Here is an 85,058-nt window from a genome sequence, read left to right on the forward strand (position 1 = left end):
ATACCGGTGCGGATGGCCGTCGGCCCGCGACGGCTGTTCCCGGCCGCCCTGCCAGACGAGGCCCACGGTGTAGCGGGTGTCGTCGAGCTCATGGGTGATGTCCGCGTGGCGGGGCCCGCGGGTCCGCAGCCGTGTGGTGTGGGCATCGGGGCGGTCCCAGACGCCGACGAAGGGCGCGGAGAACTTCTCCGCCCCATTGGCGTACGGGAAGTCGATGAACACCGCGAGCCGGCCGTCGGCCACCAACGGTGAGTCGATCCGTACGGCCACCGCGTCCAGATCGGGGCCACAGCTCGTCCGCACCGTGACGGGGCTGCCCTCCAGGGTGAACCGGCTGTGCAGCGTTCCGGTCCACAGGTCCAGCCGCTGGTGGCAGCCGCTCAGATCGGCCTCGACCGCCTCGGTCCCATCGGCGCGCAGCAGCCTCAGGCCGATGCGGGCCAGGTTGATCCGATGCGGGTTCGCCCTCAGCCAGTTGGAGAGTTCCGGGTGCTGCGGATCGGGGATGTCGTAACGGACCGGCCGGCCATGGGTGTCCCAGATCTGTCCGGCGAAGTCCGACGGGGTCTGGCCGTCCGGGAGCGGATCGCTGTGCCAGCCCCAGTCGGACAGGGTGGCGAAGGGCAGAAAGGTCTGCAACCCCGTCACATCGGCGCCGAACGCCAGCTGTCCATTGCCCACCTGCAGCGGGGTCAGGGGATCGCTGGCGGTGCGGACCACGTCATGGCGCGAAACGAGTGCGTGCCGGTCGATTCCGCCCGGGCGCCGCGGCGACGTCCGGGCGACGGCGTCGCCGACCCGCCAGCCCGCGGTGACCGCGGCGGCGACTCCGGTCATGCCGGTGCGTACGAAGGTCCGACGGCTGACTGGCATGAAGGGACTCCCGCCGTGTTGCTGATTGAATCGTTTTTACAGCGAGCGCAAGCTAACAAGCCCTTCGTCTCCAGGGCAATGGTTCTGACAGCACGGACCGTGGCTTGATCCAGCCGGGGGCGACCCGGGAGTGCCGACGGCGAACGCGAAACAGGGGTCGTTGTCCGAGTACGCGTCCACCTCGGCCCCCGCCGGCAGCCCCCGGGTCACCCTGGGGGCTAGCCCAGCGTCTGCGCCCAGTTCTCGGGCACCCGCCCCGCGGGGCCGGGCACCGGCTGGTCGGCCGGGTGGCTCTCCGGCGGGGCCAGCGGCGGCCCGGACTCGTACAGCTCGGAGGTCTCGTAGTTCCAGAACCAGCCCTCGCCCGGTTCGAAGCTGCGGATCAGCGGATGCCCGGTGGCCGTGGCATGCGCGGTCGCGTGCTTCGCGGGCGAATCGTCGCAACAGCCGATGTGGCCGCACTGTGCACAGCGCCGCAGATGGAACCACCATCCGTCGGCGGCGTCACATTCGACGCAACCGGTGCCACTCGGCGGCACCGAGGGGTCTATTCCGTTCTGCGTGGTCATGAGGGCTCCTGTGAGGTACCGGACTGCGGGGTGTCGGACTGCGCGGCATCGAGGTCGGTGGCGGTCAGCGGGAGGCGCACCTGGAAGCGGGTGTCGCCCGGGGCGGACTCCAAGCGGATATCGCCGTGGTGTTTGTTGACGACGATGCGCCATGAGATGTCCAGGCCGAGCCCGGTGCCCTGACCCACCGGTTTCGTGGTGAAGAAGGGGTCGAAGACGCGGTCGCGGATATCCGCCGGAATGCCCGGCCCCGTGTCGCCGAACTCCACGAGCAGATGGTCGCCGTCGCGCGCCGTACGCACGGTCAGAGTGCCCTGGCCGTCCATGGTGTTCATCGCGCAGACCGCGTTGTCGATCAGGTTTGTCCATACCTGGTTGAGCTCGCCGGGGTATGCGGGGATCTTCGGCAGCGTGCGGTCGTAGTCCTTGACGACGGTGATGTGCGGGCCCATCTTCCCGGAGAGCATCAGCAGGGTGCTGTCCAGCAGTTCATGCACATCGGCGACCTGGAAGGGGGCCCGGTCGAGCTGTGAGTACTGCCTGGCGGCGTTGACGAGGCCCGAGACGCGGGTGGTCGAGTCCTCGATCTCGTTCATCAGGAGCTCGGTTTCGACGGTGTAGTTCAGCCACCGTATGGCCCCTGGGAGGGTGTCCTCGCCCACCGCCGCCGCCACGTTGTCCAGCCAGTCGGTGTCCAGGCCGGCCTGGACGAACGTCGGCGCGAGCCGCCATCCGTCCTCGATGCCGTGGTCGTCCAGCCAGTCGGACAGGGCGTCCTCACGGTCCGCGGTCTCCAGCGGGCTCAGGGCGGTCGCCTTGGCGACGCGCTCGGCCGTACGCTCCTGGACCTCGACGAGGATCTGCAGGGTGTCGCGCCGGTACGGGCCCGCCGCGATGGCGCCGAGCTTGTGGCGCATTCCGGCGACCCGCTCCCTGAGCGCCGAAGTGGCGCGCACCGCCGCCGCGGCCGGGTTGTTCAGCTCATGAGTGAGGCCCGCGGTCAGCGAGCCGAGAGCCAGGAGCCGTTCCCGCTGCCCGATGGCCTGCTGGGTGTTCTTGGTGCCGAAGAACAGCCCCTCCAGCAGATGGACCGCCATGGGGAACCAGTCGCGCATGATGCCGGAGAACGTCTCGGCGGGCAGCACGAAGAACCGCGACGGTTCGACGACCCGCAGCGAGCTGGTGTACACCTGCTGGACGCGATCGCCCAGATAGGCGTGGAACGCTCCCGCGTACACACCGCGGCTGGAGCTCCGGTTCACCTCCACGTCCTGGGTGCCGACCCGGCTGGAGAGCACGAGCGTGCCCTCGAGCAGCACATAGAAGCAGGTGGCCGGGTCGCCTTCGGCGTACACCGGTCCCGGTTCGAACCCCTGCACCCGGCCGTCGCGGCACAGCCGCGCAAGCTGCTCGGGGGACAGCTTCTCGAACAGGAACAGGGAGCCGATCTCCTCCGGGTCGCAGCGCAATCCGTTCATGACTGCTCCAGATACCGGTGCACCAGCATGACCGCCATGGCTCCCTCTCCGACGGCGGAGGCGACGCGCTTGGCGGACTCGGCCCGAGCGTCTCCCGCCACGAACACCCCGGGGACGTTGGTCTCCAGATGGTATGGCGGCCGGTCCAGCTCCCAGCCGGCCGGCGGGCGCCCGTCGGGGGTCAGATCGGGGCCGGTCAGAATGAATCCGCGGGAGTCCCTGAGCACGGCGTCGCCCAGCCAGTCGGTCAGCGGGGCCGCGCCGATGAACACGAACATCCACTGGGCGTCGATGAGCTCACTGTGGCCGGTCGTGGTGTCGCGCAGGGTGAGCCGCTCCAACTGGCGCGCGCCATGGGCGGCCTCGACCACCGTGTTCGTACGCACCGAGATCGTGGGCGCGTCCGTGACCTGCTGGATGAGATAGTGCGACATCGAGGACGACAGGGACTCCCCGCGCACGACGAGGGTGACCGACTTGGCGCCCCGGGCCAGATACATCGCGGCCTGGCCGGCGGAGTTCGCGCCACCGACGATATAGACGTCATGGTTCTGGCAGGCGGTCGCCTCGGTCAGCGCGGAGCCGTAGAACACCCCGCACCCGGTCAGATCGGCCACCCCGGGCGCCTCCAGCTCCCGGTACGACACGCCGGTGGCGAGGATCACGGCGTGTGCGGCGATCGCGGAGCCGTCCGAGAACCGGACGATGCGCGCCGCGCCGTTGACCTCCAGCCCGGTGACCTCGCGCGCGGTCAGTATCTCGGCGCCGAACTTCGCCGCCTGGCGGCGGGCCCGGTCCGTGAGCTGCGCCCCGGACACGCCGTCCGGAAAGCCGAGGTAGTTCTCGATCCGTGAGCTCTGACCCGCCTGGCCACCGGTCGCCGACCGCTCCACCAGGACCGTCCGCAGCCCCTCGGAGGCCCCGTACACGGCCGCCCCGAGCCCGGCGGGTCCGCCGCCGATGATGACGAGGTCGTAGAAGTCGGCCGCCGGTGTCGTCGCCAGACCCACATGGGCGGCGAGGTCCCGGTCCTCGGGCTCGACGAGCGCGGTGCCGTCCGGGGTGATCACGAGCGGCAGCCGCAGTCCGTCCTCGCCCGCCGCGGAGAGCAGCCGCCGCCCTTCCGGTTCATCGGATGAGTACCAGCGGTACGGCACCTGGTTGCGGGCCAGGAATTCCCGTACGTCCGATGAGCGCGCCGACCAGCGGTGTCCGACGACCTTGGTGGTGAACACCGGCCGGTGCTCGCTGGTCCGCCAGGCCTCCAGCAGATCGTCCAGGACCGGGTAGAGCTTCTCCTCGGGCGGGTCCCACGGTTTGAGCAGGTAGTGGTCGAGGTCGACGACATTGATCGCGTCGATGGCCGCATCGGTGTCCGCGTAGGCCGTCAGCAGCACACGGCGGGCACCGGGGTAGATGTCGAGTGCCTGCTCCAGAAACTCGATGCCGTTCATCCGCGGCATGCGGTAGTCGGCGAGGATCACCGCGACGGCGTCCCCCCGCAGCTTGAGTTCCCGCAGCGCGTCAAGGGCGGACTCCCCGCACTCCGAGCGCACCACGCGATACTCTGCGCCATAGCGTCGCCGCAGGTCGCGGGCTACGGAACGGGACACTCCAGGGTCGTCGTCCACGGTCAGGATGATGGTCCGCGCTGTGTCTGCGGCCTGTGCCATGCGTCTCCCACCCCGGGCTGATCGGCGCCACCTGGCGCCGCCGGTCCGTGTGTGTCTGTCCGGTCCATGCGTGCGCTGGTGATCCCCATCATATGGAGCATCATCCTGCTTCGCTATGAAAAATCCCGTTGTATGCATCCCTCGGCCACCCGGGGGCGGGGATGCCCTCACGGGTGATCCGCCCAAGGGGGCCGGGCCATGTTAAGGGGAGCGGGTGGCCGCGCGGTTGACTGTCCGCGCACGGTACCGCGTCCGGCAGTGCACGGTCGCGGTCTGGGAGGTCTCACCGCGGTCGCCGGGCCGACGGCCCGGCGACCGATGATCGGTGACGGTCAGGAGGGGTTGTCCGCGTGGGTGAGGGTCGTCCACGCGTTGAAGTAGTTGTCCGTGCCGGACGGCCGGTGTCCCTCGGTGTACTTCTGGGTGTTGGACATGGCGATGCCGAGGCGGTTGTGAAGGGCGTTGTAGCCGACCTCGGTGACCTCGGCGAGGCCCTTCTTGACCGAGCCGCCGCACAGCCAGGACGGCACGGCGGTGCCGTTCTCATAGGAGGTGTGGAAGCCCAGGGCGTAGCGCAGCCGGTCCTGGATCTTCGGATAGAGGTCCTGGCCCTGGATGCGGCTGGTCTCCGCGATGTCCGCGACGGAGGCGATGCCCCAGCCGGTGTGCCCGAAGTCGCGGCAGGTCTCCTGGGCGAGGCCGTCGGCGAAGGTGCTCTGGCCCTGCCAGTACTTGATGATCTCGGCGCTGGTGTCGATGCTGCTGCCCGCGGGCGGCTTGGGCAGATCGCCGTCGCTGGTCAGATATATGTACGCCGGGACGCGGGCGAGATAGGTGGCGACCGCCTTGTCGTAACTGGTGCGGTCCTCGATGAAGACCGAGATGCCGATCGCCGCCTCGGTCATGACCAGTTCCCAGTTGCCGTTCTTGGTCGCCGCGCCGTTGATCACTTCGGGGAGGTATACGTTGCGCAGCATGGTCGCGAAGCGGCCGGCGCCCGGCCAGCCGCCGTCGTAGGTGTACTTGATGATCTCGGCGGCCCGCGGCCAGGTGGATCCGGACCAGCCGGTCTGCAGCGGGGCGTTGCTGTTGGTGTGATCGGTGATGGTCGCCGACCAGGCGTCCATGATTTCGATCGACTTCTTGGCGTATCTGCTGTCCCGGGTGAAGTACCAGGCGAGCGCGTCGGTGTAGGCCGCGATGGCGTCCTGGCGCTCGTCGGTGCAGCCGTAGTTGGGGTTGGAGGAGGAGCCGCACTCCACGACGGCCCGCGGCTTGGGGGTGCGCGAGAGCGAGGCGTAGGAGCTGGCCAGCATGTCGTCGTACGCGGCCTTCCAGGGTTGCTGGCCGGCCTGCACCTTCGATCGGGCGTAGTCGAGCTGGGCGCGGCTCACCAGGACGCCGGGGTGGGCGAAGGTGGCCGGCGCGGCCGTCGCGCGTGGGGCCGCCGGGCCGGTGAACTGAAGGCTCAGCAGGCCGGCCAGCAGGGCGAGCACGGTGCACAGGGCGGTTCTGGTTCGTGCCATCCGGTGACCTCTTCCGTTCACGAATGGGAACGCAGTTCCGAATACGGATAGGAATGGCCTGGACCATAAGAGCCCTGTGTGAACATGTCAATGTTCGTGGGGCCGGTCAGTAGTCCAGCCGCGGATACCAGTCGTCACGGCCACCCGGCGTCAGGTCCAGCAGATTCCAGACGGGGCTGAGGAGGTCGATCCCGCGCTCCTTGATGTCCTCGGCCATCCGCGGATGGGCGGAGTAGCGGTGGCGGACCGTGCCATCGCCGTCCCGGGTGAAGACCGAGATCGTGGAGTCCTGCTCACCGTCCTTGTCCTCGCTGCCGAGGTCGTATTTGAAGGTGCTGTCCCCGCAGCTCAGCAGGCGCAGCCGGGACCAGCCGCGGTCGCGGGCGAGCTGCCGCAGGGAGGGCGGGTCGGCGGCCGCCGCGATGACGAAGTCGGCGTTCCGGGCGATGTGGTGGGCGATGCCGTTGTAGCCGTCGGTCCACAGGGTGCACATCGGGCACGGCCCGGTCTGTGATTTGCCGTACATGAAGTGGTAGACGATCAGCGGCCGGTCCGGGGCGGTGAACAGCTCGCTCAGGGTGGTCTCGCGGACGGGGGAGTCGCCCGCGTCGAGGTCGGCGGGGCCTTCGATGAAGGCGTAGTCGTCGACCGCCGGCCCCTGGGGGAGTGCCCGCCGCCGGGCCGCGACCCGTTCGCGGTGGCGCATGAGCTCGATCTCGGCGAGCCGGAGCTCTTCGCGGGCGGCGAGATAGTCCGCGGGCTCATCGGGCAGTCGGGTCTGCCGCAGCATCGCATCCTCCTGGGTGGGAAGGCCCCGAGGGGATTCGAGTCTATGGCGGTTCCGAGGCGCGCCGACAGCGAGAAATAGTGTGCCAAGCGAGAAAACGCAGGTCAGGACGGCAGCGGCCGGACGGTGGGCTTGCTCCAGCAGGGAGCCCCGTCAGACGTGGTCGGCGCAGCAGGGCGTGGGATCGGGGACTTCGAACGGCGCCAGCGCCCCGCCGGCGGCCGGCATCAGGGCGAGGGTGAGCCACCCGTCCCGCCACTCGGGCCGTACGTGGTCGCGGGTGAGCACCGGGGCGGCGGGATCGGGCCCCTGGCCGTCCGCCGTTGGCGCGCCGACCACGGTGATCCGGTCGATGGCGGTCAGGGCGAGCAGATCGGCCACGGTCACCGTGCCCGTGAGGCGTTCCACTCCGGGGTAGACCACGGCCCGCCCGCCGCTGCGCCGGGCGTGCTCCGCGGCGGCCGACGCAGCCGTACGGGCAACCTGCTTCGCACCGTACGAGCGCTCACCCAGGACCGCCCCTGCATCCGGGCGCTGCCATCCGGCGATGCGCTCCCCTACGGCCTCGGCCGCGGCGGCGTCGGGCAGGGCGAATGAGACGGCGGTGGAGCGGCGCTCGTCGGTGCGGATCAGATGGGTGCAGGCGACCGTGCCCGGTGCGAGGGCGAGGTGGTCCAGCAGATCGTGGATCAGATGGTCGGCCTCGCGTAGATTCGCCGACCCGGCGTCCACCCCGATGAAGGAGTGGACGCCGGGTACGTCGTGGGGTGCGGTCATGCGGGCAGGACCCACATGGGGTTGGAGTAGAACCACAGGTCCTTCCACGGATCGGCGTCGCCGATCACATCCATGGCCGGCCCCGCCGGGTCGACGGCGGCACCGCGCAGGCCGACGGCGCTACGGTTGCCGTCGGTGCCGCGCAGCCGCACGTACACCGGCTTGTCCACCCGGCCCAGGGAGTAGGTCAGGCGCACCGAACCGGTCGACTTGTTGACCTCGAAGGACTTCACGACCTTGGTGTCCGGGGTGGTGAAGGTGTCCTTGTCGGAGACCGGGCCGGTGACGGCGCCCTGGATGATGTCCACCCGGGCCAGCTTCGGCACGAACTGCGACCAGTTGGGCCCGTTGGCCAGGCTGATCTCGACGACCAGGTCGACCTGGCTGCCGCGGCGCACATGCAGGGCGTCGCCGAGGGTGATCGCGCGTCCGCCGGAGCGCAGCTGGGCGTTGAGACCGCTGATGAGTCCGCCGTGGTCCACCCAGACCCGGCCGGCGCGGATGCCGTCCATGACCGCCTTGTAGCCGAAGGAGGCGGCTCCCACGTGGGTGCGGGAGTACTGGCCGGGCCAGAAGTCGGTGTCGGTGAGGCCCGGGCCGCCGCCGTAGACGGGGTCGTTGTAGCGGCCGTTGGCGTTGAAGTCGCTGTTCGGGCCGCGCACGGCGGAGTCGGCGTAGACGTTGTGGGAGTCGGAGTTGGCGGTGATCCACCAGGGCTTGCCCTCGGCGAGCAGGCTGTCCCACAGGCCGCCGACGGTGGCGGTCATCCAGTCGAAGCCACCCCAGGTGCGGTAGCTCTCCAGCGGGTAGCCGGGATAGGAGTCGGCGCCAGGGCTGTTGTCGTAGATGCCACGGGCCCCGCCGGGGCCGTTCGGGGCGGGCAGCCCGGCGGCCTGGTGGCCGGGGGCGCCCTCCATGCCGACGGCGATGGTCGGCTGGGCGTCGCGCCAGCCGCGGATCTCGTGCGGGGAGTCGATGCCCTTGCGCGCCGGGTGGTTGGCCAGGAACAGGATGTCCTTCACCCGGCGGCGCTGGACCTGCTCGGCGAGGAAGTTGACTCCCGCGATGGCCAGCGCCTCGTTGGCGGGGGTGCTGGAGGTGGCCTTCTTCACCGAGCCGTCGAAGGAGTTCTCGAACTCCTTCAGCACCGCCACCTCGTTCTTGCCAGGGTGTACGAACACGGTGCCGTGCTCGGCGGCCGGGATGTTCCACTCCAGGCCCTGGAAGACGAGGGTGTCGTCGATCTGGTCGCGGGCGGCGACGATGTCCGGGTTGACCTTCTCCACGCCGATCTTGGCGTGTGTCTCGCTGCCGTGGTCGGTGATGACCATCCAGTCGAGGCCGTGGGCGTTCGCCTGTCGTACGTGGTCGATGACCCGGTACTTGGCGTCGGAGCTGTACTGGGTGTGGATGTGGTGGTCGCCGGCCAGCCACAGATACCCGCCGGAGCGCTCGCTCCGGGAACTCACCGATGCGGCTGTCACCGACGCGGGCGCCGCGGCCGCGGCCTGGCCCGCGCCACCGAGGACGCTGCCCGCCGCGAGGCCCGCGCCGAGCAGGCCGGTGCGGCGCAGCATGGAGCGCCGGGAGAGCTGGCTGGGAGTCAGGGCCTCGTCGGGCACCGACATGTCGAGGGCTGGCGGCAGGGACGATGCGTCGCCGCTTCCGTGGTGGTGGTGATGGTGGTGACCGTGGCCGTGTGTATGACCGTGGCTCATGTTCAACTCCCGCCGGCGCAGGCACGTACATGCTGGGGACGTGCAGATTCTGAGAAGCCGGTGTGAACGAGAGAGGTCCGATCGATGGTGTGATGAGGAACGGCTGATGTGCGGTGGGCGCACATCCGGTGTGTGTGCGGTGGCACCCGCGAGCGCGGGTGCCACCGGCGTGGGCTCGGCTACGACCACGCGCCGGCCGCGGCGGCCCGGGTGGCGTAGGTGTCGAAGTCGACGGGGTCGCGCCCGAGCACGCGCCGTACTCCGTCGGCGGGTTCGGCGAAGTGTCCGGCGCGCATCCCGGCGAAGAGCGCATCGAGTTCCGCGGCGGCCTCCTCGGATACGCCTTCGGCCAGGAGCTCGGCCCGGTACTCCTCCGGCGTGAGCTCCACATAGCGGATGGGCCGATCTGCCGCCTTGGCGATCGTCGCCACCGCCGTGCCGAAGGTGAGGGCCCGTGGTCCGGAGAGGTCGTACACCTGCCCGTGGTGGCCGTCCGAGGTCAGCACGGCCGCGGCGACATCGGCGATGTCCTGGGCGTCGATGAACGGCTCGGGCACGGAGCCGATCGGCAGGGCCAGCCGGCCCTCCCGCAGCGGAGCGCGCCAGACGTCGTCGTCGAAATTCTGGTTGAAGTTGTTCGGGCGGAGGATGGTCCACTGCGCACCGGAGTCGCGTACGGCCTGCTCCGCGGCGGTCATCCCCCGGAAGAAGTCCGCGGGAAGCCGCTCGATACCGCGTGCGGACAGGGCCACGAAACGAGCGATGCCCGCCTCGGTGGCCTGCTTGACGAAGGTCGGGGCCAGCGCCGGGTCCTGGGGAGCAATGAGATAGACCGCCGACGCCCCTTCCAGGGCGGTGGGCCAGGTGTCCTGGTCGGACCAGTCGAAGCGGACCTCGCCGGAGCGGGACGCGGCCCGGACGGTCCTGCCCGCCGTCCGCAGCGTCTGCACCAGTCGGCGTCCGGTCTTGCCGGTCGCGCCCAGGACCAGAATCACTTGGTTGCTGTGTGTTGTCATGCCGGCCAGTCAACTGGCCGCGGTACAGGACGGGGCATGGGCCGTCGTCCGCGGATCATGTCCGATCGTCCGGACGGCTATCGTGAGCCCATGGATCCGTTCGACGATCTGCTGCGAGGTGTCCGCTCGGACGGTGTCGGCTTCAGCCGGACGGAGCTGACGCCGCCGTGGACGCTGCGGTTCACCGAGGGGGCGTCCCTGACGCTGTGCACGCCGCTGCGGGGTGAGGGCTGGATCTCCCGAGGCGAGATCTCCCGTGGCGAGGGCGAGCAGCCGCGGCCGGTCCGGGGCGGGGACACCGCGATCGTGCGTGGACCTGGGCCGTTCGCCCTCTCCGACCGTCCCCGGTCGCCGGGGTCGGCCGAGGTGGCGCCGGCCGATCGTACGGTGCTGGTCGTCGGGACGTTCCAGGTGCGGACCCAGGTGGCGCAGCGGCTGCTCGGGGTGCTGCCTCCGGTGCTGGTGATGCCCGGCAACGACGGGTGTGCGTCGCTGCTCGACTTCCTGGACACGCAGTCCGCCGCGTGTCCGCCGGGGCAGCAGGTCGTGCTGGACCGCCTGCTCGACTGGCTGCTGGTGTGCGCGCTGCGGGGTTGGCTCGACCAGCCCGGGGCCGTGCCTGTCGGCTGGTTCCGCGCGCTGGGCGACGAGGCGGTCGGCCCGGTGCTGCGGGCCATGCATGCGGCGCCGGACCGGCCCTGGACGCTGGCGGCGCTGGCCGGTGAGGCGGGGGTGTCGCGGACGACGCTGACCGGTCGGTTCGCCGAGCTGGTGGGCAAGCCGCCGTTGACGTATCTGACCGACTGGCGGATGACCCTGGCCGCCGATCTGCTGCTGGAGTCCACCGCGACGGTCGCCGCGGTGGCGCACCAGGTCGGATACGCGGACGCGTTCGGCTTCAGCGCGGCCTTCAAGCGAATCCACGGGGTGAGCCCCAGCGAATACCGCAAGGCATGCCGCACGAGCGCCGATTGCACCGGCACCGCATGCTCACCGGCCTGACGAGTTCACGCCTCAGCCCGCGAACGCCGGCTTCGGGTTGAGCAGCAGGTGGCGGCCGAGGGCCGAGAGCCACTTGCCCGCGGTCTCCAGCGCCGTGGGCATGGCGGAGGCCCGTGCGGCGAGGGCGGCCGCGCCCACCTCCCCGGCCTCGGCCGCCACGCCCGCCCCCGCCCCCGCTTCGGTCAGGCCCGTTCCGACCGCCGCCGCGCCGAGCTCCAGGCCCGCGACCACCGGCAGCAGCTCGATGGCGAGCAGCGCCAGCAGCCCGACGCCCATGACCGCGGCGGCCAACCGCAGGGCGTCCCGGTCACGCGGCATCCGATTGAGGTATTCCTCGTTCAGCCATGGGGTCAGGGTCACGCCGTACGGGGTCCGGGCGGCCGCTCGGCGGCGTTTCTCCTCGTCGATCAGTTTGCGTACGACCGCCAGATCGGAGTTGTAGGGCATGCGGTGGATCTCGTACAGCAGCAGCCCGTCGATTCCGTAGGGCCAGTTGCGGTTGAACGTCGGCTGGAAGCAGATCCACTCGACGTACTTGTTGCCCTGCTCGTCGGTGTACGGCGGCAGCGGGACGATCCGCTGGTACATGGGGATCGGCCGCCACTTGGAGGCACCGGCCTGAACGCTGTAGGAGGTCAGGCTGAAGCCGTCCTTGATATCGGGGTCGAGCCTGCGGATGATCTGCTCGAACTTGTTCAGCTTGTAGCCGATGTCGTCTCTGAGGGTGGGCACCGCCTGATTCGCGGTGGAGACCTCCAGCAGCTCCAGCACGATCGGACCGGCCTGCGGGGGCCTGGCACAGAATCCGAGAATGTCGGGGCGCAGCTGCCCGCCGGCCTTGTAGTCCCTGCGGAACTCCTTGACCAGCCGCCCCAGTAACCGGTCAGGACCCGTCAGATTGGTGAGCAGCCGCGTGTACTCGTTCTCGGCCAGTACGAAGGACGCTTCGGGATAGCGGCCTTTGAAGTCGGGATAGAAGTAGCCGAACATGGCCCCTTGGGCCCACTGCCACTCCATGGTGTTCTCTTCACCCTTCGCGGTGCCTCGTACCCGCCCCGCGCCCCGGGTGAAGTTGCCCTCGCCGGGGCAGATCGTGATCTGCTGGGTGTCGAGCCGGGAGGCCATGACGCACCAACGCCCTTCAGGAGATGGCCGAGAGATTGCTGGTGACCGCGATGTCCGTGCCCGACGTCGGGGTGTATTCGTTCCATTCGGCGATCAGTTCGCCCTTCTCGCCCGGCTGCATGACCGGGAACGGCGCGGCCGGGGAACCGTTGTGGGCGTTGTCGAGCCCGGCGACCTCGATATGGGTGCCGTCGGGAATCCTGGTGATCTTCTGCGCCTCCTGGCTGTGTTCCAGGCCGTGGACCGCGTCGATGACGACCTGGGCGCCGACCACGAACCCCGCGCTGGAGGCGACCGGAATGGACACCGGCCGGGTGGACGGGCCCACCGTGGCCGTCGAGGTGGTGAACACGGCGTCCTCCAGCCGGGTGGCGGACCTGCCGGGGTTGGCGGGCGGGATCCCCGGATAGTTGCGGTCGTCGTAGGCGGCGATCTCCTGGGCGATGGTCCAGTACTGCGAGGGGTTCTCGGGGGCGTTCGGGTCGTCGATGACACCGTGCTCGACGAAGTTCACCCACCGCGTCTCCCAGCCCCTGCGAATGGTGAGCACCACCCGTGCGCTGCCCGCGCGCAGAAACGCCTGCCGGTTGGCGTCGGGGTGTTCGATCTCGCGGATGAAACGCCAGCTCTCGGGGAGGTCCCAGAAGTACGAGTAGAGGAAGCTGACCACGTTCTCCCACTCGATGGCCTGGTTGACGAAGCGCACGACGTCCTCGTACTGGCGGACCGTCGTCCACAGCGTCGAGTCGGGGCCGATGGTGTTTCCCTCGAAGCCCGTGCCGTGTGCCACGTCCACCTTGGCCGCGGTGAATGCGTCGAGGACTTCCTTCGGCATGCTGGGGAACCTGCCGCCGAGCAGATAGCGCAGCACGTTCTTCATGATCTCGTCGCTCTCTTCACGGCGCAGGGTGAGCGTGTCCACGTCGTTCAGCCGCGCCTCCAGCGCCGCGATCCGGCCGGCGATGTCCTGCTGCTGTGCGTAGTATTTGGTCTGCGCGGCCGTGTAGAGCGCGTTCCACACATCGAACTGCCAGCGTTCCATGGCGGCCTGGGTGGGCTGGACTTCGGCGGTCAGCAGCAGGGACTGGGTGGACACCTGGTCGAAGACCAGGACGAGGACCGGTGTCCCGGTGGCGCCGGCCATGAAGTCGCCGCCGTCGGTGTCCCGCTTGAGCACGGCGTCCGGGGCGAAGACCTTCTCCCCGAAGGGATCGAAGGGCAGCGTGGTGCCCTCGATGGTGAACTGGCCCGAACGGCCGGCGAAGCTTGTCATCCGGCCGCTGATGGTGATGCTCACGATCTCGTACCCGGCGGGGATGTTGAGCGGCATCCTGGTGACGCCGCGGCCCTGCGGAAGCGGCCCGGTCTCCACCGCGTACGTCTGCGGGGGCAGGTCCGGGGGCGGCGGCGGGACCTGCGCGTCGTACTGGTCGGCGAGCACCAGATAGTGCGGGGACTTGGGGGTGGGCGGGTCCGTCGTCGGCGGCTCCGGGTCGCCCTTGCGGATCTCGGCGGTGATGTCGTTGTGCGGGACGTTGAAGACGAACGGCCCGAGCTGGGCCTTCAGCGCCTCCAGCTCCGCGTACGGGCGGCGCATGGTGGCGGCGGGCTCCGGGAGGACGACATCGTATGTCTGCCGCATACCGTACCGGTAGAGGCGGACCCGCCACTTGCGCATGAGGCTGAAGTAGTCGATGCGGATCGGGTTGGTCGCGCTGGGGTTCTTCAGTGTCCTGGTGGTGGTCTGCGAGGTCCCGGTGACCGTGGTCGTGGTGATGGTGACCTTGTGTTCTTGCCGGGCGCGGGTGGACGCCTTCTGGGTCAGGGTGGTGGCGTGCTTCCTGCTGTCGGTTGCCGACTGGGAGGCGGCGTCCTGCCCGGTGTATCCCGAGGTGACGGAGCCGGAGATGACGGGGATGCCGCCGGAGACGGTCCCGGTGATGTTGAACTGGTTGGAGTGCTGCTGCTGTGAGGACGTCGACTGCGACAGCTCGGTGTTGTCCGTGACCCCGGTCTCGCTGAAGGTCTCCAGCGAGTCGGTGACGATCGAGCTGAACTCCTTCTTCTGGACCGACCATTCCTTGTAGGTGACGGCGGTCTCCTCCTGCGGGGCCAGGGGAATGGTGGCGACGAGTTCGCCGCGCTCGATCCCGGCCGGCGTCATCTCCAGTCGTTCCAGGTTCATCAGGCCCATCCGGGGCGCGGCGGTGTTGGCCTCGAGGCCCTTGGCCGCGACCACGGCGGTTTGCAGCGCCTGTAGCGCCGCGCCGCGCGCGGATTCCTCGGTCTCCTCCGCGCGCTCGTGGCGCAGAGCGACGACAGCCTGTCCGAATTCTTCGAGTGCGAGGGTGGGGACCGCGGCGAAGGCGGAGAGCGGAGCGGGGGAGAAGGGAGACGGGGTGAGCAGGTCCCCCAGGGGCTCGGCGAGTTCGGGGTGCCGGTCCCGTATCGCGTTCGCCTCGTCCGGCTGGAGCTGGAGCTGACGTACGAACGCGGCCTTCGTCAGGGCCTGTCCGATGGGTGGAGTCTCCACGTCCAGGGGGACGAAGGTCGCTTTGTCGATCTCGCGGGTGGACTGGTCGAGCACGGGCGCCGTCACCGGCGGAGCCGTCGGCGGGATTGTGGGAAGAGTCGTCGGCGGCACCGGTGAGGGGATGCTCGGCGTGTCGGCTCCGGACCTGGATCCCGATCCGGACTCGGCGACATGGGTCATGGTGATCTCCACAGAGGGTGACGAGGGCCGCACTCCGGGCCACTGGCCCCGACCTTCGCACAGCGGGTCACTCCGGGACATCTGTTGTGCCGCTGAGCGGATCAGCGCCCCGGGCGCCCTTGCATCGAGGCGCTGATGACCCTCCCCGTCCGTACCACCGAGGCCGTCAGCGGGGACAGCGGCTGGGAGGGGTCGACCAGGGCGCACAGGGCCGCGACGGCCGTGCCGCTGCGGCCGCGCAGGGGGACGGCGACACAGCACACCCCCTCCGCGACCTCCTGACGGTCGACGGCGAACCCGGCCTCCCGGATCTGTGCCGCCTCCCGAGACCACGCCTTGGTCGGCGGGTCGACGGGCAGGCCGGCGGGCGCGCCCGCCACCAGGACCTTCCCCGCGGCGGTCGTCCAGGGGAAGGCCGTCCCCGCTCGCATCGGCGCGAAGGTATCCCATTCGCCCGGGACCGCGGCGGCCGTCAGCGCCCGGCCCTCGCGCAGTACGAAGATCCCCACCGTCGCACCGGTGGCTCTCGCCAACTCGTGGACAGGTCTGCGGGCGAGCGCCAGCATGCCGGGGTGCGGCTGCCAGCCGAGACCGAGCCGGAACATGCGCGAGCCCATTCGGAAAAGGCCACCCGAGCGTTCCACCGCGCCCAATTCGACGAGCTGTTCGAGGAGTCGGCGTGCGGTCGTCTTCGGTAATCCGCTCTCCGCGGCCAATGCTGTCAGCCGGGATTCCCCGGCCCTTTCCACGGCCTCCAGTAAGGCGAACGCGCCTTCGAGGACCCCGCGCCCGCCACCTGGCATATTCATATCCCCCACCGCCGAGCCCGCCCTTCCGCCACCGCTGCCGCTTTGCGCTCCCTCAAGGAAAGGAAAGCATTCTCGGATGGACGGAAGATAAATTCCCACGTGAAATACGCGACGGTATTGACAAGCGGGCCGGCCCGCCTCTACCCCTGCGCGGTGCGGCGGGTGACGATCACCGCGACCTGGTGCCGGTGGTCTTCCTCGTGCGCCGCGAGGCGTGGTCGGCGGTCTCGCCCGGGGCCGTAGCGGTTTTCGAGGAGTTTCCTTAGCGTTTTCGCTGTATGGGGCGCCGATGGTATCGGAACGATAAAGGAGGATTTCGAACGCACGGTCGCCGAGGTCGGCTACCGTATGATCACATCCGGAGCCCCGCAATCCGTTTCGTGGTGGACAGAGGGAGAACATTGCGCGCCTCTTCACAGCCGCCGAACCCACAGTCGGCGACGAGGGAATCCAGGCGCAGGATTTCCGTCGTTGTCCACGCGCAGGACCCGATCTCCCAGGAAGGGGCGGTCGGCCAGCTGCGCCGGCACCCCGAGGTCGCCCTCGTCGACGAGTCGGACGCCCAGGTGGGAGACGTGGCGGTGCTGCTCGCGGACTCGATCGACGAGACCACGCTCACCGGCCTGCGCAGACTCGTGCACGACGCGAGGCTGCGTGTGGTCCTGGTCGCGAGTTTGATCCGTCGGGCCGAACTGCTCGATGTGATCGAATGCGGCGTCGGGGCAATCGTCTGGCGGCGCGAGGCCACCGGAGACCGTCTGTACCAGGCGGTACTCGCGGCTTCCCGCGGTGACGGCGACCTCCCCACCGATCTGATCGGCCAACTGGTCAGCCAAGTCGGTGCGCTGCGGCCCGGCGCGGTCGGCCGCCCGGGGGTGCCGCTCGGCCTGGCGCCGCGCGAGACCGATGTCCTGCGGCTGGTCGCGGAGGGGATGGGCACCGGCGAGATCGCCGTCAAACTCGCCTACTCCGAACGGACCGTGAAGAACGTCATCCAGAGCCTGACGACCCGGCTGGGCCTGCGCAACCGCGCCCACGCCGTGGCCTACGCCCTGCGGGAGGGCTACATCTCCTGACGGCGCGCGCGGAGCGACCGTCCGGCCAGGGCCGAACGGTCAGCCGCGGAGCGGCCGGCGGGCCGACCCGGGGCGCGGCTCATCCTGGCCGGCCCAAAGGGGCCAGCGCGCCGAGTTCGCGGCGGGAGGCGATGCCGAGCTTCGGGTACGCCTTGTAGAGGTGGTAGCCGACGGTACGCGGGCTGAGGAACAGCTGGGCGGCGATGTCCCGGTTCGACAGCCCGTCCGCGGCCAGGCGGATCACCTGGAGCTCTTGCGGGGTGAGCCGGTCGAGCCCGGACCCCGCCGCCGCGCGCGGGTGCGACACCCCCGTCGCCCGCAGTTCGCCGCGGGCCCGGTCGGCCCAGGCGGTCGCCTCGATGCGTTCGAACGCCTCCAGCGCTGAGCGCAGTTGGGAGCGGGCGTCGGCCTTGCGGCGGGCGCGCCGCAGCCACTCCCCGTACAGCAGCTGGGTGCGGGCCCGTTCGAAGGGCCGCCCGCCCCGGGCGTGCAGCGCGACGGCCTCGGCGTACAGCGGGCCCGCCGCGTCGGCGGGTGCGGTCAGCGCGCGGCAGCGCAGCGCGACGGCGTGGGCCCAGGGCCGGTTGGCCGCGCGGGCCCAGCGTTCGAACTTGGCCAGCGGAGCGGCGGCCCGGTCGGGCTGTCCGCTGCGGGCGGCGGCCTCGACCTGGTCCGGTGCGAGGTGGACGAGGAACGTGGAGCCGCTGCCCCGGGCCGACGGCGCGTCGGCAGTGGCCTCGAGGCGGTTCAGCGCCCGCTCGTGACGTCCATGGACCAGGTCGAGCAGACCGATGGCCATGCTGCCCCAGGACACGGTCCGCAGGGTATGGCGCTCCGCCGCCCGGGCGACGGCGGGCTCGGCGAGTCGCAGGCACTCCTCTTCGTCCCCGGCCGCCGCCGCCAACCAGGCGAGTACGCAGCGCAGATGGTCGGCCCGGTGCGACTGGCCGATGCTCTCGGCGAGCGACAGCCCCTCCTGGGCGTGCGCGCGGGCGTCCTGGTGGTTGCCGAGGAAGGTCTCGGTGATGGCGAGGTGCTCCAGCATGCTGGGCAGCCAGCCGATCAGCCCGCCGGCCCGGGCGTCGGCCACCAGGGGATTGAGGATGCGTGACGCCGTCTCCTCGTCCCCGGTCATCATCCCCATCGCCCCCGCGATCAGGCGCTCGCCGGGGTGGGGGGCCGGGGTGGGGGCGGTGCCGTGCGGGGTGAGAACGGCCGCGGCCAGGGCGTTCATGGGGCCGATCGCGGCCGCGGGGTCACCGGCGATCAGCCGGGCCAGACCGTCCAGCGCGCGGCTGTACGGGGTCTCGCCGCCGACCACGAGCAGCCGGTCCGCCGCGGTGCGGGCCAGTTGCGCATGGCCCGCGAAGTAGGCGTCGCGGACGGCTTCCATCAGCATCGCGACGGCCTTGTCCGCTTTGCCTGGGTGATTCCCGTCGAGGGCGCGAGCCCCGTCGATGAGCAGCCGCGCGGCGCGCAGCGGCGACCCGTCCTCGAACTCCACCGTCGCCCGGACATGGGCGACGCGCGCGGCGAGGAAGGTTTCGGCTGCTCCCTCCGCCGCCCGCTCGGCCAGCTCCAGCGCGCGGCGTGGCTCGCCCGAGTCCGTCGCCGCCTCGGCCGCGGCGACCAGCCGGTAGGCCCGTACAGCGGGGTCCGGAGTGAGTTCCGCGGCGCGTTCGAGGGCCATGGCCTGCGCCGCGTAGCCGGACCGGCTACGGGCCCGGTCGGCGGCCTGCTCCAGCGCGGCGGCGGCGCGCTCGTCCGTCCCGGTGGCCGCGGCGGCGAGGTGCCAGGCCCTGCGGTCGGCGGTGTCGTTCGGCGCGTCGGCCGAGGTGTCCCCGAGCGCGTCGGCCAGGGCCCGGTGTGCGTCCAGTCGCCGGTGCAGCGGAGCCGCCTGGATGACGGCGGCACGGGCGAGCGGATGGCGGAACCCCACGGCACCGGCCGTGGTGCGCAGCAGTCCGGACCGTTCGGCCGCCTCGGCGTCCGCCACCCCCGCGCCCATGCTTTCGGCCGCCCGGAGGATCACGTCGAGGTCGCCCGTCTGCTCCAAGGCGGCGATCAGCAACAGCGTTCGCGAGGGCTCCGGGAGGCGGTCGGCCTGGGCGCCGAAGGCGCTCCGCAGCCGCTCGGTCAGCGGAAGCGAACCGAGGTGGAAGGCGAGCGGCAGCAGTCGTCCCGTCCGCTGCCGCGGGGTGAGGGCGTCGGGCAGTTCGATCAGCGCGAGCGGATTGCCGCCGGCCTCGGCCAGGACGCGCTCCCGTACGCCATCGGCCAGTTCGGGGCTCGTCTCGGCCAGCAGCGCGCTCGCCGACGCCCGGCCCAGGCCCGCAAGACGCAGCTCCGGCAGGCCCGTCAGCGGGTGGCCCGCACCGGTCTCCCGGGCCCCGAAGAGCAGCACCACCCCCTCGCCGGTCAGCCTGCGGGCGGCGAACACCAGGGCCTCGGTCGAGGCGCGGTCCAGCCAGTGCGCGTCGTCCACGACGCACAGCAGCGCCCCGTCCCCGGCGAGTTCGGCGAGCAGCGACAGGACCGCGAGGCCCACCAGGAAGCGGTCCCCGGGCTCCGCCGCCGCGAGCCCGAACGCTGCGCGCAGCGCGGCGGCCTGCGGCGCCGGCAGGGCGGTCAGGCGGTCCAGCGCCGGGTGGAGCAGGGCGTGCAGTCCGGCGAAGGGCAGCTCGGCCTCGAACTCGATCCCCGTACTGCGAATCGTCCTGAACGGGGCCGGGTCGGCGGCCGTGGCCGCCACATGATTCAGAAGCGCCGACTTCCCGATGCCGGGGGCGCCGCGCACCACGAGGACCCCGCTGTGCCCGCCACGGGCGGCGGCCAGCAGACCGTCGAGGGCGCGCAGTTCCTCCGCCCGACCGTGCATCACCACGCGGGGCCCCGCCACGCCGTACGGTCACCAGGCCGCGAACGGGGCGCCGATGCCCCGGCCCCTCGCTCTCCCCCTGATCGCAACACGCTATGACGATACCTAGATCGAGCGGGTGTGCGACCCGCACACCCCAGTCATCCGGCAGATTCCCCCGCCTCCGCAGGTCCCTAGCGTGGCACCCGGGCGAGGCCGCGGAGGGTCTGCCCGGCGTTTGTGCTTGTGTCGCTCGTCGTTGGAGGTATCGATGGACCGTCTTCCCCAGACCGCGGACGTCCTGATCGTGGGTGCGGGACCGGTCGGCCTCGCCCTCGCCACCAAGCTCGCCGCCGCCGGGATCGACGCCGTATTGGTGGACCAGGCCGCGGAGGGGGCCAACACCTCGCGGGCCGCGGTCGTGCACGCCCGGACCCTCGAAGTGCTCCGCGAGATCGACGCGGCCGACGAACTGGTCCAACGGGGCCTGCTCGTCACCCGGTTCACCGTCCGGGACCGCGACCGCCCCCTGCTCACCGTCGGCTTCGACGAACTGCCCACCGATTTCCCCTTCACACTGCTGGTCCCGCAGAACATCACCGAGGAGGTGCTGCTCGCCCGGCTGAAGGCGTCCGGCGGGCGCGTGCTGCGCCCCCACCGGCTGGCCGGCATCAGCCAGGACGCGGAGGGCGTGACCGCGGTCATGGCGGACGGCCAGGAGATCCGGGCGGCGTACGCGGTGGGCACCGACGGCATGCACAGCACGGTCCGGGAGCACACCGGGATCCCGTTCACCGGCGACACCTACGCGCAGTCCTTCGTGCTGGCGGATGTCAGGATGGACTGGCCGCTCGGGGACGACGAGATCCAGCTCTGCTTCGCGCCGGAGGGCGTGGCCGTGGTGGCCCCGCTGCCGGGCGGCAGATACCGCATCGTCGCCACCCAGGACGACGCCCCGGCCCGTCCCGGCATCGGGGATGTGCAGCGGCTGCTGGACGCCCGCGGCCCTCAGGCCCACCGGGGGAAGGTGACCGAGGTGGTGTGGAGCTCGCGGTTCAGGGTGCACCACCGGCTGGCCGACCACTACCGGTCCGGACGGCTGCTGCTCGCGGGGGACGCGGCCCATGTGCACAGCCCGGCCGGCGGGCAGGGGATGAACACCGGCATCCAGGACGCCCTCGTCCTCGGCGGCAGACTTGTCACGACGCTGCGGGACGGCCGGGACGTACTGGACGAGTACGAGTCGCTGCGCCGCCCGGTCGCCGAGCAGGTCGTGGCGTTCACCCACCGGATGACGAAGATTGCCACGGTCGGGAACTCACCGCTGCGCTCGGTCAGGAACACCGCGCTGCGCGCCCTGGACTGGCTGCCCGCCGTCCACCGCACACTGGCCATGAACCTCTCCGAACTCGCCCTCGACCCGGAGCGCGCCCAGGCCGGGTGAACCAGGCGGTACGGAGGCGGGGCCGCTGGACGGCCGATCCGGCTCCGGCGCGCTGAGCGCCGGGCGCGGATCACCAACTGCTCCTGGTCAGCCCGGGGAGTTCGCCCGTGTGCGCCATCTCGCGCAGCCGGATCCGCGACAGGCCGAAGGCGCGCAGATGGCCGCGGGGGCGGCCGTCGACGGAGTCGCGGTCGCGCACCCGGGTGGCGCTGGCGTCGCGTGGCCGGCGGCGCAGTTCCCGCTGGGCGGCGACGACCGGGGCGTACTCGCGCAGGGTCATCCGGCCGGGGTCGCACGGGGCGCACGGGTGGTTCGGGGCGCACGGGGGACGGGCGCGGCTGCCCGTCGCGATCGTCGGCGCGTACCGCGCCGCCGGTGAAGCCGGTAGCGTCGGCGCCGTCAGACCAGCGCCTCGTGGACGAAGCACCACCGCCAGTCCTCACCCGGCTCCATCGGCTCCATGATGGGGTGTCCCTCCTCGTGGGCGTGGGCGCGGGCGTGCCTGAGCGGTGAGGAGTCGCAGCAGCCGACGTGTCCGCAGGTCAGGCAGAGCCGCAGATGTACCCAGGCGGATCCCAGGCGCAGGCACTCCTCGCAGCCCTCGGGGGTGCGCGGGGTGACATCGCGGACCATGGACAGATGCGGGTCCGGCTCGAGGGCCATGGCGTTCACCCTTCCTGTGGTTCCTGCTCGTAGGTGACGACCAGTTCGCCGTGCTGAGCGTCGACGCGCACCGTGGCGCCCTCCTGGACGTCGCCGCGCAGCAGGGCGCGTCCGATCAGGGTCTCGACCTCGTGCGAGATGAAGCGGCGCAGCGGCCGTGCCCCGTAGACGGGATCGTAGCCCTCGTGGGCGATGACCTCCCGGGCGGCCTGGGTGAGCTCGACGGCGATCCGGCGCTCGGCCAGGCGCTGCCGCAACTCCTCGAACTGCAGGTCCACGATCCGCTCGATCTGGGGCTCGCCGAGCGGCTTGAACAGCACGATGTCATCGACCCGGTTGAGGAACTCGGGGCGGAAGTGTGCGCGCAGCTCGCTCATCACCAGGCCCTGGGCGTCCGGTTTGAGCTCGCCCTCGGAGGTGACGCCGTCGAGGAGGTGCACCGACCCGATGTTGGACGTCATGATCAGGATGGTGTTGCGGAAGTCGACCACCCGGCCCTGGGCGTCGGTGATCCGCCCGTCGTCGAGGACCTGCAGCAGGGTGTTGAAGACGTCGGGGTGCGCCTTCTCGATCTCGTCGAACAGCACCACCGAGTACGGCTTGCGGCGCACCGCCTCGGTGAGCTGGCCGCCCTCCTCGTAGCCGACGTATCCGGGCGGCGCGCCGAGCAGCCGGCTGACGGTGTGCCGCTCCTGGTACTCGCTCATATCGAGGCGGACCATGTTGTCCTCGGTGTCGAACAGGGCCGCGGCCAGCGTCTTGGCCAGCTCGGTCTTGCCGACGCCGGTGGGGCCGAGGAAGATGAACGACCCGATCGGGCGGCGCGGGTCCCGGATCCCCGAGCGGGCCCGGATGATGGCATCGGCAACCACCTTGACCGCCTCGTCCTGGCCGATGACCCGCTCCCGCAGGATCTCGTCCAGGCGCAGCAGCTTCTCCCGCTCGCCCTCCTTGAGGCGGGAGATCGGGATTCCGGTCCAGGCGGAGACGATGTCGGCGATCTCGTCCTCGGTGACGACCTCGCGCAGCAGCCGGTGGCCGCCCTGCTTGGCGGCCAGCTGCTCCTCCTCGGCGGCCAGCCGGCGCTCCAGCTCCTGGAGCCTGCCGTAGCGCAGTTCGGCGGCGCGGTTGAGGTCGTAGACGCGTTCGGCCTCCTCTGCCTCGCGGCGCACCTCCTCCAGCTCCTTGCGCAGTTCCTGCACCCGGCGGATGGACTGCCGCTCGGCCTCCCACTGGGCGCGCTTGGCGTCGGCCTCGGCGCGCAGATCGGCCAGTTCCCGGCGCAGCTCCGCCAGCCGCTGCCCGCTGGCCGGGTCGGTCTCCTTGGCAAGCGCGGCGTCCTCGATCTCCAGGCGGGTGACCCGGCGGGTGATCTCGTCCAGCTCGGCGGGCATGGAGTCGATCTCCGTACGCAGCCGGGCGCACGCCTCGTCGACGAGGTCGATGGCTTTGTCCGGCAGGAACCGGTCGCTGATGTAGCGGTGGCTCAAGGTCGCGGCGGAGACCAGGGCGGTGTCCTGGATCTTGACGCCGTGGAAGACCTCCAGGCGCTCCCGCAGCCCGCGCAGGATCGAGATGGTGTCCTCGACGGACGGCTCGTCCACCAGCACCTGCTGGAAGCGGCGCTCCAGCGCGGCGTCCTTCTCGATGTGTTTGCGGTACTCCTGGAGCGTGGTCGCGCCGATCATATGGAGCTCGCCGCGGGCCAGCATGGGCTTGAGCATGTTTCCCGCGTCCATGGCTCCTTCGGCCGCCCCGGCCCCCACCACGGTGTGCAGCTCGTCGACGAACAGCAGGATCCTGCCCGAGGCGGCCTTGACCTCGCTGAGCACGGCCTTCAGACGCTCCTCGAACTCGCCGCGGTACTTCGCCCCGGCGACCAGGGACCCCATGTCGAGGGCGAAGATGGTCTTGTCGCGCAGCCCTTCGGGGACATCGCCGCGCACGATGCGCTGGGCCAGGCCCTCGACGATGGCGGTCTTGCCGACGCCCGGGTCGCCGATGAGCACCGGGTTGTTCTTCGACTTGCGGCTGAGGATCTGGGTGACCCGGCGGATCTCGGCGTCCCGGCCGATGACGGGGTCCAGCTTGCCCGAGCGGGCCTCGAGGACCAGGTCGCGGCCGTACTTCTCCAGCGCCTCGTACGCCACTTCGGGGTTGGCGGAGGTGACCCGCTGGCTGCCGCGGACCTGGGTGAGGGCGCTGAGGAACGCCTCCTTGGTGACGCCGTGTTCCTTGAGCACCCGCCCGGCCGCGGTGGCGGATCCCTCGTCGGTGAGGGCCAGCACGAGGTGTTCGACGGAGACGTACTCGTCCTTGAGCCGCTTGGCCTCCTGCTCGGCGGTGTCCAGCAGCTTGGCCAGGCGCTGGGTGACGAAGACCTGTCCCGGGCCGGCGCCGGGGCCGGTGACCTTCGGCTTGCGGGCCACCTCGGCCTCCAGCATCGTGCGCAGCGCCGTCGGGTCGGCGCCCACCTGGTCGATCAGCCGGGGCACCAGGCCCTCGGGCTGGTCGAGGAGGGCGAGCAGCAGATGTTCGCCGTCGACCTCGGTCTGACCGAGCCGCAGGGCCTTGGTCTGGGCGTCCTGGAGGGCTTCCTGGGACTTCTGGGTGAGGCGGTTCATGTCCATGGGGGTTGATCACTCCTCGCGCCGCTGCGGCGCAGTGCGGCCTCGAGCCGGCCGATGCGGTCGAGCAGATCGAGGACCAGGCCGATGGACGCGTAGTTCAGACACAGTCCGGTGCGCAGCCGCTCCACACGGGCCAGCGTCGCCGGGGCGGTCAGGGGGAACACCAGCCGCCCCGCGGCGTCGCGCCGCGCGTCGACCAGGCCGAGGGCGACAAAGCGCCGGACCAGTTCGGGGTGGAGCCCGGCGCGGTCGGCCACGGTCTCCAGCGTGAGCGTGCGCGCGGGCACCAGGGCGTACTGGACGGAGGCCGCGGGCGAGGGCCTGGCCGTGGGGGACGTCGGTGGGTGGGTGCTCATCGTGCGCTCCTGGGGTCGAAGGAGGAGGTGGCGGCGAGCTCTTCGAACAGCTCGCGCTCCCGGTCGGTGAGGCGCGCCGGCACCATGACGCGGATCTCGGCGTACAGATGGCCCTCGGGGCCGCTGGGGTTCGGCATGCCCTCGCCGCGCAGCCGCAGCCGGCGGCCGCTGGAGGACCCGGCGGGGACGGTGACCTTTGCGGCGCCGCCCGGGGTGGGCACGGGGACGGTCGCGCCCAGCGCGGCCTCCCAGGGGGTCAGCGGGAGGGTGACATGGATGTTCCGGCCCTCCAGCCGGAACCGCGGATGGGGCTGGATCCGCGCCCGCAGATACAGGTCCCCGGCCGCGGCGTCACCGCTGCCGCGGCCGCCCTGTCCGGCCAGCCGGATGCGCTGACCGTCGATGACGCCCGGCGGGACGTCGACCTGGAAGGTGCGCTGCCCCGAGGGCCCGGCCAGGGTCATGGAGCGGCGGCCGCCGCGGTACGCGTCCTCGACGGTGAGCGACAGTTCGGCCTCCTGGTCGGCCCCGGGCACATTGCCGCGTCCCGCCGCGCGCCCGCCGCCGCCGCCGAAGAACGAGCCGAACAGGTCCTCGAAGTCGACGCCCGCTCCCTGTGCGTCCTCGCCGAAGCCCCGGACGACCCGTACCCGGCCGCCGTCCCGCGAGGTCGTCCAGCCCCGGAAGCCGCCCTCGCCGAAGCCCTCGCCGAAGCCCTCGCCGAAGCCTTCTCCGCCGCCGGCGCCGACCCGCTCCTCCCAGTCCTCGGGGATTTTGCGGAAGTCGTCGCCGAACCGGTCGTAGCGGGCCCGGGTCCTGGGGTCGGAGAGCACGCTGTAGGCGTCGTTGAGCTCCTTGAACCGCTCCTCGGCCGCGGGGTCCTTGTTGACGTCCGGGTGGTGCTTGCGGGCCAGTTTGCGGTACGCCTGCTGGATCTCGTCGGAACTCGCGCCCCGTGAGACCCCCAGCACCTCGTAGTAGTCCCGTGCCACGGCCGGTCACTCCCTTTTGGCCACGGCGACGGCCACCGGCCTGAGTTGGTTGTCGGTGTCCCCGTAGCCGGGGCGCAGCACCTGGACCACCGTCCCCGGTTCCGCTTCGGGGTCGTCGACCACGCCGACCACCTCGTGGCGGGCCGGGTCGAACGGCACCCCCGTCTCGTCCTGGCGTGCGTAGCCGAGCCGGGCGAGGGCGCCCACGGCCTGGTCGCGTACGGCCTTGACACCTTCCACGATGGCGGCGGGGTCGGCCTCGGCGTGGGAGAGGGCGAGTTCGAGGTTGTCGATGACGGGCAGCAGCGCCGTGGCCGTACGGGCCCGCTCGGCGGCCCGTTCCCGCTCCAGCTCCCTGGCGTGGCGCTTGCGCAGATTGTCCAGATCGGCCAGGGCGCGGCGCCAGCGGTCCTCCAACTCGGCCAGGGCCGTGGCGTACTCGTCCTCGGGCGGGGCGGGACCGCCTGCCGCGTCCGGACCGGGCCCTTCCCCGCCCGCGCCGCGCGCCTCGGCCGTGCCCGGGGCGGGCAGATCCTGTTCGGGTTCCGGCACGGCGCCTTCGGGCACCGGTTCGGGCTCCTGCGGACGGTGGGACATCGCTGCCGCCTAGCCTTTGTCGAACTCGGCGTCGACGACGTCCTCGTCGCCTCCGCCACCCTCGTCGGGGCCGGTCTGCTGGGCGCCCCCGCCTCCGGCCGTCCCATGCGCGGCCAGGCCCGCGTAGACCTGCTGGAGCTCGGAGATCAGCGGCCTTGCCCGGTCCACGCCCGCCTCGCCCCGGACCGCCTCACGGGCTTCGCCGACCAGCATCTCGGCGCGCGCCTTCTCATGGGAGGGCGCCGCGTCGCCCAGTTCGGTGAGGCGCTTTTCGACCTGATAGGCGATGGCGTCCAGCTCGTTGCGGGCGTCCACGGCCTCCCGCAGCGCCTGGTCCTCACCGCGGTTGCGCTCGGCCTCCTGGACCATGCGCTCCACATCGCCGCGGTCGAGGTTGCCGGTCTCGCTGATCGTGACGGACTGCTCCTTGCCGGTGTCCCGGTCCCGGGCGGTGACGTTGAGGATGCCGTTGGCGTCGATGTCGAAGACGACCTCGATCTGCGGTTCGCCACGTGGCGCCGGGCGGATGCCGGTCAGCTGGAACCGGCCAAGACCCCTGTTGTCCGCGGCCCGCTCCCGTTCGCCCTGGAGGATCACGATGTCCACGGCCTGCTGGCTGTCCTCGGCCGTCGAGAAGGTCTCCGTGCGGCGCACCGGGATGGTGGTGTTCCGCTCGATGATCTTCGTCATGACCCCGCCGCGGGTCTCGACACCGAGCGACAGCGGTGTGACATCCAGCAGCAGGACGTCCTTGACCTCGCCCTTGAGCACCCCGGCCTGGATCGCGGCGCCCAGCGCCACCACCTCGTCCGGGTTCACGCTCATATTGGGCTCCTTGCCGCCGGTCAGCCGGCGCACCAGGGCCTGCACCGCGGGGATCCGGGTCGAGCCGCCGACCAGGATCACTTCGTCGATGTCGTTCTCGCCGACCTTGGCGTCGGCCATGGCCTGCTGGACCGGACCGAGACAGCGCTCCACCAGATCGGCGGTGATCTGGTCGAAGGTGGACCGCATGACCGACTCGGTCAGATGCTTGGGGCCCGAGGCGTCCGCGGTGATGAACGGCAGGTTGACCTGGGTCTGGGTCACCGAGCTCAGCTCGGTCTTCGCCTTCTCCGCGGCCTCGAAGAGCCGCTGCAGCGCCTGCGGATCCCGGCGCAGATCGATGCCGTTGTTCTGCTGGAACTTATCGGCGAGGTGATCGACGAGCCGGCGGTCGAAGTCGTCGCCGCCCAGATGGCTGTCGCCCGCGGTGGAGCGCACCTCCACCACGCCGTCCCCGACGTCGAGGACGGACACGTCGAAGGTGCCGCCGCCGAGGTCGAAGACGAGCACCGTCTCATGCCCCTTCTTGTCAAGACCGTACGCCAGGGCCGCCGCGGTCGGCTCGTTGATGATCCGCAGCACCTCGAGCCCCGCGATCTCGCCCGCGTCCTTGGTGGCGCTGCGCTGGGCGTCGTTGAAGTACGCGGGCACCGTGATGACCGCCTCGGTCACCCGCTCGCCCAGCTGTTTCGCGGCGTCGTCGGCGAGCTTGCGCAGCACCAGGGCGCTGATCTCCTCCGGCGAGTACAGCTTGTCGCGCACCTTGAAGCGCGCGAGGGACTGCTCGTCCGGGACGACGTCGTAGGCGACCGCCTTGGCCTCGTCGGACACCTCGTCGTAGTGCCGGCCGACGAAACGCTTGGCCGAGTAGATGGTGCCCTTGGGGTTGAGGATCGCCTGGCGCCGGGCCAGCTGGCCCACCAGGCGCTCGCCGGTGTCGGTGAAGGCCACCACGGACGGGGTTGTGCGACCGCCCTCCGAACTGGGCACGACCGTCGCCTCGCCGCCCTCCCACGCCGCGATCACCGAGTTGGTGGTGCCCAGATCGATTCCGACTGCCTTGGCCATGAGGAACTCCTTGTAGGAAGCGGCGGCAGCGCGCAGCCGCGGAATGAACCGGTCTTCACCCGCCTTCCGACCCCAACGCGCCCAGCCTGGCAAAACGGGGCCCCGGCACGCCTGCGCCTGCGGGGGCCAAAAACCGCGCCTAGGGTGGACCTGCGAGCACAGAACAGGCGCGTGGCCGGGCCGGTGGCCGCCCCGCCGGGCGGGTACCCCGCGGACCCGGACGCGTCCTCCGAACCCGGATTCGCTCTCCGAAGGCGGACGGAGCGACGGAATGACCTCAACAGCCTTCTCCCGCGAACGGCGTCGGGCCCAGGACCGTTCCCTGACCCCCGAGGCACGCGGCCTGCTGCTGCGCTCCACCGCCCTGTTCGACAGCCGGGACGAGACCGAGATCCTGCACCGGGCGATGGCCCTGGTCGGCGCGGTCGGGCCGGGGCGGGCCGAGGCCGGGTACCTCATGGTCGGCGGTGCGCTGACGCGCCACCATGCGGCCGCTGGGGCCGACGCTCACCCGGCCGCCGCCCTCGACGAGCAGGTCCGGGAACTGGCCGGGCGGGACGGGCCGGTGCGGCTGTCCGGGCGGGCCTGGGGCTGGGCGTACGCGCTGCGGGAACCGGGCGGTCTGCGCGGTCAGCTCGTGGTCAGCGCCGGGGCCCCACCCAGCGAGGACGACCGGTTCTGGCTCACCGCGCTCGCCCGGCAGACCGCGGCGGCCCTGTCCGGCGCGGCCGCGCACCGGCGGGAGCGGGAGCGGGCGGCGGAGCTGCGCCGGGCCCGCGCGGAGCAGCAGGCCGTCCGGGAGCGGCTGGAGTCCGTACGCGCCGAGTTCGAGCACGAGCGGGGGATCCTCGACACCCTCCACCGGGCCGCCGTGCACGGGGACGGGGAGGCGGGCATCGCCGAGGCACTGCACCAGATCACCGGGCTTGCCGCGGGGATCGAGGACCGGTTCGGCCATCCGCGGGCCTGGGCCGGCCCCGGGCGCCCGGACCCGTACCCCACACCCGACCCGGCCCGCCACGAGGAGATGCTGCGGGACACCGCCCGAGGCGGGCATCCGGTACGGGTCAGGGACCGCCTGCTCGCGGTCGCCGCCCCGCGGGGCGAGGTGCTGGGCGCGCTGTTCCTGGCCGACCGCGAGGCGCGGGCGGACGCCCGCGCTCTGCTCGCCCTCCGGCACGCGACCGTGTCGCTGGCCCTGGAGCTGGCGCATCAGCGCACGCTGGCGGAGGTGGAGCTGAGGCTGCGGCGCGATCTGGTGGAGGACCTGCTCACCGGCTCGGACGACACCAGCGCCTACGCCAGGGCCCAGGCGCTCGGCCACGATCTGCACGGTCCGCACCATGTGGTCGTCGTGCGGTGGGCGGAGCGGGCGGCCGACGACTCCTTCGTCCAGACCGTCGACAAGTCGGCGGCGGCGCTGGGCATGCGGTCGCTGCCGGCCCGCCGGTCCGGCACGGTGGTCCTGGTGACCGACGGCAGACCGCCCGGACGGGAGCTGTACGCCGCGCTCAGCCGGGAGGCCGGGACGGGGTCCGGCGCGATCGGCGTGGGCGGCCGCTGCGACTCCCCGGGAGAGATCCCGCGCTCCTACCGGGAGGCGCTGCGGGCGCTGGAGGTGCGGCGGCGCTCTCCCACGGCGTACGGGACGACCTTCTTCGAGGACCTGGGGCTCTACCGGATCCTGCGGGCCGGCAACGACTACCAGGAGATCGAGGGGTTCGTCCGGGAGTGGCTGGGGCCGCTGCTCGACTACGACTCCGCACACCGGACGGCCCTGGTGGCGACCCTGTCCCGGTACTTCGACTGCGGCGGCAACTACAGCCGGACCGCCGCGGCGCTCGTGGTCCACCGCTCCACACTGCGCTACCGGCTCCAGCGGATCCGCGAGATCAGCGGCTCCGACCTCACCAACGCCGAGACCCGGCTGAACCTTCAGGTGGCCACCCGCGTCTGGAAGATCATGAAGACCGGGCCGGACTGACCCTGCCGATCCTCCGCGTCAGTCTTGTTCTCGCAGGAAGTCCGACAGCCCCTCCAGCAGCCGGTCCACGTCCCCGGTGTCGTTGTACGGGGCGAGGCCCACGCGCAGCCCGCCGGTGTCGCCGAGCCCCAGCCGTCGGGACGCCTCCAGGGCGTAGAAGGAGCCGGACGGCGCGTCGACCCCCCGGGCGGCCAGATAGTGGTAGGCGTCCACGGTGTCGCGGCCCTCGATGGTGAGCAGCAGGGTGGGGGTGCGGTCGGCCGCACGGGAGTGGACGGTGACCCGGTCCAGGCCGGCCAGCCCCGCCTCGATCCGCGTCCGCAGCGAGTCCTCGTACGCCTCCAGCGTGGTGAACGCGGAGACCAGCCGCTCCCGGCGCGGGCCGTCCTGCCGCGGGCCGAGCCCGGCCAGGAAGTCGACGGCGGCCCGGGTGCCGGCCAGCAGCTCGTACGGCAGGGTGCCGAGCTCGAAACGCTCGGGGACGGCGTCCGTGGAGGGCAGCAGCTTGTCCGGGCGCAGGGTCTCCAGCAGCTCGGGGCGGGCGGCGAGCACGCCGTGGTGGGGGCCGAGGAACTTGTACGGGGAGCAGGCGAAGAAGTCCGCGCCCAGCGCTTCGACGTCGACGGGGGAGTGGGCGGTGTAGTGGACGCCGTCGACGTACAGCAGGGCCCCGGCCTCATGCGTCAGCCGGGCGATCTCAGCGATGTCGGGGCGGGTGCCCAGCAGGTTGGAGGCGGCGGTCACCGCGACGAGACGGGTGCGGTCGCCGAGCACGGCGCCGATGGCCTCGGGGGCCAGCTCGGCGGTGCCGGGGTCGAAGTCGGCCCAGCGGACCGTGGCTCCGGCCGCCGCCGCGGCCTGCACCCAGGGGCGGATGTTGGAGTCGTGGTCCAGCCGGGTCACGACGATCTCGTCGCCGGGCCGCCAGGTCTTGGCGAGGGCACGGGAGACGTCGTACGCGAGCTGGGTGGCGCTGCGGCCGAAGACCACGCCCGACGGGTCGGCGCCCAGCAGATCGGCGAGCGCCCGGCGGGCGCCGGACACGGTGGCTTCGGCGTTGCGCTCGCCGGGCGTGCGGGTGCCGCGGTTGGACAGCGGATTGGCCAGGGCGTCGGAGACGGCCTCGATGACGGGCAGCGGTGTCTGGGTGCCGCCGGGGCCGTCGAAGTGGGCGGAGCCGGCCTTCAGGGCGGGGAACTCCCGGCGGACGGCGGCGATGTCGTAGTCGCTGGCATGGTCGCTCATGGCTTCTTCCTCCGGTCGAACCAGATGGTGGCCAGCGTGGGCACCAGCCCCGCCCCAAAGAGGATCCGCGGCACGGTGCGCTCCGTCCATGGCATCTGCGAGATCAGCAGGGCGCAGAGCATCGCCCAGGCCGCCTGGGCGAGTACGACGCGGGCCCAGCGGCCGCGGCGCACCAGGGACCGCACATTCAGCTGGACGCCGGTGCGCAGCCTGCGGTAGCGGCGCCAGGCACCGAAGCCCCAGATCGCCGCCATCACCACCAGCACCCACAGCCGGTTGCCGAGCGGCACCGGCAGCTCCCGCGCCGCCTCGCCATCCTCGGGGAACAGATCGACCATGACGCCCGCGGCCGCCACACAGATCAGCGCCAGCCAGCGGATACCGCGCAGCAGCCGGTAGGTGGCCCGGTCGAGGTCGTGGCGCAGCCCGTTGTTGTCCGGGGCGGCGGCGAGCGCGTCGGCGTACACCTCCGCGGCCTGCGCGGCCGTGGTGCCCGGCTTGTGCGCCTCCTGCATGCTCACCAGATACAGGGCCTGGTTGTCGGTGGGCTCCAGACGGAGCACCTGGCGCAGCGCCCACTTGTAGGTCTCGGTCTCGCCCGCGGCGCCGGCCGTCCGCCACAGCGCCTGGTACGCCTCCACGCTCTCCGGGTCCAGCCGCACCGCCTCCCTGGCCAGACCCAGGGCCTCGGTGCGGCGGGTCGGGTAGTACATCAGGAACTCGGCGAGCAGCGCATGCGCGAAGCTGTTCTGCGGATCGACGCGCAGCGCCTGGCGCAGCGCCTCCTCCGCCTTGCGCCAGCGCTCCGGCTGCTCCAGGTGGTCCGCGCGGCGCAGCGCCTGGGCGTACATGTACAGCGCGCCGATGTCCTCGGGGGCGCGCTGAAGGGCCTCGCCGAGCGAGGTGAGCGCCTGCTCCACCTGGCCCGCCGCCAGCTGGCAGCGGCCGAGCTTCACCCAGGCGCGGATGTCGTCCGGGTCCTCGGCCAGGCGGCGGCCGAGCAGGGCCTGGGCCTGGTCGTACCGCTTGAGGTCGATGAGCGCGTCGGCCTGCTCGACGGCCGGGTGCAGGGTCACAGCTTCCGCCTCTTTTTCAGATACGCGAGCAGGTCGTCGTACATCCCGCCCTCGTTGGCGAACATGGCCACGTTGCGGGCGGCCGCGAACCACGGTTCGGTGGAGGGGACGGCCGACTTCGCCGCGTTGAGCAGGTCCTTCATGCCGATCATGCGCACGGTGCCGGTGCGTGCCGAGTCGAGCAGCGCACTCTCGGCCGCGGCCTCGCACACATGGGCCAGATCGGCGCCCGAGAGGCCGTCGGTGGCCTTGGCCAGCTTGCCCAGGTCGATGCTTTCGATGGGGCGGTCGCGCAGGTGGTAGCGGAGGATCGCCTCGCGGGCGGGGGCGTCGGGAGGCAGTACGAGAAGGGTGCGGTCCAGGCGGCCCGGGCGGCGCAGCGCGATGTCCACGTCCCACGGGAGGTTGGTGGCCGCGAGTACGAACACACCGTCGTTCGCGGGGGCGTCGATGCCGTCCAGTTCGGTCAGCAGCTGGTTCACCGTGTTGCGCATACCGCTGTTCTGGGTGCGGCTGCGCTTGCCGCCGAGGGCGTCCAGCTCGTCGAGGAACACCACACAGGGGGCCTGGCGGCGGGCGGTGGCGAACACCTCGTGCATATTGCGCTCGGAGTTGCCGATCCACATGTCGAGCACATCGTTGATCGACACCGACAGGAACCCGGCGCCGAGCTCTCCGGCCACTGCGCGCGCGATGAAGGTCTTGCCGCAGCCGGGCGGCCCGTACAGCAGCAGTCCGCCGCGCAGGCTCTTGCCGTACAGCTTGCGCAGTTCGGGGTTGCGCATCGGGGCGAGGAAGGCCGCCTCCAGGCGCTCCTTGACCTCCTGCATACCGCCGACGTCCGCCAGCCGTACCGTGCCGGGCGCGGCCACTTCCCAGGCGGAGGCGTCCCCGGGGTCGCCGCTGCCGTCCACGGTGAGCGGCGTCTCGACGAACCGGGGCGGCACCGCGTCGCCGACCTGGTCCTCGGCGGCCCGCCAGTCGAAGCCGCCGCGGGGCGCGGCGGCCGGCGGCGGCGCGGCGGGCGCCTCGGTGGCCGGTGCCTGCGCGGTGGACGGCGCGCTTTGCCGCGGCTGCGCGGGCGCCACCATGGCGCGGGCCATCAACTCCCGTGCCTGCGGGTCGCCGGGCGCGTGCTGAAGCGCGACGGCGACCTCCGCGACGGCCGCGTCGTGCCGGCCCGCGGTGAGCAGGAGTTCGGCGAGGTGCAGCCGCAGCGGTACGTCGCCGGGCGCCGCCGCGACGGCCGCGCGCAGGCTCTGGATCAGGGGCGAGTCGTCCGACATGGCGCACACTCTAGGAGGTGGGCCACATCGGTGATCACCCTCCCCCCGAAGTGCGTGGCCCCTGGTGTGCGCGGTCGGTTACCCGTCCGGTGCGTCGGGGCAGCGGGCGATCACGACGATGGCGGCATCGTCGTTCACCCGCCGGCCGGTGTGCCGGAGCAGATCGTCCTGGAGATAGCGCGTCAGGGACCACGGGTCATCGTCCGTCCAGGCCGCAACGCGGTCGACGAGCGGGTAGAAGGCTCCGGTGGCGTCCCGTGCCTCGAGCAGGCCGTCGGTGCAGAGCACCAGCAGGTCGCCCTCGGCGAAAGCGAAGGTCTCGGCCTCGTAGTCATCGGCCGATGTCGTGGTGAGCCCGAGCGGGGGCGCGGGCTCGACCACCCCCAGTGTGCGGATCTCCCCGTTCCGCAGCAGCAGCGGAGGCGGGTGTCCGCAGTTCACCATCGCGGCGACGGGGCGGTCGTCGTAGAAGTCCAGCACCAGGGCGGTCACGAACGACTCGTCGGGGTCCTGCCCCTCCTCGCCGCTGTGGTCCCATTTCCAGCGCATGGCGTTGCCCAGGTGCGCCGCGACGGCGGGCAGCGAGAGATTCCGGTAGGCGGATCCGCGGAGTGCGCCGATCACCGCCGCCGCGTCCCCGACGGCGGACAGGCCCTTTCCTCGTACGTCGCCGATGACCACGCGGGCCGCCTCGTGGGTGGCCACGGCCGCATAGAGATCCCCGCCGATCTGGGCCTCCTCGTCGGCCGCGAGATAGGCGGAGGCTATGCGCAGCGGCCCCAAACGGTCGGGCAGCGGCCGCAGCAGGACCTCCTGGGCCGCCACGGCCACCGAACGGACCTGGGTGAGTTTGCGCTGGTGCCGGTCGGCCGCGAACCGGAAGGCCGTCACCAGGGCCGAGACCAGCAGGAGGGTGCCGACCTGCGCCTGGTGGTTCGCGGTCATCAGACCGCCGTGCAGATGGGCGATGGCCACCTGGGCCGCGACGGCGAGTGCTCCGATGACGCCGGTGGCCATGGGGCCCGCGAACGAGGCGGTGATCGCGGGTGCGGCGATCAGGAACGGGCCCAGATGGATGGACTCGGGTGTCTGGATGTCGATCACGGTGATCGCCACAATGATCCCGAGTGGAATGGCGAGCAGCCACCGGCTCCACCGCCGTGAACCGGCCGGATGGGCAGGAGCGTGCCGATCGCGCATATCTCCTGCTTACACCCGTTGCCGCCGCGGCGCCCGGCTGTCGTGGCCGGTGATACGGGCTTGTACGGGCCTATCCGGCGGCGCAGGTCTCGCGTATGTAGTCGTCGCTGTCCGGCGCGGACACGTCCAGGTCGCGGCGGACGATGGCGATTCCCGGCTGCTGCCAGTCGGCACAGGTGGTCTCGAGCGCGGAGGCCTTGTACTCGATCATGATGACCTTCGAGAAGGCCTTGGTGTAGTCGCCGCACTCCGGGGGATCCTGCTGCCCGCACTCCTCGGCGATGGCGAAGTCCAGACCCAGCTCCTCGCGGTGCGAGGCGAGCTCCAGGGTGTTCTTCTGGCCGATCGCCAGGTGCGCGGCGTGTGCGCGGTCGGCCAGCAGCTTGATGAACGCCATGGCGTCGTCTTCGGTGAGCAGGTCCTGGGAGCGGGTGTAGCTGTCGTAGTTGTCCGGCTCCACGGCCTGGTAGCCGGCCTTGGCGCAGCCGTCGATCCAGCCCCCGACCGTATCCGCGATCCGCTCCCGCTTGTCCTTGGTACGGATGTCGAACAGCGCCTCACCCCAGTCCTCGTCCATCACCACATCGCCGTTCGCGTCCCTGAGCAGCAGATCGTGGTCCCAGTCGGCCTCGGCGTCCGGCTGCGCCTGGAAGGCGTTGACGTAACAGATGTTGTACAGGCCCGGCGCGGGCGCGGCCTCGCGGTCCCTGCTGACGATCTCCACACCGGAGGGCGGGGTGTACGGCTCGTTGATCTGGTAGTCGAAGTTGGCGCCGTCGGTCGGCGGGAGCGTGACACCGTCGGCCGGGGCGGCGCGCTCGGCGTCGGGGGAGGCGGTGGCCCGCGGGGCCTTGGTCGTCTTCTTCGTCCGTGGGGTGTCCTCCGGTCCCGCGTGGGCGATCCCGATCACGGTGAAGAGGGCGGCGATGCCGATCAGGACCACCAGTACCGCACCTGTCAGCGGCTGGCGGGGCGAGAGGGAACTGCGTAGAGACATGTGCTTTCCCATGTGTTGGACGCTGACCCCGCCTCGGACCACGGTCCTGGCGACCAATGCCGGACTGGTGATGGGGGACATCCGTTACCGGCTGGGTGCGTCGCTCTCGGCGCCGCTCTCCGGAGAGACTTCGGCACACCGAATGTAATGATCCAACTGAACGAGCGTCAAGTGGTGTTCCGCGAAGGCACCGGCCACCCTCCCTCCGGAGGGGCAGAAGACCAGGTCCGATAAGGTGCGGGCCATGTTGTGGCACCAGAATTCCCTGCACACTCTCCAGCGTCGGCAGCCCCTCACGGTGGCGTCCCGCCGGAGCAAGAAGACCCTCATCGCGGCCGTCGGCATCGGAATGGCTCTGGTGCTGAGCGGATGCAACGACGACGGCGGCGGGGCCACGGACGGGACCAAGGACGAGGGCGCCCGCGCCACCCAGCCGAAGTCGCCGTCGTCCGGGTCGTCTGAGTCTTCCGGGTCGTCCGGGTCGTCGGGGTCCTCCTCCGCCCCGTCGGTCCCGGCGGCCGACAAGCCGCTGGTCGCGGGGTGGCAGACGCAGACCAGGGAAGAACACCACTTCCGCTACGACGTGCCGGCCAAGGCCGACAAGTGGAAGGTCTTCAACCCCGACGTCTCCCTCTCCTACAACGATGAGACCGGCAAGCCGATCGTCGTGATGACCGGCGCCGCCAACTACCGCGAGGGCGGCTGTGCGTCGAGCCCCAACCCCAAGGCGTTCGGCGAGGCGGGCAAGGGGCAGCTCGCCACGGTCGGCACCACCGGCGGCGGCACGGACGGCAGTCTGCAGGAGAACGCCCGGAACTGGGCGGGCAACTGGGGCTTTGTCGCCTACGGCGGCAAGGACAACAAGCCCAAGATCGAGGTCAGTCAGGCCAAGCCGTGGAAGCGGAACGGCATCGAGGGCTACACCGCGACCGCCAAGGTCACGGTGGTCAACCGGCCGAGCGCCTGTGTTCCGCCGAAGGCCATCGTGCACAGCATCGCGCAGAAGCTCCCCGACGGCACCATGCACGGCTGGGTCATCTACGCGGACCAGGGCGTGCCGAACGCGCTGACGTCGGCCGAGATCGAGAAGATTATGAACACCGTCCGGCCGACAGACGGCTGACCCCGCGCGGCGGACACCGGACGGTTCCGGGTTTCCCGTCACGTAGGTCACGTACAACTCGCCCTCGGGCGGCCCGGATGAGGGCGGCCCGGGGGCGAAGTTGAGTCTGTGTCATTTTTGCCGTCCCCGGCCTTGTGGGTTGGGAGCGGCTTCATTACTTTCCAGTAGGCAGCGCACCGCCATGTTCATGACCGCGCTTAAAAGGGGCGTTCCCCGCCGTCTGGAAGGATGCACCATGCCTGTCTGCGCAGCCGGGCGTGCCCGGCGAGTGTTCTCCGCGAGCGGCACTCGGCACCGCGGATCCACCCGCACCCTGCTCTCCCTCGCCGCCGCCGTGGTGCTGGCCGTGACCGGCTCCGCCGCGGCGACCGCCGCCCCGTCGGCCACCGCATCGGGCGATGCGCGCACCGGCGCCGCCGGGTTGCGGGAGGTGATGTTCGTGGGCAACAACTGGGACGGCACGGCCGATGTCATCAAGTCCACTGGAGACCTTGCCAAGATCGGCCGGATCAACGTCATACCGGACAAGGACCAGCGGCTCACCGAGATCTATCTCAACCCCATCAAGCTCGCGTTCTTCCTCGGCATCCGGCAGGGGCCGGGGGAGGGGCACGATCAGTTCGTCGACGACATGTACTCGACCCCGGACGGATCGGCCATCGTCGTCTCCCGTCCCAGCTTCGCCGATGTGGTGTCCATCGACCTCGCCACGGGCCAGGTGAGGTGGCGTTTCCCGGTGTCGGGGTTCCGCGCGGACCACATGGCGGTGTCGCCCGACGGCAAGCGCGTCGCGGTGTCCGCTTCGACCTCGAACACCGTGCATATTCTCGACATCGAGACGGGTAAACAGCTCGGCCAGTTCTCCGCCGGCGACAAGCCCCATGAGAACGTCTTCACCGACGGCGGGAAGTATCTGTGGAACATGTCGATCGGCGAGGTCAACACCGCGCTGGACGACCCGTCGATGGACTGGACGAAGGGCGACCGCCACATCACCGTGGTCGACACGGCCACCTACAAGCAGGTCAAGGTCATCGACATGCGGGACCGGCTGGACGCCTTCGGGCGCAAGGACCTGTCGGACGCGGTCCGGCCGGTGGCCTTCACCCCCGATGAGTCGAAGCTCTACTTCCAGGTGTCCTTCTTCAACGGATTCCTGGAGTACGACGTGGCCACCGACAAGATCACCCGTGCCAAGACCCTCCCGAAGAACCCCGCGACCAGCGAGGACCGCACCACCTGGGTCAACGACTCCCGCCACCACGGGCTGTCGATGAGCCCGGACGGCAACAAGCTGTGCGTCGCCGGGACGATGGACGACTATGCGACCGTCGTCGACCGCGCCACCTTCCAGGAGGGCCCGCTGGTGCCGACCTCCAAGCCGTACTGGGCGACGGTGAGCGGCGACGGCAAGTCCTGCATCGTCTCAGAGAGCGGCGCCGACCAGGTCACCGCGATCGACTTCGCGACGGGCAAGAAGGTCGTGTCCGTCGCGGTCGGCGACCATCCGCAGCGGGTCCGGATCGGCCATGTGGCGGCCGACTGGACCGGCCCGCAGACCCCCTGAGACCCGTGCCGCCGCGGGGCCGGTCCGGGCGCGGAACCGGTCCCGCGGCGGCGGTCCCGGCGCCGGGGCAGCCCCGGCGCCGGTCAGTCCGTCCGCACCGGCCCCGTCGACTTCCTGACGACCAGGTCCACCGACATGTCGAGCCGGATCGGGGCCAGGCCGGGGTCGTCCGTGACCGCGTCGAGCACCCGGATGCTCTCGGCCGCCATCGCCTCGAACGGCTGCCGCACAGTGGTCAGCGCCGGGGCCGCGGACGCGGCGGCGTCGATGTCGTCGTACCCGACGACCGACACGTCTTCCGGGACGCGCAGCCCGCGCTCCACACACGCCTCGATGACGCCCAGCCCTTGCAGATCGTTGCCGGTGACGAAGGCCGTCGGCGCGTTCCACAGGTCGAGGAGGGCGTGGGCGGCGCGCCTGGCCGGCTCGGTCTGGAACCGCACCACGCGGATCAGATCGCGGTCGGGACGGATCCCTGCGTCGCGGAGCGCGGCGAGATATCCGCCGAAGCGAGCCCGGCAACAGGTCAGTTCGAGGGGGCCGGAGAGCAGCGCGATCCGCTGATGACCGAGGCCGGTGAGGTGGCGGGCCGCGAGCCACCCGCCCCGCCACTGGGTCGCCCCCACCGTGTTCATCCCCGGCGGCGCGTCGCCGATCGTATCGAGGACGACCGTGGGGACGCTGGACCGCGCCAGCCGGTCCGCGACGGTCGGCGGGACCGGGGAGAGCACGAGGACGACGCCACCCGGACGGTGCGCGAGCAGGGGGTCCAGCCAGTCCCCGTCGTCATCGGCGTGGTTGACCGTGAGCGCACGTCCGGAGGAACGCAGCACCCCGGAAAGGCCCCGCAACAGGGGCGCGTTGACGGCGCTGACCACGCAGCCGAACACCACCTCGACCGAGCCGCGCCGGGGCCCGCGGCGGCGCCACTCGTAGCCGGTGGTCCGCACCGCGTCCAGGACCCGCTGCCGGACCTCGGCCGACACCCCGGGCCGTCCGTTGAGGACCTTCGACACGGCGCTCTGCGAGACGTTCGCGGCCTGCGCCACGGTCGTCATGCGCACCGCGGTCCGTACACTCATCGCCTGCTCCTCCCATCAGCCGTCTCCCCATCGGGGCCTGTCAGGTCGTAACGCTGCGTCAGGCCCCCTCGCGGACCGTGCGTGGCGCTGTGCTCTCCCGGACCACCAGCGAGGTCGCCAACTCGACCCTGCGCCCGGCCGACGAGCCGCGCTGCGACTGCTCCTGGTCGATCAGTCGCACCCCCTCGCCGCCCATCTCCGCCAGCGGCTGACGGACGGTCGTGAGCGGCGGTGCGAGCATGGCGCAGATCATCGTGTCGTCGAAGCCCACGACCGACAGATCGTCGGGCACCCGCATCCCCCGGGCGCGGGCCACCTGGTACACCCCGGCCGCCTGGGCGTCGGAGCCGGCGAAGATCGCCGTCGGCGGCTGCGGAAGGTCCAGCAGGGCCGCGCCGTGGTCCGTACCGCCGGTGATGCCGAAGTCGCCGTAGCGCGTCAGGGCCGGATCGGGGGCGAGGGAGAACTCGCGGTGCGCGGCGAGATAGCCCTCGTGCCGCTCCCTCGTGCACTGGATCTCGGCGGGGCCGCCGATGAACCCCACGCGTCGGTGGCCGAGTTCCAGGAGGTGGCGCGTGGCCGCGGCGCCCCCGGACCAGTTGGTCGCCCCCACCGTCGGGATTCTGGGTTCGCTGGTGCCGACCGGGTCGAGGAGGACCAGGGGCGCGGGCAGCCCCGCCAGCGCGGCGATCTCGTCGTGGCGCGCCCGGGAGAGCACCAGGATGATGCCGTCCGACGGGCGGGTGCGCCGTGCGTCGATCCAGTCGCTGATGCGGAAGCGCGGATGGCCGGTCGCGGTGAGCGCCAGGGTGTACCCGAGGCTGAACGCGGCGTTCTGGGCCCCGGCGATGAGCTCTCCCGCCCAGGGCGAGGTGGTCCCCTCGATGAGGACGTCCAGGATTCCGCCGAGTTGTTTACGGCGCCCTTTGCGCTGCAGATAACCCGTGGCGTGTGCGGCCTGGGTGACGCGGACGCGGGTCTCCTCGGAGATGTCCGGCTTGTCGGCGAGCACCCGGGACACCGTGGAGACCGAGACCCCCGCGGCCTCGGCGATGGCCGCCATCGTTGGGCGCGTGGTCATGCTGCCTTTCCCTCCCGTAGGCCATCGCGACAGTACAGCCCTGCCACAAATTCCCGCAATATTTGATGGAATATTCCGCGAGGACCCCATGCAAACGGCTGGTGATCCGCGCTTTCGATCCGCTGTATTGACAGTCGTTTTTACCCCGGCTTAGCTTCTCGGCGCAGAACTTCCGCAAAGTTTTGCGGGTAATTGCATAGCTCTGGTTGTGAGAACCGCGGGCCCGCCCGCCGAGCACGGAGATGTGACGCGTGTCTGCCATCGATGACGAAACGGTCGGGCCGGCCCACGGCCGAGCCCAAGTCCGCGAGCTGATCGCGGCCATGACGCTGGAGGAGAAACTGGCCCAACTCGTGGGTCTGTGGCAGGGAGTCGACCGCGAGGGCGGCGCCGTGGCCCCGTTGCAGGACGCCATGGACACCGTCGAGCAGAGCTTCGCCGACTTTGCCGCACACGGACTCGGCCAGATCACCCGGCACTACGGGACCCGGCCCCTGGATCCGCAGGAGGGCCGGGCGACCCTGGCCGCCAAGCAGCGGTGGCTGAAGGAGAACACCAGGCTCGGCATCCCCGCCATCGTGCACGAGGAGTGCCTGACCGGGCTCGCCGCGTGGAAGGCGGCGACCTACCCCGTACCACCGGCCTGGGGCGCCACCTTCGATCCGCCGCTCGTCGAGCGCATGGCGGCGCGGATCGGGCGCACGATGGCGGGCCTGGGCATCCATCAGGGACTGGCGCCGGTCCTCGACGTGATCCGCGATATGCGCTGGGGGCGGGTCGAGGAGTGCATCTCGGAGGATCCCTACCATGTCGCGGTCACCGGCGCCGCGTATGTGCGCGGCCTGCAGAGCGCCGGGATCATCGCCACCCTGAAACACTTCGTCGGCTACTCCGACTCGCGCGCCGGCCGCAACCTGGCACCCGTGCACGCCGGGACGCGCGAGGTCCGCGACGTGTTGGAGTTCCCCTTCGAAGTGGCCGTACGGGACGCCGGGGCACGCTCCGTGATGAACTCGTACGCCGAGATCGACGGAGTGCCTGTCGCCGCGAGCGCGGGGCATCTGACCGGCACGCTGCGCGAGGAGTGGGGATTTGACGGCACCGTCGTCGCCGACTACTTCGCCGTGGCCTTCCTCCAGACCCTGCACCGGGTGGCCGAGGACGGCGGCGACGCCGCGGCCCAGGCGATCACCGCCGGGATCGACGTCGAACTCCCCACCGGCGTCACCTATCTCCAGCCCCTCAAGGAGCGCATCGAGGACGGCCGGCTCGGCATGGACATCGTGGACCGCGCGCTCGAGCGGGTGCTGCGCCAGAAGGCCGAGCTCGGCCTGCTCGACCCCGAGTGGTCACCCGACCCGGCGCCGGCCCACGCCGAGGGCGTGTCCGCCGACGATGTGGACACCGCAGAGGACCGCGCGCTGGCCGCGGCCGTCGCCGAACGCTCCCTGGTCCTGCTGCGCAACGACGGCGCGCTGCCCCTCGGCGCCACCAGGCCCGCGCCCGGACGTATCGCGGTCATCGGCCCGAACGCCCAGTCGCTGTCCGCGATGTTCGGCTGCTACTCGTTCATCAACCACGTTCTGCCGCACCACCCCGATTGCGACACCGGGCTCGGAGCGGAGACCGTCGAAGCCGCCCTGCGCCGCGAGTTCGCCACCGCCGACATCGTCACCGAGCGGGGCACCGGCATCGACGACGGGGCCACGGGCGGCATTCCCGCCGCCGCCACCGCCGCGGCCGGCGCCGATGTGGCCGTGGTCGTGGTCGGCGACCGCTCCGGACTCTTCGGACGCGGCACCAGCGGGGAGGGCTGCGACGCCGACGACCTGGAACTGCCCGGCGCCCAGCGGGCCCTCGTCGAGGCGGTCATCGCCACCGGGACACCGACCGTGGTCGTCCTGCTGACCGGGCGCGGCTACGCGCTCGGGTGGCTGCTGGACGCGGCCGCCGCGGTCGTACAGGCATTCTTCCCCGGCGAGGAGGGCGCGGCCGCCATCGCCGGAGTGCTCAGCGGCCGGGTCAACCCGAGCGGCCGGATGCCCATGAGCCTGCCCCGAGGCGCCGGGGCCCAGCCCTACAGCTATCTGCACCCGCCGCTCGGCGCCGCGAGCTCGGTGACCAACATCGACACCGAGCCGCCCGTCCGGTACGGATTCGGCCTCAGCTACACCCGGTTCGGCTACGAGGACTTCACGGTCGACGCCGAAACCGTCGACGTCGCCGACGCGGTCCGCTGCGCCGTCACCGTACGCAACACCGGCGACCGGGAGGGCGCCGAGGTCGTCCAGCTGTACGCGAGCGACCCCGTGGCCTCGGTCACCCGCCCGCTGGCCCAGCTCGTCGCCTTCGCGCGTGTCCCGCTCGGCCCGGGGGAGTCGGCGCGCGTCCACTTCACCGTGCCCACGCGACTGCTGGCGTTCACCGACCGCGACGGGGTGCGGATCGTCGAGCCCGGTGACATCGGCGTCAGCGTCCGGCGCGACGCGGGCGACGTGATCCTCGAACACACCGTACGGCTCACCGGCGAGGTGCACATCGTGACCGGCGCCGAACCCCGGATCAGCACGGTCGACATCTCCTAGAACCCGCCGTCCCCCCCACCGACGCCTGCCTTTCGGCACAGTCCATCCGTCCGCGAACACTCAACGAAGAGTTGTCATCATGTCGCACACAGCAATACGCCTCCGCTCCCGCGGCCTGGCCGCGGCGGCGGCCGCCCTGGCCCTCGTCCTCACCGGCTGCTCCTCCGGCTCCTCGGACAGCGCCGGCTCCGGCAAGCAGACCATCGTCTTCTGGGGGTGGTCGGATATGTCGAAGCCGGTCGCCCTCTGGAACAAGACCCATCCCGATATCCACGTCAAGTTCCAGGCGATCACCTCGAACTTCTACCCGAAGCTCCAGGCCGCGATCACCGGAAAGGACGGGGCGCCGGACATCACCCAGGTCGACTACCCCAACCTCACCTCGACGATCATCGCCGGTGACCTCAAGGACATCACCGCCGAGTCCGCCGATCTCAAGCCGCACTTCAAGCCCGCCGTATGGGACCAGGTCGTCGTCAACGACAAGGTCTACGGGGTGCCGCAGGACATCGGCACACAGGTGCTCTACTACCGGTCCGATGTCTTCAAGGAAGCCGGTCTGACCGCCCCCAAGACATGGGACGAGTACATGACGGTCGCCGCGAAGCTCAAGAAGACCCACCCCAAGGCGTACACCACGGCGTTTCCCGCCAACGGCGGCGCATGGCTGGCCTCGCTGGCGTGGAACGCGAAGGCGCAGTGGTTCGGCACGGACAAGGACGCCTGGAAGGTGGACCTCGACGACCAGCCGACCCTCAAGGTGGCCGAGTACTGGCAGAAGATGCTGGACAAGGGCTACGCGAAGGGCGACCAGCACTGGCAGCCCACATGGTTCAAGGGGCTCGCCAAGGGCACGTATCTGACCTGGATCGGCCCGGCCTGGGGTGGCGCTGCGCTCAAGGAGAACGCCCCGGACCTCTCCGGCAAGTGGGCCGTCGCCCCGCTGCCGCAGTGGACGACGGGCGACACGGCCCCGGTGTACTGGGGCGGTTCGCTGACCGCCCTGACCAGCGTCACCAACAAGACCGACGCCGCGATGAAGTTCATCACCTGGCTGAACACCAGCAAGGAGAGCGCCAAGCTGCTGGTGGCCGATGTCCTCCCCGCGTCCGACATCGGCCAGGGCATCCCGGAGCTGACCAGGCCCGACCCCTACTTCGGCGGTCAGGTGCCCGGCGAGGTGTTCACCGTACGCGGCACCGAGTCGACCCCCTGGACCTGGGGGCCGACGATGACCGACACCACCAACTACCTCAATGACGCCATGCAGTCCGTCATCAACAAGTCGACGACGCTGCCCGACGCGATGAAGAAGGTCGACGGTGAGACCAAGTCCCAGCTGAAGCGGAAGGGCCTGTCCGTCCGATGACCGCGCCAACCCTCCACCCGGCCGCCCGGGACGGGAGGAACGGGGCCGAGCAGGCGGGGGAACCGCCCCGCCTGACGGCGTCGCGCCGCAACAAGCGCCGCTTCGGCGCCGACTGGAAAATGGCGTGGGCCTTCGTGGTTCCGTTCCTGGCCCTCTTCGTGGTGTTCCACCTGGTGCCCGTGTTCTATGCGCTGTGGCAGAGCTTCCACGGCGTCGAGAAGTCGGGCGGTCTGGGATTCACCAAGCCCAGCGTCATTTTCGTCGGCCTGGACAACTACGCGGAGGCGCTGACCGACGAGGGTTTCCTCCGCTCGGTCGGGCGCGTACTGCTCTACGGCGTCGTCCAGGTGCCCGTCATGCTGGGCCTCGCGCTGGTGATGGCGCTCATCTTCGACACGGCGATCGTCCGGATGCGCAGCCTGTTCCAGCTCGCCGCGTTTCTGCCCTACGCGGTGCCGGGGATCATCGCGTCCATCCTGTGGGCGTTCCTCTATCTGCCCGGGGTGAGCCCGGTCCTGGACCTGCTCGACGGGGCGGGGGCCCATATCGACTTCCTCGCCCCGGGAAGTGTCCTGTGGTCCATCGCCAACATCTCGACATGGCAGTGGACCGGCTACAACATGATCATTATCTTCGCCGCGCTCCAGGCCATCCCGCGCGATCTGTTCGAAGCGGCGCGTATCGACGGCGCCACCAACTGGCAGATCGCCTGGCGGATCAAGGTGCCGCTGGTGGCCCCGGCCATTCTCATCACCGGGCTGTTCTCGGTGGTCGGCACGCTCCAGCTGTTCTCCGAACCGACGGTGCTGCGCACGATCACCAACAACGTGACCTACAACTACACACCGAACATGATCGTCTACAACCTGGCGTTCGGGTCCAACCAGCCGTACTACTCAGCCGCCGTCGCGGTCGTCATCGCCATCGGCGCGTTCCTGCTGTCCTTCGGCTTCCTGCGAGTGCTCCAGAGGAGGAATCCCGATGAGTGACATCACCGCCCGCCGAGCCCGTCGCCGCGCGGTGTGGTCGGCCGGGGCACGGCGGGATCGCGCGCCGCTGTCGACCCGGTTCATCCTCACCGTGACGATCATCGCGCTGACGGCCTACTTCCTCATCCCGATCGCGTGGATGCTGATCGCGTCGACCAAGTCGACGGCCGACCTGAACACCACGTTCGGGCTCTGGTTCTCGCACTTCGATCTGATGCAGAACCTCCACGACCTGTTCGCCTACCGCGACGGCATCTTCCGGCGCTGGGTGGTGAACTCGCTCATCTACTCGGGAGGCGGCGCCCTCGGCTCGACCTTCCTGGCCGCTCTGTGCGGATTCGCGCTGGCCAAGTACCGGTTCCGTGGGCGCAATGCCATCATGGGCCTCATCTTCGGCGGTGTGCTCATCCCCGGCACGGTGCTCGCCCTGCCGACCTATCTGCTCCTCAACTCCTTCGGCCTCATCAACACCTACTGGGCCGTGATCCTGCCGAGCCTGTCCAGCGCGTTCGGCGTGTTCCTGGTGCGCATCTACGCGGCGGCGGCCGTCCCCGACGAGCTGCTGGAGGCCGGCCGTATCGACGGCGCCCACGATGTCCGGATCTTCTTCACGGTGGTCCTGCGGATCCTGCTGCCGAGCCTGGTCACCGTGTTCCTCTTCTCGTTCATCTCGATCTGGAACAACTTCCTCCTGCCCCTGATCGTCCTCAATGACCAGTCGCTCTGGCCGGTCACCCTCGGGCTCTACTCCTGGCAGATGAACGCGATGAGCGAGCCCGATCTCGTCCGGATCGTCATCACCGGGTCCATGGTCGGCACCATCCCCCTCGTCGTCCTCTTCCTCACGCTGCAGAAGTACTGGCGCAGCGGCATCACGACAGGAGCACTCAAGTGACCGTGAACAGTCGTATGGACGCCTTCCGAGCCCGACTCGGCGGTTTCGCCTTCGGCGGGGACTACAACCCCGAGCAGTGGGACCGGGCGGTGTGGGACGAGGACATCGAGCTCATGCGGCGCGCCGGGGTCAACCTGGTCACCCTGGGGGTGTTCGCGTGGGCGTCGCTCGAGCCCGAGCCGGGACGTTTCACCTTCGACTGGATGGACGAGGTGATGGACCTCCTCCACGCGGGCGGGATCAGCGTCGACCTCGCCACCCCGACCATGGCGCCACCGGTCTGGCTCACCCATGAACACCCCGAGGTCCTGCCGGTCATGGAGGACGGGGAGCGCTTCGGCTTCGGCAACCGGCTCCAGTTCGACCCCGCCTCGCCCCGCTACCGGGAACACGCCGCCCGGATCACCGCGGCGCTGGCCGAGCGGTACTCCCACCACCCGGCCCTCGCGATGTGGCACATCAGCAACGAATACGGGCAGCCCTCGTACGGAGAGGCCAGCGCGGCCGCCTTCCGCGGCTGGCTTGAGCGGAAGTACGGCAGCCTGGACGCCCTCAACGACGCCTGGTACACCCGCTTCTGGTCCCAGGTCTACACGTCCTGGGACCAGATCAACCCGCCGGAAGTGCCACGGTCGTGGTCCAACCCGACCCGCCGCCTGGACTTCAAGCGGTTCGTCTCGGACGCGCTGCTCGAGTGTTTCGTCATGGAGCGCGATATCGTCCGTTCCTACCGCGACGACATCCCGGTCCTCACCAACTACATGCGCTTCTACAAGAATGCGGATTACTGGACCTGGGCGCCTGAGCAGGACGCCGTGGCGCTGGACATCTACCCCAACCCCGGCCACGACGACGCCCACATCTCCGCGGCGCTGAACTTCGACCTGATGCGCTCACTGCGCGGCGAGCCCTGGGTCCTCATGGAGCAGGCGGCCAGCAGCGTGTCGCAGTGGAAGGTGAACAACGTCAAGCGGCCCGGCCATATGCGCCTCGGCTCCTACCAGGCCATCGCCCACGGCGCCGACAGCGTCCTGTACTTCCAGTGGCGCGCGAGCCGCGGCGGCCATGAGCGCTTCCATTCCGCGATGCTGCCCCACTCCGGCACCGCCTCCCGCACCTGGAAGGAGATCGAGGCGCTCGGCGGTGAACTGCCGAGGATCGCCGAGGCGGTGGGCGCCCGGTCGAGCGCCGAGATCGCGGTGCTGTTCGACTGGAACGCCTGGTGGGGGCTGACCGAGACGCACGGGCTGCCACGCAACGACTTCGACTACACGCAGCTCACCACGGACCACTACCAGCCGCTCCTGGAAGCACACCACGCGGTGGACATGGTGCACTTCGGCTCCGACCTGAGCCCGTACAAGGTCGTCGTCGTGCCGAACGCCTACCTCGTCGACGACCGCTTCACCGACGCCCTCACTCGTTTCGTCGAAGGGGGCGGGACGCTCGTCTGCTCGTTCTTCTCCGGGGTCGTCGACGCGAACAACCAGGTCAGGCAGCCCGCCTACCCCGGGGCCTTCCGCGGCCTCATCGGCGCGTACATCGACGAGTACTGGCCCGCACGCGGCGACGAGACCTTCGCGGTGACCTTCCCCGACGGAACCACCCGGACCGCCGACTGGTGGCAGGACAGCATCCACCCCGAAACCGCGCGGGTGCTCGCCACCTACGCCTCCGGCGACCTGGAGGGACGGCCCGCGATCCTGGACAACGCGGTCGGCCGGGGCCGTGTCGTATACGTCGGCACCCGCCTTGAAACCGGCGCGCTGCGCGACACCCTGCTCGAGGCGGTGACGGCGGCGGGGGTCTCTCCGCTCGTCGCTGCCGCGCCCGGACACCTGGAGGCGGCCAGGCGCGTCGGCGACGGCGCGGAGTTCCTGTTCCTGCTGAACCACTCCGAGACCGAGCCCGCCGAGGTCAGGCTCGCTGCGGACGGGCTCGACCTGATCTCCGGGGCGAAGACCGGAGCGACCCTGGAGGTGGCGCCGCTCGGTGTCTCGGTGGTGCGCTTCGAGAACACCGAGCGGGCCCAGTAGCGACGTACGAGGACGCTCAGGCGGTGGCGGGGCGCAGAACGACCGGCAGTTCCCGGTAGCTGTTCATGCCCAGCGACGCGGCGCGCGGAGCGGGCCTTTCGGCGAGGGCGATATCGGGGAAGGACTCGAACAGCCGCCGCAGGGCGATCTCGGCCTCCACCTTCGCCAGGGACGCCCCGGGGCAGCGGTGGGCGCCGTAGCCGAAGGAGAGATGGCGGGAGGCGTCCGGCCGGTCGGGGTCGAACCGGTCGGGCTCGGTGAAGGCGTGGGGGCAGCGGTTGATGGTCGCGAGGGGGAGGAGTACCGCCTCTCCCTCCCGGACGATGCCGCCGCCCGCCACGGGCACATCCTCGGTGGCGTAGCGGAACAGCAGGCTGCGCACCGGGGACTCCCAGCGCAGGGCCTCCTCCACCACACCCGGCCACGGGTCTTCGCCCGCCTCCTGCCGGGCCCTGGCGGCGGCCAGGGTCTCAGGGTGTGTCAACAGCCCCCGCACCGCGTGGCAGATCAGGGTCACCGTGGTCTCGTGGCCGCCGATGACGGTGACCACCAGGTTGCCGATCACCTCCGGCACCGTCAGCTCACCCTGGTCCATGGCCTCGACCAGGTCCATCGTGAGGTCGTCGTGGTCGCCGCTGGCGCGCTTGCGCTCGATTATCGACATCAGGGTGGCCGGGAAACGCTCCGCCATCGTGCGCTGGAGCTCCTCGGCCCCGGCGTCGTTGCTCAACGCGGCCGCCGACAGCACGTGCAGTTCCTCGCGCAGACCGCCCTCCTCGGGCACGCCGAGCAGATAGCAGATGACGTCCAGGGGAAGCGGCAGCGCGAAACGGGACTGCAGATCGGTCTCCTGACCCGGCGCCACATCATCCAGGGCGGCCAGCAGCCGGTCGGTGACCGCCTCGATGCGTGGGCGCAACTCCCGCACCCGGCGCGGGGAGAAGGCGCGCTGAACGGGCTGCCGCAGCCGGCGGTGGAGGTCGCCGTCGGAGTTGAGCAGCCCCTCGCCCTCCAGGATGAAGAGCAGGGGCCACTCGGCGGGGATCTCCCCGCGCTGGTGGGCACCCCAGTACCGGAGGCTCTTGGCGAACCGTGGGTCGTTCAGCACCTGGGCAGTTGCTTCCCGGGTGGTGACCGCCTTGACCACCACTCCGCCGGGAAGCTCCACGGTGGCGACCGGGCCCGCGGCCCGCAGGGCCGCGCCTTCGACACCGTGGAGGTCGGTCGGCTCGGGGGCGAGATGAACGGGGGATATCGCGTCCATTGCTGTCCGTTCTGCAGTTGTCGGCGCCTGTAGGACCGGAGATCAAAAAGCCTATCCCACGGAACGGCCGCCGTGCAGTGCGCCGGAGTGGCCGCCGTGGGAAGCGCCGGAAACGCCTCGGCGGCGGACGCGTGCGTCCGCCGCCGAGGATGGTGGAGCGTGGGCGGCTCAGCCGCCGACCTTGCGGAAGCTCTCCACCAGGCCGCCGTAGCCGCCTTCGGGGCCCGCCCAGTCGATGGCGAGCTTGTCGTCGTCCTTCATCTTGACCGTGCCCACACCCCGGCCACCGTCATCGCCGCCCTTGCACGACAGCGTCAGCGTGGGCGCTTCCTTGCCCGCCTTCTGGCCATCCTTCAAGGCCCCGGTGCAGTCGAGCTTCGGCCCCTTCGCGGTGACCTTGCCGTCCGCGATCGTCAGGGTTTCCAGGCTGCTGTCGCTCGCCTTGACGATGGACTTCCAGGACCCGGCCGCACGCTCGATCATCGTGCGCTCGGCCGACGGCCCGGAGCTCGGCGACTGCTGCTTCGCGGCGGTGTTCGCGCCGCTCGGCTTCGAGTCCGTCTTTTCGTCGTCGCCACCGCCGCAGCCGCTGAGCACGAGGCCCGCGACGACCGTAGTGGCCACCATGTATGCCGCCTTGCGCACTTCTTTCTCCTCCGTATGCGTAACAAGCGGTGCCAACCTAACAGCCAGTGGAAACACGGCGTTGCCCGGCCGTGTCGACCCCGCCGCGAGAGGGTTCCCGCGTGTCCTTCGCCCTCTCCTTCGGCAACCGCCTACCGTGTGCGGGCGGGGGCGCTGTCATGCGTCCCGTGGCCGAAGGGGTGAGGGATGGCAGAGGTGCGCAGCGAGTTGATCCGCGCGCTGCCGGGGATGCTCGAGGAACACGCGGCGCGGACCGGGGACAAGATCGCGTTCCAGGACGCGCGCCGGGCGGTCGGCTACGCGGACCTGGAGCAGCGGACCGGGCGGCTGGCCGGCCATCTCACGCGGCTGGGAGTGCGGCCCGGGGACCGGGTGGCGCTGCATCTGGGCAACCGGGTGGAGCAGGTGGAGAGCCGGCTGGCGGTCCTGCGGGCGGGGGCGGTCGGCGTGCCGCTCGACCCGGGGGCCACGGACGCGGAGTTGGCGTACTTCCTCGACGACAGCGGCGCGGTCGCCATCGTGACCGAGGGGACACTGCTGCCCCGGGTGTCCCGATTGGCGGCAGAGCGGCCCGAGTTGCGGGTCGTGCTGGTCGGCGCCGACGAGCTCCCCGCGGGGGCGCCGGACGGCGCGTTGGTGTTCGAGGAGCTGGCCCGGACGGATCCGGGCCTCGCGCCCAGGGACGACCTCGGCCTCGACGAACCGGCCTGGATCCTCTACACCTCCGGCACCACGGGGCAGAGCAAGGGCGTGGTGACCACCCAGCGCGCCGCGTTATGGTCGGTGGCGGCGGGCTATGTCCCGTCGTACGGGCTCGAATCGAGCGACCGGCTGCTGTGGCCACTGCCGATGTTCCACACCTACGCACACTCGCTGTGTGTGCTCGGAGTGATCGCGGTCGGAGCGAGCGCGTATCTCCTCGACCGGGGCGTCCAGGGCGTCCGGGGCACCCGGAGCGGTCGGGGCGCTCGGGGTGCGAACCTCGCCGAGGCCCTGGCCGAGCAGCCCTGCACCGTCCTGGCCGGGGTGCCCGCCACCTACCATCTGCTGGTGGACACGCTGCGCCGGACACCCCGGCCGCTGCCCAGGCCACGCGTATGCGTCAGCGCGGGCGCGCCCTGCCCGCCGCAGCTGCGGGCCGAGGTCGAGGAGTTGCTGGGCGCGCCCCTGCTCGACGGCTACGGCTCCACCGAGACCTGCGGGAAGATCGCGGTCGACCGGCTCGACGGGCCGCGGGCCGACGGCTCCAGCGGCGCGCCACTCCCCGGGGTCACGGTGCGGCTGACCGACCCGTCGAGTGGCCACGAGGCCGCCGAGGGGGAGGAGGGGGAGATCTGGGTCCGCGGGCCCAATCTGATGAGCGGCTACCACAACCGCCCCGAAGCCACCGCACGCGTCCTGCGCGATGGCTGGTACCGCACCGGAGACCTCGGCCGGCGCGTGGCACACGGCCATCTCAAGGTCACCGGCCGCGTCAAGGAACTCATCATCCGCGGCGGTGAGAACGTCAACCCGGCCGAGGTGGAAGAGACCCTGCTGACCTGCCCCGGCGTCGCCGACGCGGCCGTCCTCGGCCGTCCGCACGACGTACTCGGGGAAGTGCCGGTCGCCATGGTCGTCCCCGGCCCCGGCGGCGTCGACACCGCGCGGCTCCTGGAGGTCTGCCGCGAGCGGCTGTCGGCCTTCAAGGTGCCCGACGAGGTGTACGAGACCGCGTCCGTGCCCCGGACCCCCTCCGGCAAGATCCTCCGCCCGGAGCTCGCCCATGAACTGGCCGAACGGCTGGACCGGGCGCGCGAGATGGCCTCGGCCGCGCTGCGCGAGCGGCTGCTGTCACTGTCCGCGGACCCGGGCCGGGACACCGTGCTGCGCCTGGTCCTCGACCTGACGGCACATACGGTCGGGGTCCCCGAGCCAGAGCTGATGCCCGACCAGCCGTTCACCGCCTTCGGGATCACCTCCCTGGGCGGCGTACTGCTGCGCGACCGGCTCGCCGCGGCCACCGGTCTCACGCTCCCGGCGACCCTGGTGTTCGACCACCCGACGCCCGCCGCAGTGTCGGAGTCGCTGCACACCGCGTTGCTCGGCGGCCAGGACCCGGCCCCCGCGGCCCGGACCCGTACGGTCGAACCCGGGCCACATACGCCCGCGGAGGAGCCGGTGGCCATCGTCGCCATGGCCTGCCGCTACCCGGGCGACGTGGCCACCCCGGAGGACCTGTGGCGGCTGGTCACGGACGGCACCGACGCCACCTCGGACTTCCCCGAAGACCGTGGCTGGGACCTGGACGGGCTCTACGACCCCGACCCGGACCGGCTGGGCACCTCGATCACCCGCCGGGGCGCCTTCCTGCGCCAGGCGGCCGACTTCGATCCGGCCTTCTTCGGGATGTCCCCACGGGAGGCGCTGGCCACCGACCCACAGCAGCGGCTGTTGCTGGAGACCGCATGGGAGGTCTTCGAACGCGCGGGTCTTGACCCGACCCGGCTGCGCGGCAGCGATACGGGCGTCTACGTCGGCCTGATGCACGACGCCTACGCGGCCCGTTTCCTGCACCGCCCCCAGCACGAGCTGGAGGCCCATCTCGCGCTGGGCGGGGCGGGCAGCGTGGCGTCCGGCCGTATCGCCTACACCCTGGGCCTGCGCGGGGCCGCCGTGACGGTGGACACCGCCTGTTCGTCCTCGCTGGTGGCGATGCACTGGGCCGCGCGGGCGCTGCGGGCCGGCGAGTGTTCGCTGGCCGTGGCGGGCGGCGTGACCGTCATGGCCGGGCCCAAGCCGTTCGTGGCGTTCAGCAGGTTGCGCGGCCTGGCGCCGGACGGCCGGTGCAAACCGTTCTCCGCCGCCGCCGACGGCACCGGCTGGGGCGAGGGTGTCGGCCTCGTACTGCTGGAACGGCTCTCCGACGCCCGGCGCAACGGCCACCCGGTCCTCGCCGTGCTGCGCGGCTCCGCCGTCAACTCCGACGGCGCCTCCAACGGGCTGACCGCGCCCAACGGCCCCGCCCAGCAGCAGGTGATCCTCAAGGCGCTGGCCACCGCCGGGCTGTCCCCGGCCGACGTCGACACGGTCGAGGCCCACGGCACCGGCACCGCGCTCGGCGACCCCATCGAGGCCCAGGCGCTGCTGGCCACGTACGGCCGCGACCGGTCCGCTGACCGGCCGCTGTGGCTGGGCGCGCTGAAGGGCAACATCGGGCACACCCAGGCCGCCGCGGGCGTCGCCGGGGTCATCAAGACTGTCATGGCGATGCGCCACGGACGGCTGCCCCGTACCCTGCACGCCGATGAGCCGTCCCCGCGCGTGGACTGGTCGCCCGGCACCGTACGGCTGCTGGCGCACGAGCGGCCGTGGCAGCCGGCGCCCGGCAGCCCGCGCCGCGCCGGGGTCTCGGCGTTCGGCATCGGCGGGACCAACGCCCACGTGATCCTGGAAGAAGCTGAAGAGGCGGCAGAGCCTGCGGATGTTGCGCCGGAACACGCCGGAACCCGCGGGGCCGCGGCGCTGCCCGGCCGCGCGGGGCGCGCGGAAACCGTGCCGCCGCTGCTGCTCTCCGGCACCGATCCGCGGGCCCTGCGCGCACAGGCCCGGCAGATCGCCGTCCTGCTGCGGGAGCGGCCCGAACTCGCCCCGCTGGACGTCGCCTTCTCCCTGGCCACCACCCGCGCCGCACTCGCGCACCGGGCGGCCGTGCCCGCCGTGGACCGCGCGGCGCTGCTGACCGCCCTCGACACGCTGGCGGGGGACGGCGGTGGACACCGAGCCCCCGTGCCCGGTGTCGTGGAAACCACCGGCACGGCGAGGTCCGCCGGGCGACTGGCCCTGCTGTTCACCGGCCAGGGCGCCCAGTGGCCGGGCATGGGACGGGAGTTGTACACCGCCTTCCCGGCCTTCGCCACCGCCTTCGACAGCCTGTGCCACCGCTTCGACACCGGCGACACCGGCGACACCGGAAACCTCGGCGACACCCGCTTCGAGCGGCCGCTGCGCACCGTGCTGTGGGCCGTCGAGGGCACCGAGGACGCCGCTCTGCTGGACCGTACGGACTTCTCGCAGGCGGGTCTGTTCGTCTTCGAGGTGGCCACCTTCCGGCTGCTGGAGTCCTGGGGGATACGGCCGGACTTCCTGGCCGGACACTCCGTCGGCGAGCTGGCGGCGGCCCACGTGTCCGGCATCCTCTCCGAGCGGGACGCGGTGGAGCTGGTCGCGGCCCGGGGCCGGCTGATGCGGCGACTTCCCGCGGGCGGGGCCATGGTGGCCGTGGAGGCGTCCGAAGAGGAAGTGGCCAAGGAACTGGCGTCCGCTGAACCGGCGCTGGCGGGCCCCGTCGCGGTCGCGGCGGTGAACGGTCCGCGGTCGGTCGTCCTCTCCGGCGACGAGGCGGCCGTACTCGCCGTGGCGGCGCGCCTCGCCGCGCGTGGATGCCGCACCACCCGGCTGCGCGTCGGCCACGCCTTCCACTCGCCGCTGGTGGAGCCGATGGTCGAGGAGTTCGGCCGTATCGCGGCGCGGGCGGAGCACGGGGCGCCGCGCATCCCCGTCGTATCGGCGCTGACCGGCCTCCCGGCCACCGGGGACGACCTGCGCTCGGCCGCGTACTGGATGCGGCACGCCCGCGAGGCCGTGCGCTTCGGTGACGTCGTGCACCGGCTGGCCCACGAGGAAGGAGTGACCGCCTTCGCCGAGGTCGGTCCCGACGCACACCTCACCGCGTCCGCCCTGGCGGCCCTGGGAGACGAGGAGAGCGAACGGCGGGTGTTCGCGGCCGTGTCCAAGTCCGGCGCCGGCGCGCCGGGGGCCGGGCCCGGTGCGGTCCTGGACGCGCTCGCGCGGCTCCATGTGCACGGCGTGCCGGTGGACTGGCGCCGCGTGTACGCGGACAGCGGCGCCCGGCGGGTGGACCTGCCCACCTATCCCTTCCAGCGGCAGCGCTACTGGCTGGCCGACACGCAACCGGACGGCCCCGACGGCTCCGCCGCGCCCGCCGAGGACGGCGGCGGCCATCCGCTGCTGACCCTCACCACCACCGTCCCCGGCACCGAACGCCTGTTGTGCACCGGCCATCTGTCGAGCGCAGCCCATCCGTGGCTGGGCGACCACGCCGTCGCCGGGCATCCGCTCGTCCCCGCCGCCGCGCTCGTCGAGCTGGTGCTCCACGCGGGCGACGCATGCGGTCTCGAGGTGTTGGAAGACCTCGCCCTGCTGGCCCCGCTGTTCCTGCCGGGACCGGGCTCCCGGGTCCAGATCCAGGTGGCCCTCGGCGAACCGGACGCCTCCGGCCGACGCACCGCCGATCTCCACTCCCGGCCGGAGGAGTCCGGCGCGCTGGGCCCGTGGACACACCACGCGACCGGGCGGCTCGGCCCGGCGGCCACGCCGCAGGATCCGCACGCCGACCCGGGCGCCGACCTGGCCGTATGGCCGCCGACGGGCGCCGAGCGCGTGGACCTCACCGGCGCCTACTCCCGCCTGGCGGACGCCGGTTACGCGTACGGCCCGGCCTTCCAGGGGGTCACGGCCGCCTGGCGGCGGGGCGGAGAGCTCTTCGCCGAGGTGCGGCTGCCCGCGGCGGCGGGCCCGGACGCCCAGCGGTACGGCATCCACCCGGCGCTGCTGGACGCCGCGCTGCACGCCGGACGGCTGGCCGCGCCGTCACCCCTGCCGTCCGGGGGAACCGCCAGGCTGCCGTTCGCCTTCGGCGATCTGAGCCTGTACGCCGTCGGCGCCACGGAACTGCGCGTACGCACCCACGCCGTCGGCGAGGACACGGTCGCTCTGGACCTCGCCGACGGGGTGGGCCGACCGGTGGCCCGGGTGGCGTCGCTGACGACCCGGCCTCTCCCGGACGACACGGCTGCCGTCGGCGGGGCGGGGAGGCGGGAGTTGTACCGCCTGCGGTGGGCCGGTGTTCCGGCAGGCGACCCGGATGCCGGCGGACCGGCCCTCGCCGTGGCGAGCCCCGACGACCTGGAGCTGGGCGCGGCACTCACCGCCACGTCCAGCGGCGCCGCCACCGACCCCGAGACGGTCGTCATCTCCCTGGCCGCCCCGCGCCCGACCACCGACCCGGTCGCGGACACCCATGCCTTGACCGCTCGGGCCCTGGAGGCGCTGCGGACCCGGCTGGCCGATCCGGCCTCGCCCGGAGCGCGTCTGGTGGTGGTGACCCGAGGGGCCACGGCCCCGACACCTGACCTCCCCGCGGCGGCGGTGTGGGGCCTGGTGCGCACTGCGCAGTCGGAGCACCCGGGGCGGCTGACGATCGTGGACCTCGACGACCGGCCCGACTCCGCGCGTCTGCTGCCCGCCGCCATCGCCACGGGCGAACCCCAACTCTCGGTCGCAGACAGCACGTTGCGCGTCCCCCGGCTGGAACACCTCCCCGACACCCCGGCCGACCCCGGTGGCCCCACCCGCGGCTTCGCAGGTGGCACTGTCCTGCTCACCGGCGGCACCGGTTCCCTCGGCGCCGCGCTGGCGCGCCATCTGGTCGCCCGGCACGGGGTCCGGCACCTCGTGCTCGTCAGCCGCCGCGGCCCCGGAACCCCTGGCGCGCGGCGGCTGCGGACCGAGCTGGAGCGGTCGGGAGCCCAGGTGGACGTGATCGCCTGCGACACCGCCGACCGCCCCGCCCTGGCTGCCGTGATCGAGGAGTACGCGCCCCGGCTGACCGCCGTCGTCCACGCCGCCGGGATCCTGGACGACGGCGTCCTGGAGGCGCTGATGCCCGAGAGGCTGGCGGCGGTGGCGCGGCCGAAGGTGGACGCGGCCTGGAACCTGCACGAGCTGACGCAGGGTCTGCCCCTGGCCCGCTTTGTGCTGTTCTCCTCGGCCGCCGGGCTGCTGGGCAACCCGGGCCAGGCCAACTACGCCGCCGCGAACTCCTTCCTGGACGCCCTCGCACACCACCGCATCGCCCTCGGCCTGCCCGCGCTCTCCCTGGTCTGGGGGCCGTGGGCGGACGAGGACGGGATGGCGGCGCGCACCGACCAGTCCGGCCGGGCCCGCGACACCGTCGTACGCCCGGTCTCCCCGGAGCAGGGCCTGGCGATGTTCGATGCCGCACTCGGTACCGGGGAGCCGGTGCTGGCCCCACTGCCCCTGGACCGCTCCCGTGCGGCCACGCCCGCCGGGTCGCCGGTCCCGCCACCGCTGCGCGGACTGCTGCGCCCGGCCCGCCCGGTCGCCCGGCCCGGGGACGACGGCGCCGCGGCGGACACGGGTCAGGGCCCCGGCGGGGAGGCGGGTTCCTGGCGGGAACGGCTGGCGGCGCTGCCCGTCGCCGAACGCGCACCCGCGCTGCTGGAACTGGTCCGCGAGATGGCCGCCCTGGTGCTCGGTCACCAGGACGCGTCGGCCGTGGGCGCCGAGCAGCCGTTCGCCGAGCTGGGCTTCGACTCCCTGACCGGGGTGCTGCTGCGCAACCAGCTGATCATCCACACGCGCGTCCGGCTGCCCGCCACCATCGCGTTCGACCGGCCCAGCGCCCGGGAGCTGGCCGACCATCTGTACGCGAAGCTGAGCGATTCGCTGGGCGACGGGCCGCCCCCGGCCGAAGAGGCGACCGCTGAGCCCGAACCGCCCCGGCCCGAACCGGTGTCCGGGCCCGCCCGGCCCCACGGCAGGCGGGCGGCGCAGACGCTGGGCTCCCTCTACCGGAGCGTGTGCGAGACCGGCGATGTGGTCTCGGCGATGCATCTGCTGGTGACCGCCTCCCTCGCCATGCCGGTGTTCGACCCCGCCGACGGCGCCCGGCACGCCCTCGCCCCGCTGCGCCTGGCCAAGGGCGGGGAGGGCACCAAGGACGCCGGAGCCCCCGCGCTGGTGTGCTTCCCTGGCTTCTCCGTCACCCCCAGCGGGTCCTGGTACGCGCCGCTGGCTTCCTGCTTCGCCGGCGAGCGCGACGTCTTCGAGCTCCAGCACCCCGGCGTTCTGCACGGGGAGGCGGTTCCGCGCGACTGGGATGCGCTTGTCGACCTGCACGTCGCCACCGTGCGCGCACACCTCGGCGACCGGCCGTACGTCATCCTCGGCTATTCGATGGGCGGCTACCCGGCACACGCGGTGGCCGCCCGGCTGGCGACGACCGGCACTCCGCCCGTCGGCCTCGTCATCGTGGACACCTACCACGTCACACCGGAGCGCGAGGACGCACGCTGGTTGCTCGCCATGCCCGCCCGATATCCCCTGGAGATGGGCGAGCGGTTCGACGCCGCGGTGGACGATGTGTCCATGGCCGCGCTGGGGGCCTACACCCGTATGGCCCGCGGCTGGCGCCCGGAGCCGACGGACGTCCCCACGCTGCTGGTCCGCGCCACCGATCCGCTGCCGGAGCTGCTGACCCATGGCGATGGTGAGGCGCGGGACGGGGGCGGGCGGACCTCCTGGCGGGAGCCGTACGACACCGTGGACGTCCCCGGCAGCCACTGGAGCCTGATGGAGGAACACGCGCACACCACAGCCGAGGCGATCCGGGCCTGGATCGGCGCGCTGGGCGGCGTCGCTGCCGGATGACCCGGGGCACGCCTGGATCAGGGCGGTGAACTACGGGGCCCAGCCGGTGAACAACTCGGCCAGGGCCGCACGGGCGCGGTCGGCGGTGTCCCCCGACACCCGACCGGCCGCGCCCGCGCACTCGCTATCCGACCGGCCGCAGATCGAGCAGCCTGGCCACGGCGTCCGCGGTCTGCGGATACCGGGTCAGCAGCTCGCCCACCTCCCGCCGCTCGGCTCCGCCGGCGGGTAGCGCGGTGTCCTGCCACTCCGCGTCGTACCCGAGCGACCCGGCCACGGCGTCACAGGTCGCCGGATGGGCGGCCAGCAGCCGCGCGACCACCCCGCCCGGCGCGGCCTGCGGACCCGGCGCCGCCTTTGATGCCGTCGGCCGCGCCGACCACGGCGGCACCCAGGCGTCGACCGCGGACAGCGCGGCGGGAAAGGTGCGGCCCGCCTCGCGCACCAGCACCGGCACCAGCTCCCGCGCACCGTCGCGCAGCGTCGTGATCAGCTTGGGCAGCCAGGGGAGCAGAACCGAGTCGGGCAGCCGCGCGAACGCCTTGGACAGCTGCTCGACCACGAACGGCGTCAGCGTCGGCACCGGCTCCAGGGCCTGTACGAACCCGCTCATATAGCGCGGGAACGCCGGGACGACCAGCGGGTTGGCCAGCAGTTCGGCGCAGCGTGAGCGCAGCTCGGCCGAGGACATCAGGCCGAGCCGCGACCGGGCCGCCCACACCAGCGCGACCTTGTCGGGCGCCTCGGGATGCGACTGCCGCACGGCGAGTTCGAGCTGGGTGTGGTCGCACCCGAGCGAGAGCGCGAAACTCTCCATCTCGAACAGGAACCCCAGCATGGCGGCCACCTGGCGCAGCCCCGTGGCCTCGTCCGCGAAGGCCGTCGGCAGCAGCGTGCAGTAGTGCGCATAGCCCGCCGTCACGAACCGTTCGCACCACTGCGGCAGCTCTGGTTCCGCGGCCCGGTAGTGGGCCAGCAACCGGCGGATCTGCCGCAGCACCCGGGGTGCGCCGTCCACGGTGCGCTCCGCGGTCAGCAGCTCCACGGCCCGCGCCCCGAGCTCGTCGGCGAGCCGTCGGCTGCCCAGATAGAGGATGGCCTCCTCCACGGCCTCGAGCGCGGTCGCGGCGGTGGCCTCGGGCGCCCAGGCGTCGCGGCGCAGCCGCTGCTCCAGCACCTGCTCGATGGTGACGCCCTCGTAGCCGAGCTCGACGAGAGAGCGCTGGTTGCGGCCGATGGCCAGGTCCCAGCTCTCCTGGATCGACCGCTCGCCCAGCCTGCGGGCGCCCATGATCGGACGGGCCGTGTCCCCCAGCAGCCGACGCAGAATCCACAGCAGATCGGAGCAGGGCTTGAGCTCCGGGTCGGCCTGCAGATCGAGCAACGCGCGCTGGTTCGTCCGCGCCTGGAGATTGAGCCCGAGCGGTTCCAGACGGTCCAGCACATCGCGGGCCAGCGGCGGAAGCGCGTCATAGCCCACCGCGCCGATGCGATCGCCGCCCAGCAGGATCTCGCACAGCCGGCGCACATCGCGGCGGCCCGGCACGGTGTCCTTCTCGATGCAGGTGACCGCGGCGTCCTCGAAGTCGTACGGCGTGGGGCGGCCGCGGCCACGCATCCCGGCCAGCAGGATGGACGTCTCGAACACCGCGATGGCGTCGGCCGTGCTGGCGAGATAGCCATTGCGGCGCGCCAGTCCGACGATGTCGACACACCACCCCAGCAGCTCGGCCTCGTCGAGGTCGTCCAGCACCGGCGGGGTGGCCAGGAACCCGGACAGCCGGTCCGCGACCCCCTCCGGGGAACTCGGAGCGGAGGCCTGCGCGGAGGCCGGCCGGGCACGCCCGCGTACCGCCCGCTTCTTCCCTCCCTTCTCGCCCGCCGGGCGGAACGGGGTGACACCGCTGCGCTTCAGCGCCTTGCCCCAGGTCGCCGAGGCGATCGACACCGCCCCCGGGGCCAGTCCGAACTGCGCCTCGATGGCGGAGTGGCTGGACGGGATGAGCCCGTACATCCAGCGGGTCTCCGTACGGGGGCTGATCTCGTACGGCTCGCCCTCGGCCGCCAGCCCGAACTGCTCGACCGGGCTGGCCGCGTGGAAGGCGCCGCATACATACAGGCACCCCGCCGGGTCGGCGCCCGAGGCCGCCAGGTGTTCGCGTATCCGCGTCCACATATAGCGCTCGCGGTCCTCGTCCTGAGCGTTGCGCGCGTGCCGGTCCGGGCGCAGCCGCCGGAACAGGCTGCCGATCAGCACCATGACCTGTCGGTATGTGTCGTAGTCCGCGCCGACCAGGGGCTGCTCCACATACTGGTCCCACCACTCGGACCAGTGGCGGACCTTGCCGTGGTGGAGCAGATGCGCCTCCAACTCGGCGAAGCGGGGCCGCAGATCGCCGATCTCGATGCCGACCGCGTCGCCGTGCAGGGCGGCCTCGTCGTGGCGGGCAGTGTCTCTTTCGGCACCGTCCGCACTGTCGCCCGCCGCGGCCGGTGCCTCCGCGGGCTCGGCGGTCTCCCGCGGTGTCCACTGGAAGACATGGTCCGTGGAGCGGTCGACCAGGATCAGCTCCACGTCCGGGCTGTCCAGGGCGTAGGCGATGGCCTGGTACTCGGCCGAGGCCTCGGTGATGGGCGCCACCACGCTGAGCGGAGCCCAGTCGAGCGGAAAGCCGTCGATGTCGGTCGCGAACGCCTGCAACGCCACGGGGAGGCGGCAGTTGCGCAGCTCGTCCAGGAGCGGCCGTAGATCCTCGCACAGCTCCAGATAGATGACCTTGGGCTGCTTCTCCCGCAGCCGCCGCACCATGGCCAGCGCCGAGGCCGGTGAGTGATGGCACACCGGGAAGATCTCGAGCTCTTCGCGCAGCGCCCGGTCGACGTCGTCGACCATGCCCGACAGGATGCCGGGGACGGCGCCGGCTTCGCCGGCGAAGGTGGCCGCGGCGTCGCGCAGCTGCTCACGGAGCGCACCGAAGGGATGCGATCCGCCCAACGAACCCGATCCGCTCGGCGTGCTCGGCGGAACCGCCTGACTCGGCCTGCCCGGCGTGCTCGCGGGACTCTGGGGGCTCACCGTCGTCATGACAGGGTCGCGATCGTCTCGCGGCCGCCCTCCAGGAAGTCCTGCCAGGGCCCGCCCTCGTCCTTGCTGCGCGGCTCCACGACGCCGTGCCAGAACTTGTTCAGGATGGCCAGGTCCTCGGGGCTGCGCCGGGCCAGCGAACTCACCAGCGAACCGGCAAGCGTCCGCGCGCCGAGGACGCGGTCGCCGAAGAACTGGCTGTGCAGAATGGCGTCCTCGAGCACGCCGATCTGCTCGGCGGTGGACAGCGCCGATTCGAGCTTGTCGTCGTCGCTGGTGGCCGAGGCCGACGCGGTACGCAGATCGGCGAAGCTCTGCAGCAGGATGTCCAGCAGCGTGGGCGGCACCTCCAGCTCGATCCGGTGCCGGCGCAGCAGCTCACTGGTGCGGAACCGGACGATCTCCGCTTCGCTGCGCTTGTTCGTCACCACCGGGATGCGGACGAAGTTGAACCGCCGCTTGAGCGCCGACGACAGGTCGTTCACACCCCGGTCACGGCTGTTGGCCGTGGCGATGATGGAGAACCCGGGCTGGGCGAAGACGATGTTGTCGTCGTCGAGCTCCGGGATGGAGACATACTTCTCGGACAGGATCGAGATCAGCGCGTCCTGCACATCGCTGGTGGACCTGGTCAGCTCCTCGAAGCGGCCGATCACGCCCCGCTCCATCGCCGTCATGATCGGCGAGGGGATCATCGATTCCCGGGACTGTCCCTTGGCGATCACCATCGAGACGTTCCACGAGTACTTGATGTGGTCCTCGGTGGTGCCCGCGGTGCCCTGGACGACCAGGGTCGAGTTACGGCAGATGGCGGCCGAGAGCAGCTCGGCGAGCCAGCTCTTGCCGGTGCCCGGGTCACCGATCAGCAGCAGTCCCCGGTCCGAGGCGAGCGTCACGATGCTGCGCTCGACAAAGCTGCGGTCGCCGAACCACTTCTGCGGGATCTGCCGGTCGAGCCCGTCGGAGGGTTCGGACCCGAGGACGAACAGCCGGACCATCCGGGGGCTGAGCCGCCAGGAGAACGGCTTGGGGCCGTCGTCGATCGACTCCAGCCAGTCGAGCTCTTCGGCGTACTTCACCTCGGCCGGCGCGCGCAGCATGTTGTTGTCGTTCATTCGTCGGTCTCCTAGGCGAGGAAGTTCTTGAGCTCGAACACGAGCTTGCGGATATGTCCGGAGATCACGGGCGCGCCGAGATCCTTGAGGCGTTCGCGGAACCAGGGGTCCACGCTCTGCCGCCCCGAGCTGTTCACCGAGCCGACCGGGATCAGCTTCACCCCGGAGCGCTGCACGGCCTCGAAGTCGGTCATCAGCGCCCGGTTGTCGTAGAAGTCGGAGATCCACACCAGCACGGTGTTACGGGGATCGGCGATCTTCGGCCGGGCCAGGGCGATCGCGGCGGTACCGTCGGTACCGCCCCCGAGCCTGGTGCGCAGCAGCACCTCGAACGGGTCGTTCACCCAAGGGGTCAGATCCAGCGCCCGGGTGTCGTAGGCGACGAGATGGACGTCCACCTTGGGCAACCCCGCGAATATGGAGGCGAGGATGGTGCAGTTCACCATCGAGTCGACCATCGACCCCGACTGGTCGACGACCACGATCATCCGGGCGGGCGCGGTCCGCTTGGCGGTGTGGCGGTAGAACAGCTGGTCCACATAGAGCCGTTCGCTCTCCGGGTCCCAGTTGGTGAGGTTCTTCCAGATGGTGCGATCCAGGTCGAGGTTGCGGAAGGTGCGCTTCGGCGGCACCGACCGGTCGATGGTGCCCACGCTGGTCTGCTGCACCTGGGTGCGCAGCACCTCCGCGACCTCGTCGACGTAGCGGCGGATCAGCGCCTTCGCGTTGGCGAGCGCGACCCCCGAGAGATTGTCCTTGTCCCGGAGCAGCTGCTCGATCAGCGACATGCTGGGCGTGAGCGATCTGGCCAGCGCCGAATCGGCCAGCACCTCGCGCAGCCGCATACGCCGCACCAGCTCGCCCTCCAGGGCCGACAGGGTGCCGCTCAGCTCCTCCGAACCCTCGGTGCCCAGCGCCTGCTTGCACCAGCCCGCGTCCCGCTGCCAGTCCGCCAGCTGCTTGGCCGTCACATCGCCCGCTCCCGTGTTGAACACATTGAGCAGGAGCTTGGACACCAGGGCGGCCCGGCGCACCTGTTCCCCGGAGTCCTCCGGAGCGGCGCCGTCCTTGTCCTCGTCCCCGTCCTCGTCCTCATCCTCGTCCGAGGAGACTGTGCCGTCGTCCGAGGGCGCCATCAGGCCCTGGAACTCGGTCTCCAGGCCGGGGAAGCGCTGGACGAGGCTGTCCACCGACACGGCCGGGTCCAGCAGCGCGGGCGGCAGCCCGAGGTCGTCGACGATGGACACACTCGCGGCCTCCAGCGCGGGCTGCTCCTCGGGGTCGAACAGCCGGGCCAGCAGCCGCCAGTAGAGCACCTGCCGCCGGTTCTCGTCGGCGCCGCCGACCGATGTGTCATGCGCGGCGTCGTACGGCGTCTCGTGCGTGGTCTCATGCGTGATGTCGGTCATTTCCGCAGCAGCCGTCCCGCTCGCTCCCGCAGCACGGCGACCGCGTCGCCCGCCCTGGCCTCGGCCTTGGCGACCTTGGGATCCGTGATCCCCAGCGCCCAGTCGCCGCCGTGCACCTCGACCGGCTTGCGCTTGACCGTCGCCTGGACGGCCAGGGGCTGCACCATCCAGCGCCCGCCGTCCCGGCGGAGCAGGCCTATACAGGCGGAGGACGCGGCCACCAGCGCGGGCGTCAGCGGCCCGCAGGCGGGCAGCCGGTCCAGGTCGACGGGGAGGGTCCGCCCGGCCAGCTCCAGCGCGCTCCCGTCCGTGGTGTACCCCTCCAGCAGCACCGGTTCGGCGATGCGCACCGGATGGCGCTCCAGCGGCGGGACCGGCGGCGCGAGCGCGCCGGCGAGCTGGATCCGGGCGGTGGCGAAGGGGTCCGCGGGCTCGCCCGCGGTGGCCCGGTCGTCGTGCCACACCAGGTCGCCACCGGCCAGCAGCGGCAGATCGGCGACCTCCAGGGCGCGTCGCTCCGCCAGCGCGGTCAACAGCGTGGGATGGCCGTGCAGCAGCCGCCACAGAGCCGGGCCGACGATCGTGTCGACCTTCGCCGCGACCACGCTCGTACGCACCAGGCGCGCCGGTGCGCCGTCGGCGGGCTCCAGGACCGCGTGGACCTGCGCCTGCACGGCGGTGCCGTGTTCGTGTACGTCCACGCCGAGGAGCAGCAGCCGCCCCGACACCGACTCGACCGGCGGGGCCGCGCCGGAACGTCCGCCCTCCCACGACAGCGTCATGGCGCGCGCCCACAGGTCGGCCCAGCGCCGCGCGGGCAGCCGCTCCGCCGTCGCGAGCGGGGAGGACGCGCGCAGCTCCGCCGCCAGGCCGTCCAGGAGCACCGCCAGGCGCCGCAGTTCGGGCTCGGCCAGCAGGGCCTCGATGGTCTGGTCCGCGGCGGATACCAGGTCGTGGCCGACGCCACGCCAGCCGGCGATGGCCAGCTCGCGGAGCCATGACCGGGATCCGGCGAGCATGCTCTGCGCCTCGGGCGGCGCCGCGGGCGGCTCTTGCCACGCCTCCCTGGTGCGTCCGAGCGCGGCGTCCAGGTCGGCCAGCCGGGCGTCGTGCACCGCGCCGAAGAGGGCGGTGCGCGCGCCCGCCAGGGCCGCCAGGTGGTCGTCCGAGACGGAGCCGGCGGCGACCTTTCCGGCGGCCTCGGCCACCGCCGGTCCCAAGGGGGAGGCCGCGACGGCGCCGGCCAGGGCAGTCAGCGCCGCGGCCCGCTCTTCGCCCAGCCGGGCGAGCCCGTGGACGAGCGTGTCGTCGAAGCCGGCCATCAGGTCGAGGGCTTCCGCGACCCCGGGCGGATCGGCGTCGAGCAGTTCGGCCAGTTGCACACCGAGCATCAGCGGACCGCCTCCGTGGCCGGGAACCAGTGCAGTTCGGGGACGGGCGCCGTGGTGTCCGGCAGCTCCAGATAGGCCAGGTGCCGCAGGAAGCGGCTGAACACCACGGCCGCCGGCGCGGACTCGCGCGAGCCCGACAGACGGCTCATCAGGTCCGCGCCCGGGCCGTCCCCGTTTTCGTCGCCCACCTCGACGTGCAGATAGCGGGCCACGCGGTCGATTCCGTACTGCAGCACCGCCTCGTCGACCAGCGCGCACAGATGCTTGCACGGCCCCCCGTTGGCCCCGCCGCACGGACGGTTGTTGTTCGTACTACAGCTGTAGTCATGGGTGCGCGCGGCGATCGACGAGACATACACCCGGGCGATGTCCGAGCCGCTGGACACCACCCCCTGCAAGCGGCCCTCCGCCAGTTCGACGAAGGGAACCTTCGCCAGCTTGCGCGGCCGTACGGGGGGAATCACCCGGACCGTACTGCACTGCTCCCACGCGGTCGTTTCCGCGTTCACGACCATCGACCTCCAAGCCTGGCGCCTGCGCCGAGACGGTTGCTCACATCCGAAAACAGCATTGCGGATGCCACTGACAATCCCGTCTCGGCCGCCCGGCGCCAGGCTCTGCTCACCGCGGGGTGAGGGCCGTCAGTGCGACTCCCGGGCGACGAAGGACCCGCGGGTTCCGGCGAGGAAGTCCAGACCGGCGCCCCGGTCGGCCTGCTCGACATGTGCGCGGTAGATGTGCTCCCATCCGCTCTCGGCCGGTGGGGCGGCGGCGGTCACCGGTTCGCGTGCGGCGAGTTCTTCGTCCGGCACGTCCAGCCTCAGCACCCGCCGTTCCACGTCCAGCTCGATCCAGTCGCCGGTGCGGACCAGACGGAGGGGCCCGCCCGCCGCGGACTCGGGGGCGATGTGCAGAACGACGGTGCCGAAGGCGGTGCCGCTCATACGGGCGTCGCTGATCCGGACCATGTCCCGTACACCGGACTCCAACACCTTGCGGGGCAGTGGCATGTTTCCCACTTCGGGCATGCCGGGGTAGCCGCGCGGACCGCATCCCCGGAGGACCAGCACATCGGACGCCGCCACCTCGAGCTCGGGGTCGTCGATCCGGGCGTGGAAGTCCTCGATGCCGTCGAACACCACGGCGCGGCCCCGGTGGCGCAGCAACTCCGGTGTCGCGGCGGCCGGTTTGACGACCGCGCCGTCGGGACACAGGTTGCCGCGGAGCACGGCGAGCCCGGCCTGGTGCGCGATGGGCCCGTCGGCGGTGCGGATGACGGTGAGGTCGGTGCTGGCGCGGCCGGATATCTGATCGGTCAGGGAGCAGCCGGAGACGGTGACGCTCGGCTCCAGTCGGTCCTTGATCTGCCCGAGCACCGCGTCCAGGCCGCCGGCCCGGTGGAAGTCCTCCATGAGATGGGCTCCGGCGGGTTGCACATCGGCGAGCAGGGGAATGTCACGGCCCGCTCGGTCGATGTCCTCCAGGCCGATCTCCACGCCGACCCGGCGGGCGAGGGCCAGCAGATGGACGACGGCGTTGGTGGACCCGCCGATGGCGGCCACCGCGCGCACCGCGTTCAGCAGGGCCTCGCGGGTCAGTACGGCGCTGGGGCGCAGGTCCTCGGCGACCATTTCGACGATGCGGTTGCCCGCCGTATGCGACAGCTCCAGCAGCCGGCTGTCCGGCGCCGGGAGCCCGGCGTTCCCCGGCAGTGTCATGCCCAGCGCCTCGGCGACACAGGCCATCGTGGACGCGGTGCCCATGGTGTTGCAGTGTCCGCGGCTGCGGATCATCGCCGACTCCGCGCGCCGTAGATCCGAGCGTGGCATCCGCCCGGCGCGCACCTCCTCGCTCATCTCCCAGACCCCCGTGCCGCACCCCAGCGGGCGCCCCTTCCAGGAGCCGTTGAGCATGGGGCCGCCGGTGACCATCAGCGTGGGCAGATCGACCGACGCGGCCCCCATGAGCAGCGACGGAACCGTCTTGTCGCAGCCGCCGAGCAGGACGACACCGTCCACCGGATTGGCGCGGATGAGCTCTTCGACGACCATCGCGGCGAGGTCGCGGAAGAACATGGCGGTCGGGCGCAGCAGGGTCTCGCCCAGCGATGGCACCGGCAGCTCCAGCGGCACACCGCCGGACTCCCACACACCGCGCTTCACATGCTCGGCCATCTCACGGAAGTGGCTGTTGCAGGGCGTCAGATCCGACCAGGTGTTGCAGATGACGATCTGCGGTCGGCCGTCGAAGGCGTGGTCGGGGAGGCCGCGGCGCATCCAGGCGCGGTGGATGAAGGCGTCGCGGGAGTCTCCCGCGTACCACTGCTGCGACCGAGTCGTGCCACTCATACGAACCGTTCCGATCTGTCGACGAAGATCCGTGAAGATCCGGGCGAGTAAGACCTTGCCCGCGTAACCCGCCCGTCATGGCTCGGCGGGGCGCCGACCGGCACCGAAAGTTTCGAATAGCGCCGCTTACGCGACCGAAACATTGACCGCATGACAACCGGTTCCTACATTGAGGCCGCCTGGACACGGCGCAAAGGGAAGAAGAATCCGCGAAGAGTCCTTTCGATATGCGGCTCCGCCGCGCGGCTCCAGCGTCGAAACTTTCGAAATCCCGAACTTGCAAGGGCGCAATGCTGAACATGGAAGCAGAGAGGTGAGGGCATGAAGTACCACGCCAGCCGAAGGGTTTGGGTGGTGGCGGCCACAGCCACGGTCATCGCCCTCACGGCATCGGGCTGCGGAAGCGGCGCGGGCGACTCGGACGGCAAGACCACGCTGACCGTGACCACCCAGGTCGACTACGGATACCGGGACCTGTACAAGGAGTACGAGAAGAGCCACCCCGGCATCAAGATCCGCGAGGTGCTTGTCGACGACCTGCCGAAGAAGCTGGTCACCCAGCTCGCGGCGAACCGCGGCGCCTCCGATGTGGTGGGCCTCGGCGACGACACCATCGGCAAGTTCAAGCCCAGCTACCAGCGCTTCGTCAACCTCGCCGACCACGGCGTCAACAACACCGACGACCCGTGGGTGCAGTGGGCGTACGACTACGGCACGGTCGAGAACGGCAAGTACGTGATGGGTGTGCGCACCGACATCGGCGGGCTCGGCATCTGCTACCGCACCGATCTTTTCAAGAAGGCCGGGCTGCCCACCGACCCCGAGCGTGTCGGTCAACTCTGGCCCACCTGGGACAAGTTCACCGAAGTCGGCGAGGAATTCCGGGCCAAGGTGAAGGACGCCTCCTTCACCGCCAATACCGGAGACATCTGGGTCGGGATGGAGAACCAGCACAAGGAGACGTTCTTCTCCGAATCCGACGACTCGTTCATGGCCGATGAGAACTCCGGCCTCAAGCAGGACTTCCTGACCGCCGCGAACATGTCCGTACGGAAGGTCAGCGGCGGATACCCGCCCTTCACCCCGGAAATGGCGAACGCCCTGAAGACCGGCAAGGCGGCAACCGCTGTCTGTCCCGCCTGGAAGCTGGACCGCACCAAGGAGGCCTCCGGCCCCGGCAACTCGGGCAAGTGGTCGGTGGCCGCGGCCCCTCAGGGCGGCAACTGGGGTGGCTCCTATCTGCTGGTGCCCAAGCAGACCAAGCACACCAAGGAGGCGGTCGAGCTCGCCCGCTGGCTGACCTCGTCGAAGGTCCAGAAGAGGCTCTTCCTCTCCAAGGGCTATCTCTCCAGCCACCCGTCGGTCTACAACGACCCCACCGTGCAGGCGAAGAAGGACACGTACTTCTCCAACGCCCCCACCGGCAAGATCTTCGCCGAGGCCGTCGACAAGATGCAGCCCATCTACCGCGGCACCAAGGACAGCGATGTGGCCACCGCCTTCATGAACGCGCTGCTCCGGGTCGAACAGGGCAAGCAGAAGCCGGAGGACGCCTGGAGCCAGGCGGTCTCCGACGCGAAGAAGGTGGCGGGGGACTGACCCGAATGACGGTCACCGAGACCCGCCCCGGGGCGGAGGCCACCACGGCCTCCGCCCCGGGGCACCACCTCCGACGCCGTGCCTGGCGATCCCGTCTGACCCGCTTCGACCTGCGCTACACCCCGTATGTCTTCATCGCCCCGTTCTTTGTGATCTTCGGTGTCTTCGCGGTCTGGCCGCTGCTGTACACCGGCTGGATCTCCTTCCACAAGTGGGCGATCATCGAAGGCGACCAGGGTTGGCTCGGACTCCACAACTACCAGGCCCTCTTCGCCGACGAGTACTTCTGGAACGCGCTGCTCAACACCACCCTGCTGCTGGTGCTCGGCACCGGAGTGCAACTGGCCGTGGCGCTGTGGCTCGCCGGTGTGCTCAACCGGAAGCTGGGCGCCAGCGCGGTCTGGCGGGCCGGGGTCGTGCTGCCGCATATCGTGTCGGTGGTCGCCGTCAGCCTGGTGTTCGCGCAGCTCTACGGCTTCCACACGGGTATCGTCAACGATGTGCTGAGCCTGGTCGGCATCGACCGGGTCGACTGGCAGGCCAGCCGCTGGACCGCGATCCCCGCGGTCGCCACCATCATCATCTGGCGCTGGGCCGGCTACTACGCGCTGATCTTCCTCGCCGCCATGCAGGGCATCCCGCGCGAGCTCAACGAGGCGGCGATGCTCGACGGCGCCTCCAGGCGGCGCATCTTCTGGTCGATCACCGTGCCCTCCATCCGCCCCACCATCATCTTCTCCGTCGTCATGTCGACCATCGGCGCCATGCAGACCTTCACCGAGCCCCAGCTCTTCGACATCCAGGGCACCGAGGGCACCGGTGGCAGCGACCGGCAGTTCCAGACGCTGATGATGTACCTCTACGAAAAGGGGTTCCGCGAGTTCAACGCGGGCTACGCGGCCACCCTCGCCTGGGTGATGTTCCTGCTCATCGCCGTCGTCTCCGGCATCAACTACGCGCTGTCACGGCGCATCGCCTCGAAGGACTGATGCCGTCATGGCCCTCGCCACCCACTCCACGACCGGCCGCCGCCGGCCTAAGTCCGACGGCGGCCGGCGCCCTGGATTCCTCGTCTACGCCACGCTCGTCGGCGTGCTCGCCGCCTCCGTGTTCCCGCTCTACTACTCCTTCATCCTGCCCACCCGCGACAACTCGGCGATCGGCGACTCGCTGCTCACCCTCACGCCGGGCGGCAATCTGCTCCACAACATCCAGCGCGTCTACGACACCGTCGACTTCTGGCTGGCCCTGCGCAACTCGCTGATCGTCTCCACCACGGTGACGGTGTGCTGCGTCCTGCTGTCCTCGCTCGCCGGGTTCGCCTTCGCCAAACTGCCGTTCCGCGGGCGCAACGCCCTGTTCGTCGCGGTGGTGATCACCGCGATGCTCCCCACCCAGCTCGGCATGATCCCGCTGTACATGCTGATGGGAAACCTCGGCTGGATCGCCACCCTGAAGGCCGTCATCGTCCCGGCGCTCGTCAACGCCTTCGCCGTCTTCTGGATGCGGCAGGCCTGCGACGAGTCCGTGCCGTACGAGCTCGTCGAGGCCGCCCGCGTCGACGGCTGCTCCACACTCGGCATCTTCTGGCATGTGGCGCTGCCCGCGATCCGCCCGCAGGCCGCCGTGCTCGCCATGTTCACCTTCATGGCCACCTGGAACGACTTCATGTGGCCACTGATCGTCCTGGATCCGTCCGTCACCCCGACCGTGCAGACCGCGCTGTCCTCGCTGGCCAGCGGGTACGCCCTCGACTACACGCTCATCCTGTCCGGCGCCGCCATCGGGGTGCTGCCGCTGCTGCTCGTCTTCCTCCTGCTGTCCCGGCAGATCGTCGCCGGTGTGATGCAGGGCGCCGTCAAGGGCTGACCGCCCTTTATCGCTGCTAGGCCGTACGAAAGGACCTGCATGACCGCGGGCCATATCCGCAACCCCGTGCTGCCCGGATTCCACCCGGACCCGAGCATTGTGCGCGTCGGTGCGGACTACTTCCTCGCCACCTCCACCTTCGAGTGGTTCCCGGGCGTGCCCGTGCACCGCTCCACGGACCTGGTCCACTGGGAGCCGGCCGGCCATATCCTGGACCGCGCCGACCTGCTCGATCTGCGCGGCGTCCCGGACTCGGCCGGGGTGTGGGCGCCCTCGCTCTCGTACCACGACGGCCGGTTCTGGCTGGCGTACAGCATCGTGCGCACCATCGGCCATCCGTACAAGGACGTCGACAACTACCTCGTCACCGCCCCGGACATCTCCGGTCCGTGGTCGGAGCCGGTGTTCCTCAACTCCTCCGGCTTCGACCCCTCCCTCTTCCACGACGAGGACGGGCGCACCTGGCTGCTCAACATCCAGTGGGATCCGCGCGATGGACACCCCGCCTTCGCGGGCATCCTGCTCCAGGAGTACGACCCCGCAAAACAGGCCCTGATCGGGGCGCCGCGCACGGTCCTCACCCACGATGTGCTGATCGAGGGGCCCAATGTCTACCGCCACAACGGCTGGTACTACCTGATGCTCGCCGAGGGAGGCACCGGCTGGAACCACGGCATCCTGATGGCCCGCTCGCGCGAGCTGACCGGGCCGTATGAGCTCGACCCGGCCGGCTCGCTGCTGACCACTCGCGACGCGCCCGAGTGGCCACTGCAGAAGGCCGGCCACGGCGAGCTGGTGCGGACGGGCGAGGGGGAGTGGTTTCTCGCGCATCTGGCCTCGCGCCCGGTCCGTACGCTCGCCGGGGCGCGCTGTGTGCTCGGCCGAGAGACCTGTCTCCAGCGGGTGAAGTGGACCGACGACGGCTGGCTGCGGCTGGCGGACGGCGGCCATCTGCCGAGCCTGGAGGTGGCCGCGCCCCGGGGTGTCGCGCCGACCCCGGCGCCGGTCCGGCCCGCCCGCGACGACTTCGACGCGCCCGAGCTCGCCGGGTACTGGAACACCCTGCGCGCCCCCGCGACCCCCCAGTGGCTGAGCCTGACCGAGCGCCCCGGCCATCTGCGGCTGCGCGGCCGCCAGAGCCCGCACTCCCGCTACGACCAGAGCCTGGTCGCCCGCCGCCTGACATCGGTGCGCTGTGAGGCGACGACGGTGGTCGACTTCCGCCCCTCCCACTTCAGCCAGCTCGCGGGCCTGATCTGCTGGTACGACACCACCACCCACTACTACCTGCGGCTGACCCATGTGGAGGGCAGGGGCCGGGTGCTGGGCGTGGTGTTCACGGACGACGGCGCGTACGGCGAGCTGCCCTCCTGCGAACTCGACGTCGACGCGTGGCCGCTGGTGCATCTGCGGGCCCGCTTCGACGGTCCGGAGTTGCGCTTCGCCGCCTCGCCGGACGGGGTGTCCTGGCAGGACGTCGGTCCGGCGCTGGAGGCGACCAGGCTCTCCGACGACTACGGGGACCGGCTGCGGTTCACCGGGGCGTTCGTCGGGGTCTGCGTCCAGGACCTGGGCGGGACCCGGGTCGCGGGGGACTTCGACTGGTTCGAACTGCGCGATCTCGCGCCGTGACCGGCCGCCCGGCCGCCCGGTCACGGCGGGCCGGGCGGGGTCAGGACAGACCGAGCGCGGGGAAGACCGACGCGTCGAGAAAGCGGAGGAGGTAGTCGGAGTCGGCGGGCTTCCCGTCCAGCAGCGATCTGACCCGCATCACGCCGATCAGCTGGGCGGGGACGAACTCGGCCGCCACGCTGTCCGCCGGGATCTCGCCGCGCTCGATCGCGCGCCGGACCATGACGGCGATCACCGACACCTCACGGGAGAACAGGGCGTCGTGCAGCGCCTGGAGCAGGCTCGAATCGCTGAGCGCGGCATGGCCCAGCGCGTACAGCAACGTGGTGTCCGAGTCACACATTCGCCCCACGACGCGCGCCGTCTCCCTCAGGTCGCCGACGAGGCTGCCGGTGTCGATGCCGTCCAGCGCCATGCGCCGGTCACAGCGGCGCAGCGCGGCGGCGACCAGCTGGGGCTTGGTCTTCCACTGGCGGTAGAGAGTGGACCTGCTCGCCTTGGCCCGGGCGGCGACCCCCTCGAAGGTGCACGCCTCATAGCCGCCCTCGGTCAGCAGGGCGAGGACGGCGTCGAAGATCTCCTGCTCGCGCTCGGGACTGATCTTGGAGCGGCGTTGGGTGTCCGCCGTGGTGGGCGCTGCCATCAGCTCGGCACTCTCCTCCCGCTATGAGCTTTTCCGCTGGTGCCTCAGCCCCTGTCGACCGTGGTCGACTGAGGTGAGGGGGTGCGGTATGCGACTGTGCGGCACAACACACGGTACACGAGCGTATCGATACGCGCCTGTGCCGATACACTGTTGTATCGATACGCAGATGTATCGCAGCACGTCCATATCCAAAGGGGCCGGGTAATGCCGTGAACGCCACCCTCATAGCCGTCACCCTCGCACTCCTGTCGGCCGTCGCCTACGCGACCGCGGCCGTCGCACAGGAGCGCCTTGCCGCCCGCACCGGCCCGGGCGGACTGCGGCGACTGCTGGCGCAGGGCGCCTGGTGGTCGACCGTCGGACTCAACTCCTCCGGGGCCCTGCTCCATGTGGCAGCCCTCAAATTCGGGCCGCTCACCCTGGTCCAGCCCCTCGGCGCGCTTACGCTGGTCGCCGCCGTGCCGCTCGGCGCCCGGGTGGCAGGACGGAGCGCCACCCACGACGAGTGGCGGGGCACCGCGCTCACCCTCGTCGGCCTCGGCGCGCTGCTGCCGCTCACCGTCGGCGACGGCGCCCCCGACAGGACGCTCGGCACCGTCGCCGCGCTCGCCGTCGCCGCGATCGTGCTGGCCCTGGTCGCCCTGCTCATCCAGGCCCGCCGCGGCCGGGGGCTCGGCCACGCCGCCGCCTCCGGCATCACCTCCGGGGCCGCATCGGCGCTCACCCAGACCCTGACGGTCGCGGGCCTGGCCCTGACCTGGCGGTTCGCCATCGTGGGCGTACTCGTCGCGGGCCTGGCCGTGGGCGGGCTGCTGCTGTCCCAGACCGCCTACACCGGTGGCCTCGGCGCACCGCTGGCCGTTCTGACCCTGGCCAACCCGATGGCCGCCGCGGCCATCGGAATCGCCCTGCTCGGCGAGCGTGTCCACGGCGGCCCCGCCGGGGTCGCGCTGGCCGGACTGGGCGCCGTGGTGGCCGCGCGCGGTGTGGTGCTCCTCACCCGCGCCACGCATCCGGCACCCACCGCGCCACGGCTCCCGGAGCCGCGCACACCGGCGGAGCCGCTCCTGGTCAGGGAACCGGTCGTGGTGGCGGGGCCGACCCTGGCCGCCGAGCCGATTCTGGCCCCCGACTCGATTCTGGCCCCCGACCCGTTCCTGGTCAGCGCTCCGGGACGGTGATGTCACGGAGTTCGGCGTGGGCGTCCTCGGTGTAGGCGCCCACGCTGCCTTCCGTACAGGGCCGCTCCTGGTCAGTGAAACCGACCACATGACGGCCGTTCACCGCCACCGCCAGCCGGGTGCCGCGCTGCCGCTCCCCGGACCTCCGACCAGTCGCCGACCCGGAACGGGCCCCGCCCGAGGAAGGCCCTGTCCGATGAAAGCGCTGAGGCGGGCGACCGCGGCGGTCACCGCCGCCGTCGCCGTCCTGACCGGATGCTCGACCGGCGGGGACGACCCGCCCGATTCACACCGAAGCGGCCACACCGGCTCCGCCGCCCCCGGCGCCGGACCGGCCCGGCGGATGCGGGGGATCACCCTGCCCGCCTGGAACGCCGATGACTACGACCGGCGCGAGGCCCGGCGCTATCTGCGGCAGATCGCCGACACCGGCGCCCGATGGGTGGTGTTCACCCCCACCTGGTACCAGGACGGGATACGCCGGTCCGCCATCCACACCACCGAGGAGACGGCGAGCGACCACAGTCTGCGCCGGATCGTCGGCCTGGCCCACGCCACCGGGCTGAAGGTGATGCTCAAACCCCATGTGGACCTGGTGGACGGCGGCGACCGCGCCGCTATCAAGCCCGCCGACCGGGAGGCGTGGTTCACCGCGTACGAACGCTTCATCACCCACTACGCCGACCTGGCCGAGGATCTGGACGTCGAGCAGTTCGCCGTCGGCACCGAACTGGCCGGCACCTCCGCCGACCGCCGCCGCTGGCGGAAGGTGATCGCCGCGGTGCGCGGCGCCTACCGGGGCCCGCTGACCTACGCCGCCAACTACGACGAGTACACCCACGTCGGGTTCTGGAGCTCCCTCGACCTGATCGGCATCGACGCATACTGGCCGCTCGCGGACACCGCCACGACCGACCCCGCGCGGCTGGCCAAGGGCTGGAAGCCGATCGTCGCCGAACTCGCCGCGTTCGCCGCCCGGGAGGACAAGAAGATCCTGTTCACCGAGGCCGGTTACGTCAGCCAGAGCGGCACCGCCGCCGCGCCGTACTCCTGGACCATCAGCCACCGCGCCGGGGCGGACGAGCAGTCCGCCGCCTACCGGGCCCTGCTCACCGCCTTCGACGACCAGTCGTGGTGGGCCGGGGTGTGCTGGTGGATGTGGGACGACTGGCCGGACAGCGGCGAGACCGAGCGGCGCCTGGCCTACACACCGCACGGCAAGCCCGCCGAGCAGGTGCTGCGCCACTGGTGGCGCGATGGCGGAGCGGCCGGCCGATAGTCGGTCGGCGGGTCCGGCCGGCGGTCGGTGGTGTCCCGACTCTTGTCTCAATCTGACGGGTCGTCATATCTTCTCTTGGAAAACAGCGGGAGGAGACACGGGGTGGAGCCGCACACCACACCCACGGCCGCACCGAAGGTGCGCGCCCGCGCGGTGACCCGCAGCTTCGGGCACTCGGGCAGGCACGTACACGCGCTCGGGCCATTCGATCTGGATGTCCAACACGGGGAGTTCTGCTGCGTCGTCGGCCCGTCCGGCTGCGGCAAGTCGACGTTTCTGCGCATCGTCGCCGGGCTCGTCCGCCCCAGCGGCGGCGAGGTCGAACTGCGCGCCGGCCGGCGCCACCCGGCCGCGATGATCCCGCAGGACTACGGGATCTACGACTGGAAGACCGTGCTCGCCAACGTCCGCTTCGGCCTCGATGTGCAGCGCGTGCCGCGCAAGGCCGCCAACGCACGGGCCCGGGACTGGCTGGATCGGCTGGGCCTCGCCGACTTCGCCGACGCCTACCCGGCCGCGCTCTCCGGCGGTATGCGGCAGCGGGTCGCGATCGCCCGCGCGCTCGCCGTGGAGCCGGAGGTGCTGCTCATGGACGAACCGTTCGCCGCGCTCGACGCCCAGCTGCGCACCATCCTCCAGGACGAACTGCTCGCGGTGTGCCAGGCGACCCGTACCACCGCGCTGTTCGTCACCCACAGCCTGGAGGAGGCGATCGTGCTCGGGGACCGGGTGGTGGTGATGTCCGCCAGGCCGGGCCGGGTGATCGCCGAACGGCGGCCGCCGTTCGAGCGCCCGCGCACCGGACAGCTGCGCCGCTCCCCGGAGTTCGCCGCGTTGCAGTCCGAGCTGTGGGAGCTGCTGCGCGGCGAGGTGCAGACGGGAGCCGGTGGCGCCGCGATGGCGCAGCCCGCGGGGAAGCGCTCATGAACGGCGAGGCCGCGCTCGGCGCGGACCGGGCCGCCCAGGCCGATGCGGCGCCGGACGGGCCCGCCGAAACCGTGCTGGTCCGGCGCCCCGGGCCCCGGGAGCGCGATCCGGTCCGCGCCCATCGGAGCCGTCTCGCCCTCGAGATCTCCCTGGCCGTCGCCGTGCCCACGGCGCTGATCCTGCTGTGGCAGCTCGCCGCGTACCGGCACTGGATCGACCCCCGCGTCTACCCCGCCCCCTCCACGATCGCGGCCGACGGCTGGCAGCGCGCCGCCGACGGCAAGCTGTGGCCGGACGTATGGGCCACGCTCCAGCGGGTGATGGCCGGCTATGCGGTCGGCACGGCCGCGGGCTATGCCGTCGGGCTGCTGATGGGCGCGGTGCGGATCGTCCGCGCGGCGCTTGAGCCGTTGCTCGACGCGCTGTACGTGGTGCCCAAGCTCGCGCTGCTGCCGGTGTTCCTCAATATGTTCGGCCTCGGCGAGGGCCCGCAGATCGCGCTCGTGGCCACCACCGTCTTCTTCTTCGTCTGGATCTCCACGATGGCGGCCGTGATGGGCGTCGCGGAGGGGTACCGGGAGGCCGGTCAGGTCTTCGGCGCGGGGCCCTGGCAGATGTTCCGCCATGTGCTGCTGCCCGCCTCGCTGCCGCAGGTCCTGGTGGGCATGCGGGTCGCGGCCGGGGTGGCGGTCCTGGTGATCGTCGCCTCCGAGCAGATCGCCGCGGACAACGGGCTCGGCCATCTCATTTTCGACTCGCGGGCGCTGTTCCAGAACGACGTGATGTTCGTCGGCATCGTCTGTGTGGCCGTGCTCGGCGTGGTCTTCTCCGAACTCGTACGCTTCGTCGGCCGCCGACTCACCCCCTGGGCCCCGCGGGACCGCGGCCGCCCCCGGTCCTGACCGCACCTTCCCCCGATCCTGATCCCTGATGTCAACTCGGCCTCACCGGAACCGGAAGGCAACACCCATGCCAGCACCCGGACCCTTCCTCACCCGCGCCCTGGCCACCGCCGTGACCCTGCTGGGCGTCCTCGGCCCCCTCACCGCCTGCGATGTGCAGACCTCCGACTCGGCGCACTCAGGCGCCGAGCGCAAGGCCCGTCCGATCGCGCCCGTCGCGGGCTGCACCAAGGGCTGGACCGACCCCTCCGACCTGTCCGAGGACCGCGCGCCGGCCCGCTGTGCGCCCGGCGCGCCCGCGCCCAAGCCGCTGAAGAAGAAGACGAAGGTCGTCGTCTCCGCCAGCACCCTGAACGCCGAGTACCTGGCGCCGCTGCAGATCGCCCTGGCCAAGGGCGAGTTCGCCAAGGAGAAGCTGGACGTCGAGGTGAAGCTGCTGCCCACCCCCGACGCGCTGCCGCTGCTGGCCAAGGGCGATATCGACGTCCAGTACGCGGCGCCGGAGGCGGGTGTGCTCAACGGCATCCGGCAGGGGTTCGACATCCGCTGGGTCGCCGGCAACTTCTCGCCCGCGCCCGGATCCAAGAGCGGGTTCTGGGCCAGGCTGCGGCCCGGGCAGACGGCCGGTGAGGTCGGGCTCAAGGACCGTACCGTCGGGACGCTCATCGGCAAGGGCTCGGTCATCATGTATCCGATGGAGAAGGTGCTGGCCAAGCACCAGGCCGACGTGGACAGCGTCCGCTTCCAGCAGCTGGGCCCCGCCGAAGTCCTCACCTCGCTGAAGAACGGCGGTGTGGACGCGGCATGGCTGCTCGACCCGGTGTGGCGCGAGGTGGACGGCGACGCCGGCTACGCCTTCCTCGGCGGTCAGCCGCAGGGCGAACCGCTGGGCGGTCTTCTCTTCGGCCCCGATCTGCTGACGGGCGATCCGGACGCGGGAGTGGCGTTTCTGCGCGCCTACATCCGCACCGTGAACACCTACTTCGCCGGGGACTACAAGAAGGACAAGGCGTTTGTGAAGGAGCTCGGCGAAGCGCTCAAGACCGAGCCGGACACACTGTCCGCCGTGCCGTCGCTGCGCATGGACTGGGAGATCCGCCACGGCACGGTGGACCGTCTGCAGAAGGCGTACGCCGCGGCCGGTGTGACCGAGGGCGATCCGCTGCGCGAGGACCGGGTCGTGGACCGCTCGTTCTACGCGGAGGCGGTCGGCCACAAGCCGTAAGTGATGCGGGCCGCTGAGATCAGTCGAAGACGAACGGGCCCGGCGTCTGCTTGGCCAGCGCGTCGCAGGTCACCAGGGCGGCCCCGATCGACATGCGCAGCGAGCCGCCGCCCAGATAGGAGTCCAGACTGTCGCCCGGCGCCACCGTGCCGACGAGCGTGACCACTATCGGGAAACCCGCCGGAATGGCCGGGCTGGATTCGTTGGTGAACGTGGTCGTCCCCGGGCCGCCGTTCTTCTCGAACCGCAGAGTGGCGGAGACGGTGTTCGCCGGGATCGCGACCGGGGCGGTCAGATCCGGGGAGCCGGGCGTGATGGTGGCCCTGGTGCCGTTCTGGGCCGCGTGGAGGGTGAGCTCCACGGTGCCGAACGTACCGCAGTTGTACGGGGCCGTGGCGGTGTCCGGCGACACGGCGGCGGCCGTGGGCGCCAGGGCCACGGCCCCCGCGAGCAGCGCCGCGCAGGCGGCGGCGGTGGCCGTGGCGCGTAACCCGGCAGTGGTACGTCTCATCGCTCGTCCCGTCCGATCCATGTCCGCATCGCTGATGCCCGGTCAAAAGATGGGGCTCATTGACGCGCAGGGATCTTCAGAAGGCAAGCGCCGCTCCCGGCGGCCGGGTGTGAGCGGCCCGTGTTCCGGCGGGTCAGGACGGCGGGTCAGGAGCCCGGCTTACGGGCGACTCCCACCCAGAAGGAGACCTCCTCGTCGGTCACATCGCCGGTGGCCGTCCCGGTGTCCGGGGCCGCGAGGTCGGGGTGCCAGCGGTGCGGCACCTCGATGCCCGGCTCGACCAGCTCAAGACCCGTGAAGAACCGTTCCACCTCGGCCTTGGTGCGGATTTTTCCCTGGATGCCACCACTGTGGTAGATCTGCACGGTCCGCTGGGTGGCCTCGGGATCGAAGTCCGGCGTGATGTGGCTCAGCACCAGATACGAACCGGGGGCCAGCGGTTCGAGCAGGCGCTGCACGATCCCGTACGGGTCCCACTCGTCGGGGACGAAGTGCAGCAGCGCGCACAGGCTCAGGGCGACGGGCTGGGACAGATCCAGCACCTCGGTGAGTTCCGGGGCGTTCAGGATGGTGTCCGGATCGGCGACATTCGCGTCGACGTAGGCGGTGCGCCCCCGCGGGTCGCTGCCCAGCAGGGCCTGGGCGTGGGCGAGGACGATCGGGTCGTTGTCGGCGTAGACGATCCGGGCTTCCGGGGCGATCGACTGGGCGACCTCATGGAGATTGGGGCTGGTCGGAATGCCGGTGCCGATGTCGAGGAACTGGCGGATGCCGCGCTCGGCGGCCAGGTACCGGATCGCGCGGTGCATGAAGGCGCGGTTGGTGCGGGCGGCGATCATGACGCCCGGCCACATGGTGAGCACCTTGGCGGCGGCCTGGCGGTCGGCGACGTAGTTGTCCTTGCCGCCCAGGAAGTAGTCGTACATCCGGGCGCTGTGCGGCTTGCCCTGGTTGAGGGGGCTGCTGGGGGGCTCCGGTCCGCTTCCGGTCTGGGCTGCTACCCCTTGAGCGGTCACGTGTGATCTCCTCATTTCAGGGCTTTCAGGGCTTTCAGGGCTGTTCGGCGCACGATCCCCGGCCGCGCGTCCTGGCACAGGATCGTAAGCCGCCCGCCCACCCCGCGCCTTCACGGGGTGGGCATAACTGTGCTGGCGAAGCCCCAAGTTGTCCACGCCCGGTACGGCTCAGCCGGGCAGCCCCCACGGCTTGGCGTCGCCCACGGCCGGCACATCGCGCGGGTCCAGGTCGGGATCGGTGCCACGCGGCACGACGACCGCCGTCCCGTCCCGGCCCAGCGGGATCTCGATACGGCCGGGGGCCGTCTCCCGGTACCTCAGGCGCCGGCCGTTCTCGTCCCGTACGTCGATGGCGCCCTCGATGCCATGCGCCAGCACCAGCGGCGCGCCCGACTCGCTGTGCACGCGCACCCACCGCGTCCGGCCGCCCGAGCGGTCCGCGTCCACCAGGAACGCGCCCTGGGCGCGCAGGGACTGGACGGAGGCGTCCGGCCAGCGCCGCGACAGGGAGGGGAAGACCCGTACGACGCCGCCGTGGCTCTGCACGGCCATGTCGAGGATCGACTGGGTCGCCGTCAGCGGGCTCTCCGTGGCCAGGTTCCCGCCCTCCACATACATGGTGTTGGGTGTCATCCAGGCGTTGTTGACGACCTTGCCGTCGGTGAAGAAGGTGAGGAAGTCCAGAGCATCCTCGGGCCGCTCCATCCGGGAGGCCATTGAGGAGGCGACGCCGTAGCTGTAACCCGCCCACAATGCGCGGTCCCTGACCCAGTGGTCGAAGGTCGTGCGCATGATGTCCCGGTCGCCCGCCCGGTCCCAGTCCAGCTCGCCCAGCGGATAGAGCCACAACATATGGGAGAAGTGGCGGTGGGACTCGGTCAGCGGCTTGTCCGCGCCGATCATGACCCCGGTCGCATCGCGCGGATAGTCCACCAGGCGCCGGAGGATTTCGCGCCAGCGCGGCGCGCGCGGATGGTCCGTACGGAGGATGCGCAGACAGTCGAGCAGGGTGGCGCAGCCCCAGCGCAGCAGCGACAGATCGTACGTGCAGTCCTCGGCGTCCGCCCACTCGGGCGACCGGGTCAGCGGCAGATGCAGTTTGCCGTCGCCGCCTTCATGCAGGAAGTGGTCGTAGAAGTTCACCGCCTTGACGAGGATCGGGTAGAGGACGTCCCGCACGATCCGCACGTCCATGGTGTGGCGGTAGCTGAGCCAGACGTTGTGCATGGCCCAGATGAGATTGCCGTTGTTGTCGGTCTTGGTGGCGGTGCCGGGGATGCCGACGGTCTTCGCGCCGGGGCGCAGCATCCAGTCGGAGGGGTGGGCCAGGGCGTAGGTCTGGCCGTCCTGGTACTCCGGCGGCACCGAGAGCGGCAGATACTTCTCGAAGGCTTTGAAGGTGGAGGTGACCGAGTCGAGTTCGAGGTGGTTGGACCCCTGGATCAGCCAGGTGGCGATCTGGACGTTGAGGTTCCACCAGACCGCGGTCCAGCTGCCGCCGGTCTCCGGGTACCACGGCCCCCACTCGGACATCGAGGGTCCGCCCGCCCGGGTGGCGCACGCGGCCTTGTAGAGCTGGATCCAGTAGAAGTCCTGGAGTCGTTTGTCGGGTACGGACAGCAGGCTGCGCCGGTAGAAGCGGTGCCACCAGCCGCGGTGCTCGCGCACCAGCTCGTCCGGGTCGGCGGCCAGCGTACGGGCCACTTCGGCGACCGCCAACTCGGTCGTGCCGTCCAAGTCATCCGGGAAGCGGTAGACGATATGGGCGGCGAGCAGACGGCCGGTGCCCACCCGCCTTTCGCGCCAGGCGGTGGCCCAGCCGCCGCCGGCGATCAGGGGCTGCTGGGCGTAGTGGGTGGCGCCCGTGGAACCGGTGCGGGCGTCGGGGTTGCCCGTGTAGTCCGCGGGCTTGTCCTTCTGCCGGGGCGAGATGGCGGGCATCCAGGTGAACGACCAGGCTGCGGACTGCTCGCCCTCGCTCGGTCGGGTGGAGATCAGCAGCGCGGTACGGGAGTTGTGGACCAGCATGGAGAAGCGGACGCTGCCCCGCGTGGTGGTGACGGTGCCGCGCAGCTCGGCGTCCCAGAGGTCGAGGGTCCAGTCGATATCGGTCACCTCGCCGGCGAGCGTCAGGTCGAAGTGGCCGATGGGCAGCCGTGAGAAGCCGTACGGGGCGCGCCACTGCGGCCGTTGGTCCTGCACCTGGCTGTGGCTGACCATGACTTTCACGGAGTTGGCCGTGGCGCCCCGGTAGATCTGCACACCGAGCAGCCCGTTGCCGAGGAAGGGCCCGTCCTTCCAGTCGCCCGGCAGCCGCCGCCACCGCATGGCGGCGGCTCTCACCAGCCGCTCATGTGTGTTTCCCGCCCGGGCCGAGGTTCCTTGGGGCGCGGCCCATGTGGTGCCGGATCCGGTCAGCCAGCCTCCGGCGCCAACGGCGGCGGCCGTGCCGATCACACCTCGCCGAGAGATTCCGTTCCCCGTCCCTGAGGTCACGTACATGCCTCCCATACCTGGTTGTGAACTACCGGGCATAGTGCAGGCTCGCTCGGCGGTAAGGAAGACCTCCGACCTATTTCCATTCAGAAAGGCGGTGAAGTCCCAGGTGGGGGGTATGTTGACGATGGGCCGCCCAAAGGTCCGATCAGACAGCCCTGTTGGAGGGGTGGGCCAGCGGCGCGGGGAGGCCGTCCAGGAAGAGTGCCCCGGCGAGCACGGCGGCGCTGCCCCGGGGCGCGACGCCGAGTTCACCCAGCTCGGCGTCCAGCCTGGCCAGGGCGGCCGCGCCCGCGGCCGTCGCCGTGCCGCCCGCCTCGAGGACGCCGCGCGCCCCGTCCCGCACCCGCCGCAGTCCGGGCGGGCCCGCGTGGTACAGCGGCCCGGTGTCCTGGAGCGTGCTCATCACGGTGAGCAGCGCGTCGAGGCGGGCCTGCGCCTCCGTGGCCCCCGTACCCCGCGCCCGGGACAGGGCGTCCAGGGCGCGGCGTACATGGGGAAAGCCGGCCCGCGCCTCGCCGCGCGCCCCCGCCGCGCCGTAGGTGGCGGAGACCTGCGAGCCCGGCGAGGGCTTGCGCGGGGCGCGCCGGTCCGGGTGGGCCGCGATCCGCTTGGCGGCGGCGGGCAGTTCGCGGGGCGGGACGTCGGGCTCCAGGGCGGCGGCCGCGACCAGCAGCCCCGTCACCCACAGCGCCCCGCGGTGCGGGCCCGCGGCCGGGCCGCCGCAGGCCCGGGACATTGTCCACTCGGCACCCCGGCCGATCGCGCCCAACTCCTCGCGGAGCACCGGCGTGGGGCCCCCCGGGGGGGGGGGCCCCCCCCCCCCGGGCCCCCCCCCGGGGGGGGGGGCCCAGGGGGCCCCCCCCCCCGGGCGCCCCACAGCCCCCCGGGGGGCGGGCCCCCCCAGGCGCGCGG

At 71.4% G+C, this 85,058-nt stretch carries 61 protein-coding genes and 2 pseudogenes (1 of these 63 running past the window's edge); 21 read left to right on the forward strand and 42 right to left on the reverse strand.

All coding sequences use genetic code 11. The features are described from left to right. From ACH4U7_RS02260 to ACH4U7_RS02300, 9 genes are all read right to left on the reverse strand, one after another. Nucleotides 1-873: the 5' end (the start) of a hypothetical protein gene (locus tag ACH4U7_RS02260; RefSeq protein WP_398526123.1), read on the reverse strand. The gene continues 1,281 nt to the left of window position 1, outside the view; only the first 873 of its 2,154 coding nucleotides appear in the window; the start codon lies at nucleotides 871-873; its stop codon lies beyond the left edge, outside the window. 218 nt (nucleotides 874-1,091) lie between these two features. Beyond that, on the reverse strand, nucleotides 1,092-1,442 hold the full coding sequence (locus tag ACH4U7_RS02265; protein WP_398526124.1) for a UBP-type zinc finger domain-containing protein: 351 nt from the start codon (nucleotides 1,440-1,442) through the stop codon (nucleotides 1,092-1,094). After that, complete coding sequence (locus ACH4U7_RS02270; RefSeq protein WP_398526125.1) at nucleotides 1,439-2,920, reverse strand: ATP-binding protein; 1,482 nt, start codon at nucleotides 2,918-2,920, stop codon at nucleotides 1,439-1,441. Before ACH4U7_RS02270 ends, ACH4U7_RS02265 begins: the two co-directional genes overlap by 4 nt. Beyond that, on the reverse strand, nucleotides 2,917-4,593 hold the full coding sequence (locus ACH4U7_RS02275) for an FAD-dependent oxidoreductase (protein WP_398526126.1): 1,677 nt from the start codon (nucleotides 4,591-4,593) through the stop codon (nucleotides 2,917-2,919). The genes ACH4U7_RS02270 and ACH4U7_RS02275 overlap by 4 nt, the downstream gene beginning before the upstream one ends. A gap of 332 nt (nucleotides 4,594-4,925) precedes the next feature. Continuing rightward, nucleotides 4,926-6,119: an alginate lyase family protein gene (locus tag ACH4U7_RS02280; protein WP_398526127.1), complete on the reverse strand. Its 1,194-nt coding sequence runs from the start codon at nucleotides 6,117-6,119 to the stop codon at nucleotides 4,926-4,928. A 106-nt stretch (nucleotides 6,120-6,225) separates the two neighbouring features. Beyond that, nucleotides 6,226-6,909, reverse strand: a complete 684-nt coding sequence (locus ACH4U7_RS02285; RefSeq protein WP_398526128.1) for a DUF899 family protein — start codon at nucleotides 6,907-6,909, stop codon at nucleotides 6,226-6,228. A gap of 150 nt (nucleotides 6,910-7,059) precedes the next feature. After that, entirely contained in the window at nucleotides 7,060-7,683 is a 624-nt protein-coding gene (locus ACH4U7_RS02290) for a hypothetical protein (protein WP_398526129.1), read from the reverse strand. Next, a complete protein-coding gene (locus ACH4U7_RS02295) occupies nucleotides 7,680-9,401 on the reverse strand; it encodes a PHP domain-containing protein (protein ID WP_398526130.1) in 1,722 nt (573 codons plus the stop codon). Before ACH4U7_RS02295 ends, ACH4U7_RS02290 begins: the two co-directional genes overlap by 4 nt. Before the next feature lie 179 nt (nucleotides 9,402-9,580). After that, the gene (locus tag ACH4U7_RS02300; protein WP_398526131.1) at nucleotides 9,581-10,417 is read right to left on the reverse strand and encodes an NAD(P)H-binding protein; all 837 of its coding nucleotides are present in this window, start codon (nucleotides 10,415-10,417) and stop codon (nucleotides 9,581-9,583) included. Between the two features lie 90 nt (nucleotides 10,418-10,507). On the opposite strand from ACH4U7_RS02300, the gene ACH4U7_RS02305 reads away from it, so the two are divergent. Next, on the forward strand, nucleotides 10,508-11,419 hold the full coding sequence (locus tag ACH4U7_RS02305) for an AraC family transcriptional regulator (protein ID WP_398526132.1): 912 nt from the start codon (nucleotides 10,508-10,510) through the stop codon (nucleotides 11,417-11,419). A 12-nt stretch (nucleotides 11,420-11,431) separates the two neighbouring features. Here ACH4U7_RS02305 and ACH4U7_RS02310 read toward each other — a convergent pair whose 3' ends face one another. The 4 genes and pseudogenes from ACH4U7_RS02310 to ACH4U7_RS02325 form a co-directional block, all read right to left on the reverse strand. Next, nucleotides 11,432-12,544 carry a hypothetical protein gene (locus tag ACH4U7_RS02310; protein ID WP_398526133.1) on the reverse strand — a complete coding sequence of 371 codons (1,113 nt, stop codon included), beginning with the start codon at nucleotides 12,542-12,544 and terminating at the stop codon, nucleotides 11,432-11,434. A 16-nt stretch (nucleotides 12,545-12,560) separates the two neighbouring features. Continuing rightward, entirely contained in the window at nucleotides 12,561-15,143 is a 2,583-nt protein-coding gene (locus tag ACH4U7_RS02315; RefSeq protein WP_398526134.1) for a hypothetical protein, read from the reverse strand. A gap of 215 nt (nucleotides 15,144-15,358) precedes the next feature. After that, nucleotides 15,359-15,874: an IclR family transcriptional regulator C-terminal domain-containing protein gene (locus tag ACH4U7_RS02320; RefSeq protein WP_398526443.1), complete on the reverse strand. Its 516-nt coding sequence runs from the start codon at nucleotides 15,872-15,874 to the stop codon at nucleotides 15,359-15,361. A 27-nt stretch (nucleotides 15,875-15,901) separates the two neighbouring features. Next, nucleotides 15,902-16,468 (reverse strand): annotated as a pseudogene (locus ACH4U7_RS02325) (helix-turn-helix domain-containing protein); the annotation flags it as partial. On the opposite strand from ACH4U7_RS02325, the gene ACH4U7_RS02330 reads away from it, so the two are divergent. Further along, nucleotides 16,468-17,142, forward strand: coding sequence for a response regulator transcription factor (locus ACH4U7_RS02330; RefSeq protein ID WP_398526135.1), 675 nt, complete (start codon nucleotides 16,468-16,470; stop codon nucleotides 17,140-17,142). The pseudogene ACH4U7_RS02325 and the gene ACH4U7_RS02330 sit on opposite strands and share 1 nt — an antisense overlap. Before the next feature lie 79 nt (nucleotides 17,143-17,221). Here the strand turns inward: ACH4U7_RS02330 and ACH4U7_RS02335 are convergent, their stop codons facing one another. Next, nucleotides 17,222-20,020 carry an AAA family ATPase gene (locus ACH4U7_RS02335; protein ID WP_398526444.1) on the reverse strand — a complete coding sequence of 933 codons (2,799 nt, stop codon included), beginning with the start codon at nucleotides 20,018-20,020 and terminating at the stop codon, nucleotides 17,222-17,224. Between the two features lie 250 nt (nucleotides 20,021-20,270). Here ACH4U7_RS02335 and ACH4U7_RS02340 point away from each other — a divergent pair, with 250 nt between their 5' ends. After that, nucleotides 20,271-21,443 (forward strand): FAD-dependent oxidoreductase, encoded by a 1,173-nt coding sequence (locus ACH4U7_RS02340; RefSeq protein ID WP_398526136.1) that lies wholly within the window; start codon nucleotides 20,271-20,273, stop codon nucleotides 21,441-21,443. A gap of 70 nt (nucleotides 21,444-21,513) precedes the next feature. Here the strand turns inward: ACH4U7_RS02340 and rpsN are convergent. From rpsN to dnaK, 7 genes and pseudogenes are all read right to left on the reverse strand, one after another. Then, a pseudogene (rpsN, locus tag ACH4U7_RS02345) lies at nucleotides 21,514-21,693 on the reverse strand (30S ribosomal protein S14); the annotation flags it as partial. Between the two features lie 149 nt (nucleotides 21,694-21,842). Further along, nucleotides 21,843-22,106, reverse strand: coding sequence for a UBP-type zinc finger domain-containing protein (locus ACH4U7_RS02350; RefSeq protein WP_043489343.1), 264 nt, complete (start codon nucleotides 22,104-22,106; stop codon nucleotides 21,843-21,845). 5 nt (nucleotides 22,107-22,111) lie between these two features. Next, nucleotides 22,112-24,736, reverse strand: a complete 2,625-nt coding sequence (clpB, locus tag ACH4U7_RS02355) for an ATP-dependent chaperone ClpB (RefSeq protein WP_398526137.1) — start codon at nucleotides 24,734-24,736, stop codon at nucleotides 22,112-22,114. Then, nucleotides 24,727-25,092, reverse strand: coding sequence for a chaperone modulator CbpM (locus ACH4U7_RS02360; RefSeq protein WP_398526138.1), 366 nt, complete (start codon nucleotides 25,090-25,092; stop codon nucleotides 24,727-24,729). The genes clpB and ACH4U7_RS02360 overlap by 10 nt, the downstream gene beginning before the upstream one ends. Further along, nucleotides 25,089-26,084: a DnaJ C-terminal domain-containing protein gene (locus tag ACH4U7_RS02365; RefSeq protein ID WP_398526139.1), complete on the reverse strand. Its 996-nt coding sequence runs from the start codon at nucleotides 26,082-26,084 to the stop codon at nucleotides 25,089-25,091. The genes ACH4U7_RS02360 and ACH4U7_RS02365 overlap by 4 nt, the downstream gene beginning before the upstream one ends. 6 nt (nucleotides 26,085-26,090) lie before the next feature. Continuing rightward, the gene (locus ACH4U7_RS02370) at nucleotides 26,091-26,681 is read right to left on the reverse strand and encodes a nucleotide exchange factor GrpE (protein ID WP_398526140.1); all 591 of its coding nucleotides are present in this window, start codon (nucleotides 26,679-26,681) and stop codon (nucleotides 26,091-26,093) included. Between the two features lie 9 nt (nucleotides 26,682-26,690). Continuing rightward, entirely contained in the window at nucleotides 26,691-28,574 is a 1,884-nt protein-coding gene (gene dnaK, locus ACH4U7_RS02375) for a molecular chaperone DnaK (RefSeq protein ID WP_398526141.1), read from the reverse strand. Between the two features lie 271 nt (nucleotides 28,575-28,845). On the opposite strand from dnaK, the gene ACH4U7_RS02380 reads away from it, so the two are divergent. Next, complete coding sequence (locus ACH4U7_RS02380) at nucleotides 28,846-30,558, forward strand: PucR family transcriptional regulator (RefSeq protein WP_398526142.1); 1,713 nt, start codon at nucleotides 28,846-28,848, stop codon at nucleotides 30,556-30,558. Between the two features lie 18 nt (nucleotides 30,559-30,576). On the opposite strand, the gene ACH4U7_RS02385 is transcribed toward ACH4U7_RS02380, so the two are convergent. The 5 genes from ACH4U7_RS02385 to ACH4U7_RS02405 all read right to left on the reverse strand — a co-directional run bounded on the left by ACH4U7_RS02385 (nucleotide 30,577) and on the right by ACH4U7_RS02405 (nucleotide 36,362). Then, on the reverse strand, nucleotides 30,577-31,803 hold the full coding sequence (locus ACH4U7_RS02385; RefSeq protein ID WP_398526143.1) for a cysteine desulfurase-like protein: 1,227 nt from the start codon (nucleotides 31,801-31,803) through the stop codon (nucleotides 30,577-30,579). Beyond that, a complete protein-coding gene (locus ACH4U7_RS02390) occupies nucleotides 31,800-32,879 on the reverse strand; it encodes a tetratricopeptide repeat protein (protein WP_398526144.1) in 1,080 nt (359 codons plus the stop codon). The genes ACH4U7_RS02385 and ACH4U7_RS02390 overlap by 4 nt, the downstream gene beginning before the upstream one ends. Continuing rightward, nucleotides 32,876-34,165, reverse strand: a complete 1,290-nt coding sequence (locus tag ACH4U7_RS02395; RefSeq protein WP_398526145.1) for an ATP-binding protein — start codon at nucleotides 34,163-34,165, stop codon at nucleotides 32,876-32,878. Before ACH4U7_RS02395 ends, ACH4U7_RS02390 begins: the two co-directional genes overlap by 4 nt. Before the next feature lie 78 nt (nucleotides 34,166-34,243). Further along, nucleotides 34,244-35,365 (reverse strand): PP2C family protein-serine/threonine phosphatase, encoded by a 1,122-nt coding sequence (locus ACH4U7_RS02400; protein WP_398526146.1) that lies wholly within the window; start codon nucleotides 35,363-35,365, stop codon nucleotides 34,244-34,246. 70 nt (nucleotides 35,366-35,435) lie between these two features. Further along, nucleotides 35,436-36,362: an endo alpha-1,4 polygalactosaminidase gene (locus ACH4U7_RS02405; RefSeq protein ID WP_398526147.1), complete on the reverse strand. Its 927-nt coding sequence runs from the start codon at nucleotides 36,360-36,362 to the stop codon at nucleotides 35,436-35,438. A gap of 244 nt (nucleotides 36,363-36,606) precedes the next feature. Here ACH4U7_RS02405 and ACH4U7_RS02410 point away from each other — a divergent pair, with 244 nt between their 5' ends. Both ACH4U7_RS02410 and ACH4U7_RS02415 read left to right on the forward strand, forming a co-directional pair. Then, complete coding sequence (locus tag ACH4U7_RS02410; RefSeq protein WP_398526148.1) at nucleotides 36,607-37,485, forward strand: hypothetical protein; 879 nt, start codon at nucleotides 36,607-36,609, stop codon at nucleotides 37,483-37,485. A 235-nt stretch (nucleotides 37,486-37,720) separates the two neighbouring features. Next, nucleotides 37,721-39,052, forward strand: a complete 1,332-nt coding sequence (locus ACH4U7_RS02415; RefSeq protein WP_398526149.1) for a YncE family protein — start codon at nucleotides 37,721-37,723, stop codon at nucleotides 39,050-39,052. Nucleotides 39,053-39,135: 83 nt separating this feature from the next. Here ACH4U7_RS02415 and ACH4U7_RS02420 read toward each other — a convergent pair whose 3' ends face one another. Both ACH4U7_RS02420 and ACH4U7_RS02425 read right to left on the reverse strand, forming a co-directional pair. Beyond that, the gene (locus ACH4U7_RS02420) at nucleotides 39,136-40,134 is read right to left on the reverse strand and encodes a LacI family DNA-binding transcriptional regulator (RefSeq protein WP_398526150.1); all 999 of its coding nucleotides are present in this window, start codon (nucleotides 40,132-40,134) and stop codon (nucleotides 39,136-39,138) included. A gap of 58 nt (nucleotides 40,135-40,192) precedes the next feature. After that, on the reverse strand, nucleotides 40,193-41,215 hold the full coding sequence (locus tag ACH4U7_RS02425) for a LacI family DNA-binding transcriptional regulator (RefSeq protein ID WP_398526151.1): 1,023 nt from the start codon (nucleotides 41,213-41,215) through the stop codon (nucleotides 40,193-40,195). A 251-nt stretch (nucleotides 41,216-41,466) separates the two neighbouring features. Here ACH4U7_RS02425 and ACH4U7_RS02430 point away from each other — a divergent pair, with 251 nt between their 5' ends. The 5 genes from ACH4U7_RS02430 (at nucleotide 41,467) to ACH4U7_RS02450 (ending at nucleotide 49,089) form a co-directional block, all read left to right on the forward strand. Further along, entirely contained in the window at nucleotides 41,467-43,800 is a 2,334-nt protein-coding gene (locus ACH4U7_RS02430) for a beta-glucosidase (protein ID WP_398526152.1), read from the forward strand. Nucleotides 43,801-43,879: 79 nt separating this feature from the next. Then, complete coding sequence (locus ACH4U7_RS02435) at nucleotides 43,880-45,169, forward strand: ABC transporter substrate-binding protein (RefSeq protein WP_398526153.1); 1,290 nt, start codon at nucleotides 43,880-43,882, stop codon at nucleotides 45,167-45,169. Beyond that, entirely contained in the window at nucleotides 45,166-46,158 is a 993-nt protein-coding gene (locus tag ACH4U7_RS02440) for a carbohydrate ABC transporter permease (protein WP_398526154.1), read from the forward strand. Before ACH4U7_RS02435 ends, ACH4U7_RS02440 begins: the two co-directional genes overlap by 4 nt. Continuing rightward, the gene (locus ACH4U7_RS02445; RefSeq protein ID WP_398526155.1) at nucleotides 46,151-47,053 is read left to right on the forward strand and encodes a carbohydrate ABC transporter permease; all 903 of its coding nucleotides are present in this window, start codon (nucleotides 46,151-46,153) and stop codon (nucleotides 47,051-47,053) included. Before ACH4U7_RS02440 ends, ACH4U7_RS02445 begins: the two co-directional genes overlap by 8 nt. Next, a complete protein-coding gene (locus tag ACH4U7_RS02450) occupies nucleotides 47,050-49,089 on the forward strand; it encodes a beta-galactosidase (protein ID WP_398526156.1) in 2,040 nt (679 codons plus the stop codon). The genes ACH4U7_RS02445 and ACH4U7_RS02450 overlap by 4 nt, the downstream gene beginning before the upstream one ends. 16 nt (nucleotides 49,090-49,105) lie before the next feature. Here ACH4U7_RS02450 and ACH4U7_RS02455 read toward each other — a convergent pair whose 3' ends face one another. Continuing rightward, nucleotides 49,106-50,353, reverse strand: a complete 1,248-nt coding sequence (locus ACH4U7_RS02455; RefSeq protein WP_398526157.1) for a cytochrome P450 — start codon at nucleotides 50,351-50,353, stop codon at nucleotides 49,106-49,108. 168 nt (nucleotides 50,354-50,521) lie between these two features. Then, on the reverse strand, nucleotides 50,522-50,998 hold the full coding sequence (locus ACH4U7_RS02460; protein ID WP_398526158.1) for a hypothetical protein: 477 nt from the start codon (nucleotides 50,996-50,998) through the stop codon (nucleotides 50,522-50,524). A 186-nt stretch (nucleotides 50,999-51,184) separates the two neighbouring features. Between ACH4U7_RS02460 and ACH4U7_RS02465 the strand changes: the two genes are divergently transcribed. Further along, the gene (locus ACH4U7_RS02465; RefSeq protein ID WP_398526159.1) at nucleotides 51,185-59,512 is read left to right on the forward strand and encodes a type I polyketide synthase; all 8,328 of its coding nucleotides are present in this window, start codon (nucleotides 51,185-51,187) and stop codon (nucleotides 59,510-59,512) included. A 124-nt stretch (nucleotides 59,513-59,636) separates the two neighbouring features. On the opposite strand, the gene ACH4U7_RS02470 is transcribed toward ACH4U7_RS02465, so the two are convergent. The 6 genes from ACH4U7_RS02470 to ACH4U7_RS02495 form a co-directional block, all read right to left on the reverse strand. Beyond that, entirely contained in the window at nucleotides 59,637-62,507 is a 2,871-nt protein-coding gene (locus ACH4U7_RS02470; protein ID WP_398526160.1) for a hypothetical protein, read from the reverse strand. An 86-nt stretch (nucleotides 62,508-62,593) separates the two neighbouring features. Continuing rightward, the gene (locus tag ACH4U7_RS02475; protein WP_398526161.1) at nucleotides 62,594-63,712 is read right to left on the reverse strand and encodes an AAA family ATPase; all 1,119 of its coding nucleotides are present in this window, start codon (nucleotides 63,710-63,712) and stop codon (nucleotides 62,594-62,596) included. A gap of 11 nt (nucleotides 63,713-63,723) precedes the next feature. Further along, nucleotides 63,724-65,121 carry a VWA domain-containing protein gene (locus ACH4U7_RS02480; protein WP_398526162.1) on the reverse strand — a complete coding sequence of 466 codons (1,398 nt, stop codon included), beginning with the start codon at nucleotides 65,119-65,121 and terminating at the stop codon, nucleotides 63,724-63,726. Next, entirely contained in the window at nucleotides 65,118-66,512 is a 1,395-nt protein-coding gene (locus tag ACH4U7_RS02485; RefSeq protein WP_398526163.1) for a hypothetical protein, read from the reverse strand. The genes ACH4U7_RS02480 and ACH4U7_RS02485 overlap by 4 nt, the downstream gene beginning before the upstream one ends. Beyond that, complete coding sequence (locus tag ACH4U7_RS02490) at nucleotides 66,512-67,021, reverse strand: hypothetical protein (protein WP_398526164.1); 510 nt, start codon at nucleotides 67,019-67,021, stop codon at nucleotides 66,512-66,514. The genes ACH4U7_RS02485 and ACH4U7_RS02490 overlap by 1 nt, the downstream gene beginning before the upstream one ends. A 132-nt stretch (nucleotides 67,022-67,153) precedes the next feature. Next, complete coding sequence (locus tag ACH4U7_RS02495; protein WP_398526165.1) at nucleotides 67,154-68,860, reverse strand: IlvD/Edd family dehydratase; 1,707 nt, start codon at nucleotides 68,858-68,860, stop codon at nucleotides 67,154-67,156. A 321-nt stretch (nucleotides 68,861-69,181) separates the two neighbouring features. Between ACH4U7_RS02495 and ACH4U7_RS02500 the strand changes: the two genes are divergently transcribed. From ACH4U7_RS02500 to ACH4U7_RS02515, 4 genes are read left to right on the forward strand one after another with little or no spacing between them, the layout of a single operon-like run. Further along, entirely contained in the window at nucleotides 69,182-70,459 is a 1,278-nt protein-coding gene (locus ACH4U7_RS02500) for an extracellular solute-binding protein (RefSeq protein ID WP_385619552.1), read from the forward strand. 5 nt (nucleotides 70,460-70,464) lie between these two features. Beyond that, nucleotides 70,465-71,448, forward strand: coding sequence for a carbohydrate ABC transporter permease (locus ACH4U7_RS02505; RefSeq protein WP_398526166.1), 984 nt, complete (start codon nucleotides 70,465-70,467; stop codon nucleotides 71,446-71,448). Nucleotides 71,449-71,455: 7 nt separating this feature from the next. Beyond that, nucleotides 71,456-72,328 (forward strand): carbohydrate ABC transporter permease, encoded by an 873-nt coding sequence (locus ACH4U7_RS02510; protein WP_398526167.1) that lies wholly within the window; start codon nucleotides 71,456-71,458, stop codon nucleotides 72,326-72,328. A 39-nt stretch (nucleotides 72,329-72,367) separates the two neighbouring features. After that, nucleotides 72,368-73,960, forward strand: a complete 1,593-nt coding sequence (locus tag ACH4U7_RS02515; protein WP_398526168.1) for a glycoside hydrolase family 43 protein — start codon at nucleotides 72,368-72,370, stop codon at nucleotides 73,958-73,960. Between the two features lie 40 nt (nucleotides 73,961-74,000). On the opposite strand, the gene ACH4U7_RS02520 is transcribed toward ACH4U7_RS02515, so the two are convergent. Continuing rightward, complete coding sequence (locus tag ACH4U7_RS02520; RefSeq protein WP_398526169.1) at nucleotides 74,001-74,603, reverse strand: TetR/AcrR family transcriptional regulator; 603 nt, start codon at nucleotides 74,601-74,603, stop codon at nucleotides 74,001-74,003. Between the two features lie 212 nt (nucleotides 74,604-74,815). On the opposite strand from ACH4U7_RS02520, the gene ACH4U7_RS02525 reads away from it, so the two are divergent. Continuing rightward, nucleotides 74,816-75,787, forward strand: a complete 972-nt coding sequence (locus ACH4U7_RS02525; protein WP_398526170.1) for a hypothetical protein — start codon at nucleotides 74,816-74,818, stop codon at nucleotides 75,785-75,787. Here the strand turns inward: ACH4U7_RS02525 and ACH4U7_RS02530 are convergent. Beyond that, nucleotides 75,768-75,896: a hypothetical protein gene (locus ACH4U7_RS02530; protein WP_398526171.1), complete on the reverse strand. Its 129-nt coding sequence runs from the start codon at nucleotides 75,894-75,896 to the stop codon at nucleotides 75,768-75,770. The two genes, ACH4U7_RS02525 and ACH4U7_RS02530, sit on opposite strands and share 20 nt — an antisense overlap. A gap of 87 nt (nucleotides 75,897-75,983) precedes the next feature. Here ACH4U7_RS02530 and ACH4U7_RS02535 point away from each other — a divergent pair, with 87 nt between their 5' ends. From ACH4U7_RS02535 to ACH4U7_RS02550, 4 genes are all read left to right on the forward strand, one after another. Further along, nucleotides 75,984-77,066, forward strand: a complete 1,083-nt coding sequence (locus ACH4U7_RS02535; RefSeq protein ID WP_398526172.1) for a glycoside hydrolase family 113 — start codon at nucleotides 75,984-75,986, stop codon at nucleotides 77,064-77,066. 102 nt (nucleotides 77,067-77,168) lie between these two features. Beyond that, nucleotides 77,169-77,993: an ABC transporter ATP-binding protein gene (locus ACH4U7_RS02540; protein ID WP_398526173.1), complete on the forward strand. Its 825-nt coding sequence runs from the start codon at nucleotides 77,169-77,171 to the stop codon at nucleotides 77,991-77,993. Then, nucleotides 77,990-78,895, forward strand: a complete 906-nt coding sequence (locus ACH4U7_RS02545; RefSeq protein WP_398526174.1) for an ABC transporter permease — start codon at nucleotides 77,990-77,992, stop codon at nucleotides 78,893-78,895. Before ACH4U7_RS02540 ends, ACH4U7_RS02545 begins: the two co-directional genes overlap by 4 nt. Nucleotides 78,896-78,962: 67 nt before the next feature. After that, complete coding sequence (locus ACH4U7_RS02550; protein ID WP_398526175.1) at nucleotides 78,963-80,120, forward strand: ABC transporter substrate-binding protein; 1,158 nt, start codon at nucleotides 78,963-78,965, stop codon at nucleotides 80,118-80,120. A 19-nt stretch (nucleotides 80,121-80,139) separates the two neighbouring features. Here the strand turns inward: ACH4U7_RS02550 and ACH4U7_RS02555 are convergent, their stop codons facing one another. The 4 genes from ACH4U7_RS02555 to ACH4U7_RS02570 all read right to left on the reverse strand — a co-directional run. Continuing rightward, nucleotides 80,140-80,631 carry a hypothetical protein gene (locus tag ACH4U7_RS02555; RefSeq protein WP_398526176.1) on the reverse strand — a complete coding sequence of 164 codons (492 nt, stop codon included), beginning with the start codon at nucleotides 80,629-80,631 and terminating at the stop codon, nucleotides 80,140-80,142. A gap of 146 nt (nucleotides 80,632-80,777) precedes the next feature. Next, entirely contained in the window at nucleotides 80,778-81,647 is an 870-nt protein-coding gene (locus tag ACH4U7_RS02560) for an SAM-dependent methyltransferase (RefSeq protein ID WP_398526177.1), read from the reverse strand. A gap of 168 nt (nucleotides 81,648-81,815) precedes the next feature. Further along, nucleotides 81,816-83,990, reverse strand: a complete 2,175-nt coding sequence (locus tag ACH4U7_RS02565) for a glycosyl hydrolase family 95 catalytic domain-containing protein (RefSeq protein ID WP_398526178.1) — start codon at nucleotides 83,988-83,990, stop codon at nucleotides 81,816-81,818. Between the two features lie 301 nt (nucleotides 83,991-84,291). Continuing rightward, the coding region (locus tag ACH4U7_RS02570) for a triphosphoribosyl-dephospho-CoA synthase (RefSeq protein ID WP_398526179.1) at nucleotides 84,292-85,058 on the reverse strand (767 nt) is incomplete at its 5' end.

The organism is Streptomyces sp. NPDC020845 (assembly GCF_044334165.1).
In the GTDB taxonomy this organism is placed as follows: domain Bacteria; phylum Actinomycetota; class Actinomycetes; order Streptomycetales; family Streptomycetaceae; genus Streptomyces.

Excerpts from the sequence above, each read along its gene's own strand:
- ACH4U7_RS02265 (WP_398526124.1), bottom strand. The coding sequence starts at position 1,442 with ATGACCACGCAGAACGGAATAGACCCCTCGGTGCCGCCGAGTGGCACC.
- ACH4U7_RS02270 (WP_398526125.1), bottom strand. The coding sequence starts at position 2,920 with ATGAACGGATTGCGCTGCGACCCGGAGGAGATCGGCTCCCTGTTCCTG.
- ACH4U7_RS02275 (WP_398526126.1), bottom strand. The coding sequence starts at position 4,593 with ATGGCACAGGCCGCAGACACAGCGCGGACCATCATCCTGACCGTGGAC.
- ACH4U7_RS02280 (WP_398526127.1), bottom strand. The coding sequence starts at position 6,119 with ATGGCACGAACCAGAACCGCCCTGTGCACCGTGCTCGCCCTGCTGGCC.
- ACH4U7_RS02285 (WP_398526128.1), bottom strand. The coding sequence starts at position 6,909 with ATGCTGCGGCAGACCCGACTGCCCGATGAGCCCGCGGACTATCTCGCC.
- ACH4U7_RS02290 (WP_398526129.1), bottom strand. The coding sequence starts at position 7,683 with ATGACCGCACCCCACGACGTACCCGGCGTCCACTCCTTCATCGGGGTG.
- ACH4U7_RS02295 (WP_398526130.1), bottom strand. The coding sequence starts at position 9,401 with ATGAGCCACGGTCATACACACGGCCACGGTCACCACCATCACCACCAC.
- ACH4U7_RS02300 (WP_398526131.1), bottom strand. The coding sequence starts at position 10,417 with ATGACAACACACAGCAACCAAGTGATTCTGGTCCTGGGCGCGACCGGC.
- ACH4U7_RS02305 (WP_398526132.1), top strand. The coding sequence starts at position 10,508 with ATGGATCCGTTCGACGATCTGCTGCGAGGTGTCCGCTCGGACGGTGTC.
- ACH4U7_RS02310 (WP_398526133.1), bottom strand. The coding sequence starts at position 12,544 with ATGGCCTCCCGGCTCGACACCCAGCAGATCACGATCTGCCCCGGCGAG.
- ACH4U7_RS02320 (WP_398526443.1), bottom strand. The coding sequence starts at position 15,874 with ATGGGCTCGCGCATGTTCCGGCTCGGTCTCGGCTGGCAGCCGCACCCC.
- ACH4U7_RS02335 (WP_398526444.1), bottom strand. The coding sequence starts at position 20,020 with ATGCACGGTCGGGCGGAGGAACTGCGCGCCCTCGACGGTCTGCTGGCC.
- ACH4U7_RS02340 (WP_398526136.1), top strand. The coding sequence starts at position 20,271 with ATGGACCGTCTTCCCCAGACCGCGGACGTCCTGATCGTGGGTGCGGGA.
- ACH4U7_RS02350 (WP_043489343.1), bottom strand. The coding sequence starts at position 22,106 with ATGGCCCTCGAGCCGGACCCGCATCTGTCCATGGTCCGCGATGTCACC.
- clpB (WP_398526137.1), bottom strand. The coding sequence starts at position 24,736 with ATGGACATGAACCGCCTCACCCAGAAGTCCCAGGAAGCCCTCCAGGAC.
- ACH4U7_RS02360 (WP_398526138.1), bottom strand. The coding sequence starts at position 25,092 with ATGAGCACCCACCCACCGACGTCCCCCACGGCCAGGCCCTCGCCCGCG.
- ACH4U7_RS02370 (WP_398526140.1), bottom strand. The coding sequence starts at position 26,681 with ATGTCCCACCGTCCGCAGGAGCCCGAACCGGTGCCCGAAGGCGCCGTG.
- dnaK (WP_398526141.1), bottom strand. The coding sequence starts at position 28,574 with ATGGCCAAGGCAGTCGGAATCGATCTGGGCACCACCAACTCGGTGATC.
- ACH4U7_RS02380 (WP_398526142.1), top strand. The coding sequence starts at position 28,846 with ATGACCTCAACAGCCTTCTCCCGCGAACGGCGTCGGGCCCAGGACCGT.
- ACH4U7_RS02385 (WP_398526143.1), bottom strand. The coding sequence starts at position 31,803 with ATGAGCGACCATGCCAGCGACTACGACATCGCCGCCGTCCGCCGGGAG.
- ACH4U7_RS02395 (WP_398526145.1), bottom strand. The coding sequence starts at position 34,165 with ATGTCGGACGACTCGCCCCTGATCCAGAGCCTGCGCGCGGCCGTCGCG.
- ACH4U7_RS02400 (WP_398526146.1), bottom strand. The coding sequence starts at position 35,365 with ATGCGCGATCGGCACGCTCCTGCCCATCCGGCCGGTTCACGGCGGTGG.
- ACH4U7_RS02405 (WP_398526147.1), bottom strand. The coding sequence starts at position 36,362 with ATGTCTCTACGCAGTTCCCTCTCGCCCCGCCAGCCGCTGACAGGTGCG.
- ACH4U7_RS02410 (WP_398526148.1), top strand. The coding sequence starts at position 36,607 with ATGTTGTGGCACCAGAATTCCCTGCACACTCTCCAGCGTCGGCAGCCC.
- ACH4U7_RS02415 (WP_398526149.1), top strand. The coding sequence starts at position 37,721 with ATGCCTGTCTGCGCAGCCGGGCGTGCCCGGCGAGTGTTCTCCGCGAGC.
- ACH4U7_RS02420 (WP_398526150.1), bottom strand. The coding sequence starts at position 40,134 with ATGAGTGTACGGACCGCGGTGCGCATGACGACCGTGGCGCAGGCCGCG.
- ACH4U7_RS02425 (WP_398526151.1), bottom strand. The coding sequence starts at position 41,215 with ATGACCACGCGCCCAACGATGGCGGCCATCGCCGAGGCCGCGGGGGTC.
- ACH4U7_RS02435 (WP_398526153.1), top strand. The coding sequence starts at position 43,880 with ATGTCGCACACAGCAATACGCCTCCGCTCCCGCGGCCTGGCCGCGGCG.
- ACH4U7_RS02440 (WP_398526154.1), top strand. The coding sequence starts at position 45,166 with ATGACCGCGCCAACCCTCCACCCGGCCGCCCGGGACGGGAGGAACGGG.
- ACH4U7_RS02445 (WP_398526155.1), top strand. The coding sequence starts at position 46,151 with ATGAGTGACATCACCGCCCGCCGAGCCCGTCGCCGCGCGGTGTGGTCG.
- ACH4U7_RS02455 (WP_398526157.1), bottom strand. The coding sequence starts at position 50,353 with ATGGACGCGATATCCCCCGTTCATCTCGCCCCCGAGCCGACCGACCTC.
- ACH4U7_RS02465 (WP_398526159.1), top strand. The coding sequence starts at position 51,185 with ATGGCAGAGGTGCGCAGCGAGTTGATCCGCGCGCTGCCGGGGATGCTC.
- ACH4U7_RS02475 (WP_398526161.1), bottom strand. The coding sequence starts at position 63,712 with ATGAACGACAACAACATGCTGCGCGCGCCGGCCGAGGTGAAGTACGCC.
- ACH4U7_RS02480 (WP_398526162.1), bottom strand. The coding sequence starts at position 65,121 with ATGACCGACATCACGCATGAGACCACGCACGAGACGCCGTACGACGCC.
- ACH4U7_RS02485 (WP_398526163.1), bottom strand. The coding sequence starts at position 66,512 with ATGCTCGGTGTGCAACTGGCCGAACTGCTCGACGCCGATCCGCCCGGG.
- ACH4U7_RS02495 (WP_398526165.1), bottom strand. The coding sequence starts at position 68,860 with ATGAGTGGCACGACTCGGTCGCAGCAGTGGTACGCGGGAGACTCCCGC.
- ACH4U7_RS02500 (WP_385619552.1), top strand. The coding sequence starts at position 69,182 with ATGAAGTACCACGCCAGCCGAAGGGTTTGGGTGGTGGCGGCCACAGCC.
- ACH4U7_RS02505 (WP_398526166.1), top strand. The coding sequence starts at position 70,465 with ATGACGGTCACCGAGACCCGCCCCGGGGCGGAGGCCACCACGGCCTCC.
- ACH4U7_RS02510 (WP_398526167.1), top strand. The coding sequence starts at position 71,456 with ATGGCCCTCGCCACCCACTCCACGACCGGCCGCCGCCGGCCTAAGTCC.
- ACH4U7_RS02515 (WP_398526168.1), top strand. The coding sequence starts at position 72,368 with ATGACCGCGGGCCATATCCGCAACCCCGTGCTGCCCGGATTCCACCCG.
- ACH4U7_RS02520 (WP_398526169.1), bottom strand. The coding sequence starts at position 74,603 with ATGGCAGCGCCCACCACGGCGGACACCCAACGCCGCTCCAAGATCAGT.
- ACH4U7_RS02535 (WP_398526172.1), top strand. The coding sequence starts at position 75,984 with ATGAAAGCGCTGAGGCGGGCGACCGCGGCGGTCACCGCCGCCGTCGCC.
- ACH4U7_RS02545 (WP_398526174.1), top strand. The coding sequence starts at position 77,990 with ATGAACGGCGAGGCCGCGCTCGGCGCGGACCGGGCCGCCCAGGCCGAT.
- ACH4U7_RS02550 (WP_398526175.1), top strand. The coding sequence starts at position 78,963 with ATGCCAGCACCCGGACCCTTCCTCACCCGCGCCCTGGCCACCGCCGTG.
- ACH4U7_RS02555 (WP_398526176.1), bottom strand. The coding sequence starts at position 80,631 with ATGAGACGTACCACTGCCGGGTTACGCGCCACGGCCACCGCCGCCGCC.